Raw genomic sequence first — 114,282 nt, forward strand, 5'->3', positions numbered from 1 at the left:
TACGAGAAACTCGCCACCCGCTACCTGGCCGTCATCCAGATCGCCGCCATCGACCAATGGCTCTGACCCAACAACTACTTCGAGACACTGCCTAGGCCAGAAGGAGGAATCGGATGGTCAACGTCGCCGGTCCGATGTGGAAGAACGCGCTCGATCGGCCCGAGGCGATCGCGATCAGAGCGCAGGGCGAGGAATGGAGCTATGGCCGGCTGAAGGACTCGGTGGCGGCTTTCGCGGGTGCACTGCGCGCCGCCGGGATCGACAGTCGCGACCGCGTACTGCTGGTGGCCCCGAGCGTCCCCGAATTCGTTGTTGCCTACATGGGCGCACACCTCGTCGGCGCCATCGTCATCACCATGAACACGATGGCGACCGGAGCCGAAATCGGTTACGTCCTCGACGATTCCACGGCACGCCTGGTGATCGCGTGGCACGAGGCGACGACATCGGCCGAGACGGCCACGCGGGAGCGCGGACTCCCGCTCTGGGTGCTCGAGCCGGGCGCTCGGCGTGATCGGACGGAGCCGCTGTCCGAACCCGTCGATCTCGCCCCGGATGATGTCGCGGTTCTGCTGTATACCTCCGGTACCACCGGGAAGCCGAAGGGCGTAGAGCTCACGATCGCCAACCTGCACGCCGCGTCGACGATCTTGATCGACTACCTCGGGGTGACCAGCGAGGAGCGGATGGGCACCGCGCTGCCGCTGTTCCACGTATTCGGACAGTCGGTCGTCATGAATACCGCTCTGCATTTGGGTGCGTCGCTGTCGCTGCTGTCGCGGTTCGATCCCGGCCGCATGCTCGAGATGGTGCGCGCGGACGAGATCACCCTGATGTCGGGTGTCCCGACGATGTGGAACGCGATGCTGCACGCCGGAGGGGACTTCGGGCCCGAGCAGTTCGGGAGTCTGCGGATGGCTTCGTCGGGCGGTGCCTCACTCCCCGGGGAGGTCATCCGAGCTTTTCGCGCCCGGTTCGGCTGCGAGATCATGGAAGGCTATGGGCTTACCGAATCGTCGGGAATAGCGACGTTCAACCCCGTCGGGAAGGACCCGAGGGTGGGTTCTGTGGGTCTTCCGTTGCCCGGCATGCGAATCGAAGTCCGGGACGCCTCGGGCTCGGTACTCGCTCCCGGCGAGGTAGGCGAGTTGTACCTGTCCGGTCCGACGATCATGCGGGGATACTGGAACCGGCCGGAGGCCACCGCATCCGACCTGCGCGACGGCTGGCTCGCCACCGGGGATCTCGGCAAGGTCGATGACGACGGCTATGTCTACATCATCGACCGGGCCAAGGACATGATCATCCGGGGCGGCTACAACGTCTATCCCCGTGAAGTCGAGGAAGTGTTGTACGGGCACCCCGATATCGTCGAAGCGGCGGTGATCGGTGTGCCCGACGAGCACTACGGCGAGGAGGTCGCCGCGGTGATCGCCCTGGCGCCCGGAGCGGAGCCGACACCGGATGAACTGCGGAGTTGGGCCAAGGAGCAGCTGTCGGCATACAAGGTTCCACACCTGTTCGCGTTCGTGGACCAGTTGCCGAAGGGCGCCACCGGAAAGATCCTGAAGCGGGCGATCGACTGGAAGTCGCTGCCAGGCCTGAACGATCCGGCGGACAGGGGAGCGGTTGCCCGTCGGTGAGCTGGGCGGCTTACGCCGTCGAGGTCTCCCCGCGCCTTGATGGGTGTGACGCAGGTGTCGGCAGGACAGGCCTGTCGTCCCTGCGTCACCCGGCTCGTGAAGTCTGTGCCGAGCCCGTGCGCGCACCCTGATATGAAGATGTGGGTGGGACGCAAAAAGTTGCTGGAACCGACTCTGACGACCTTGCCGGACGGGCCGCACAGCCTCGCTCGTGATCTGGTGACGGGGTCGCAGCGTCAGCGGCTGTTGTTCGGTGTGACCGTCGTTGTCGCGGATCGCGGCTATCTCACTGCGACGGTCGCAAATATCGCTGCCGCGGCGAAGGTTTCGCGCTGGACGTTCTATCAGCACTTCCCGGACAAAGAGGCGTGCTTTCTCGCCGCAGCGGAGACGGGTCGCGATCTGATGATCGATCATCTGGAGCAGGTGATGAGGCAGGTGCTCTCCGAACCGGTGGAGCCACTCGAGGCCCTCCGGCGCGGGGATCCGGGCGTATCTCACCCTGTTGCGTGGGGAACCGTCGTTTGCCCGGCTCGTTCTATTTGGAGACCGCCGTGGCCGGGTCTCGTGCATATCTGGCGGTGACCGATGCGACCAACGAGGCCGTGCGCTGGATCTTGCGTGACGGCGGGGATTTGCTCGCGCTCGAGGACGCGGTGATGTACATCCACCGCGCATTACTCGGGCCGGTTACGCCTGCCGACTAGGACACGACTCTGTAGCCTGCCCCGGTGAGCTCCCAGGAAGCGTCGTCGCTGGTGTCGCCCCCCTCGGAGACAATCCGCGCGAACGCCGTCGCGCAGTTGGCCGATGCGATACCGGAGATGTTCGCCCTGATGGTGGAGTTCCGCACGGTCGGCGCGGTGAGGTTCAGGTCTCCCGTGGTCGGATCGGCGTTGCGGCCCTGCACTTTCTGCGGGTCGGGCGGTATCGCCAAAACATAGCGGCCGACCGGCACCACGATCGTGCTGCCCGGACGGGCATTGGCCACCTGCACCGCGGCGCGCAGGGTGCAGGTACCAGAAGCCGTGCGGCACAATCGGCTTCCGAGATCGGCCGCGGTTTCGTCCGCAGTGGTGTCGACCGTGATCACCACCGGCGTATCCCCAGCGGGCGCGCTGTCGGCGTGGGCCGTTCCGGGGAATCCGCCTGCGGTTCCAACGGCCAGGGCTGTGATGGCAGCAGCGCCGGCCACCGCAGCAGATGTTCTCGTCCTCATGGGGGTCTTTGATCCAATCATGAACCTGAAGTTGTAAACGCTCGCGTATAAGCCGGGTACGTGAGCGTTTACAACTTTGCAGCAGGCCAACGCCCAGTGGTGGCGTTTATGTGAATCCTGTTGGCAGTTACCCGGATTGATCAGACGATGCTGATCAGGACGGAACGGAGACGGAGGCGTTTCCGCCGGCCGTCGCGGGCTGCCCGGCCGACACGGTTTCCGGCAGTGCCCATGCGCAGCCGAGTGTGCACAGCGCCATGACCATGAGGAAGGCGGAGACCGACGCTGTCGAACCGGTTGCCGCCAGCAGCGCGGTCATGAGGAAGGGCGTGCCACCACTGACCAGGATGGCGGCCAGCTGGTAGGACAGCGTTATGCCGGAGTAGCGGATTCGGGGCTCGAACAGTTCCGCGAGATACGCCGCCAACGGGCCGTACACCAGCCCGGAGCCGATGCCGCTGCCGACAGTGGTTGCAATCATGATCGCCGTGAGTGAGCCGCTACCCACCAGCCAGAAGAAGGGGAATGCCCACAGCGCCATGAGCGCTGCCCCGATCAGTATCAATGGGCGGCGACCCACACGGTCGGACAGCGAGCCGGCGAGATAGATGATGGGCACTCCGATGGCCGAGGAGAGCAGAGAGACGGCCAGCAGGCTGTTGCGGGCCAGGCCGAGTTCGCGCACACCGTAATCGAGCACACCGGCGACGCTGATGTAGAAGATGGCGTTTGTTCCGAACAACAGCCCGGCGCCGAGCAGAACCCGCTTCGAGCGCGTGCGCAGTACTTCGAGAATCGGGGCCTGCGCGACCGCGGTGGAGGCCACGGCGGCTTTGGTTTGCAGCCGGCGGAACTCGGGGGAGTCCTCGATGCGGAGTTGGATGAACAGCACCACCGGGAACAGCGCGGCGCTGGCCAGGAACGGGATACGCCAACCCCAGCTCAGAAAGTCGGCACCCTTGACGTATGCGCTGACCAGAAGGAACGCGCCGGTGCCCAGTAGCAGGCCCAAGGGCACGCCCATCTGGCCGAAGGTGCCCGCTTGGCCCTTGCGGTTCGGCTTGGTGGTTTCGGTGAGCAGCAGGGTGACCCCGCCCCACTGGCCTCCCACGGCGATGCCCTGGAGGAACCGCAATGCCACCAGCAGAATCGGCGCGGCCACGCCGATCGTCTTGGAGGTGGGCAGCAGGCCGATCGTGCAGGTGGATGCGGCGACCAGGATCAGGCACGAGACCAGCGCCGGCTTGCGGCCGAAGGTGTCGCCGATGTGCCCGAAGATCAATCCACCCAGTGGCCGGGCGATGAAGCCCGCCCAGAAGGTGCTGAAGGACAGCAAGGTGCCCATCAGCGGCGACGCATGGGGAAAGAACAGCTTGCCGAATACCAAGGCAGCGGCTGTTCCGTAGATAAAGAAGTCGTACCATTCGATCGAACTGCCCACCAGGGCAGCGGCCATGAGGCGCCGTAATTTCTTCTGGTCCGGGCTGCCGGAATCCGAATTCGGAGTCATACCTATCTCCAGGGTGAGAAACGAACCTGATGTGACGCGGGTCACCGTCAGTGGTCGGCACGCTACTTGAAGTTGACGTCGTATTCAATAGATTCCGCGAGATCTCGGCATGAACTCCGGCATGGGCCGGTCCGGGGCTCGACCAGAATGCGCAGCTCAGCAGGGGTATTCCGGCGGCGTAGGCGGGACGGGGCCGGGTTTCGGCGGCTGCGATGCGCCGCCACACGTCGGCGGTGCTTCAGTGGTGCACTTGCCGCGTTCGGCGACGCGGTACCCCGGCCGCCCGTGCACTCACCGGCGCGACGATGAGCGCGCTGCGCGAGCAATGCCGCCAACGGTTGGCAGCCGCACCGCAAGTGCGGCCGAACCGGCCGGTTGAGCCGACGGCGAGGCTGCGTGCGGCGGCGAGCCGGGCGAGGCCCTATGGGGGAGGCGACCGGCCACCGGTCGCGCCCGAGCCAGGGACGGCCGGTCATGGCTCGCGGAAGCTCGACATTCCATGGGTGGGTCGGCCGAATCAGTGGCGGCTGTCGCGAATGCCGGGGGGCTCGGCTTCCTCGCGATGCTTACCCAGCCGACTCCAGAGGGCCTCGTCAGGCAACCTCTTCAGCACATGTCGAGCAGAAGGTTCGTGACAGATATCAGCACCTGCACGAACCCCCCGCCGGGCGGTGATCTGTGGTCGGTCGTTGCTCTACGGTGCGGCACCGGCGTGCTGTGCCGATGAGTGCGCATTCTCCAATCCTGCAGCGAGCGCGGCGATTTCACCGGCCGAGTCCGGCGGCACGCCGAGGGCGACCAGGCAGGCGCGGGCGGCCGCCACGTCGGGGTCGGCCTCGGTCCAGGTTCCGTCGGTGCGGGCCTCGAGCAGTGCCAGCACCAGCCCGGCGAGCGCGCGGGACAGCGCCTCGGCGGGGAGATGATCGGAGTACACGCCGAGCTGCTGGCCGTGGCGCAACATGGCCGCGCCGTGCTCGTGCACGGGCGCCAGTCGTTCTTCGATCCGTGCGCTCAGGTTCGTCTCCGTCAGCTTGAACAACAGGCGGTATTTGTCGCCGACCCGCCACAGGGCGATCGTGCACCGGGCCGAGGTCACCGTTACCGGCTCGTCCGGGTCGAGCGATCGCAGCGTGCGGGCGATGTCGTCGGATGCCAGGTCGAGGAGGCCGTCGATCAGCGCCTCGCGGGTGGGGAAGTGGCCATAGAGCGTTCTGCGCACGACGCCCGCGGCTGAGGCGATCTCCTCCATACTCGCCGCGGGATTGCGGGCCAGTTCGGCTGCCGCGACGTCGAGGATCCGCTTCCGATTGGCCTGCGCTCGCGCGCCCGGGGTCGCAGAAGAAGTCATGTTGCTGGTCGCTGTCATGTGAGTCCCTTCACGCCGAAGCCTCGCATACTTGCGCATCATTGTGCAAGTTCCCTAGATTGCACATCAATGTGCAAATGCACAACGGTGTGCAGTAACGAGAGGAATGGACATGTCTCTGCTATCCACCCCGCCGGTGGAACCGGGCACCGTATACAGCCGCCGCTGGGCTGCGCTCGCCGTACTGTGCCTGAGCGTGCTGATCGGCGTCATGACGAATACGTCGCTGATCGTCGCCGCTCCCGATATGACCCTCGATCTGGGCTTGTCCAGCCAGGACCTGCAGTGGATCATCGACGCCTACACCATCCCGTACGCCGCCCTGATGCTGCTCATGGGCGCCATCGGCGACAAGTACAGCCGCCGCGGCATGCTGATCCTCGGCCTGGCCGTCTTCGCGGCCGGCGCGGTGCTGGGGTCGGCCGTCGACAGCGCCGACTGGGTGATCGCCGCGCGGGCGATCATGGGGACCGGGGCGGCGATGATCATGCCGGCGACCTTGTCTTTGCTCGTAGCCACCTTCCCGAAACGGGAACGTGCCGTGGCTATCACGATCTGGACCGCTACCACTGGCCTCGCTATCGCGGTCGGTCCGCTGGTGGCGGGCTGGCTGCTCACCGGCCACGGCTGGGCGTCGACCTTCCTCATCAACGTTCCCATCGCGGTCGTATCGATCGTCGCGGCTCTGGTAGTGGTTCCACCGTCCCGGGCGCACACGACACAGCGTTTGGACTTGACGGGCGGCGCGCTGTCCGTCGTGACCGTCGGGGCGCTGGTTTACATGATCATCGAAGGCCCGCGCAACGGCTGGCACACCTCCGCGGTGCTCGCCGGGGTGATCGCGGTGGTCGCCATGGCCGGGTTCGTCGCCTGGGAACTGCGGCATCCCAACCCGATGCTCGATATCCGCAAATTCCGCGATCGCGCGTTCGCGGGTGCGAATCTCGCAGTGCTGCTGTTCTTCCTGGCCGCGTTCGGCGCGATCTACTACGTCACGCAGCATCTGCAGTTCGTGCTCGGATACGACGCCCTCGCCACCGGCGTGCGGCTGCTGCCGCTGGCGGGCGCGGTCTTCGTCGGCTCCGCGATCACCGGCGTGCTGACCCCGCGCCTCGGACTTCGAGCGATGGTCGTAGCGGGCATGCTGCTGGGCATCCTCGCCTTGGCGGCATTGACCCAGGTCGACGCCGCGTCCGGCTATGCGGCGTTCGCCGGGCCACTGGTCCTGATGGGCCTGGCCATCGGCCTGAGTGTCTCCCCGGCCACCGACACGATCATGGATGCCTTCCCGGAACGGCTGCTCGGGTGGGCGGCGCGGTCAACGACACCTCGGTGGAACTGGGCGGCACGCTCGGCATCGCGATCCTCGGCTCACTGCTCGGCAGCGCCTACGGCGACGAGATCGCCCCGCTCGTCACCGGCCGCATGCCCGCGGAAGCCGCCGACGCGGTGCAGGACTCCATCGGCGGCGCGCTCGTAGTGGCCCAGCGGATCGACGAGGCAGGCATGCACCAACAGGCAGCACAGCTGGTGTCCGCCGCCGATGCGGCCTTCGCCCACGCGGTGTCCCACACCAGCCTCATCGCGGCGATCGTGCTGGCGGTCGGCACCCTCGCCGTCGCCGCACTGTTGCCCGGCCAGCGCAAGAATGGGCCCGCCGTCGATTCGAGTGCGGTCAAGGAAGAGATCATGGTCGGTTGATGCGGTCTGCGCTCCCACCATCGCAGCGTGGCCACGCATCTGCGTGCCCACGCTGCGATGGTGGGAGGGCGTCTGTGTAATCGGTTTTCGCAGTCGCACGGGATTGCATGTGCCATCGCTGATCCGGCGATGTCGAACTCAGGTCGCGTGTCGGTGGCCAGGAATGCGCCCTGGCAGTGGTCACCCGTGGAGCGCCGTGGCGACGTCGGCGCGCATTCGCGATTCGATGTGGCGAATCAATTTGGCCAGGTCGGCGCAATACACCGAGGGATTACGGAAGCCGTCGCCCGCACGGTATCGCGTGACGTAGTGACCACCGCCGCACACGGTGTGTATCGAGCAGGCGCGGCAGGTGTCGCTGAGCGCGTCCGCGCCGATCTGGCGCGCCACGATCTCGGGTACCAGCATCGCCTGGTCGAGCGGATTGCGTTGGCCGGAAGGCAGTTTGGTCGCACCAGAGAAGGTCGCCTTCAAGTCGTCGATCTGCGCTACACTTCCGTCGGTTTCGATCACCGCTATGCGGGTGGGGCCGAGGCCCCATACCTCTGATTCCACGGTCCCGCCGAGTATCAGGTCCATGATGTTCTCGAACATTCGGATCCGCGTGTCCAATTGCGGCGCGCCATACCAGCGGTCGAAGATCGGGATCAGCCAGTCCGCATACGGAGTGGCTCCGGGATCTGCGGATAACCCAGGCGGCGGCGTCGTCCAATTGCCCAGTGGAATCTCGAAATTGACTTTCGGGGGCTGAAACGCGAGTAATCCTTCGTAGGCCTGCAAGGGGTCGTTTGCGAGGTCGATGACGCAGAGAAGACCGTTGAGCAGATACCGCCGATCGCCGATCCTCAATTTCTCGAGGGCGGCAGCGACCCGGGAGTAGCTGGCCGCGCCGCGGCGGTCCCGGCGATGGCGGTCGTGACTGTGCTCATCGCCGTCGAGACTGACGGTGATGCCGATGTCCCAGTCGTCGCAGATCCTGAGGAACTCGTCGTCGAGCAGCACGCCGTTGGTCTGCAGAGCGAGGTTGACAGCGGTAATCGGCTCCAGCGCCGCCCGCGCCTGCGATGCGAAATACTCGAGATCGGCATGACCCGCCAGGAGCGGTTCGCCGCCGAAGAAGACGAGACTCACCGCGGGTGGGCCGAACCTGCGAACGTGATCGGCGATTGTTCGCAGCGCGTCGTCGAAAACCTCCCGGCGCATCGCCTTCGGCTGCTCCCGCCAACTCTGGTCGGCCATTTCGTAGATGTAGCAGTAATCGCACGCCAGATTGCATCGACTGTGAATCTTGAGGAGAAACTCCGTAAACGGAAGCGGCTCGAATCCGTTGCGCTGCAATTCGGCCACGTCGAGTCCCGTCTCGGGCCATGACTTCCGCACTGTGGGCAGCCCCAGTGCCACCGATGTCGGTTCCATTGTGTGCTCTCGATTCCTGGTTTCAGATATCGGTGCGTGGGCGGTCGGACAACCACCGCACCAGCTCGACGACGTCGGTCTCGGTGCCGTCGGACAGCAGCCGCTGGTACAGGCGCGCCGCCACCTCGGCCCGATCGTTGAGAACGCCGAAGTCGGTGTCGGGAAACAGTTCCGGCAGGCTCGAGGCCAGACCAGCCCAGAGCTGCGGGAGCAGCGGGTCGACGCGCAGATCCAGGGCGTACAACTCGACGGCCTCGGCAGGCTCGCCGGCCAGGTAGGCGCGAGTGCCGCGGGGCAGTTCCGCGGGCGCGACGCTCGAAGCGGCGGCCGGGTCGTGCATCCTCAGCCGTACCGGAATATGCAGATCGCGGTGGCGATCCGGGATCGTCTCCTGATCCACGTACCGTATGGACGGCAGTTCCGCGGGAGGTTCCGCTCGCGCGACCCACAGCTCCGCCAGCTCGGCCAGCTCGGCGTCGTCGGATGTACGATTGCGCACCTGCCAAGAAGTGCGATGTGCCACCAGAATCTCGGCCACCGCGTCGCGAGCCTCCGCCGGCACGTCCTCGTCGGCCCACGGCCGGACGCCTGCGGTCAGCGCGCTCAGGAACTCCTCTCCACTCTCGGTCAGCAGGCCAGAACCGGATGCCTGCTCCATCGCGGTCGCCAGTTGTGTACGCCCGCGCTCGAATTCGATGTGCGCACGCATCGATCGGTGGCAATCGGCATGCCGGTGTACCCGCCAGAAGTCGGTGACCCCGAAGAAGGCGTAGATCCCGTGCAGCAGACCGATGATCGGCCGTGGATCATCGCGCCACGGCGCGTAGAAGCGACACGTCGGGTCGGGATCCACGATCAGCACCTGATCGGCGAGCATGGCGAGTTTGCTGTGCTGGATTTCGTGAATCAGCGACACCGCCATTTCACAGGAGTCCTTCGGGGCTGTGGTGTACACACAGCCGGTCCCGCTGAAGGCGGTGTGGCCGACGGTCGCCGCCACCGGTCGCGCGGTGAGCGGCGTCAGTAGCCGCAGGCAGGCACGCATCGGCGTCAGATAGCCGGGGAAGTCTCGTTGCAGGACGTGCCAGGCCTGCGCGAAATCCTCTCGCCAAGTGTGGAATTCGTCGGTCGTCAGCCGCGGTGCCGTACCCGAGGGCAGGTCGCGGAACGGGTCGAGATCATCGAGGACGACCTCCGGTTCGCCGTTTCCGCCGTGCAACCGCCGCAGCGGCAGCCACGCCGGGTCGGACTCGTCCGCAGGCGACGCCACCGAGATCGGGGCGCTGTCGTCAGCGACGATGCGTATCGCGCCATCCCCCCAGTTCAGCATGCAGTGGCCGTAGTCGCCCGCGGATCCAACCCGCGCCATCCCGATCCCGGGCAGCATGACTTCGCCGTTGCGTACGACAACCCGCATCGACCCGCTGGGCAGATTGGTGACCACGGCGGCCGCCGCCAACCAGCCGAGGTAGCCGCAGTCGGCCCACAACGGAGTTGGTTCCCGATCGTCCGAGGCGTTGCGCAAGCGCTGGAGCACGCGGCCGAGCCACACCCCGGTGTGCGGGTAGGCCAGCAGTGCCTCGACCGCGCCCGGATGTGACTCCTCCAGCTCGGTCAGGACCCGATAGGCATCGGAAAGGCCGGCGGCGTCGTCGATTTCCGGGTGGTGAGCAGTGACTTCGGTGATGAGCGCGCGTAGTAGTACGAGTCGTATGGTCAGCATGTCCGAAGTCATCCGGACGACGGCTGCCTCCGTGCCGTAACCGGTGAACAGCTCGGCCGCTGCATGGTCGATACCGATGGTCGGGGCGGACATGGTTGCACTCCTGTCGTCAGTGATCGGCGGCGAGGTCGGTGCGGACCCGTGCTCCGATGTGGTGGATCAGCTTCGTCAGGTCCGCGCAATACACGGAGGGATTGCGGAAGCCGTTATCGGCGCGATACCGGTGCACGTAGTGCCCGCCGCCGCAGACGCTGTGGATCGAACATGCCCGGCAGGTTTCACTCAGGGCATCCGCGCCGATCTGACGAGCGACGATCGCGGGTTCCAGCAGTGCGAGGTCGAGCGGATTGCCCACGTTCGCGGTGCGCAACTTGGTGGCCCCAGCGAAGGCCGACTTCAACTCGTCGACCTGCTCCAGAGTGCCGTCGGTTTCGATCACGGCCAGCTGTATGGGGGCCAGCCCGAGTAATTCGGATGTCACGGAGCCGCCCAGCAGCAGGTCGATGATGTCGTCGAAGATCCTGACCCGGGTCTCCAGCTCCGGAGCCCGGAACCAGCGATCGAACACCGAAATGAGCCAGTCGGCGTAGGGGGTAGCGGTGTGGTCGGCGGTCCGCGCCGGTGGTGGCGTCGTCCAAGTGCCGTGCGGAAGCAGAAAATCGACCGCCGGGGGTCGACAGGCCAGTAGCGCTTCGTAGGTCCGCACCGGGTCGTTGGCCACATCGATGGTGCAGAGCAGGCCGGCGAACAGGTGCCGGTTCTCGTCCGCAGTCAGTTGCGTGATCCCGGCCGCGACGCGCGTGTAGCTCCCGGCGCCCCGCCGATCCCGGCGATGCCTGTCGTTACCGCTCTCGTCGCCGTCGAGGCTGACTCCTACGCGAACATTCCAGCGCGCGCAGATGCGCAAGAACTCCAGGTCGAGCAGCACGCCATTGGTCTGCACGCCCAGCCGCACCTCGGTGATCGGCTCCAGTGATTCGCGCGCCGACCGGGCGAAGTATTCGAGATCGCGATGTCCGACCAGCAGCGGTTCGCCACCGTGGAACACAAGATCCACCGCGGGCAGCTGGAAGCGGCGAGCATGATCGGCGATCATCTGAAGGGCCTCGTCGAAAACCCTGCGGCTCATGGTCTTCGGTTGATCGCGCCAGCTCTGATCGGCCATCTCGTAGACGTAGCAGTAGTCGCAGGCCAGGTTGCAACGGCTGTGTATCTTGACAACGAATTCCGTGAACGGCAGCGGCTCCCAGCCACGGCGGCGCAGTCCTTCGACATCCAATCCAATTGCGGGCCAGGACGTTTGCACCACGGGCACGCCCAACGGCACCGGGCCGGACTCCATATTCGCTCCCTCGAGCTGCGGGAACGGCCACGGGCGCGCTGCTACCGAGTCGCCCGTGGCCGCGTGATCACTTGGTGGGGTTGATGAACGACTTGAATCCGCCGGGGGCCCTGTCCTGCGAACCCTTGGCGTAGCGCTCGAGGGCGGCTCGCATGGCCGGAGTGCAGTGGGTGGCCAGCTCTTCCGTGTTGAGCGCCGCGAGTTCATCGAGTCTTCCCATTTACGGGACCTCCTCTTCTGTATTCCCGTAACGGCGCAGCAAATGCCAGGCGTTGCAAGAATTGATCGGCTCGACAATGCCGACAAGTGAACGGGATATCTACCAATGGGTGACGATTGTCGTCCCGAGAGTGATCTTAATCGCGCGGAACGTATGAGCGCTCACGCCTGTCCCCGTTGTTGGGAAGGACATCTCGCACTCGCGCAACAGCTATTCACGGCGATGGGCGAGTGCGAGGTCGTATGGAGCTCAGATTTGCAGGGGGCCGTTGGGTCAGCTCTTGATGTCGCTTTCAACTCGAACCCGCTTCGCTGCAAAGATGCGTGCAAGCGTGAACCGGCCCAGTTCGAGAGAAAGTCACATACCGCCCATTACGGACAATTCGCCAACTGGCGGCAATTCCTGCCGAATGCCCGCGCAGCGGCACGGCGTGCAGGTTGATGGGTAGCCGTCAATTCTGTGGGGCCAAGTCCGCGAGTGCGCCCCCGATCATCTCGCGCAACCAAATCCGCCGGTTCCACCTCGAAGGTCGCGGTCTGCTCCATGGCGCTGCACAACTTTCGTGTCACCGTGGCCAAGGCGGCTCCGAAAGTCGCCGATAACACCGAAATAGCAACCGACGCGGCCGTCACAGTGACGTAACTCGCTGCCATGGCGGGCAAGGTCTGCCAACTCCGCGACCTTGGCCGTCACGGTCGCACTCGCCGCGATGTCCAGCGCCTTCGCCACGCCCGGTTCAGGTCCGCCATATGCGGGCGTCTATGCCGCGACCAATTGCTCGTGCGAATGTCCTAGCAGACTCCACTCATATCCTTGATCGCACCGGTCACCGTGCCGCAGCCGGATCCCTTCCCTTGGATCAGGGCACTCGCTGCCGTGCCGCGTTCGCCGATGCTCTCCGGATACTCCCGATTCCCAGCCATGGGAGTTGCGAGAGCCAGGAATCCCATTGTCTTGCAATAGACTTCAGTCAACGGGGCCGATAGCCCAGCGAAGGTAATCTCCCAGGACGGTCGATTGTCCGACTGCGCGATCGGCAATTTCACTATCCGTACACGGGAGTGAAAGAAGGAGGTATCTCGTGGAGCATCTTGCCGAACCCGCCCGACAGGAGCGGCGCAGTTGATGGTAAGTAGTCCGGCGATATAGAAATCGACCACGGGTGGTCTGGTGCAATGCTACCCGTGGTCGTTCACGCAGGTGGACAGAGCAAGAGATTTGCCGTTGCCTGTATCGATAGGACATTTCCGGGAGCAACCCTTCTGGTCCGCGGCGGGATTGGATGCCACCCGGCTATCTTGGAAACCGGCGTGTGATTCTTCGGTGACCTCATCGATCTTCTGCTCGGCGGACATCCGACATCGGAATCCGCTGGACTCACGCCCATCTGATTTGCCGTGATCTCGTGTCGGTACGGACTCCGACTCTGCCATCGACACCTAGCGACGGGACACCCATATGCCAACGACAGTCACCGGGATCGACGATGTCACGGCCAGCTCGAGTTCCGGATACGGAACCGAGCCTGCTATCGCGACGCTGACCGAAGGCGCGCTGTTGATGCGGCTGATCCTGCTGCGCACTCTCATCGCCGAAACCACGTCGCGGCCGGAAATTGCCGACGCCGCAGGACTTTCCCTTGCCTACCAGACGCTGGCCGAATTGCAACGATCCCATCCGGCCGAGGTCGCTACGCTGTTGTCGTACCCGCACGTCGGTCCGTGGCTCGCCCAGGTCCTGCAGCGCCTCCATGCCGAGCCCGACGACGCGCCGACCCCACTGTGGGCCGACTGTGGCTACCTGGGCTGGCTCGCCGCGGCAGGCGCCATCGCCTGTTTGCCCGAAGGTTCCATCAACCTCGTAGTGCGGAACGGCGTGGTGATGTTGCCCGGGATCGGCAGGGCCGAGCTCGGCCCTGCCGAGGACAACGGGCACTGCGAACTGCACTGGACACGGGACGGCGCGCTGCGCTTCACCCGGGGAACCAGCACAGTTCTGGTCCCGTCCCAGGATGACGAGTCCGATCCCGCCTGGCTGCCGCTGCGGCGATTGCGGGGGGCGGATGCGGAACGGGAGGTGTTCCTCGACGACCTGGACCCGTTCCGATACTTGCTGGACGGTCAGCAGCCACCCCGGCTCACGACCGCCCAAGCCGGCACATGGCAACAGGATTTCGCGGCGGCCTGGGAACTACTGCGCCGAGACTTCGACCGGTACCTCGTGCCGATGCGCAGTTGCTTGCAGTCTTTGGCGCCGCTGAGTGCACAACCACTCGCGGCGAGCACGAGCCACACCGCATTCAACGGAGTCGGCTGCGTCTATACCACGGCCCCCGCGGACCCATGCCAGCTGGCGCTCACGCTGATCCATGAGGTCCAGCACACGAAGTTCACGCTGCTGACCGATCAGATCGTGCTGTTCGATCCCGACTCGGTGTGCCGCTTCTACGCGCCGTGGCGCGACGACCCGCGTCCGATCATGGGCCTGCTGCACGGGATCTACGCATTCTTCGGAGTCACCGACTTCTGGCGAATACATCGTCACGCCGACTGCCACCGATCGATGGAAGCGAATGTCGATTTCGAATTGTGGCGTCTACAGGTGGAAGGTGCCGTGGCGCAGGCATCGACCTCGAGTCTGCTCACGGAGGCGGGTTCGCAATTCCTGAACGCGCTCAGCGCTGAAATGCGCCCGTGGGGAGAGGAGGACGTGCCCACGGCGGTCAGGGTCGCCGCGTCCGAGATGGCGATAGCGCATCGGACGTTTTGGCAGGTGCGGAACCTGACACCGGACGTCGCCGGCATCGCCGAGCTGGCCGTGCGCTGGATCGCGCGGGCGCCACGGCCCGACGGCCTGCCGCCCGCGGATCAGGTGGACCAGAGCACCGTGCCGAACGATCATCGCCGCCTGCACCTTCCAGCGCAGCTGAAGCTGCTGGACCACGCCGCGGCCGAAGCTCTGTCGATCCCCGAGCAGCCGCGCGGCGACCGGGCCTATCTGGCGGGTGACATGGCTGCGGCGGTCGCGCTGTACACCGAGGAACTGCGCGTCGACCCGCTCCGGCCACAGTTGTGGGCGGGCTTGGCGCTGGCGTTGCCGAAGCTCCACCCGGACGATGACTTCAGCGTTCTCGATGACAGGGCCGAGGTCGCCGCCCACCTGTGCCAGGTGCTGCTGGCGGATGCCGAAGGTGTCGAGATCGTCGATCTGGTGCGGTGGTTGTCGAGGTATCCGCGCACTCATGGGTAGATCGGGAATCCACGCCAACCGGAACTTCCTGCTGCTGTGGTCCGGAAACGCGACATCGCTGGTGGGCTTCCACGGCGTCCGAATCGCCTATCCGATGCTGGTTCTCGCGGTGACCGGCTCGCCCGCCGCGGCGGGATGGGTCGGTTTCGCGTTGAACCTGCCGAGTCTGATCTTCCAGATCCTGGCAGGCATCGTCGCGGACTATTCCAACCGGATCCGGACCCTGGTGATATGCCAGATCACCGGGTTGATCGCGGCCTGCCTGGCTGCCGGAGCGGTCGCTGCCGAGCTCTCGAGCCTCGCGCTGATAGTCGGTGTCACGGCGTTCATCGAGGGCAGTGTCTACGTCTTCGTCGGCCTCAGTGAGCTGGGCGCGATCCGCGACGTGGTGTCGCATGCACAGCGACCCGCCGCGTTCTCGTTCCTCGAGGCCGAGCAACCGATCGCCATCCTGGTCGGACGGGCCGCAGGTGCGGCGGTCTACGGCGTGGCCCGTTGGCTGCCGTTCATCGCCGACGCCGTGTCGTATCTCTACTGCCTCGTCGCACTGTTGCTGATCCGTCCGGACTCGACAGCACCGCGGAAAGCCGCCGAGCCCGAGCGTCATTCGGTCCGGCGTACGATCGCCGATGGCTTCCGTGTCGTTTGGACCGAACCTTTCCTGCGGACGTCGACGGCGATGATCGGACTGTCGAATATCGTCATTCAGCTCGTCTTGCTGCTGATACTGGTGGAACTGAAGAACGGCGGCGGTCCCGCGTGGACCGTCGGCGTGGTGCTCGGCGCCGCGGGCGTCGGCGGAGTAGTCGGCGCCGCCGCGGCAGCACGGCTCACCACTCGCTTCCCTCCTCGGAGTGTCTATCGGGGCGCGCTGTGGGCATGGACGGCGCTGCTCGTTCCGATGGCGCTCAGCGTCGAACCGTTTGTGCTGGCCGCGTGTTGGTGTGGCATCGGCGGCGTGGGGGTCGTCAGCAACGTCGCGTTGACGATATCCCGGCTCGATGTGATCCCCGAACAGACGCTCGGTCGCGCGGTCGCGACGATGGCACTGTTCTGCGACGGCGCGGTCGCGCTCGGCGCGCTCGGGGCGGGCTATCTGTTGTCCACAGTTGGCGCCGTCGCCACGCGATGGTTGGCACTCACGGCCATGTTCACACTCGCCGCATACGCAAGTACTCGCACCACCCGCTCTCGCGATCTACCGCTTGCGCTGACATCACCCGATTCCTGAGGCGCGAGCCTGCTCGTCCCAGCGGGGCAACAGTGCCGCGCTCGGGCAGCGCGATCATGATGAATTTCTGCTGTCTGCCCTCCATACCGGCAGCCCGCCACGGTGGCGGACACCGACTTCCGGGGTTGTGTCGCAGGCCTCGGCCTACGACACAGCACGGCCTCGGCGCTGCTCGTGTATCTGGCCGTCGCATGTTCCGTCGGCGCCTTCCTGCTCTACAACTACGGCCTGCGCCGGATGGCCTCGAGCGTCGCGGTGAACATCCTCAACCTGGTGCCGGTGTTCGGTGTGCTCGGCGCCGTGGTGATCAATGCGGAGACGGTCCGGCCGGCGCAAGTCTTCGGTGGGGTCATCATCATCGCCGGGGTGACACTCGGATCGGTCGAGCACCGCTCGCCCGCCGGGAAAGTCGCAGTTCCCCGAACCGACCCGGCCACCGAGTGCGTGCGAACGAGTTCGTCCTGCAGGGTTGCGGTCGAGTCGTCGTCGGATTCGGCCCCGTCAGTGATCGACGAGAGGATGCGCCTGAATCGGTAGGGGAGTGGGCTTCAAGATCACGATCGCGTCCTGCTCGGTCGACTGTGCCCGAATGTCCGTGGCTCCCTGCCTCGTCGGACCTCGACGCCGAGCTACCGAGTGAACCGAGCGATGTCCTCGGCAACGCGCTCTGGTGCTTCGAAGGGGAACGCGTGACCGAGCCCGGGGTAGATCAGCAATTTCGAATTGTTGATGTAGCGATGTAGCACGATGGAGTTGGCGGCGGGTTCTTGCTCGTCGTTCTCCGCGCCCAAGATGAGGGTGGGCAGCTGCAGGGCCGGCAAGCTGCTGATGACGTTGGTGGCGGGGTTGATGAGCCAGTCGGTCATCGCGGCGCGTTGACGGTTGAGGCCGGTGAGGTTCGTCCCGATCCTGTTGAGGCGCAACCCTGTTCGTCGACGCCACGCTGACAGAGCGTCGGGGTGGCCGCTGAAATACAGTGGAATGACCTGGTCGGCAGGCGCAAGCGGGTCGAACGCGGGCAGGCCTCGGACCAGACTGGGCAGATCGGGCAGCACCTGCTGTGTTCCGCCGGGGCCGGTTCCCATCAGGACCAGGGCGCCGACGTCATCGGGATGGTCCACGGCCATGCGTTGCGCGACGAATCCGCCGAGGGAGAAGCCCACCACGGTGGGGCGGTCCAGGTGGAGTGCCTGGATGAGGGCTGAAGCCTGATCGGAGAGCTGAGGGACAGTCGAGATGGCCGAATAGCCGGCCGGGGTTCGTCCCACGCCGTCGGAGTCGAAGATGACGACGTGATTGGTCATGGCGAGGCGGTCGAGCAGTGCCGGATCCCAGTCGTCCATGCTGAGTCCGAGACATGGGGTCAGCAGCAAGGTTGGTCCGTTTCCGAAGCTGCGGTAGGCGATCGGCAGCCCCGCGACGGTGACGACGTGGGTGGGTGCCGTCAGCGACGGCGACCGGTCGAAGTGATCGGCCGTTGTCGACTCGATGTCGGTATGGGCAGGCGGGCGGGCCGTAGGGGCGGCGTCAGCGGCGGTGGGCGCGACCAGCAGCATGCTGGTTGCCAGTGCGGCCACGACGGCCGAGGCGGGCGCCGAGCGTCGCGAGACGGGTCGCCCACGGTGGGGCATCGGCCCGCTGCCGGGTGTTGCCGGAGTTGGCTGCAGTGGATGGTGGGCGGACATGCGGGCTCCTTGCGGTTGCGGGATGGACTGTGTGGATGTGCTGTGATGGGCGTAGGCGTGCTGTTCGGACATACGTCTACTGCCTCTTCGGGTCTGAATGGGCGTCCCCGCGTATAGGAGATGCCGGGGGCCCGAAAGGATTCACAGCTGTCATCTGCCAAGAGGCGAAGCGGCGACCACGAGATCGTCACCGATACACCGCGTCATCGGCGACAATCCGAGTCGGCCGGCGTACTCCGGTGCGACACCTGCGAGGCAAGGGCAATTTCGTCGCGCTGCTTCTCACATTCGATGCGCCACGTTCTGCGACATTCTGCCGGTTATGAGCAGCGCGGCGCGGCCGCGCCAGGACAGCGTCCCAGATTGCCTGGGCTGGGTGCGCGTCGTATTGACAATTCCCTGATCCCACGGGTGAGTCTTTACGCCCGAGTTCGGAAAACGACGGCGCACCCCCTCGAACGCACTGAGATGCCGCCGGTCGATCGATTGACTCGGTGATCGGCTGTGGCGCAGGACATCCGCTCGAGTAACCGATTCCAGTGCGTCTCGAGCCGAGCTTTAGTTCCGGCTCGTGGACCGAGTCGCCTTCACGGCCGAGGTGGGGGATCGAGGTATGCGATCGTGGCTATCTGCACGAACGATCGGATCAGGGGGTTGGTGTCACCCTCGTTCCAGGCGACCACCACTCTGCTCGGTGCCATGTCGTTCAGTGGGACCGTGCCCAGTCCCTCTGGCACACTGTGCCCGAGCGGGGTGATGCCGACGGTGCCGTTCCAGAGCACGGCCTGCACACATTCCTGAACGACCCGCACTACCGGACCTCCGCGTGTCCGGCCTCCGTTCCAATATGTCTGCCAGGTGGCATCGGTACCGTCGGGGAACTGGAACCAGCGGCGGCCGGCCAGGTCGGCCAGCGTCAGGTGGTCGCGGCGGGCCAGTGGATCGTCGGCGCGCAAGACGGCCCCGACCGGGTCGGCACGCAGTTCATGCACGGTCAGGGCGGTGTCGTCGAACGGGGCCCGGGTCACGGCGACGTCGACCAGGCCCGCCCGCAGTCCGCAGGTGGGGTCGGTGAGATCGGTGTCGCGGATGCGGATGTCGACCTCGGGATGCTTGTGGCGGTAGGCCGCGGCAAGCCTGGTGACACCGGGGTCGGTGCCGTCCCCCAGGATGCCGACGGTGAGATTCGCGGTTCCGGCCGCGGCGGCGACCCGCACGGTGGCGCGCTCGGCCTGATCGAGCAGGGCGCGCGCCTCGTCGAGCAGCACCGTCCCGACCCGAGTGAGGCCGACACCGGTGGGCGACCTGTCGAACAGGGCCGCACCGACTTCCGACTCCAGTTGCCGGATGGCGCGGCTCAGCGGCGGCTGGCTCATGTGCAGCCGGGCGGCGGCGCGACCGAAATGGCGTTCCTCGGCAACAGCTACGAAGTAGCGCAGCATACGCAGCTCCACGCTGGCACGATACCCGTCCGGTATCGGCATCGCAGAACAGGTCTTGGACGCGCACGACAACTCGGCGGTGCAATCGAAACATGTCAGACGACAAAAACAACTCCGGCACAACCGTTTCGGTGGTGGGCCCGGGCGAGGGAGAGCTGATCATCCTGGGCGCCACGCGAATGCGCGTCCTCGAGGACGGCAGCAACACCGCGCACCGCCTCGGACTCGCCGAATCCATCATTCCCCCACACACTCCCGGACCACCGCAGCACCGGCACGCCCAGCACGACGAAGGGTTCTACATCATCTCCGGCGCGCTGCGGTTCACCGTCGGCAACACCGACTACGACGTGACAGCGGGCACGCTGGTGATGGTCCCGCCTGGCGCCCCGCACACCTTCGCCAACATCACCGATCGACCAGCCGTCATGCTCAGCACCTTCACCCCCGACCTGTACGTGCAGTACTTCCGCGACCTCCAGGACATGGCCGCCGACAGCCGGGGACTGACACCGCAGGTGAACATCGAGGTGATGAGCCGCTACGCCACCGAGCCCGCCACCGACTTCGCCTGAACCCCGGGTGCGCCCGCGGCCCGGGGCGGCGCAGTCGGAGTGCCGGTGCCGCGGTTCTCCATGGCCGCGCGGCGGGTGTACTTCTGGCCCGGACGATGGGCGCGGCGCTGGTCCGCACGGCGGCAAGCCGGGATCCGGGGGGCCTGTGCTGGTGAGCAACCTGCTTCGGCTGATCAACTTACGGGCCGTGGCCATATCACGCTGATGCCGGGCTGGCACCGGCCCGATCGCCCGTCTCGGACTCCAGGATCGGTTGCGCGAGGTCATCGAGTGCATCGCGTATCCCGCGGGCGAACACCTCCACGTCCGGGCAGTTGTCCTGGTCCGCGGCGGCAGTGAAGTTGAGCTGGCCGGCGTACGACAGGGCGGCGACGACAAGTGGCAGGTTGCCCATGGGCGGCAGCACCGGAAACACCTCCAACAGCGGCGCGCCGGCGAGATACAGCCGCATCGGCGGACCCGGGACGTTGCTCACGACCAGGTTCACTGACCGCTGTCGCGGAAACAGCCGGTACCAGAGGCGCTGGCCGGCAACGAATCTGAAGATTCCGCTGCCCGCCTCGGGGCGAGGCTTGTCCCTCCGTGCGCTTGTCTCTGCGGCGATCGATGTGAGCCGGCACAACGAGTCCGGCTCACCGACCGGCAGCGGCACCATCATCCATCCGGGCGTGTTGCCTTGCGCTTCCCCGGGACGCGCTTCGTGGTGGGAGATCGTTACCATCGCGCGCTGGACGAGCCCGTGGACATCCTCGCCGCGGCTTGCCAGCAGTCGGCGCAGGCCACCGGCAACCGCGGTCAGCACGACGTCGTTGACGGTGGCGTGATGGTCATGGGCGACATGTTTGATGGCGTCGAGGCGGCCGCGGACGATGGCCAGTCGGCGCTCGGCGCCTACAGGGTGGTTGAGGCTGGTTCGTGGGGCGGGCTTTTCTGTAAGCACCTCCCGCCAGGCCGGCAACGCACGGCGCGCGAGACGCAGTGTTCTGCTCGGATGGACAAGACCCGACCACCCGAGCCGTAGTTGGTGTCGGCGGCCTCGCAGGTTGTCGCGGAGCAGTTCACCGGTGGACGGGGCGGGTGTCGGACTCCACGGCGGTGCAGACCCGACCGGCGCGTCGGCGGTCCGGTCGAGCAGCGCCCCGAAGGCGGCCATCGCGGCCGGGCCATCGGCGAGGACGTGATGCAGCTTCAAGAACGCGCCGACCCGTTGTTCCGGCAGGCCGGGTAGCAGCCACAGCTCCCACAGCGGCCGGTCGGGATCGAACGGTCGCCGGGCCAGTTGCTGGCATATCTGCAACAACTGGTCCTGGTCGCCGGGCGCGGGAAGCGCATGGACGTGAATGTGCTCAGCGAGGTCGAAGTAGGGCGCGTCGATCCACAGCGGCCAGCCAAGCCCGAGCCGCGGCCGGCGCAGCAGTTGCCTGAAGCGAGGCACCGAATGCACTCTCGGCTCGAGGTGTCGCCGGACTGCGTCGAGCCGGACGCTGCCGTCCACGTCGAGCAGGCTAGTGCCGTCGAGGATGGCGAGCCCGCCGATGTCGGTGGACCAGCCGTAGTCCTCCCAGAGCAGCAGGAACAGGTCCGAAGCGGTCACCCGTTGCAGCAGACGGGTCTCGGTCATGACTACACGCTCTTCGGAACGTGACTCCGGTAGACCACACGCATGACCTTGTGGCCGAGGTCGGCGGTCGGTTCGAACATCAGCGGGCAGCCTCCATCGATCACAGTGATGCCGTGCCCACGCCCATAGTCCGTGGCCGTGTCGCTGACGCTGCCCACGCCGTAAGACCGATGCATCCATACGTGTTTGATCCCAAGTTCGACGCACTCGCGCATCGCGCTGTCGGCCTTGTCGGGCGCGGTGGCGATGACGACGGCGTCGACCCCTCCGGGGATGCTCTTCAAGTCGTGATAGCTGCGCTCGCCCTCGACCTCGTCGGTATTGGGATTGACCGCGAACACCTCGTACCCGCGGTCGCGCAGACGCTTGTAAACGACGTTGGATCCGTGCTCCTTGGGTTTCCGCGATACACCCGTCACCGCGATTCGCTTGTTCGCGAGGAACGCAGAAGCCGCTTCCTTTATCGTCGGCATCATCCACCTCCAGTCACTGCCCGCAATACCTACGCCGGCGCGGTGATCCGGTCTTCGTCGAGTCGGGAGTCTTTCGTTCGACTTCGATCGAGTAATCCGCGGCGAGCGCTCCGATTGCGGCCACCGTGAGTACCCCTCTTTTCTTCACATCGTCGTCTTCGGGACTACCTCGCGGCAGGGCCGAAGGTCCATCGCTCACCGAGCCGAACCGCCTTACTGCCCACACCCGATTCGCGACCCGTTGAGTGGTCCGGACCCGAGGCGACCGTCGCCGCCATCGAGGCGCCCGCATGCCCTCCGTGCCCATCCTCTACTCCCAGCTGCGCCGCGGGCGTGCATTATCGGCACTGTTTCGCCGTCCCGGTCGGTCCGACCGCGGGTGCCGCCAGGGGCCGGCCTGTGCGTTCGTCATCCGCTCGACCGGCACCCGGTAGCGCACCCTACTTCGGTGCCTGGAAGCCGCCGATCTTCTGCTCGAGCAGTTCGGCCAGCCGCAGCGGGGTGCGGTCCTCGAACATCGGACCGATGAGCTGCACTCCCACCGGCAGGCCCTCGGGTGAGCGGCCCGCGGGTATGGCGGTGGCGGGCAGGCCGGGCATGGTGGCCATACCGGCCCAGACGAGCTGGTCGAAGTACGGGTACTCGACGCCGTCGATGTCGATGTGCCGGTCCTCCAGACCTCCGTCGTGGTCGTGCGGGAACGCGGGAGTAGGCGTGATGGGGCACACCACGGCATCGAACTCGGCGAACAGCTGCCGCCAGCCGTGGCGGTGGAGTTCGCGACGGTTGTTCGCCTCGACCCAGTCGCGGTGGCTGAGCACCATGCCGCGAAGCCGCGCCGCATCGAGGCTCCGGTCGTCCGCGCTCAGTGCGGCGGCTTGGGTCCGCAGCTGTCGGTACACGTCGAGGGGAAGACCCGCGGCGGCGTTCGACAGCATCAGTTGCATATAAAGCGTCGCCGCTTCGATCGGATCGGGCAGCAGCGGGCTGTGCCGTTCGACGCGGGCGCCCTCGTCGACGAGGGCCTCGGCGACCCGGTTCACGCCCGCCCGCACCGCCGATCCGGTCGGAATGAGCGGATGTTCCTCGATGATCAGGGCACGGAAGTCGGCCAGCCGTTCGTGGCGCGCGGGCGGCAGTGCGACGTCGTAGGCGACGCCGTAGGTCAGCGGGTCCGGTCCGGCCATAACGTCGAGCAGGAGCGTGAGGTCGCGGGCGGTGCGCGCCATCGGACCGACAACAGCGAGGTCGAGATCGACCGGCAATGCCGGCGCCGGCGGCGCGACCATACCGCGGGACGCCACCAGTCCGAGTGTCGGCTTGTGCGCGTAGATGCCGCAGAAATGCGCGGGGGTGCGCAGCGAACCGGCGAGGTCGGAGCCGATGGACAGCGCGCCGAATCCGGACGCCAGGGCCGCCGCGGAACCGCCGGACGACCCACCCGACGTGCGGCTGTGGTTCCACGGGTTGTTGGTGGTTCCGTAGATCGCGTTGAAGCTTTGGATATCTCGCAGCGTCAACGGCACATTGGTCTTTCCGAGCAGCACCGCGCCTGCGGCCTTCAGCCGCGACACCTGTACCGCGTCCTCGGCAGGCACATAATCCTTGTACTGCGGCATGCCCCAGGTCGTGGGCAGTCCGGCGATGTTGTAGGACTCCTTGACCGTCACCGGAATACCGAGCAGCGGCCGATCCTCGCCGCGGGCGCGCGCCTGGTCGGCAGCGCGTGCGGCGGCCCGCGCATTATCGAAATCCGGTACGCAGATCGCGTTGATCGCCTTGTCGTCGCGCTCGATACGCGCGATCGCCTCGTCGGTCAGTTCCACCGATGTCACTTCACCGGCATGCAAGGCGGCCGCGAGTTCTTCCGCCGACTGAAAACTCCAATTCATGAATCCGACGCTATCGGCCTGCCGGAGAGGACATAAAATGCCGTTTCGCGCAATGGAAAGTCGAGCGGACCACCCGCGCCGGTGAAGTCATGCGCTCGTGCTGCGATCACCGGACATTCCACCCCAGGTCACAGCGTCGGCAGCGGGCCAACTCCATGAGCGCGGGGCATAAGAATGCCGCGCCGGGCAACGGGATATATGTCTCATATGCTCATCCGCGGTCAACGCGTTCGTAATCACTTCCGCCGACCTCTGGCTTAACGCACAAACCGACTGAGAGAAACCGCCGGAAAACACCGATACCGAGATTGGCCCGAGCGTCGCCGCGCCCAGGAAGAGCCCGGATCAGGCCCCTTCCGGTGATTCGGCCGTGCCGAGGCGGCGGATAAGGGCGCGGAGTTGAGTGCGATAGTACTCCTCGAATTCCGGTGAGCCGGGAGTCTTTCCGGTGGCTCGCAGGGCGGCCTCGGGGAGCATCAGGGGCGCCAAAACCATGCTCATGACGGCCATGCGGACGAACGCGGGATCCAGCTCCGGGGCTATCTGGCCGCGCTCCTTTGCTCGGCGGAGGTTGGCCAGATCGGTGTCGATGACCGTGGCGTCGTCGATGTAGTCGGATTCGGTGCCGCCCCCGGTCAAGCCGCGCCAGATGACCAGGCGGGCCGGGCGTGGGTCCGCCAGCGCGGCGGTGAGGTAACGGGCGGCGGTCTCGTCGAGGGGGAGTGCCGGATCGGCACGCTCGGCCTCGGCCTCCGGCCAGTGCCGTTGAATCTCTTGATAAAGGTTTTCCTTGCCGCCGAAGTAGTAGGCGATGAGCTGTTTGTTCACCCCCGCGCGAGCGGCGATGTCCTGGACCCGCGCACCGTCGAAGCCCTTTGCGGAGAACTCATCCAGGGCCGCATCCAGCAGAGCCTGACGGGAGCGCTCCGCGTCGCGGCGGCGCTCGTCCGCGCTGGGGGCGCGGCGCGGACGGCGGGCCGGGCCTTCGGGCGTCGGATCCGTGCTGCGGGCCATGCGAACAGGTTACCGGTTCGGGTGACTGGTTCAACCAGTCGGATGCATTGTCATCCAATTGGTTGACAGAGTTTCCCGCGTGGATGACACTGCGAAGGTGACTGCTTCCAACGTTTCCGACGGCGTGACCACCGGGCTGAGCCCGCAGGCACGTCGGGCCGTGGTCGTCGTATTGGTCGGCGCGGTGCTCGCCTTCCTCGACGCCACGATCGTCAATGTCGCTCTGCACTCCCTGGCTACGGCCCTGGACGCGTCGCTGGACGCCATCCAGTGGGTCGTCACGGCTTATCTCCTGGTGCAGGTGGCGGTGCTGCCCGCCAGCGGCTGGGCTGCCCGCAAGATCGGGCCCAAGCGGCTCTATATGAGCACGCTCGGCCTGTTCACCGTCGCCTCGATCGCCTGCGGACTCGCGGACTCGGTGGGTACCCTGATCGTCGCCCGCGTCGCGCAGGGATTCGGTGCGGGGCTGATGATTCCCGTCGGGCAGTTGATCCTGATCGCCAGCGCTGGGCAGCGCGGCATGGCGCGAGCCATGGTGGCGGCGGGACTGCCGATGGTGCTCACACCCGTCATCGGGCCGACCATCGGCGGACTGTTGTTGCAATACGCGGGCTGGCAGTGGATCTTCCTGATCAACGTGCCATTCGGCGTGCTGGGCCTGGTGCTGGCGTGGCGACTGCTCCAGCCCGGCGAGCCGACCGAAGCCGCGGGTTCGTTGGATGTCGTTGGACTGGCGTTGATTTCACTCGGAACAGTGGGCGTCACTTTCGGATCGGCTCGCGCCGGAGTCCGGAATGTGACCGATCCGCAGGTGCTGGTTCCGGTCTTGGCCGGCGTCGCCGTCATCGGCCTTTTCGTCGTGCACGCGACGCGATCCGCGCATCCTGTTCTCGATCTGCGGCTGTGGCGGGATCCGCTGTTCCGTGCTGGTGCGGTCACGACGCTGGTGCTGGGCGCGGTGACCTTCGGGGCGATGGTGCTGCTGCCTCTGTATTTTCAGGTGATCCGAGATCAGGATGCCGCGCACACCGGAATGCTGCTGGCCCCGCAAGGGCTGGGCGCGGCCGTAGCCATGGGGCTGTCGGCACCCATGGTCGAGCGGCTCGGCGGGCTCACCAGCGTGATCGGTGCGGTGATCGGTGTCGTCGCCACGGTGCCGTTTCTGTTCGTCACCGGCGACACGCCGTATTGGCTGCTGGCCGCCGCGATGATCGTGCGTGGGCTCGGCATCGGACTGGCCGCGACACCTGCCATGACGGTGGCGCTGCGCAACCTCGGCCCGGCTCAGATGGCGGACGCCACACCTCAGCTCAACATCATGCAGCGCATCGGCGGATCCATCGGCACGGCCGTGTTCGTGGTGATCCTGCAGCAGGGGCTGAGAGACAGCGGGATCCAGCACTCGGAGCAGGCGGAGGCGTTCGCGACCACTTTCACCTGGGTGCTGGGAGCCGCACTGGTCGCCATTATTCCCGCGGCCGCGTTGGCCGCACGGGGCGGACGCGTCGACGCGGCCGATGACTCTCTCGGCAACTGAAGCAGACGCCGACGGGGCAGCGGTTTTCGTCCCTCAGGCGCGCGTTGCCCCCGATCGTTGCTCGGTGACGCGGCCCACCTCACCCCGCCGTTCATCGGTCAGGGGATGGGCGCGGGACTAACATCGACTGCCCGGTCTCGCCCGTGTGATATCCAGCGGCGAGATACCACCACTGCGCCGCTCGGCGCTGGAGGCCGCTCCACTGCTACGGCGCGGCTCGGCAGGGCGTCTGTTGCCCAACGATCGCCTCGGGGACGGGCGCCGCCTCGACGAGGTCACGGATAGACCTGCGCCACTGAGCATGACGATGCCACCGGAACTATGGATCAGGGACTAGCTGCGGCTGCGGCTGCGGGGGCAGGGGGTGGGAGACGAGCTTCTGCGCCGAACGCTTGTTCATGCCGAACATGCGCAGCACATGGAAGGTCATCTCGTCGGTCAACGCGCCCGCATCGGCCCCGGGTTGGGCGTCCAGGAGTTGCAGCAGGCCCAGCAGCGCGCCGCCTGCGGCCATGACGGCCATGTCCGGGTCCATCGGCTCGAACCGGCCCGCCTCCTGGGCGGCGATGATGTCGCGGCGGGCACGCGGGGCCAGGCCCTCGTCCCGAAGCAGCACCGGCATGCCGGAATTCAGCAGCACCCGCACTATCTCCGGCGCCTGCCGCTGGAGACGGCCGGTCATCCGGAAACTCACCGCGAATACCTCGGCCGGGTCGTCGTACAGCTTCACGATCTCGTCGCGCATCTCGCTGTAGACCTGCAACACCGAGCGGACGGCTTCGTCGAACAGCTCTTCCTTGGAGGTGAAGTGGTTGTAGAACGAGCCGAATCCCACGTCGGCGGCGTCGGTGATCTCTTGGATGCTCACCGCCGAACGTCCTTCCGCCAGGAACTTCCGTGCTGCGCCCAGCAGTGCATTGCGGGTGCGTTCCCGGCGGCGGTCGATGCGATTGCGCACCACGGGGTCGGCGGACATGGATCCCTCTTCCATCGGCGAATGTCACCGTAATCGTATCTGATGGCTCCATCAGATACGATTACAGTGGTGACGGTCTCCCGGCGGTGGTCCATGCGCCGAACGCCAAGTGTCCTGGATGCGCTCGCCCGGCGTGGCTCGCTATGGATGCCCGCGGTGCGCTCGATCCGCCGTTTCGCTCGGATCGACGACGACGGCCTGCTGAAACTCGCTTACCTCAGCGTCTTCAGTGCCGCCGCGTCGTACGGCTTCAGCTCGTCGATCCGCCCCGCCAGGACCTTGGACGCCCACTCCGGGTCCTGGAGCAGGGCGCGACCGACGGCGACCAAGTCGAATTCTTCGCGCTCCAGGCGATCGAGGAGGTTGTCGAGGCTGCCGAGTTCGGCGCCCTCGCCGGTGAAGGCACGGAGGAAGTCGCCGTCCAGGCCGACCGAGCCGACGGTGATGGTGGGCTTGCCGGTGAGCTTCTTGGTCCAGCCTGCCAGGTTCAGGTCCGAGCCGTCGAACTCCGGGAGCCAGTAGCGACGGGTGGAGGCGTGGAAGGCGTCTACGCCGGCTGCGGCGAGCGGAGCCAGGATCGCTTCCAGCTCCTGCGGCGTCTCGGCGAGCCGTGCATCGTAGGCCTCCTGCTTCCACTGCGAGTAACGGAAGATCACCGGGAAGCCGGGCGAGACGGCCGCACGAACAGCGGCCACGATCTCGGCGGCGAACGTTGTCCGGGCCACGATGCCGCCGCCGTAGGCATCATCACGGCGGTTCGTTCGCGCCCACAGGAACTGGTCGAGGAGATAGCCGTGAGCGCCGTGCAGTTCGACGCCGTCGAAGCCGATGCGCTCGGCGTCCGCCGCGGCCTCGGCGAAGGCGCCGATGACGTCGTCCAGGTCACCCTGGGTCATCGCCTTACCGAGACCCTCGGTGCCGTCGACGCGAATACCGGAGGGGCCGACGGCGGGCGCATCGGGGTAGGGCGCGTCCCCCTGGTTGCGGACCATGCCGATGTGCCACAGCTGCGGCACGATGGTGCCGCCTGCCGCGTGAACGTCCTCGGCGACCTTCGCCCACCCCGCCAACTGCTCTTCACCGTGGAAGCGCGGCACACGGTCACTCTGCCCAGCGGACTCGTGGCCGACGTAGGTGCCCTCGGTGACGATCAGGCCCACGCCTGCGGCGGCGCGGCGGGCGTAGTACGACCGCACATCGTCACCGGGAACGCCGCCGGGGGAGAACATGCGCGTCATCGGCGCCATCACGATGCGATTCGGGACGGTCAGGCCGTTCAGCGCGACGGGCCGGGAGAGGATCTCGGCTGTGCGCGAGGCGTCGGACGCGGTGACGATCACTGGGTACTCCTCGTTGGTACGACTTCGATGGTTGAGAACTTCAAGCAATGGCCACACACGGTAAGGGTAAATATTTGAGATAGTCAAGTTTCTCCGGATAGGCTGGTCGCCATGGCAGAAGCTCCCCGCGTCGACACGGCCCAGTTGATGGAGCTGCTCTCGGTGTCGCTCGGCGTCTACTACGGCGACTTCACCGTCGCGGCGGCGAGCGAGAACTTGACGGCGAGCCAGGGCAAGGCGCTGACCGTGCTGCGCCGAGGGCCCGTCGCGATGCGCGCCTTGGCCGAGACCTTGGCCTGCGACGCCTCCAACGTCACCGGGATCATCAACCGGCTGGAGAAGCGTGGCCTCGTGCGCCGAGAGGCCAGCGAAGCCGACCGGCGCGTCACCAATCTCGTCATCACGCCCGAGGGCGAACGGATAACCGACACGATCCGGGCGAAAATGCGCGCCACCCAGGACGGCCTGAACAGGCTCAGCGACCAGGACCGCGACTGTCTGTACGAACTGTTGGAACGGGTTTTCGTCTCCCGGCTCGTCACCCGAGCGGACTCGCCTGCATCGGTCGCAGGTCGATAAGCGCCGGCACACCGACCCGAAGAGCTGTTCCAGGCCAACGACCGACGTTGTCTGGAAATGCGACGAGCACGCCCCTCCAAGCACTACCGACGCCGCGGCGCTGCGCACCGACGGCCACGCCGGTCGGATCCAGCTCGGGTGGGGTGCTGAGTCCGGGCCGGTCAGGGTATGCGCTTCGGAGGACTGCGGGCACGTATGGACGGAACGTAATCGGGCGGCGGTCTCCGCCTCCTTTGGATGTAGACGCTCCCCCAGAGGCCTCTGGGGGAGCGTGCATCAAGCGGAGCCGCGATTCACAGGACATCGAATCTCGGATGGATGCTCAGACGAGGTGGAGGTAAGTGTCGCCACTGAACACCGAGCTGTAGATGTCCCAGCCACCACTGATCTTCTTTCCACCCGCACCGGCCGTCCACGTCGCCGTGCCGTCTCGCCACCCGTCGTGGCGATACCAGTGCAGATCCCCGTTCGGCTTGATGCCGTAGATCGCGCCGTCGTAGCCGCTGAACACTTTGTCGTAGCTGTCCCAGCCGCCACTGATCCGGTTGCCGCCCGCACCGGCGGTCCACCTGGCGGTGCCGTCCTGCCACCCGTCGTGGCGGTACCACTGCAGGTCACCGTTCGGCTTGATGCCGTAGACCACGCCTCGGCCGATGCTGAAGACCGTGCGGTAGATGTCCCAGCCGCCACTGATCCTGTTACCGCCCGCACCGGCGGTCCAGAAGGCGCCGCCGTCCTGCCACCCGTCGTGGCGGTACCACTGGAGATCGCCGTCCGGCTTGATGCCGTAGATGACGCCGCTGTCGCGGCCGCTGAACACCGTGCTGTAGATGTCCCAGCCGCCACTGATCCTCTTCCCGCCCTCACCTGCTGTCCAAAAGGCTCCGCCGTTCTGGACACCGTCGTGGCGATACCACTGCAGATCGCCATCGGGCTTGATGCCATATAACGCAGTGCCGACAACCCTGGTCATTTCTGTTCCTACCTTTTGTCGCGAGTGATACTGATGTCGTCCCCGACATTTCGGCCGCTCGGCCGAACTCCTGGCGATAATTTCAGGACGCTGGATCGCGGACACCAGTAGTCGACTACTCGTTTCGGGGCGTAGCTGATGAATTGCCCTGCAGGGTGCGCGAGAGCGTCGCGGCGGCTCGGCTCCCTGGATCGGCCGCCGGGAAATGTCAGCTCGAGGCGAGCGCGTCAGCCAGCGGTCGGCGCCCGAGGCGGGATGATCGCCGTGGACACGTGGTCGCTCGGGACTCTGGCAGCGTGCACCTCGGCCGATAGGGCGACGAGGTAAGACCGTCGGCGCGGCTAGCGGCGCCCGGGTCACGGTGGTCGATCATGCACGCTGGATTGCCGAGGCCGGGCCCGGCGAACACGCCGTCGGGCCCGGCCGTTTACATCAGCGTCCCGCCGCACCAGGACATAGGATGGGCGCCGGGCGAGTATCTTGGTTCAGGAACCCGGCTCAGCCTGGGGTTCGAATTTCGCAACGAGCCAGACTCTCTTGATTTCCCCTTCGGGATTTTCGAAGTACGGCTTCACTTCATCCTTGTCGTCCAGGAAACCGCTGATGGTCACCAGGTATTCGGTGCCGTCGACGCGGACGATGTCGTTCTCGTGGACGACCGGCGGTCTCACCACATCGGGGACGTCGCCCGGCGAGTTGGGCGTCTCGTCGTGGCGGAAACGCAGGGTGAACGTATGGTCGAATCCCTCGTCCTGGAAGTCGACGGTGACCTTCAAGAAAACCGAGAACTGACTGTGTGGCAAATGAATTCGACGGTTGTAGTGTGTGAATATGCCGAGCCGGAAGTTCTGGCCGTCGAGGCGCGCGTCGACATCGGTGAGGCCGGTGAAGTCGTAGCCGCTCTTCTCCTCGTCTTGGCTGCCGCCCCATCGGATACTCGACTTGATGCCCGCGCTCGACCTGACTCCGGGCTGTCGCAAACCCTCGAACTGCGACTCGTCCACGCTGACGCGCGTCCAAACACCTCTGGTGTCCACTTTTCCCATGACAGACATGCCCCCTTGTTTCCGGACCGATCGGCGAACTGCCTATCTACCGTGAGACACATCATCCCCCACAGAGCGCAATCTGTCATCGAAATCGGTTGTGCGACAAAGGTAATTGGGTCGAGCTACTACTCGAAGATCTTCGCTGGACCCCATGCCCGCCGAAGACGGTGAAGGCAGGTTGGTGCGCGGAACGTAGACGCATTGGGTCTCATCGCAAGGAACTACGGATCGGTTGCGTGGCCCGGCGTCGTGATATGTCGGCGGCGGCATGGTGCGCGACGCGTTGTGCCGCTACGGGATTCCAGGAGTCGCGGGGTGCGGGCCGACGCAGCCGAGTATGAAACAACCCGGCGGCCAATTCGCGAACGGTGCGGACATGGGTTTACCCAGGCAGGACAGCGGGTTGCAACCTGGGTAGGCCATCGGGCCGATGCCGAGTGCGGCGAGTGTCGCGTCCGGGTTCGAGATCATCGGATCGGACAGTTGGACATCGGATTGCTGCTCGTAGGGCGCCGCTGCGGGTATGCGAGGTTCCCGGAAGGCGGCGCCGACCGCGCGCAGGACATCGTGCGGGAAGCTCAACGCGCTCCCCGGCACCGTGACACCGGTCCAACTGACCATCAATCCGAGGCTCGGCACCACGAAATTGTCCTGGCGCATCATTCCCGACATCTGCATCGCATCCGGCGGCAGTCCAGGAAAGTAGTTGCCGCAGTCCGGCCCGTTCACCACGAACAGGAAGCCATAGCATGGGTTCGTCGGGGCGGGCCGGCCTGCCTGCGCGAGATATTCCGCGGAAATGATCTGGTGACCGCCCCACTGGCCGCGATTGGTGAGCAGCAGTCCGAGCTTGGCGAAGTCGTCCGGTGGTAGCAGTAGATGCGCGTAACCGTAGGTGTTTCCACTGCGGTCCCGTCCCCAGAAGTAGTCGGTCGGCGGAATTCCCAACGGATCGAAGAGCTTTCGTTGCGCGTACGTCTGAAAGTCCTCATCGACCGCACGCTGGATGACGTACACGAGCAGATCGACAGCGCGCTGACTGTAGCGCCACTCGGTGCCCTGCTGTTGATCGATCGGCATCGCCAGCGCCTGCGCCACCACATTCGGGTCGATTTGCGCCAACCCGGTGATGCCCTCCGAGGCCACCGCTACCCGCATGCCGCTGGATTCGATGAGCAGATTCCGCACCGTGATCGCGCGATGTCCGGCATCACCGAGCTCGGGTGGCAGATAGGCGCCGATCGGGTCATCGAGCCGCAGCCGCCGCTCGTCGACCGCGATCCCGGCTACCATCGAAACCACGCTCTTGGTGCTACTCCATAGATTCCACGGCACACCGGCGGCCCGCGCGGTGTTCGGGCCGGTCGCGATCAGGCAATTGTTCCGAAAGATCTGTAGCGTCGTGCGGGTCGAATCCGCCGCGAGCGCCACCGCCTGGCGCAGCGCGGGCGAATCGAGTCCGACCTCCTCCGGGGTCGCTGTTTCCGGTACTCGTCCACTGCTGACCGCGCAATGCCTCAGCCCGTCCGGTTCGGCATGCGCCATCACCGGCGAACCGATCCCGAACACCGACATTGCCGCCGTAATAGCGACCACCGCAACACTTCTCATAGCTCGACCCACGCCGGCCTCCGCTCTCGACGAACTCCACCTGGCTCATCGCCCCCACCTCACCCCCGGTTACGACCCTGAGCGCCCCTACTTGTAGGGGCGGCCCCGCACCGGCCCGCATCCGCTGGTGGTCGCGGTTGCGGCGAATCATGTTGAAATTCGGCCGACACCGCAGGGCCGCGTCGGCGACTCTCGCCGGAGATGGGCATTGTCACCGAGGATGCGTCGGTCATTCGGCCGGCACGGTATCCGGCTCGATCCCAGTGGATCGCAGAGCGGCCACCTCGGCACGTAATGCTCTGATCTCTGCGACGAGTTCGGTGATCTCCCGATCGGTACTCTCCACATTCGCCTCGACGCTCTTCAGCTGATCCATCACCCAGCTGGTGGTGGTGCCGATTGCGAAACTGATCAGGCCGATGCCCAGGGTCATGAGGATCAGCGAGATCAAACGGCCTTCGGTGGTCACCGGATACACATCGCCGTAGCCGACGGTGGTCACCGACACCATCGACCACCACAGCGCGTCACCGAAATTGTGGATCTTGCTGTCGGCCGCCCCGTACTCGGCGTCGAAGAATGCCAGACTGCACAGCAGCAGAAGCAGTAGCGAACTAGTTCCTACGAATACCGCGAGCCTGGCTCTGGTCGTCGTGTTCCGGTTCAGGGTGCCGATCACGAGCATGGCCGCCCGCAACAGCCGCAGGGGGCGAAGCGGCGGCAACACCACGATCAACAGGTCGACCGGGTGGGTACGCAGGAATCGCAACCGGTTCCCGGACAGCGCCAACCGCACAGCGAAATCCAGCGCGAACGCCGCCCAGATCAGCACGTCGACCCGGGTGAGCCAGGCGTCCAGGCGAGGCGATGCCCCGGTATCGAGTACTTGCCAGGCATAGACGCAGAGAAACGCGACGGCCAGCACCATCAAGGGGATGCCGGTCGTCCGCTCCCAGGACTCTCTGCGGGTGCACTCGGAATGTGTTTCGGTCATCGGACTACCTGTGTCGCTGCGCAGCGGTGTCGGCGACACCGCGGGTTCGGCCGCCGAGTCCCGAAAGAGACCGGCCGTTCTCCAGCCGATTCTCACACGGAACCCAGGTCACCGTGCCTACCCCGGTCGTCATTCCAGCGACGAGTCGGCCGGCGCCATCCGCGACGGCCGCGGCTGGCGCGGATGGCGGTGATCGAGCCGCGCATATTTTCTTGCGCGGCGCTGAGCTGGGAGTTCGGTGAGCGGCTCAGGGCTTCGCCGAAAACAAGTCTGTTTGTTCAAGAATTGTCTCGGCATCCTGGCACGGCGATCCAGGGAAGGGAGATCCGACGATGACAATGCCGTCGCACGCGGCCGTGCCACTGCATCTGGCCGGGAACAACGCGCCGGTCACCGAGGAATGCACCGTGGAACCAGCGGAGGTGATCGGAGAAATACCCGCAGACTTGAACGGAATGTTCGTGCGTAATGGTCCCAACCCGCGGACCGGTTGGTCACCGCACTACTTCGCCGGGGACGGCATGGTCCACGCGGTCGCCTTGACGGAAGGACGCGCGCGCTGGTATCGCAACCGCTACGTGCGCACCCCGCTCTACCACCACCCGGGCCGGTCGCGCTTCGAACTCGGCTTCGACCCGGCGACCGCGACGATGGATTACCGGGTCACCACGGCCAACACTCACGTCGTCAGCCACGCGGGCCGACTTCTGGCGCTCGAGGAAGGCGGCTTCCCCTACCAGCTCACGCCGGAGCTGGAGACCGTCGGACCGTTCACCTTCGACGGCGCGCTGCGGACGCCGATGACCGCGCACCCCAAGATCTGTCCGGAATCCGGCGAGTTGCTGTTCTTCGGTTACCGACTGCGCCCGCCGTATCTGACCTACCACCGTGTGTCACCCTCCGGCGAGCTGCTCCGGACCCAGCCGATCGAACTTCCGCGCGCCACGATGATGCACGACTTCGCCGTGACCCGGCACCATGTGGTCTTCATGGACCTGCCGGTCGTGTTCGACCAGGTCACCGCAGCGTGGCGCTGGGACGACGGACATCACGCGCGGTTCGGCGTGATGGCCCGCGCCGGTGGCCCGGTCCGCTGGTTCGACATCGAACCCTGCTATGTGTGGCACACCCTCAACGCCTTCGAGGCCGACGGCGCCATCACCCTCACCGGTACGCGGGTGGCAGCATTGTGGCGGGACGGCAGCGACGATATCGACGGCGGGCTGCCCCGCCTGCACCAGTGGCGCCTGATGCTTGCCGAGGGCACCGTCACCGAACAGCAGGTGGACGACGCGGTGGTCGAGTATCCGCGCGTCGCCGACAGCACGGTCGGGCTCCACCACCGCTTCGGTTACCTGGTCAGCTTCTCGCTCGAAGCCGAACCGAGCCACTCCCGCATCTACCGCTACGACTTCGCCGACGGCGCCTCACGGCGCACTCACCGACTGCCGGAAGGGCGTACCTGTGGCGAGGCCGTGTTCGTCCCGCGCCCCCAGGCGACGGACGAAAACGACGGATACCTGATGAGTTTCGCCCACGATCGTATTCACGGAAACGGCTACCTTCTGATTCTGGACGCCGCCGACCTCGACAGCCCTCCCATCGCCGAAGTCCACCTGCCCGTCCGAATCCCCACCGGCTTCCACGGCAGTTGGATACCCTCTTGACTCCATCTCCAGCTGTTGCGCCGACCGCCCGCGCGGTCTCCTCCAATCCGAGTGTCGAGGCAGCGCGGCGCGCAGGTGTGCGGCCGATGCCGCTGTGTCCGGGGCCGCCGTCGCGGACGGCGCGGAGCGTTCGATGCTCTACTGACCCGACAACGAGGATGAGGCTCCCCGACGCCGATCTCGCGGCGTCGCGGTCACCGCAGGTGCTGGCCGAAGAACGCGAATACCCTCTGCCACGCATCCGCGGCGACTTTCTCGTTCTCGCCGAACCCGAAGATGCGCGCCACCGCCTGCCCGGGAGTGCGGTCGGCGAAGCTGTGACCCGCGTCGGGGTAGGTCTTGACGTCGTGTGGAATCTTCTTTTGGGTCAACACTTCTTCGAGGCGCGGGCCGCTACCCCGGTTCATCGGATCGCGTCGGCCGAAGCTGGCGACTATGGGGCACGCGCCCTCGACGATTTCGGCGTACTTGCTCTGCAGGGGCGGTGGATAGAACGGCGCCGATGCGCCGAAGCCCTTCGTAGAGGCGACGAGGGCGAACCCGCCGCCCGAGCAGAATCCGGCGATGCCGACTGCACCGGTGCAGTCGGACCTTTCTGCCAGGCATTTTCGTGCCGCCGCGATGTCGTCGAAGGTGGGGCCTTCATAGGCCATGAGATCGTTGAACATCGAGCGCATACAGCGGATCATCCCGCCGCGGGAGTACAGGTTGGGCACGATCGCCAGATAGCCGTTGCCGGCGATGCGACGCGCGATCTCCCGGTGGGGGCCGCGGAGCCCGAGGGCGTCGTGGATGACGACCACGCCAGGCCAGGGTCCTTCGCCGGACGGGATTTCGAGCACCGCGTCGATGGTTCCGTTGAGCGTCTCGATGCTGATATCTGTCATGGCGCTCTGACTTCCTTCGGTGGGTCGGGGCGAGTTTGTCGGGACGTCGAGCGGTGGACATCCACACGGCCAGCTGAATACAGTGTCGGGTCTGCTGCGCAAACTCCGATTATCCCAGTTCAGGAGCCTTTTCCAGGTAACAACCATCGATGACCGCGATATCGGGCGGTCGGGGGCTGGGAGGTCCGGCCGCCGAGAGATCTTTCCGGTAGCGCGGGATGGGCAAATCGCCGGGGCGCGGAGACCTGGCGCTGGATTTCGGCGATGCGATCGCTCACGGCGTCAGGACGATGCGACCGAAAACCTCTCCGGCGTCCATCTTCCGATGCGCCAGCGCGGCCTGCTCCAGCGGCAGCAATTCGTGCACTACCGCATCCAGTTCCCCGCGAGCCGCGGCGGCGAACTGCTCGGCTCGGATCGCTCGCTGGGCGGTGTGGTCGATGGTGTCGGCGCTGAAGGTTGCGAAGGAGAGCGACTTCTGGAACGCCGTCATCATCGTCATACCGAAATCGGCCGGTGGATAGCCCGCGACGATCCCCACGACCACCATGCGGCCGTTCGGCGCGAGTTTGCCGAGGAACGACGGGACGGCGGCGCCGGCGACGATGTCCATGATGACGTCGTAGTCCGCGCCACCGGTCCCGGCGCGGTCCAACACCTGGGTGGCGCCGAGGGCGCGGAGTCGATCGCCTCTCTCCCGCGAGGAGGTCGTGACCGCGACCGCGGCGGCGCCGGCACGAGCGGCGAGCTGCACGGCCGAGATTCCGATACTGCCCCCCGCTCCGCGCACCAGCACCGACTCGCCTGCGGCGAAGCGGGCGTGAGCGAGACCGAAGTGCGCCACGACTCCGGAGCTGCCCAGGGTGACCGCCGCGGCCGGAGACAGGTGCTCGGGCAGCGCGAGGATCTGCTCGACGGCGGCGACGGCATGTTCGACGTATCCGCCGCCGACCCCGGTGAACGCCCACACCCGCCGCCCCACCCACGAGCGGTCGACACCCGCGCCGACCGCGGTCACGACCCCGGCGACCTCGCTGCCGGGGATGTGCCCTTCCCGGAAGCCGTAACCGCCGAGGGTGCCGCGCCGGATCACCGCGTCCACTCCACCGACGCCGATCGCCTCCGTGGTGACGAGCACCTGTCCTGCGGCGGGCGACGGGATGCGAATGTCGGCCACTGCCATGCCGTCAGGGCTTCCGAAGGTCCGGATCTCGATGGCTTTCACTGGCTCTCCTCGTCTCCCGTCATCCCCCCGAGCCGACGCTAACGGACGCATGCGTCCGCTTAGCTAAAGTGAGAGCGGTGGCCGACCGTTTGCCTCACACTCTGCGTTCGGATGCCAGAGACAACCGCGAACGCATCCTGGACGCCGCGCGCGCTCTGTTCGCCGCCGAGGGAATGACCGTGCCGATGCGCGATATCGCCCGCCATGCCCGGGTCGGGCCCGCGACGCTGTACCGGCACTTTCCGACCAAGGAGATCCTGGCCACCGCCGCGTTCGCCGGTGAGATGCGCGCCTGCCGCGCCCTCGTCGAGCAAGGACTGTCCGACCCGGATCCCTGGCATGGCTTCTGCCGGTTCATCGAGAACATCTGTGCGCTGCACGCCGACAACCGCTCCTTCACCGAGGCGTTCACCTCGACCTTTCCCGACGCATTCGACTTCGCCGCCGAACGTGCCGCTGCGCTACGGGCGGTCGGCGAACTGGCCCGCCGCGCCGAGAAGACCGGGCAGCTGCGACCCGACTTCGCAGTCGCCGACCTGAGCCTCATGCTCATGGCACACCGAGGAATCCGAGCCGGCTCGCAGACCCGTGTGGCGGCCTCGCGGCGCTTCGCCGCGCTCATGATCCAGGCGTTCCGCGCCTCGCCTGAGAACGGTCCGCTGTCGGCAATGCCGCGTGCGCGGTAAGGAGTCGCCCTCCGCCGCAACGCAACACCGCGGGACGGTGGCAGCGCGCTGTCGTGCCGGTCGGTCGACCGCGATCACAACCGCTCGGCCTGGTCGGGTGTTTCCTCGATGATGCGACGGTGCAGTTCGGTGGTCATGGCGTGGATGGCGCGGGTGAGTTCGGTGTTGGTCTTGAGTTCGAGCTCTTCCTCGGCGAAGTCGTGGTCGGCTTTGAGTTGCTGGAATTCGGCCGCTCGGTTCTGTCCGATCATCACGAACGTCGAGAGGAAGATCGCCTCGAGGGATACCACGAGAGTCAGTGTCGGCCAAGGGCTTTCCTCGCAGAGGAGCATCCAGGCGGCGAATCCGGCCGCGTGGAGGTAGACGAACGGCATCGATCCGGCAAAGCGGGTGATCCAGTCCGCGAGGCGTAGTTGCCAGTTGTCGCGGCGGCGGGTGTGGAAGTCCACCACGACCGGGTGTTGGGCGGGATTCGGCGGCTGGGACATAGTGGGCTCCCCGGCAGGAGGATTGTGGGCGACGACGCCGGAATACTATCGGCCGCCGCCTACACACCCTCCGACTCCGGCTACCTCTGCGGCAGCGGACGCATCCGTCGCCAGCGCTCGACACCGCTGTGCGCACCCATCGAACCGTCGATCGACGTGGATCAGCGAATGGCCGGCCTCACGAGAACGCGGCCCGGCCCGGTGATTCAGTCGGCCGCGGTCAGCAGCGGCGCGAGTTGGCGCAGCGAGCCGAGATAGTCCGCGTCCAATGCCTGCAGCGCAATGTGGTCGGCACCAGCCTTCAGATGCTCGACCAGTTGCCCGGTGACCTCGACGGGCGTGCCGTGCACCGTGAGCACATCGATGAGACGGTCACTGCCCGGTTTGGCCACATCGTCCTCGGAGAAGCCGAGACGCCGCAGGTTCGAGACGTAATTGCGCAGGCCGAGATACATGTCCACCATCTGCCTGCCGACTTCGCGCGCCCGCTGCGGATCGTCGTCGAGCACGAGCTTCTGCTCCGCGACCAGCAGCGCGGAGCCGAGGATCCGGCGCGCCCGCGCGGTGTGCTCCGGCGGAGCCAGATACGGCAGCGCGCCGGCGGTGCGCTCACGCGAGAGTTCGAGCACCTTCGGCCCGAGGGCCGCCAGTGCGATCCGCTCCTTCGGCACCCCGGCCTTGTCGAGCTCGTCGAGGTACTCCACCAGCGCGTCGTACGGTTTCTGATACGGCTTGTTGGCCTCCGGGTGCCCCACGCCGATACCGAGCAGGAAGCGGCCGGGGAATCGCTGTTCGATCCGGTGGAACGATTCGGCGACCGTATTCGCCGGTGCCGTCCAGATATTCACGATGCTGGTGGCGACGATCAACGTCTCCGTCGCCTCGAGCAACGACTCGACCACCGGCAAGTCGGCGGGCGGCGACCCACCGAGCCACAGCGCGCTGTAACCGAGACCCTCGAGTTCGGCGGCATCCGCGGGAGCGAATCCCCGGTAGCCGCGCCATACTCCGTACCGTCCGAGACCGTCGATCGCCATAAACGTCCGAACCTTCCTTTTGCCTCCGCTGGTCAGCGACCCGCCGCTGAAGGTATACCGTTTCGCGTCCCGGCCCACGCGGGCGTGGATGCCGGCGGGCGAAGATTTCCTCAGGAAAACGATAACGGTGCGGACGACCGGCGCCTACGACCTGGGGGCAGTCCGACCACTCGGCCGTGTCCCTGGTCCCGCGCGACAGCTCTGGATGAGTTCCGGATGCCGGCTCGGGGACGATCCGTCCGGCGGTCGGGCTGTCGCACACGCAGAACACCGGTCACGGTTCGTGCTCGGCGGTCGGATCAGTGCGCAGTATCGCGTGTCGCTCGATCCGGCAGGATCCCCGCTTGGACGAGTTCCTCGTAGATTCGCTGCTGCTCATCGTCGAGATTCGAGTACAGCATGGTGTACGCCAGCTCCTCCTCGGCGAGCACCGCGACCGGATCCCAGTCGTCTCCGAGCGCCGCCAAGACGGCGCTGCGCCGTCGTGCCTCGTCCAGCGTGAGGTCATAAGCGAAATTATGGTCGGCCATTCGGCATCTCCAACCAGGTTCTTTCCAAAATGAATGGACGACGATGCCCAACCCCACCTTTTGGCGCAATGATCTGCATCACGTTCTGTGATATGTCTTCGTCACATCCGATGTCCGTACATGCGCTGGACGGCGGAGTAGAGCGAATGATCGGAAGCGTATTCGGCCGGCGATTGATCCAGGCCCGGAATCCCGGTACCTCGCTACCCGGCGCCCTCGCAACTGGACGCAACGCAAGCGGGCGGGGTCATTCGGCTGCGCCCGGGCCCGGCAGTGTGTCGATGTCCTCCGCGTGCATCGGCTCGCCGCAGTGGGCGCAGCGCAGGTCGACGTCGCTGATCCGGCCGCACGCGTGGTGGCGGTAGAGCACCGGCGGGCCTTCCTGGCCCGAGAGCCATCTGTCACCCCAGCGGGTCATGACCATGAGCAGGTCCACCAGCTCGAGACCCTTCTTCGTGAGGTGGTACTCGTAGCGTGGCCGCTGGTCGTATGGACGCCGGACGAGCACCCCCTGATCGACGAGGTGGTTCAGCCGCTCGGTCAGGACCTTGCGGGAGATTCCCAGGTCGGCCTGGATCTGGTCGAACCGATTGAGCCCGACCCACACATCCCGCAGGACCAGCGGTGACCACGGCTCCCCGATGACGTCGAGCGTCCGCGCGATCGAGCACGCCATCCCGCTGAAGTTCGTGCGCTGCATGGAAAAAGCTTACCGATTGGAGTTCCTTCAGGGAACTAAAGGTGCTACGGTTCTGAAGTCTCTTGAAGGAACTCAGGGAGGAGTGTGGAGATGAGCAAGGTTTTCAGCGCGTTGGCGATATCGGTCGACGGATATATCACCGGACGTGACCCCGGGGCCGGTCGCGGTCTCGGCGATGGAGAGACGCTGTTCGTCGTCAGCCACCCGCCCACGCCGGAGATCTCCGACCGCCAAAACCTCGTCACCACCGGCATCGAGGACGCGATCGCGGCAGCCAGTGAGGCCGCAGGCGACAAGGATGTCGCCCTCATGGGCGGCGGCGTCGTGACCGAGGCGTTGAAAGCGGGACTCGTCGACGAAATGGTTCTGCATCAGGTGCCGGTCCTGCTCGGCGAGGGGCCCTTCTTCCGGGCGCTGCCCGAGCAGGTGCGTCTGCGTCTGGTCGAAGCCGTTCCCGCGTCGGGAGTCACCCACCTCCACTACGAGATTCAGCGTTGACCCTTCGATATCGATACCGAGAACTCACGCCCAGGAGATGACAAGCATGCTCGACCCCGAAGTGCGCCGCGTGCTCGAAGGCACCTCGATCGCCCACCTCGCCAGCATCCTGCCCGACGGCGCACCCCACTCCGTCCCCGTCTGGACCGGCACCCACGGCGACCATATCGCGATCATCACCGGCCCCGGCTATCGCAAGACTCGCAACATGCGCCGCGACCCCCGGATCGCACTCTCCCTCACACCGGTCGACAACCCGCTCCGGCCGGTCGTCATCCGCGGCAGGGTCGTCGCATGGCTCGAAGGCGACGCCGCATGGGAGATCGTCGACCAAATCTCGACGAAATACACCGGCAACCCCTACTCGCGGCAAGAGGAGCGGTTCATCGCGCTCATCGAGCCAACCCGTCAAAGCATCGGCTGAAACCGCGGGGAATCACCCCGGCCGGATGCCCCTACCGTCCATCGCATCGGGGTAGTCGGTGGGTGTACAGCCGTCAGGGCGCATCCAACACACTTGCCGGAACCCCATAGGGCAGGAACCGCACCCGACGGCGATCATCGGTGTTGTCGCGATGCGCGCGCAAGGCCTCGAGTTCGCTCGGAAAGACCTGCTCGACCTTGGCCTCGCCGATGTCGTCGACTCTGTAGATCACCCACACCCCGCTGCCGGTCTCCCCGGTGGTCTCGCCCTCGGGTTTCGGTGGACGTGGCTGTTGTGATTGGACGAACTGACCGAGCAGCGACGCCAGTGAACCGACGGTCGCGTGGTCTACGCGATCCAGGTATACACCGGCTTTCCCGAGCAGGTCGCGGAGCTCGGTGCCCGCCCCACGCAGTGCGCGTTCGAAATCTTCCGGATCGATGCCGAAAGGCCCGTTGGTTGGCATCGCATGTGCTCCTGGGGACGAGTTGGGTGCTACGTCCTCAGTGTCCTCGCCGAACGCCGACTCCGCCACGTCGAACGGCCGCGGGTCCGGGTCGGGTGCCGTTCGGGGCGGCTACCGCGCCATGACAGTTGTCATGCCCGACATGTGACGGTTGACAGATCCCGGACGGCTCTCGCGTTCGTAGATTCGATTCCTGTCCGGCCCGTTCTTACAGGAGTTGCCCACCATGATCGTCGACGAGACCGTTTCCCCCGCCGCGCAGGTTGCCACTGGGCGTCCCGACCTGCGAAAACTGTTCGCCCCCGTGGCGCGCGACATCCTGGTGCCGATAGCGGCCTACTTCGTGCTGCACGCGCTCGGCTGCTCCGATTTCATGGCGCTGCTTGCCGGTGCGCTGGCCTCCGCGGCGACCGTGCTCGTGGAGGTGGCGCGGAATCGCCGGATCGACCTGTTCGCCGGAATGATCTTGGGCGGCTTCGTGATCGGACTGATCGGGTCGCTGCTCAGTGGCGACGCCCGCACGCTCATGGTGCAACAATCCGTGGTGACCGCCGGTATCGGCGTCACAATCCTCATCGGCCTGTTCTTCGGCAAGCCGCTGACCTACTACGCCGCCCGCCGCGTCATGGCGACCGGCGACCTGGCCGTCATCGAGCACACCTACCGCGCCAATGCGCTGGCCCGCCGCACCCACGTCCGCCTCTCGGCATTGTGGGGCGTGGGACTGGTCGTCGAGGCCGCGACCCGGATCGTGTTGGTCTACCGGCTGTCGGTGCCCACCATGGCGTGGTTGTCCACGGTGCTGCTGACGGCCACGTTGACGGTGCTGGTGGTCGTCACCGTCCGGATGGTCGAGCGGATGCGCAAGGCGCTCAGGGGGTGACCGGCGCGGGGTCGGTGCGGCACCTTCGGCTGGTACTGATCCATTGTGCCGTTATCGTGGTGTGCGGCGTACCTTCGATCGTGCGACCAGTTCGGTGGTCACCGCTACCGCAGATGCTTGGGCCAGCAGCAGGCCGGTGAGAACCAGCATCTGTACCGCGGCGGCTTGCAGGGCTGAACCGCTGGCGAGCAGCACACCGATGAATGCGCCGGGCAGAGTGACCAATCCGACTGTGCGGGTCTGGTCGACGCCCGGTAGCAGCGCATCACCCGTACTCGGACGGACGACCTCGAGTCGTGCTTCGCGTTCGGTGAAGCCCAGACTCATCGCCGCCTCCACTTCACCCCACCGTTGTTCGACCGTGTCGAGGGCTCGACGGGCGGCGAGCGATGTCGCGGTCATCGTCCCGCCCAGCACGATTCCGCCGATCGGGACCAACGCCACACCGGTGAGTGGGACCACGCCGCTGATCAGCATCAGCGGCACCACCACCCCGATTCCCGCCCCGAGCGCGACGGTGAGCCACATTCCCGACCAGCCGGCCGAGGACCGCTGCGCGGCGGTCGCCACCGCGGCGGCGAACATGACGGCCAGGACGAGCACCGCGGACCAGAGATGTGCCAGCGCCGCGGCCAGTACCAGCGCGACGATTCCGAGTTGTGCGGCGCCGCGGATCGCGGCGCGCGGAGCCACGGGAGTCGGTCCCAATCGCGCCACCCGATACCACGCGGCTGTCAGAGCCACCATCACCACGCACAGCACCGCCAGTTCGACGCCGGGCTCTACGGTCGCGTGCACCCGCGCCCCTTTCGTCTTCGCTCACGGCACCGGATTCGTTGCCTACGCTGTTGCGATTGTGCCGCCGACCGGCCTGGATCACACGAGTAGGTGATGGCGACGCCGCAATTGGCGCATGGCGCTGCCGGTGGCGGCGACCGGCTGTGCTGTCGTCGTCGTGGGGCTTCAGTCGATCTTGGCCATCACATGCTTGACACGGGTGTAGTCCTCCAGCCCGTACATCGACAGATCCTTGCCGTGTCCGGACGACTTGAACCCGCCGTGCGGCATCTCCGCGACCAGCGCGGTGTGGGTGTTGATCCACACGGAGCCGAAGTCGAGCGCGGCCGACACGCGGAGCGCCCTCGACACATCCTTGGTCCACACCGAGGAGGCCAGCCCGTATTCGACGCCGTTGGCCCACCGGATCGCCTCGTCTTCGTCGGTGAACGACTGCACGGTGATCACCGGGCCGAAGATCTCGTTCTGGCTCATCCGGTCATCCTGCAACAACCCCCCGATGACCGTCGGCTCGACGTAATACCCGTGGTCGCCCTGCCGGTGTCCACCGGCCACGACCGAAGCGTGATCGGGCACCTCGTCGAGGAAGCCGAGCACCCGCTGTAGTTGCTCGGCGTTGTTGACCGGTGGCACCCAGGCATCCCCGTCATCGGCGGCTTTGCCGAAAGTGGTTGTCGCGCCGCAGGCCTGCTCGGCCAGCGCCGCGGTCAGATCGTCGGCCACAGACCCGTGACCGAGCACTCGGGTGGCCGCCGTGCAATCCTGCCCGGCGTTGAAATAGCCCGCGGCCGCGATACCCTGGGCCGCAGCAGCGATATCGGCGTCGGGGAACACGATGACCGGCGCTTTGCCGCCCAACTCCAAATGCGTGCGCTTCAGGTGGCTCCCGGCCGACTCCGCGACCGCACGGCCCGCGGCCACCGAACCGGTGATCGATACCATCTTCGGAGTCGGATGCGCGACCACCGCCGCACCGGTCGCCCGGTCACCGGTTACCACGTTGAGCACACCTGGCGGCAGGTGTTCGGAGGCCAGTTCGGCGAGCATCACCGTCGTCACCGGAGTGGTTTCGCTCGGCTTGATCACCACGGTATTGCCTGCCGCTATCGCGGGAACGAACTTCCAGACGGCCATCATCATCGGGTAATTCCACGGTGTCACCTGTCCGATGACGCCGATCGGCTCCCGGCGGATCCAGGATGTATGGCCCGCCAGGTACTCACAGGCCGACTTGCCCTCGAGTACCCGTGCCGCCCCCGCGAAGAATCGGGTCTGGTCCAGCATCTGCGGGATCTCCGCGGCCGAGGTGATGTGGTTCGGCTTGCCGGTGTCGCGTCCCTCGGCCTCGACAAGCGCGTCGGCGGCATTCTCCAACTCGTCGGCGAAATCCAACAGCGCCTTCTGGCGTTGCGACGGCGTCGTCCGCTTCCAGTCGCGGAACGCTCTGGCGGCCGCTGCGTACGCGTTCTCGACGTCCTGTTCGTCGGACACCGGGGCGGTACCGTACCGATCGCCGGTAGCGGGGTCGACCAGTGCCATCGTCGCACCGCCGACCGAGTCGACGAGCTTGCCGTCGATGAAGTTCTGAACCACTGTCATGATGCCTCCTCGATCGCTCTGTTCTGTCGACGATGCGTTGGCGTGGGACGGTCGGTCGACTCGGCATCTGGTCGCCATCGTCGGGCTAGCAATTATCGTCGATATTTGATTTATCGATATCGAATGAATCGATTTTACTCCTCTCGCGACTGCCGAGGACTATGCTGCTGGAGGTCTGCTTATCCGCGCCGAACAGCGTCATTTCATCCGATTGTGACGAATTCCGCCTCGCTAAGAATATTGTCGTTCCAGATGTCGGAAAAGTTGTGCACCATAGCATCCGCCTTCACCCACCGGCCGACCGGCGTTGCGGCCGCCCATCGGGATATCGAATCATGGCTCGCGGCCCGTCTGGCCGGGAAGGGCGGCGGCGGCGAATTCGATTTGGGTTGGTGGAATGCGGCGGTGATTCTGCGGCAGATGCAGATTCGTTAACACGAAGTGCCCCAGGTGGCCCGGCGGGAAGGCGGATGGACATCGGGGCGGGAGCGCCCCGATGACGCAACGAGTTATCCGTTGTATTCGCTGACGACGTCGACGACCCAGACCACGCCGAAACGGTCCCGCAGCATCCCGTAGGCGGTCGCCCAACTCGCCGGGCCCATCGGAATCACCACGGTGGCGCCCGCGGTGAGTTTCTCCCAGTAGTCCGACACCTCGTCGACGGTCTCTCCACGCACGGAGACGAAGAACCCGTTCTCTCCGGGGTGGTAATCCATCGACGAGGGCACGTCGTAGGCCATGACGTGGAACCCGCTGTCGGCCTGTACCTGGCCCCACATGATCTGGTCGGCCTCGGACTCGTCACGGACAGCTCCGGCGTCTCCGTAGGTGACGACGGCGAGGTGGCCGCCGAAAACGGACTGGTAGAAGGCCAGCGCGGCGCGGGCGTCTCCGCGGAAGTTCAGGTGGGTGGTGGTTGTGAGGGACAAGGTTGCTCCTGATTCGGCTCGATGGCTGACGGGAGCAACCCTCGCAAGGGTAGTGGCCAGGTTGTGTCCTCTACTTCGGGCAGGATGACAAACATGCCGAAAACTTCCGCGCGACTGCTGGCACTGCTGTCCCTGCTCCAGGTGCGCCGGGACTGGCCGGGAATGCTGCTGGCCCAGCGGCTGGAAGTCAGCCCGCGCACGGTGCGCCGTGACGTGGACCGGCTGCGCGAACTCGGCTATCCGATCGTCACCAGCAAAGGCCCGGACGGGGGATACCGGCTCGGCGCGGGTACACAACTGCCGCCGCTGCTGTTCGACGACGAGCAGGCCGTCGCCCTGGCCGTCGCACTGCAGATCGCCACCACCGCCGGCGCCGGTATCGACGAATCCGCGGCGCGAGCGCTGACCACCATCCGTCAGGTCATGCCCGCGCGGCTACGCCACCGCATGGACACTCTTCGGATCACCGCTGTCGCACCGCCCGCCGACCAGTCCGCACCCGAGGTCGGCACGGAGGTTCTCACGGCGATCGGCGCCGCCATCAATGCCCGCGAAGTACTGCGTTTCGACTACAACGGCGCGGCCGCACCGCTTGCCGCCGCGCACCCCCCGCGTCGAGTGCAGCCCCACCATCTCGTCACGTGGGGAGGGCGCTGGTACCTCGTGGCGTGGGACCTCGACCGTGACGACTGGCGGACGTTCCGAGCCGACCGGATCACCCCGCGCATCCCCACCGGCCCCCGCTTCGTTCCGCGCGAACTTCCTGCGGGAGATGTGGCCACCTTCGTGAGCAGCAGTTTTCGCGGTTCGGACGCGAACGGCGGATTGCCCTGCCGCGGTGCGGTCATCATGCACCTGCCCGCCACCGAGATCGCACCGTTCCTCCACGACGGAGTGGTCGAGGCGCTCGGTCCCGACCGCTGCCGAATCGTCCTGGGCTCGTGGTCATGGCCCGCGCTCGCAAGCTCTCTCGGCAGGTTCGACGCTGACATCGAGGTCATCGGCCCGCCCGAACTCACCGCCGCTTTCGCCCACCTGGCCCGCCGCTACGCCGACGCAGCGAACAGCGGACCCGGTCGGCAGGTGTGAGGGTGAGTCGTTGTCCCGCGGCACACTCGAATCAGCACGGAACCGCGTCGGGCCCGAACCGATCGCCGGGATCGAACACACCGAGCAGCCTTCTACCTGACGAGCTGGTGCGATATACGAGAGGGTGCCGCCGTCGGCTGAACAATCACGCAGGTGGTCGGCAACCGTAACTTTGCGGCATTCGATACCACGGGCGCGGGCAGACCCTGGCGCACGCGGAACACCGGATAGGCCGAGCTTCGTTGACCACCAACTTATTGCCGACGAATGTGTGCACGATAAGAGACTTCGAATGGCCGGCGTCAACCAAACCGGTGAAGACGAAGTCGTACATGGTGAGGCGTCTTCCGCATTCGCAGACGATTTTTTGGAGGTAGTACTCGTCGCCGGCGAGCATGCCTTCTCGCAGATCGAGGATCCGCTCCATCCGTGCGATGTCGACATCATCTGATTTGGTCGACTTCGTGTCGTCTCTGAGTTCGGCAACACTCGGTCCCGATTGTTCGAATTTCTCGCGGGACAGCGAAACGACTCGATCGTAGTCAGCCATTACCGTCCTCCAGGTTCTGAGAGCCATCCCCTCGGCTGCGGTGTCCAGAGACCGAGTGTAGCCGCCGTGATTTTCGTGGGCCGCATTCGCTCTGCGTCCTCGTCGGCGTGTCGTTGCGCGAGGAATTCGAGATGGTTTCCGAGTCACACCCGGTCGCGCCGTGCACCGGCGCGGGGTGCCGACCGCCGCTCACCACAAACAGCCGACAGAGTCACCGGGCGGCGGTGGATGGATGCAGCGCGAGGCGTCGGGGGTAGGTCCCGACCGGCTGGTCGTCGGCCCCGCGGATCGTCCCCAGCTCGCTGAGACAGGGGGGCTCTGTCTCGTTCGGAGGAGCCAGGCGGCTGCGATCGCGCCCGTACCGACGTGATTCTTCGGTCGATGGGCGGGGTAGCCCACAGGCACGGAATCTTCGGATGCGAGGCTCGCGGGAACACCGTGGCCTCGGGATCCAGCGGATGGTGAGGACGACGGATCATGACCGGTTTGAGCGAGGGTGTCTATCGGATCGTCAATGTCGGCGCCGGTTGTGTGCTGGCGCTCGACAGCGCTGATCAGGTGACGGTGGTGGCGGAGCCAGGTGTCGAGGACGGCTGGCAGCATTGGCTGTTGTCCAGAGCGCCGGAATTCGGCGAGGGAATTTGGTATATCGGCAGCGGACGCACCGGCACCAGGCTCGGACTCGGCGACGGAGTGGTGAGCGAGGGAACCCACCTCGAGTGCAGTGGGACGCCGATGGGGTGGCAGATCACCGCCGAGGAAGCCCATCCCGACTGTTACCGCATCGCTGTCTGGGCCGCCTGCGAGTTCGTCCTCGACCTGCCCGGTCACGACGGTGACATCGGCACCGAGCAGATCGGGCTCGCGCGATCCGCGCCGATCAGCCGCACCCAGCAGTGGCGATTCCAGCACACCTGATCATCCGCCGGATGGCGGGAAGCGCGATCGAACCGGACGCAATTCCACGCAGCACCGACCGTCTGCCGTAGGAGTGGTGAACGTTCTCCACTTCCATCACCACTCCCTCATCTGCCGCCGATGTAGTGGCCAGGCATCCCCTCGGAGTTATCGATTGGCAACGAAACCCTTGCAGCGAGAGCAGAGTCGCAGTCGCCGCTGGCCGTCATCCGGCGCAGCACGCGACGGTGACCTTCAGGCAGTGGTCTCGAGTGCTTTGCGCGGAGCGAGGATTCGAGTGAGGTGTGCGGAGATCGCGGCTGCGTCGCGGGTGCGCGCGGCGAGGTAACCGTCGGGACGGATCAGGACCAGCGTGCCCGGCTGGGCGCGGAACAGGCGCCGCGCTTCGGAACCGATGAGTGTCCGGGTGATATCCGTGTGGTCCGAACCCGGGGCGTTGTCGGTTGCCATGCAGGTGCGTACTGCGTCGTCCGAGATACCGGCGAGTTCACGGAGCGCTGCGGCGGCCTCTTCGCCGAATCCCACTACGGTCCAGTGGGTTCCGCGTGTGAGATCGAACAGTCGGGTCGGTGTGCCGTCGGCGGTGACGCCGCGGGCGTCGGGGGCGCGGTCCCCGGGGCGTGGGCCGCGGCAGCGGTCCTCACCGCGGAGGGTCAGCGCGGAGTCGGGGTAGGCGATGGCCAGCTGGTTGGTTTTGGCGAGCAGCCTGGCCATCACCGCCGGGTGCTTCACGAGTGGGAAGATCAGATGATCACGCAGAAAGCGGCGCACACCGCGCAGCGCGAACACCGACTCGAAGCCGCGCGAGCTGTCTGCCAGCACCTTGGCGGCCACCGGGATTCGCTCGTCCCCGTAGCTGTCCAGCAGGTCGACGGGCGCACCACCGAGGACAGCCGCGAGTTTCTAGCCAAGGTTGTAGGAGTCCTGGATGCCGGTGTTCATGCCCTGGCCGCCAGCAGGCGAATGCACGTGGGCGGCGTCGCCGGCCAGGTAGACCCGGCCGTAGCGGTACCGGTCGACCATGCGCGCGTTGAAGCGGTAACGCGACAGCCAGGTCGCCTCGTCCAGCACCACATCCGCCCGGCCCGAACGCGCGGTGAAGAGTTCGCGGAAGATGTCGAGCGTCGGCTCGGGCACCGATCCGTCGGGTCCGGGCACTACGTTCGCCTGGAACTGCCATACTCCATCGGCGTGCGGCAGCGGCGAAACAGCGAGGTAGCCACCGCCTTCGGTGAACCAGGCGTAGGCGGCATCGGCACTCAGTCCGCCTACTCGCACATCGCCCACCAGGAAGTACTGATCGTCGTGCGTCCGTCCGGCCATAGTCGCGCCTAGCTGACGGCGGACTGTGCTGTGCCCGCCGTCGCAACCGACCAGATACCGGGCCCGGACGATCTCACCGTTCTCCAGCACTGCCGTGACGCCCTCGGCATCTTGTTCGAACGATGCCAGCTCCGCACCGAACGCGACGTTGCTACCCAGTTCGGCCAAGCGGTCGCGCAGCACCTTTTCCACTCGCCATTCCGGCAGCAGGACCAGGTCCGGGAAAGGAATTCCCGGCCGGGGACCCGAACCCGTGGTGGTTGCCAGCTCCGCGGTGAATTCGTGGTCCTGGTACATGCGCAGCGGCAGCCCTGCCTCGCCGGCGGCGAGGATTCGATCGATCACGCCGAGGTCGTCGAGTACCTCCAGGCTGCGCGGCTGCAAGCCCTTGCCGCGCGAACCGATCGCGGGACCGGAGCCGCGGTCGATCACCCGATGGGCGATCCCGCGACGGGCGAGTTCGACCGCCAGTGTCAATCCGGTCGGTCCGGCGCCCACCACGAGGACGTCGGTGCTGTGAATCTTCTTGCCCTGCAACATCAGAACCTGCCTCGATCAAATGGTCACTACATCGTAGTACTACAGCGTAGTACTACGATGTAGTAGAATCAAGCGCATGCCGAGAAAAACAGATAGACGTGAGCTTCTGTCCGACACAGCCCTCCAGCTGATCGACGAGATCGACCTGGCAGCGATCACCCACCGCAGCATCGACAAGGCCGCGGGCGTTCCCCCGGGCACCACCTCGAACTACTTCGCAACACGAGCCGCCCTCTACACGGCGATCGCCCGGCGCATCCTCGACCACCAGATCGCCGCCGAAAAGAGCTCGGTGGCAAACCCGCCCTCCACCCCCGAGCAGGTGGTCGATCTGCTCGCAGCCGCCGTCGATGCCGGGTCCGGCCCCGCTCGCAACCGGTACCTGGCCCGCTTCGAGCTGTCCGTGGAAGCCGCCCGCGATCCGGAACTGGCTGTGCTCATGCGAGACCTGCGGGCGGTCACCGTGCGCACTCGCGCCGCCCAGATCCGCGCTGCCTACCCGCACGCCACCGACGATCAGATCGATGCGATAGTGTCCCTGCTGACCGGCGTCGCTCTCGACCGTCTCGCACTCGACGTCCCCGCACTCGACACCGCCGCTATCGTTCGGGCCATCCTCCGCGGATTTCTCGAGTAGAGATGTGCGGGACGTCTGAGCACACAATTCCGGCGAGCCGGCTCGTATGGCGGACCGTCGTCGGCGCGGTGACACGGGTCGGTCTCGAGCGGGCTCGCAATGCCGGGCTGCCATCGTTGCCGCCGCGCCGGATCCACCCCGCGCTCACAACGCCGCTGCGCCGAGATCGCGGCTAGCGGCCTGGGCCGGGTGAAGCCAGGCGCAGGCGTCCGGATGGTCGCCGATCCGTCTGGTTTGCGCCACCGCAAGGTTTCTCGATGATCACCGGGACGGGATCGGGTATCGACCTGGGTCGGCGGACACAGCCGACGATGCCAGAATCTGCACGAACGCGTGTATCTCCGCCAGTGTGTGCGCGGGCATCATGGTGTCGCAGAACGGCAGGGCTGCCGCCATCGCGCCGGTGGCCGGCTGGAACCCGGACTCGCCCGCACGGGGATTGAGCCAGATGACGCGCCAAGCCCGGCGTCTGATGCGGGCCATCGCGCGGGCCAGGAGATCGGGAGTGTCGCTGTCCCAGCCGTCCGAGGCGATGACGACGACGGCGCCGCGCACCGCGTTACCGGACGGAGTCGCCAGCAGTGTGCCGAGGCATCGGCCGATGTGCGTGCCGCCGTAGCGGTCGAGCACCTTGTCGTTGGCCCGGGCCACCGCCACCTCCGGGGAACGGTGCGCGAGCACGGGGGTGAGCCTGGTCAGGGAAGTGGAGAAGGCGAACGCCTCGGGTCGATCGGACGAACGGCGTTGCATGGCGGCCCGCATCAGGTGCAGGTAGATCGTCGAATACGGCTGCATGGAGCGGCTGACGTCGCAGACCATGACGATCCGGCGCGGGCGACGCCTGGGACGGGTGCGGACCAGCACCGCCGACTCCCAGCCGGTGCGGCGCGAGTGGTTCATCGTCGCCCGGAAGTCGATCCGCTTGCCATGCGGATCACTTTCCTGGCGCGTGCTGCGGCGCTGCGGCCAGAGCGCCGCCGCCTGTTCCAGCCAGACGCCGATCGTTCGCAGATCGTCCGGATCGAAGCAGGCGAACGGTTCCTGTTCCCGTGCGGCGAACCGGCTCGGCAGCACGTCCGGCAGCGCCGGAGCCTGGTCGGTGGACCGGTCGGCGCCGGTTGCCGATCGCGGCGTCGCCCAGGGGACATCACCGCCGTGCCGAGACCGCCCCCGACCGACTGTGCCCGGCGCCGACGCGCGTTCGGCCGGTAGTCCGTGCGTTCGGCTCGCCGGGTCCACACCCAGCACCGCGTCGGCGAACACCGCCGCGAAGACCGCGTCGAAGGCGGCGAGATCTTGCATGCGATCGACGAGCGTCAGTCGCATGGCCCAGTAGAGTTCGGTGCGCGAGCGCGGCGCCATGCGACGCCAGGCTTGCACGAACAGCGCGGGACCGCTCGGCGCCACCGCGACGCCACTTCCCCGCAGCCGCGCGACCACCGCGACGGCGAACGCCGCCAGATCCACGCCGCGCAGCAGTGCGGCCCGCGTCATCGATTCGTGCGTATCCGCTTGCGAAGCAAGATTATTCCGAGCACTGCCGCGAGTGCGAACACGACCGCGGGCGCATATTTTTTTGATCATCGCGGGCCCCATGAGTTCGACAAGGTCCAGCGGCGCGGGCTCGGGTGGCGCCACCGGCTGCGCTGCTCGGCGGTCCGGCTCGGCTACGGGCTCCGCAGAGGTCTCATCGGCCGCCGCGAGTTTCGTTTCCAAGGATGTGACGAACTGATTCATCATCTTCTCGGACACCTGTTGCAGCATTCCGCTGCCGAACTGGGCGAGTTTGCCGACAACCTTGAGGTCGGTGTCGACGGTGACCCGGGTCCTGCCGTCGTCCGCGCACAGCCGTGTGGTGATGGTCGCGGCGGCGTTCCCGGATCCGTGTGCATCCCGGCCGCGCCCGCTGATGACGGCGCGATGGTCGTGTTCGTCGCGCTCGACGAATTGCGCTTTGCCGGTGAATTCGCTGGTCACCGGTCCGACTTTGACCTTCAATCTGCCGAGGAAGTCGTCTCCCTGCCATCCGACCATCTGTGCGCCGGGCAGGAGCGGGACGACCTGTTCGAGGTCGGTCAGTACCTCCCATGCCTGCTCGACGGGTGCGTTGACGGTGAACTCGTTGGCGATCTTCATTGCGGCATCCCTCTCATCCGGTAGCCAGGTCTCGCGTGTATTCGGCGAACGCCTCCCGCACGGTCGCGCGGTCGTCGGGTGTCTTCGCCAGCGCGCTGAGTGCTGCGACCGCCTCCGGCGCGACGAGATCGGCGACATCGAGCGTCGCCAACGCGGCGATCCAGTCGATGGTCTCGGCGACGCCGGGCGGCTTGTCGAGATCGAGACCGCGAGCGTGCGCGACGAACAGGGTGGCATGGTCGATCAGCGCATCGGTCGCCCCGGGCACGGTGCGTCGCACGATCGCCACCGCGCGGGACGGTTCGGGATAGTCGATCCAGTGGTAGAGGCAGCGCCGCCGCAGCGCGTCGTGCAGGTCGCGACTGCGGTTCGAGGTCAGCACCGCGAGTGGCGGCCGCTCGGCGGCGAAGGTGCCGAGTTCCGGCACGGTCACCGCGGCCTCACCGAGGAATTCCAGCAGCAACGCCTCGAATTCGTCGTCGGCACGGTCGATTTCGTCGACCAGCAGCACCGGGGGCGTCGGACCGCGATAACGGACACAGCGCAGGATCGGACGGTCGACCAGGAATGCCTCGGTGAACAAGTCGGCTTCGGTGAGGTCGGCGCCGCGCGCTTCGGCGAGCCGAATGCTGAGCAGCTGACGCTGGTAATTCCAGTCGTACAGCGCTTCGTTCACGGTCAGGCCCTCGTAGCACTGCAGGCGGATCAGCGGAGCGGCGAGCGCGGTCGCAAGGGTCTTCGCCGCGGTCGTCTTGCCGACTCCCGGCTCGCCTTCCAGCAGTAGGGGCCGACCCAACGTGGTGGCCAGATAGAAGGCGGCGGCGGTACCGGTGTCGAGCAGGTAGTCGTCGGCGTCGAATCGCCGGACCACGTCCTCGATATCGGCGAACGGCGACATCATGGCGAGGTCGAGGCGCGCAGGCGCTCGTAATCGGCCCAGGTGTCCACATCCAAGGGCACTGCTGCGTCGACGTCGAGCCGGGACACCGGGACGCGGCCCGACTCGATGATCTTCCAGACCGCCTTGTCGCCGTGCAATCGGGCCAACTGGCCGAACAGACCGCGGGGCAGCCAGAACGGATGCCCGACGCCGTCGCGGTAGCCGCAGACCGTGATCGCCGCGGTCGTCGCGTCGGCGATCAGTCGTTCGACGGTCGCGGCCGACAGACCCGGTTGATCACCGAGCATCAGCACGATTCCGGGGGCCAGGGGATGTACCGAGCCCAGGGCCGAACGCAACGACGAGGAACAGCCCGAACCGAAGTCTTCGGCCACGACCACCTCCACCCCGGTGAGATCGACCTGCTGCCGGACCGCTGCGGCCGCCCCGCCGAGGGTGACGATGATCTGACCGAAACCGCAGGCTCGAACCACGTCCAGTGTGGCGCCGAGAAGTGTCGTATCCCGGTATGGCAGTAGCTGTTTCGGTGTGCCGAGACGCCGTGAGGTTCCCGCCGCGAGTACGACCCCGGTGACGAATCCGTTTGTCATGAGCCCGTCTTCGCCTCGGCGAAGGAAGTGCGGCAGCCGGAGCCGCAGAACCAGTAGTCGACGTCGTCGACGGTGAGATGCGGTGTGTCCGGCCCGACCGCCACGGTCATACCGCACACCGGATCGAGCGCCTCGAACGCGACGCTCGACAGGCGAACCGGGACGGCCAAGCCGCCCTTGCGGATCGCCTGGATCACCTCCGCGACGATCGAGACGGCGATCTCCGCCGACGTCTTGGCGCCGATCGGCAGGCCCACCGGGGTGCGCACGCGCATCTGCTCGGCTTCGGTCAAGCCGAGTTCGTCCAGAATCGACGCTCCCCGGATCTTGCTGGCCACCAAACCGACATACCCCACACCCGAGTCGAGCGCGGCGCGGATCGTCTCGGCTTCCGGGCCGCCGTGGCTCGCGATCACCACCGCGGTCGTGTCGGTCAGCGAATCCGGCGAGTCGGCTCCGCCGATACCGCGCTGCACATCGAATCCCACCAGTGCGCACATCTCGGCCAGTGCGTCCGCGATCGGTGTCGCGCCGCAGATGCGCACCAGAGGAGCCGGGACCTGCGGCTCGAGGAATATCTCCAGCGCTCCGCCGGACAGACAGGGATTCACCACCACAGCCGCGCCGGGGGCTTCGGGAAATTGCAGGTCGCCGTCGGGCAGCACGCGCAGCAGCACGCTCTCGTTCGATTGCAGGGCGCCCAGCGCGGCCTTGCGGACCGAGTTCTGGGCGCACTGGCCGCCGACGAATCCTTCGATCGTCCCGTCCTGCAACAGGATCGCTTCGTCCCCGGCATGCGCCGAGGTCGGCTGCTGCGCTCGGACGACGGTCGCGTGCACGAACGGAGTCCGGGTCCGAACCAGTTGCTGTGCACGCTCGGTCATCTTCATCGGTGTTCCCATCGCTCCCACCCCACTCAGACGGGCGGTGTGGCCCGGCCCTGCATCGCTTCCCAGACCCGCGACGGCGTCAGCGGCATGTCGGCGTGCCGAACCTTGTAGGGCGCCAATGCGTCCACCACCGCGTTGACCACTGCCGCCGGTGATCCGACGGTCGCCGATTCGCCGATACCTTTCGCGCCGATCGGGTGGTGCGGCGAAGGAGTGACCGTGTACCCGGTCTCGAAATGCGGAACCTCGAGCGCCGTCGGGATGAGGTAGTCCATCAGGGATCCGCCGAGGCAGTTGCCGTCCTCGTCGAAGGCGATGATCTCCATCAGCGCCATGCCGATGCCGTCGGTGATGCCGCCGTGCACCTGACCCTCGATGATCATCGGGTTGATCCGGGTCCCGCAGTCGTCGACGGCGAGGAAGCGCCGGACCTTCACCACGGCCGTCCCCGGGTCGACATCGACGACGCAGAAGTACGCGCCATAGGGGTAGGTGAGATTCGCCGGGTTGTAACAGATCTGCGCGTCGAGTCCGCCCTCGATACCCTCCGGCAGATCACCCGCGCCGTGTGCTCGCATCGCGATCTGCTGGATCGTGACGGCCGCGGACGGGTCGCCTTTGACGTGGAACAAGCCCTTCTCCCACTCCAGATCGGCGACGGATACTTCGAGCATGCCGGACGCGATGATCCGGGCCTTGTCGCGCACCTTCCGCGCCACCAGCGCGGCGGCGGCGCCCGAGACCGGAGTCGAGCGGCTGCCGTAGGTGCCGAGGCCGAACGGGGTCTGATCGGTGTCGCCGTGGACGACGTCGATGTCGTCCGGCGGTATCCCGAGCTCCTCGGCGACGATCTGGGCGAACGTCGTCTCGTGTCCCTGCCCCTGGGTCTGCACCGACAGCCGCACAACGGCTTTGCCGGTCGGGTGGACCCGCAGCTCACACCCGTCGGCCATCCCGAGCCCGAGGATGTCCATATCCTTGCGCGGTCCCGCGCCGGCGGCTTCGGTGAAGAAAGCCATCCCGATGCCCATCAACTCACCGCGGGCGCGCTTTTCCCGCTGTTCCTCTCGCAGGGCGTCGTATCCGATCATGTCCATCGCCAAGCGCATGGTCTTCTCGTAGTCACCGGAGTCGTAGACCCAACCGGTCTTGCTGGTGTACGGGAACTGTTCGGGCCGGAGCAGATTGCGCAGCCGCAGCTGCGCCGGATCCATCTTCAGTTCCTGTGCGAGGCAATCCACCAACCGCTCGACGAAGTAGACGGCCTCGGTGATCCGGAACGAGCACGCGTAGGCGACGCCGCCGGGGGCCTTGTTCGTGTAGACCGCGGTCATCTTGCAGTAGGCGGCTTCGATGTCGTAGCTGCCGGTGAAGACACCGAAGAAGCCGGCCGGATACTTCAACGGGGCGGCCGTGCCGTTGAACGCGCCGTGATCGGCGAGCACGGTGGACCGGATGGCCAGTATCTTGCCGTCGGCGTCGGCGGCGATCTCACCGAGCATGATGTAGTCGCGGGCGAAACCGGTGCTGGTCAGGTTCTCGCTGCGATCCTCCATCCATTTGACCGGTTTGCCCAGTAGCAGCGACCCGACGATGGCGCAGACGTATCCCGGGTAGATGGGCACCTTGTTGCCGAACCCGCCGCCGATATCGGGTGCGATGACCCGGATCTTGTGCTCGGGCAGCCCGGCCACCATCGCGTAGATCGTGCGGTGGGCGTGCGGCGCCTGACTCGTCGACCACAGGGTGAGCTTGCCGGTCACCGGATCGAGATCCGCGACGGCGCCGCAGGTTTCCATCGGGGCGGGATGCACGCGCGGGTAGACGATCTCTTGCTCGACGACGACGTCCGCGCGGGCGAACACCGCCTCGGTCGCGGCGGCGTCACCGGTCTCCCAGTCGAAGCAGTGGTTGTCCCGCTTGTCCTCGAGATCGTCTCGGATCACCGGCATCTCGGGCGAGAGCGCGGTCCGGGCATCGATCACCGGAGGGAGCATGTCGTACTCGACGTCGATGAGTTCCAGCGCGTCACGCGCGGCGTAGCGGTCCTCCGCGACGACGAAGGCCACCTCCTGGCCTTGGAACCGGACCTTGTCGGTCGCCAGTACCGCCTGCACGTCGTTGGAAAGCGTCGGCATCCAGGCCAGTCCCTTGGCGGCGAGGTCCGCGCCGGTGACTACCGCCTTCACCTTCGGATGCGCCTGTGCCGCGGAGACGTCGACGCTAACGATCCGCGCGTGCGCGAACGGCGAACGCAGGATCGCCATATGCAGCATGCCGGGCAGTTGGACGTCGTCGACGAAATTGCCGCGTCCGCGGATGAACCGGGGATCCTCCTTGCGGAGCATCCTGCCGTGCCCGCACGGCTTGCGGTCGTTGTCGACTCGGTCTTCCGGCCGGGATTCGACGGCGGTCATGATGTACTCCCTACCGGCGCCGCGGTGGGCGCGGGTTCCGGCTCCGCCGCTTCGCCCCGTTGCTTCGCCGCGGCCCACTGGATCGACCGCACGATGGTGGTGTATCCGGTGCAGCGGCAGATCTGGCCCGAGATCGCCTCCCGGATGGTTTGCTCGTCGGGATCCGGGTTGCGGTCGAGCAGTGCCCGGGCCGTGATCATCATCCCGGGCGTGCAGAATCCGCACTGCAGCCCGTGACACTGCATGAAGCCTTCTTGCACGGGATCGAGCTTGCCGTCGACCTCGAGTCCCTCGACGGTGCGCACCGAACGCCCGCCGGCCATGACGGCCAGCATCGTGCACGACTTCACCGGTTCGCCGTCCACCTCCACCACACAGGTGCCGCAGTTGCTGGTGTCGCATCCCCAGTGGGTTCCGGTGAGCCGCAATTGGTCTCGTAGGAAGTGCACGAGCAGGGTGCGCGGCTCGACGTCGGCGCTCACCTGCTCGCCGTTGACCGTCATGGTTACCTGCATGGCTAGTTCCCTCTCGGTGCGGGATGGTTCAGCACGCGCTCCACCGCGGTGCGCAGCGCGCGAATCGTGAGTTCGGACGCGAGGTGGCGCTTGTAGTCGGCGCTACCTCGCGAATCGGAGGCCGGTGCACACGCCGCGCTCGCCCGCCGGCCCGCCTCCACGTAGATCTCCTCGGTGGGCGGCGCGCCGACCAGCAGGTCCGAGGCGGTGGCCAGCGCCGCCGTATCGGGCTCGACGGCGGTCAGGCCGATCCGGGCGGCCGCTATCGCACCGTCGCGCAGTGTCACCGTCGCGCCTGCCGCCGCGATCGCCCAGTCGCCGACTCGGCGCTTCACCTCCTTGTAGGCGCTGGAGGTCCGATGCCGCACGGGAATTCTGATCTCGATCAGAAGTTCATTGCGCATCATGGCGGTCTCGTACGGGCCGACCAGGAAGTCGTCCATCGCGATCTCCCGGTCGCCGGACGGTCCGCGCACCAGGCAGGTGGCGCCGAGAACCGTGCAGACCGTGGTCAGGTCTTCGGCGGGATCGGCCTGGCACAGCGAGCCGCCGATCGTGCCGCGGTTGCGCACGACCGGGTCGGCGATCACGCGCTCGGCGTCACGGAAGATCGGGCACACCGCGGCGAGATCGTCGGATTCGAGCAGATGCCGGTGCCGCACCATCGCGCCGATGCGCACCAGGGTCGGATCGGTGACTATATAGCCCAGCTCGGCAGCCAGGTCGTTGATGTCGATGAGATATTCCGGATTGGCCAGGCGCAGTTTCATCATCGGCAACAGGCTGTGCCCGCCCGCGATGATGCGCGCCTCCTCTCCGAGCCGGTCCAAGAGTCCGACGGCGTGATCCACGCCCGTCGCTCGCTCGTATTCGAATGGTCCGGGCACCTGCATGTGACCCACCTCACATTCATGGGGAGAAGCTCAGCTTCTGCGCCGCTGAACTGGGGGTCAAGACCGGATTAAGTAATCACTTAATCGGCTGTCGGCGCGGTGTGGTGAATCCGTCCGCCGGTTCCGGTCAGCGAACGGCCGTGCCCGCCCCAGCGCCGCGCGATGATCTCGGCCGCGATGGACACCGCCGTCTCCTCCGGCGTCCGGCCGCCCAGATCCAGCCCGATCGGGCTGGCGAGCCGGGCGAGTTGCTCCTCGGTGAGGCCGGCCTGCCGCAGGCGGGCCAGCCGCTGGTCATGCGTGCGGCGCGACCCCATGGCGCCGACATAACCGATCTGCGGCGCCCGCAGGGCCACTTCGAGCAGCGGAACGTCGAACTTGGGATCGTGGGTCAGCACGCAGACGACGGTCCGCGCATCGACCGCGCCTGCCGCGATCTGCGCGGCCAGGTAGCGGTGCGGCCAGTCGACGACGACCTCGTCCGCGGTCGGGAACCGGGCCGAGGTGGCGAAGATCGGCCGCGCGTCGCATACGGTCACCCGGTACCCGAGGAAGGATCCCTGCTGCGCCACGGCGGCGGCGAAATCGATGGCCCCGAACACCAGCATCCGCGGCTGCCTGGCATGACTGGCGACGAAAACCGCCAGGCCCTCGCCGCGACGCTGTCCGTCCGGGCCATAGGACAGCACCTCGCTGCGGCCCGCCGCGAGCAACCCGGCCGCGTCATCGATCACCGCGTCGTCGGTGCGCGCCGACCCCAGCGTGCCGCGCGCGTCACTCGGCCGGATCAGCAGCCGCCGCCCGATCCGGCCGGGGTCCGGGTGCTCGATGACGGTCGCGATCGCGACCGGCCGGTGCTCGGCGATGTCCGCGGCCACCTCGCCGAGTTCCGGAAACGTCTTCCGCGAGATCGGTTCGACGAAGATGTCGATGATGCCGCCGCAGGTGAGGCCGACGGCGAACGCGTCGTCATCGGAGAACCCGAACCGCTGCAACACCGGAAGGCCGGTGCGCACGACGTCGGTGGCGAGTTCGTAGACCGCGCCTTCGACGCAGCCGCCGGAGACCGAACCGCCGACCGTCCCGTCCGGGGCGACGACCATCGCCGCGCCGGGCGGTCGCGGCGCCGAGCGGAAGGTGCGCACAACCGTCGCGACCCCAGCCGTGCCCCCGGCGTTCCACGTTGCCATCAGATCCGTGAGCACGTCCTGCATGATGCGTCCTCCGGGCGCGATACGGCGGTAGGCACCGCGTCCACCTCCAAACTAGACTCGGATCGTGACGCCCGCCCAGCTTCGGGCCTACTCGACCGTGGTGCGGCTCGGCTCCGTCCATGCGGCGGCCAGAGAGCTGGGGATGTCCGACGCCGGTGTCTCGTTGCACATCGCCCAGCTGCGCAAAGAGCTCGACGACCCGTTGTTCACCCGCGCCGCCGCGGGGCTGGCCTTCACGCCCGGCGGATTGCGCTTGGCCAGCCGGGCCATCGAGATCCTCGGACTGCAACGGCAGACCGCGATCGAGGTGAGCGAAGCCGCCCATGGCCGACGGCTGCTGCGTATCGCGGCATCGAGCGCGTTCGCCGAACATGCCGCGCCCGGCCTCATCGACTTGTTCGCGGCGCGGGCGAAGGATCTGGCGGTCGAACTGAGCGTGCACCCCACCAGCCGGTTCCGCGGTCTGATCGAGACCCGTGCGGTGGACATCGCGCTCGGGCCCGGGCCGGAGAACGCCGACACCGCCATCGCCGCCCGGCCGTTCCTGAAGTATCAGATCATCTCGGTCGCGCGCCCCGACAGCCCTCTGGCGGGCGCCGCCGCACCTCCGGCGCTGCTGCGGGAGCAGCCGTGGATGCTGGGTCCCAGCGCGGGCAGTGTGGACGGGCACATCGCGACGATGCTGCGCGAGTTGGCCGTACCCGAATCCCATCAGCGGATCTTCCAGAGCGACGCCGCCGCTCTGGAAGAGGTCCGCCGGGTCGGAGGCATCACCCCGACGATCGGTTTCGCCGTGGCCGCCGATCTCGCGGCCGGTCGGTTGATCCACGTCAAGGGACCAGGGCTCCAGGTATCCGACGAGTGGTGCGCCACCACGTTGCCGCCCGATTCCCGCCAGCCCGCGGTGTCGGAACTGCTGCGGTTCATCACCACCCCACGATGCATCCAGGCGATGATCCGTGGGTCCGGCGTGGGCGTCACGCGGTTTCGCCCGAAAGTGCATGTGACCCTGTGGAGTTGAAAACGCGACTGCTGCGCACCGTTGACGGGATGCTTCGCCTCGAGTCCGCACGACGGCCTCGATGGCGGAGTCGATGTTGTCGGCGATGCGGAACGTCTGGCCGCCGCAGGCCGCGACGTAGAGTTGGGTTTACACGGCCGGCAGGAGGCTGATGTGAGCGAGCCGGACAGGATCATCCAGCATTTGCGGCGGGCCCTCGGCGAGGAGCAAGGCCTTGCCGCCCGGCTCGAGCAGTCGTTGGTTCAGGCCCGCGCATCCGCGCAGCCACAGTTGGACCCCGCGCTTTTCGCGGCGCTGGATTGGCCGCAGAATCTCGAGCAGTACGAGGCCTACCTGGAGCGTTTCCTTCGCTGGGTGCCCGTGGAATCCGATGCGCCCGCCTGGACCGCACCCGCGCCGGAGCGGGGTTACGCAGGTGAGGTCACCGATCGGATGTGCCACTTCTTCTGGCTCGTCGACCAGCACGTGGGCGATGACCAGACGGCGATCGCCGAGTCTTCGGCGGCCTTCCGGGATTGGGTTACCGAGTTCGCGCGCGAGTGGGGCGGCTTCCTCGACACCACCCGGTCCTTCGGCCCCGAAATCCTGAACAGCTTCATCGACAACGCCCCGGAGTATCGCGTCGGGGAGTCGTTCGTCGACGGCATCCCCAACATGCCCAGCGGCTGGTTGACGTTCAACCAATTCATCGCCCGCGAGCTCAACGGCGGTCTGCGTCCGATTTCCGACCCCGGCGACAACCGGGTGATCACCTCGCCGGCGGACTGCATCTTCCAGCATCAGTACGCCATCGACGCCGGATCGGACATTCCGGCCGTCCCCATCAAAGGCACCCACAGGTACGGCAACATCACACGACTCCTGGCGGGCAGTCGCTACGCCGAGAGTTTCGCCGGGGGGACGTTCGTCCACTACAACTTGCCTGCCTGCGCCTACCACCGCTTCCATCTACCGGTCTCGGGCCTGGTCGCGGAGTCCTACCTGATCAACGGCAAGGTTTTTCTGAAGGTCGAGATCGACGACCACCACCTGGTCTGCCGAGACGACGCCCAGACGGGCTACCAGTTCTCTCAAACCCGCGGTGTCGTCACCATCGACACCTCCGTCGCACCGGCCGGTGACATCGGCATCGTCGCGGTCGTTTGCGTCGGCATGTCCCACGTGGGTTCGGTCGTGCTCACCGCGGTCGAGAACAGGCAGATGGAGAAGGGCCAGCAGTTCGGCTACTTCCAGTTCGGCGGCTCCGACATCATCCTCCTCTTCCAGAACAAGCTCGATCTGCACGTGAACACCGACGACGACTACCGGCTCGTCGGTTCACCCGCAGCGCACTTCGCGTCGGCGACCAACCGCTGACGCGCGGCTGGACGATGACGAAACCGATATCGGGAACAGACGCGCTCCGGGCCGACCTCATTCGCCACTGAGAAGCGTCGGGGCGTCCAAGGGCACAGGACATCGCTCACGCCACCGCATGATCGGTGCCGCTCGGTTGAAAAGCTTTGCGGCCAAGAGACTCTGGGCCGCGACCGGTGCGGCGGGCGCCAGGGTAGGCGAGGAGGTGCGACGGGGGAGTGGCGTCTTGGTGTTGCGGATCCACGGCGTCAGCTGGTTGTTCTCACGACGCGCCGGATAGCCACTTCCGGAAGCGGCCGGAAACGGAATCTTTGCGCCGTGGTGGTCGGCGGGTGGGGTCGAACCAGCCGGGCAACGGTTCTCGCGCGGCGAGCCAGGTTCGCGGCACTCCTCCGAGCGGGCCGGGATGCGTGTCGGTGCCGGTGCGGGCGGCGACGATGCCGCCGGCGATGGCGCTCGTGGTGTCGATATCGCCGTCTGCGGCGATACACGTGGTGATCGCGGCCGGGTAGTCGTCGAGATGCGTCGCCGCTACCCAGATCGTGAACGGCACCGTGTTCTGTGCGGTGACCCGGGATCCGTTGCCGAGTTCGTCCGCGGCCTCCTCCGCGGAGGCATCGAGCAGACTGCGAGCACGGCGAATCAGGCGGGTCGTCTCGCCGTCGTCGAGGCGGTCGAGGACGCCGGTGATGAAATCCGCTGGCGTGGGCCGACTTCCGCGTAGGCGAGCATGAGCGGCCTGACCGGCCGCGAGCGCCACCGCGACCGCGCCGAGGACGCCCTCCGGATGCAGATGCGTCACCTGCGCCGACCGCGCCGCTTCGGCGGCGATCTTTTCCGGATCGTCGGCGTAGAAGGCGCCCAGCGGAGCGACGCGCATGGCCGCACCGTTTCCACAGGATCCCTGGTTGTCGTACACGGCTCCGGCCGCCTCCCGCCAGTGCACGCCGTCGCGGATCCGGCGCAAGGTACCGACCGCCAGGAAGCCGTAGTCACGGCTCGGGTCGAATCGGCGCGCGAAGGCGGCGGCGAGCCGATCCTGGTCGATCCCACCGCGACCGATGAGTTCGGCAACCACGGTGCAGGCCATTTCGGTGTCGTCGGTCCACCCGCACTGCCGGGCCGGGAGATTGCCGGCCCGAAGATCCGGAATCGACCGGCCCATGATGGGAAATTCCGCTCCCAGCGCGTCTCCCACGGACAGTCCGTCGAGTGAATCGAGCATCAACTCAACATGCATCGCGTCTGAGGGTAGCCACCGAAACGGCGGTGCATACGAATGCGCAGGCTGGGCCGTGCCTGAACCGAGCGCTGCCGGCGGAACGCCCAGCTGGGCGAGATGGGTGAATTCGCTGCCGTCGGGCGCCACGGGAACAATTGCATGTTCATACTTAGATATGCGCATCAAGATATGTATGTGTCGATCACGTGGGGGGAGGCACTCGCCGCGTCCTTGGGCCTGCTCGCGGCGCGGGATCGGCGCGATAGCGATGACCAAGCGCGGGTTGACCCGGGATCGTCTGGCCGACATCGCTCACGATTACGTCTCGGAGAACGGTCTGGACGCGCTCACGATGCGACGGCTGGCGGCCGCGGCGGGGGTGACGCCGGGTGCGTTGTACAAGCATTTACGGGACCGGAAGGATCTCCAGCGTGCGATGGCCGACACCATTTTCCGGGCCGTCGACCTGTCGGATATCGACCTCGGCAACCCCGATGTCGCTCAGACGATGATCTGCTGTCGGCGTATTCGTGGGGCGATACTTCGTTTCCGTGAGGGAGGGCGCGTCGTCGCGGGCTCGTACTCGCCTTCGCCGGAGACCATCAGAGTCTCCAGTACGCTGACGACACTCCTCCGCGGTGTGGTTCTGCCGCAGTTCGGCGTCGGCGAGATCGTTTTGGTATTGCGTTCCTACATCACGGGTTTCGTCATCGAGGAACAGGCCTATCTCGAACTGAGCAACGCGGGCGAGTGGGATTCCCTGGTGGCGCGAATTTCGACCGGTGATCATGCTAGGCAGGAGGGCGCCGACGATGTCCTCGCGATTATGACCGGTGATCGGGATCTGAGGTTCACGGACGGATTGCGCGCTGTTCTCTACGGCAAGGTTCGAGATTCGGCGAACATCCTTGCCTCGGTGCATAACTGACCGCAGTGTCGGCTTCGGCCGAATCGACGGGCGCGGCTGCATCATGGCTGATCGGTTCAACCGGTTCGCGGTCTGTCCGGACGTCGACGCATCGGCGAAGGCGGTGCGCTTCATACGCCTCTGCGACCTGTGGGATCCCGATCGTCACCCTGGTCGGCGCGCCAGGTCTCCTACCGGGTGCAGGGTGGCAGCGCGACGGGGTGAACAGGCATCCGAGCCTTTTGTATGCCTACGGTAAAGCCGAGGTCGGGAAGATCGCGATCGGAACGCGCTACGGCGGGCGCATCGAGTCATTTGCTCCGTACCCGGGGTGAGGAGGTGGACCCGGGACAACTACGCGGTTCCTGGTCACGGGGTCGTCCGGTGGGGCGCGAAGTGGCAGGTTCCCCGTTCGTGGGAGGGGAGACGTCTGCGAAAGGGAGACGCCGTTCGCGTCCAGGTTGCGGCGCCACAGCTCTCGGTACTCGCTAAAATATTCGAAACCGACCAGTAATTCGCGTTTCTGGTTTCGTAGCGGAATCCGACGACGCGAGCGTACGCGAGGCGAAAAGATTGACGCGGCACCGGCCTGCCTCTAACCTTCGCGTGGTGAACGATGCTTACCATGCGGCGTCGGGGTGGCCGTCGCAGGTATCGCCATCTCTGCGACCGACGGCTGCCGGATCACTCCACGCTTCCCTGAACGTCGCAGTCGGCAGCGGGCTACCCAGCGCGCCTGCCCCGCACCCGCGCGACGATACGGCCGAGTAACCACCGGACAGGTGTAATTGCACCGACCGGATGTGCGACAAAGGGTATCCACCCTTTGCCCGTCGACCGGGCCACAACTTCGGAGAGGAAGGACGGCGAGTGTTCAGCCGCATCGCCATTGTGAACCGGGGAGAGGCCGCCATGCGCCTCATCCACGCGGTCCGAGACCTGGCCGCGGAAACGGCACGTTCGATCGAGACCATCGCCTTCTACACCGATGTCGATCGCAACGCGACGTTCGTGCGCGAGGCCGACATCACCTATGACCTCGGGCCGGCCTCCGCGCGACCGTACCTGGATCTGAAGGCGCTCGAACGGGCGCTGGTGGCGACCCGGGCCGACGCCGCGTGGGTCGGCTGGGGCTTCGTCGCCGAAGATCCGGCGTTCGCCGAGTTGTGCGACCAGATCGGCGTGACCTTCATCGGTCCGGATGCCGAGGCGATGCGCAAACTCGGCGACAAGATCGGCGCGAAGCTCATCGCCGAAGAGGTCGGTGTACCGGTCGCGCCGTGGAGCCGCGGCCCGGTCGAGACCGTCGACGACGCGCTCGCCTCCGCCGCCGACATCGGCTACCCGCTCATGCTGAAAGCGACCGCGGGCGGCGGCGGGCGCGGTATTCGCGTGGTCACCGACGAGGCCGAGTTGGTCGACGCCTACGAACGCACCCGGCAGGAGGCCGCCCGCGCGTTCGGCAGTGGAGTGGTGTTCCTCGAACGGCTCGTCACCGGCGCTCGCCATGTCGAGGTTCAGGTGATCGCGGACGGTCAGGGCACCGCTTGGGCGCTGGGTGTGCGCGACTGCTCGGTGCAGCGGCGCAACCAGAAGGTCATCGAGGAGTCCGCGTCACCGGTGCTGCGGCCCGAGCAGGTCGCCGAACTCAAGGCCTCGGCCGAGCGCCTGGCGGTCGCGGTCGGTTACCGCGGCGCGGCGACCGTCGAGTTCCTCTATCACCCCGGTGACGAGCTGTTCGCGTTCCTCGAGGTCAACACCCGTCTGCAGGTCGAGCACCCGATCACCGAGCAGACCACCGGTTTCGACCTGGTTCGCGCGCAACTGGCGGTGGCTTCGGGTGAACGGCTCGAGGGCGAGCCGCCCGCCGAGCGTGGGCACGCCATCGAAGCGCGGCTCAACGCCGAGGACCCCGACCGCGACTTCGCTCCCGCGCCGGGCCGGATCGCCCGCTTGGACCTGCCCGCGGGGCCGGGTATTCGGGTCGACACCGGTGTCAGCGAAGGCGATGTCATCCCCGCCGATTTCGATTCGATGATCGCCAAGATCATCGCTTACGGCCGCGACCGGTCCGAGGCGCTGGGCAGGTTGCGCCGGGCCGTCGGGCAGACCCGGGTGATCATCGAGGGCGGCGCTACGAACAAGAGTTTCGTCCTCGAACTGCTGGACCAGCCCGAGGTGATCGACGCGAGCGCCGACACCGGCTGGATCGACCGGGTGCGCGGACAGGGTCGCCTCGTCTCGCACCGCAACTCCGCCGTCGCGCTCGCGGCCGCCGCCATCGACGCCTACGAGGAAGAGGAACGGGCCGAGCGGAACCGCCTGCTGTCCACCGCCGCGGGCGGTCGTCCCCTGGTGCAGCACCACGCGGGTCGACCGCTCGACCTCAAATTGCGCGGAGTCGGCTATCGCGTGCGCGTGGCCCGTACCGGCGCGCATCGTTTCCGCATCGGCATCGAGGCGGGCGAGGACATCCGCACCGCCGATGTCGACTTGGTCCGCTATGACCGGCATTCCGGCCAGATCGTGGTCAACGGCACCGCCTTCCGCGTCACCGCGGGCACGCACGGGCCGATCCACGTGGTCGACGTCGATGGTGTGACCCATCGGGTGAGCCGGGACGAGGGCGGCGTCGTCCGCTCACCCGCACCCGCGCTCGTGGTCGCCACACCGCTGCAGGTCGGCGACGAGGTCGAGGCCAACGCGCCGCTGCTGGTGCTGGAGAGCATGAAGATGGAGACGGTGCTGCGCGCACCGTTCAAGGCGCGACTGAAGGAATGCGCCGTCTCGGTCGGTACCCAGGTGGAGACCGGGGCGCCGCTGCTGCGGCTGGAGCGCCTGGTCGACGACGCGGTCGAGGAGACCGCGGCCGTCGGGTCGGTCGAACTGGACCTGCCTGCCGGGGACGCGCAGGCTCATCCGCACGAGCGGATCGTCCGACGGTCGCAGGACCTGCGCGGCCTGCTGCTCGGTTTCGACGTCGATCCGCACGACGACCGCCGGGTGCTGACGGATTACCTCGATGCCCGCCGTGTCGCCGTCGCGGACGACCGCAGGCCGCTGGCGGAGGAACTCGAGCTCATCGACGTGTTCACCGACCTCGCCGAGTTGAGCCACAACCGGCCGTCGGGTGAGGACGCCCAAGGGCATGTCCACAGTGCCCGCGAGTACTTCCACACCTACCTGCAGAGCCTGGACGTCGAACGGGCCGGACTGCCGGAATCGTTCAAGAGCAAGCTCGCGCGGGCGCTCGGCCACTACGGCGTGTCCGATTTGGAGCGTACCCCCGAGCTCGAGGCCGCGGTCTTCCGGATCTTCCTCGCCCAGCAACGCACCGACACCGTCGCGGTCGTGACGGCACTGCTGCGGGAGTGGCTGGGCGAGCGGATGCCCGATCGAGCCCTGCGCGAACCGGTCGGTCTGGCACTGGAACGGCTGGTCGCCGCGACCCAGGTGCACTTCCCCGTCGTCGCCGATCTCGCTCGCGGTCTGGTGTTCGGCTGGTACGGCCAGCCGTTGCTGCGGCGTAATCGCGCCCGCGTGTACACCAATGTCCGCCGGTCCCTGCGGTACCTGGACACCCATCCCGACGCGTCCGATCGCGCGGAGCGTATCTCCGACATGGTCCGCAGCACCGAACCGCTGGTGCGGTTGCTGGGCCAGCGGCTGGTGCGCGGCAGCGACGACAACACGGCGATGCTCGAGGTGCTGACCCGCCGGTACTACGGCAACAAGGGGCTCACCGGCGTCCGCACCCACGACGTCGACGGATGCCGCTACCTGATCGCCGACCGCGACGGTGCGAGCCTGGTGTCCGCCGCGGTGCGCTTCGACGCGCTCGGCGCCGCGGTGCGCGGGCTGGCCGAACTGACCGGCGACGCGGTGTCGATCGACGCCGACATCTACCTCAGCTGGGAGAAGCAGCCCGCCGACTTCGACGCCATGGCCGCGGCTCTGCACTCGGTGCTCAGTGCGCAGCCGCTGCCGAAGCAGGTGCACCGGATCACCGCGACGGTCGCGGGCAGCAACGGCGCGGTCATGCATCACCACTTCACCTTCCGCCCGTCGGCCACCGGCCCGGCCGAGGAACGACTGATCCGCGGCCTGCATCCGTACATCGCGCAGCGGATGCAAATGGAGCGGCTGCGCAAGTTCGATCTGACGCGACTGCCGTCGTCCGACGACGAGGAGATCTATCTGTTCCGGTGCGTCGCGAAGGACAATCCGGCCGACGACCGGCTCATCGCGTTCGCCCAGGTGCGGGACCTGACCGCGCTGCGCGAACACGACGGACGGCTGCTCGCGCTGCCGACCGCCGAGAGCACGATCGCCACCTGCCTCGACTCGATCCGCCGGGCGCAGTCGCAGCGGCCGTCGGCGAAGCGGCTCAACACCAATCGCATCGTGATGTACGTCTGGCCGCCGCTGGATGTCACTCGCGCCGAGCTCGAGCGGATCGGCGGCCATGTGCTGCCGACGACCGCGGGCGCCGGACTCGAGGAAATCGTGCTCATCGCGCGGGAACGCGACGCGGACACCGGCGAGTTGGCGAAGGTGGCCATCCGGATCAGTTTCGATGCCGCGGGCGGCACCGTGGTGACCTTCGGCGAGCCGTCCGACGAACCGATCGAACCGCTCGACGCCTACCGGCAGAAGGTGCTGCGCGCCGCGGGCCGCAATGCGGTGTACCCCTACGAATTGACCGGCCTGCTCGGCGATTTCACCGAATACGACCTCGACAGCGACCACACGCTCGTCCCGGTCGACCGGCCGAAGGGGCGCAACACCGCCGCGATCGTCGCCGGCGTCATCACCACGGCCACCCCGAAACACCCGGAGGGTGTCACGCGGGTGGTGCTGCTCGGTGACCCGACGAAAGCATTGGGCGCGCTGTCGGAACCGGAGTGCAGGCGGGTGATCGCCGCACTGGACCTGGCCGAGCGCCTGGAGGTGCCGCTGGAGTGGTACGCGCTGTCGGCGGGCGCTCGCATCTCGATGGAATCGGGCACCGAGAACATGGACTGGGTGGCGGCCGCGCTCAAGCGGATCGTCGAATTCACCCAGGCGGGCCGCGAGATCAACATCGTGGTCGCGGGCATCAATGTCGGAGCCCAGCCGTACTGGAACGCCGAGGCGACCATGCTCATGCACACCAAGGGCATCCTGGTGATGACGCCGGATTCGGCCATGGTGCTCACCGGTAAGCAGGCGCTGGACTTCTCCGGCGGCGTGTCGGCCGAGGACAACTTCGGCATCGGCGGCTACGACCGTGTCATGGGTCCGAACGGACAGGCGCAGTACTGGGCGCCGAACCTGGCCGCGGCGCGCGACATCCTGATGGCGCACTACGACCACACCTACATCGTCCCTGGTGAGCAGGCGCCGCGGCGGTCGCAGACGAGCGATCCCATCGATCGCGACATCTCCGATTTCCCGCACGTCCTGGCGGGCAGCGACTTCGCCACCGTCGGCGAGATCTTCTCCGCCACCGCGAATCCGGACCGGAAGAAGCCGTTCGACATCCGCACGGTGATGCGCGCGGTCGCCGACCAGGACCACCCCGTGCTGGAGCGCTGGGCGGGCATGGCCGACGCCGAGACCGCCGTCGTGCAGGACGCGCATCTGGGCGGAATCCCGGTGTGCCTGCTGGGCATCGAGTCCAGGGGCGTGCCGCGGCACGGTTTTCCGCCCACCGACGGCCCGGACACCTACACCGCGGGCACGCTGTTCCCCCGGTCGTCGAAGAAGGCCGCGCGGGCGATCAACGCCGCGAGCGGCAACCGTCCGCTGGTGGTGCTGGCGAACCTGTCGGGCTTCGACGGGTCGCCGGAGTCGATGCGCAAGTTGCAGTTGGAGTACGGCGCCGAGATCGGCCGTGCGATCGTCAACTTCGACGGTCCGATCGTGTTCTGCGTGATCTCCCGCTATCACGGTGGCGCGTTCGTCGTCTTCTCGAAGGCGTTGAACCCGAACATGACCGTCTTGGCGCTGGAAGGCTCGTTCGCCTCGGTGCTCGGCGGCGCGCCCGCCGCGGCGGCGGTGTTCTCCGGTGACGTCGCCACCCGCACCACGGCGGACCCGCGGGTGCAGCAGCTGGAGGTGCGCGTCGCCAACGCGGCCGGTACCGATCGCGCCACTCTGAGCGCCGAACTGGACGAACTGCGCTCCTCGGTGCGCGCGGAGAAACTCGGTGAAGTGGCCGCGGAGTTCGACCGCATCCACAATATCCAGCGCGCGGTCGAAGTCGGCTCTGTCGATGCGGTCATCCGCGCCGATGAACTGCGGCTTCGCGTCATCGAAGCCATCCAGGAGCGCCTGGACGGCTGACGGCGGGCGGGCTGCGTCCTCGGCGGGCGGCGGCTGGACGGTCGGTTGTGCTCGATAGCGGCACAATCCGATCGGCAGTCGTCGCCCGCCCTCGTGTGCGAGCTCGGCTACGCGCCCATGGCTCCCCGTGGCGCACCGTGAATCGGTAGCGTTGACGGTCCGTCGATCGCGGTGGCGGTGCCCGTCTATCGCCGGTTTCGGGGGTGCCGCGCAAAGCTCGCCGGTCTGGTGACGATCACCGGCACCTGCGCCCCGTGTAGTACGGCTCTACTGACCGAACCGAGCGGCATCGCGGAGAAGTCGTCGTGCCCGCGGCTGCCGACGACGATCGACCGCGCTTTCTCGCCCGCCTCGAGCAGTCGCCTGGCGGGGTGGTCCTCGACCACGACACGCCGAACCGTCACCTCCGGATACGCCTCGCTGTACCCTGCCAAACTCCGGTCGAGCAATCCCTCGCCACCCTCCCGCGATTCGATGAGCGAGCCGGGGAAGCCGGACAACGCGTGGACCGCAACGAGATCGGCGCCGCGAAACGCCGCTTCGTCGAAAGCCAAGGAGACGGCTGCCGCGCTGCTCGTGGAGGCGTCGACGCCGACGACGACAGGCCCGTCGCCGTGCTCGACGCCACGGGGAACGACGGCAACGGGGCATCCCGCCTGCCGCGCCAGCGCGGTGCTCAGCGATCCCAGCATCGCGCGGCTGAACGCGCCGAGGTCATGGGCGCCGACCACGAGCAGCCGCGCGGTCTCGGATCGGCGGCGCAGAACCGGAACGGGGGCGGCGTTGGTCAACTCCGCGGTCACGTCGATCCGATGGATCGGAGCGGATTCGGCGATGGCCGTGGCGTACGCGATCTCCAACGCGTCCGGGCCGCCCCACCGATAGCTGCCGGGGGCGGACGGCCCGAACTCGACGCCGGAACCGTGGTCGCCGAGGCCGCCGGTCAGATAGACGAGGTGCAGCGGTGCGTGGCGGTGGGCGGCGTCGATGGCGGCCCAGCGCACAGCGGCAAGCGCCACCTCGGAACCGTCGACACCCGCGAGGATCGGAGCCTTGCTCGAAGTGAACATGGGTTCTCCTCCGGTTCGCATGCGGGGGCCGTTGTCGGGCCGGGTCGAGATCGTGGCGGCGTACCTGCGAGTGTCCGTCTCCTCGGCGAGGCGGCAGTAGAGCAACCGGTAGCCAGCGGCGAAGGACCTAGGTCCCGCTCTTGCACCCGGCCGGGAGCCGCCTTCCCCGCGGCGACCGCTGCGGCGAAGTCGCGGAGCACGATGGTGCGTTCGAGCCTCGGCGACGGGTGATACATCCGTTGGCCTCGCGGAATCAAGGGGGTGCCGGGGCAGACGGGTACGGGCGCGACTACGGGAAACGGGTAGTCGGCTACTCGCGTCGGCAGGTCGAGGAGAGCGAAGGCTCGACTGCATCCTCGGGAGCATGCCTGTCTCGGGGGAGGTGATCATGAGAAACGATTCGCGAGTATTCCTTGTCGCGGCGGCCGTAGCGGGACTGCTCGGCGCGGTGTCGGTACCGGTCGCGGCACCGGAGCCGGTTACCACCGTGCCCAACCCGTCGCCGGTCACGTCGCAACCCGCTTGGCCGAACAGCACGCCCACGGATGACTGGCTGCCCAAGACTACGCGGTCCGATTGGACGACCACCCCGACGACACCGGAGCCCACGACGGGGAAACGGGAGCCCAAAACCACGACTGAACCGGAGCTCACAACCACGACGACAAGGCCGGAACCGACAACCACGACGAATCCGGAACCGACAACCACGACGACAAAGCCGGAGTCCACAACCACGACGCAACCGAGTCCGACGACGACCACGACGACGAAACCGGTCGGGACAACCGCGCCGCCACCGAGTTCCGGTCCGTCCCCTGTACCGACCGAGAGTTCGGCCGTGCTTCCCGCACCCGTTCTCACCGCGCCGGCCACTGCCGAACGCGGCACTGTGATCACTGTGCACGGCGAACGCTGGCCCTGCGACCTGGTGCGGGTGCTTCCGGACTGGTCCGCGGCGGTGACCGCCCAGGCTCAGGGCGGTTCGTTCGATGCTCGCGTCGATGTGCCACAGGGAGCCGCACTGGGTCTGCACTCCATCCCCGCCGCCTGTTCGGGAACCTCTCAGCGCATTGTCGCGAAGACATCCGTGGAGATATCACCCGCGCGGCTCGTCCCCACATCCAACGGACCCGGAAACCCGGAACGGCCCGGCGAGCCTCCGCTTCCTCCGGGACAAGCCGATGCGGGCAACCCGGACACCGGCCCCGTCGGCATAGTGGGCCTCGGAGGGTTCCTCCTTGCCCTCGGTGCCGCGGCGCTGGTCATACGGGGTCGCGGGAAACGCCCGGGCGGCGCGTCGCACGACGAGGATCCGCATCTACCACAGGTAGAGGTGCGTGTGGTCGCGGACGTCCCCCCATCCATCCACGTTCGCCAGGTCGCCCGCGCTCCCGACGTCCGGGTGCGGCTGCGGGCCTGCGAGCCATGGCTGAGCGTCAAGGAGGTATTCGGATGACAAGTCCAGCGTTGATCAGGGCTCGGACAGTGCTGTTCCAGAACGCTCCGCACGATGTCGGTGTGGGCGAGTTGGCCGAGTGCCTGCACGAAAGGGGCGCCGAACACCTGGCACTGCGCCGGGCGCCGGGCGTGGCCGCGCTACTGGAGTCGGCGGCGCTGCGCGAGGTGGCCGAGACGATAGATGGGCTGCTCGAGGTCGACTTGGGCACTGTCGCGATCGAGGGTTGGCGCCGTTACGACCGGCTACGCATGGCGGCGATGCGTACAAGTGCGGGCGGAGCCGAGCAGGTGACGCTGTTCGAACACGAGATCACCCAGACCTACCATCCGTGCCTGGACGTCACCATCGACGGAAATACGGTGGGGGAGTTCACGATCGAGCTCTGTGTCGCGCTGCTGCTCCAGCCGCTCGCCGCCACGGTTCGCAACGGCATGCTGTCGGCGCTCGGCCCCGGCGATTGCACCGTGACGGTATCGATCGGCGCGCCGGAGCTCGGGCCGATCATGAAACGCCAACGCACGCTGCACACGGCGACCATGATCGACCTCCGATGGCCCATCCCGCTCGTCGAGCAGCCCGGAGCCTCGTCCGTCGATCGCGTGCACCGGGTGCGTCCGCCGCAATCGCGGTGGACCGGTGGATGATGGAAAAGTGTGGGCGTCAGGGCATGTCGCCGCCTGGGCCTTCACCGGCCGGGCCGTGCTCTCATTCCGTCGAGCCGGAAGCGCGGCGAGAGCTGTCGGTCGTGCAGCTGACATGGGTGGACGGCTTGGGGCCGACCATCAGGCCGGTGGATGCCAGCTCGGTGTTGAGCCGGTCGAGCGCGATGCCCGGCTCGACCACGGCGGTGGCGGCGGCACGGTCCACCGACACCGCACGCGTGCAGTATTTGCTCCGGTCCATGACGATCGCCGCGTTGCGGCATTGCCCGGCCAGGCTCGTGCCGCCACCACGCGACACCACCGGCACGTCGTGCGCGCGACAGACGGCGACCGCCGTGGCCGCGTCCTCCGGTGTGCGCGGCACGACCACCCCGAGCGGGACGGCGCGATAGTTGGACGCATCCGTCGAGTACGTCGCGCGGCTTCCTGAATCGAATCGAACCTCGCCGTCGATCCGCTCGGTGAGGTCCGCGCGCAGTGCCTCCAACGGCCATTGGGAACGACCGGAAGCGCTGTGACGGCCGGGCAATTGAAGCGAACGCGCCATTTCGGGCACATCCTCTCGACGACGGCAGGTGAGCATCGGAACAGACGAGAACACCGCGCGGATGCCCGTCCGGTCGCCGCGTATGCCTCGGGTTGAGGGCTGCCGGCCGGGGTAATCGGCCCCGGAGACGACACCTCGAAGGCGGACAGGAGAACGACATGGCTGACCAGGTCGCCGACTATGTCTTGCGACGACTCCGTGACTGGGGCGTGCAGCAGGTGTTCGGCTATCCGGGCGACGGCATCAACGGCTTGATCGCCGCGTTCGGGCGGGCCGACAACAAACCCGCCTTCATTCAGGCGCGCCACGAGGAGATGGCCGCGTTCCAGGCGGTCGGCTACGCGAAGTTCAGCGGCGAGGTCGGCGTCTGCACTGCCACGTCGGGTCCGGGAGCGATCCATCTGCTCAACGGCCTCTACGACGCGAAACTCGATCACGTGCCGGTCGTGGCGATCGTCGGGCAGACCGCGCGCAGCGCGATGGGCGGCAGCTATCAGCAGGAAGTCGATCTGCAGAGCCTGTTCAAGGATGTCGCTTCGGACTACTTGGTCGAGGTGAACGTTCCCGATCAATTGCCCAACGCGCTCGACCGCGCGTTCCGTGTCGCGACCACCCGCCGGGCCCCCACGGCGCTGATCATCCCCTCCGATCTGCAGGAGGAGCGCTATCAGCCGCCCGAGCACGCGTTCAAGCAAGTGCCATCCAGCCCGCCCTCGGCACTGCATGCCACGGTCACCGCGGATCGCGCCGGCATAGAACGAGCCGCCGAGATCATCGACGCCGGGTCGCGGGTGGCGATCCTCGTCGGGCAAGGCGCCCGGGACGCCGCCGAGCAGGTGATGGAGCTGGCCGAGATCACCGGAGCCGGGGTGGCCAAAGCCCTGCTCGGCAAGGATGTGCTGCCGGACGACCTGCCGTACGTGACCGGATCCATCGGGCTCCTGGGTACCCGGCCCAGCTATGAACTGATGCGCGACTGCGACACCCTGTTGATCATCGGATCGAATTTCCCTTATTCGCAGTTCCTTCCGGACTTCGGCCAGGCGCGTGCGGTGCAGATCGACATCGACGGCGCCATGATCGGCATGCGATACCCCACCGAGGTCAACCTCGTCGGTGACGCGAAACGAACACTCACCGAACTGCTTCCGCTGCTGAGCCGCAAGTCCGATCGCAGCTGGCGGACGACGATCGAATCCAACGTGCGGCGCTGGTGGGACACGATCGAACGCCAGTCGCTGCTGGACGCGAAGCCGGTCAATCCCATGCGGGTGGTGTGGGAGCTGTCGCGGTACATCCCGGAGGACGCCATCGTGACCGCGGACTCCGGGTCGTCCACCAACTGGTATGCCCGCTGTCTGCGGTTCCGCGGGCGGATGCGGGGTTCGTTGTCGGGGACGCTGGCGACCATGGGGCCCGGCGTGCCGTACGCGATCGGCGCGAAGTTCGCCCACCCGGACCGGCCGGTGGTCGCTCTCGTCGGTGACGGTGCGATGCAGATGAACGGCGCGGGCGAATTGCTGACCATCAGCCGCTACCACGAGCAGTGGCGCGATCCACGGCTGGTGGTGTGCGTGTTCCACAACAACGACCTGAACCAGGTCACGTGGGAGCTGCGCTCGATGGGGGGCGCGCCGAAATTCGAGGAATCGCAGTCGCTGCCGGAGGTCTCCTACGCCGAACTCGCCCGCACGTACGGCCTGGGCGCCATCGCCGTGGACGACCCCAACGACCTCGCGCCTGCCTGGGAAGCGGCGCTGTCGGCCGAGCGGCCCACGGTGCTCGACGTCCGCTGCGATCCGGAGGTGCCGCCGATCCCACCGCACGCCACCTGGGACCAGATGAAATCCACCGCCGAAGCGGTGCTGCGCGGCGACCCCGACGCATGGCATCTCGTGGCACAAGGCGCGAAAGCCAAGGCCCAGGAATTCGTCCCCGGCCACCGCGGGTGATCTCGCCGGTAGCAGGTGAGGAGTATCGATGACTCAGGTGTCGTATCCACTCGCACCGCAGGTCACACCGACCAGGCCGTTTCCGGCGCGGACGGCTCCGAAGGGCTCGGTGTTGTGGCGGCTGGTCACCACGACGGACCCGAAGCTGCTCGGCATCATGTATCTCGTCGCCGCGACCGCCTTCTTCTTGCTCGGCGGTCTGATGGCGCTGCTCATGCGCGCGGAACTGGCACGGCCGGGCCTGCAGTTCCTCTCACCCGAGCAGTACAACCAGCTGTTCACCATCCACGGCACCGTCATGCTCCTGCTGTATGCGACTCCGACGGTGTTCGGATTCGCCAACGCGGTCCTTCCGCTGCAACTCGGAGCACCCGACGTGGCATTTCCACGGTTGAATGCCTTGAGCTTCTGGCTGTTCCTCTTCGGCGGGACGATGGTGGTCTCCGGATTCGTGACACCCGGCGGCGCGGCTGATTTCGGATGGACCGCGTATACGCCACTGAGCGACATCATCCACGCGCCCGGCCCCGGAGCCGATCTGTGGATCATGGGCTTGGTCGTATCCGGTTTGGGCACCATTCTCGGCGCGGTGAACATGATCACCACCATCGTCTGCCTGCGCGCGCCCGGCATGACGATGTTCCGCATGTCCATGTTCGGGTGGAACATCCTGGTGACCAGCGTGCTGGTGTTGCTCGCGTTCCCGATTCTCACCGCCGCCTTGATGGCGCTGGCCTACGACCGGCATCTCGGCGGGCACATCTACGACGCCGCCACCGGTGGCGTCCTGCTCTGGCAGCATCTGTTCTGGTTCTTCGGGCACCCCGAGGTCTACATCGTGGCACTGCCGTTCTTCGGGATCATCAGCGAGATCCTGCCCGTGTTCAGCCGCAAACCCCTGTTCGGCTATGGACCTCTGGTGTACGCCACCATCTCGATCGGAGTGCTGTCGGCAGCGGTATGGGCGCATCACATGTTCGCGACCGGGGCGGTGCTGATGCCCTTCTTCTCGATGATGACCTTCCTGATCGCGGTGCCGACCGGGGTGAAATTCTTCAACTGGATCGGCACCATGTGGAAGGGGAACCTGACTTTCGAGACCCCGATGCTGTTCGCCGTCGGCTTCATCGTCACTTTCTTGTTCGGCGGACTGTCCGGCGTCATCCTCGCCAGCCCGCCATTGGACTGGCAGATTCACGACACCTATTTCGTCGTAGCCCACTTCCACTACGTGTTGTTCGGCACGATCGTTTTCGCCACTTTCGGCGGAATCTACTTCTGGTTCCCCAAGATGACCGGGCGCTACATGGACGAACGCCTGGGCAGGCTGCATTTCTGGACGACATTCGTCGGCTTTCACACGACCTTTCTGGTTCAGCACTGGCTGGGCGCCGAAGGTATGCCCCGCCGGTACGCCGACTATCTGCCGACCGACGGGTTCACCGCGCTGAACGCCATCTCGACCATCGGATCGTTCATTCTGGGCGTCTCGATGGTCACGTTCGTATGGAATGCGTTCCGCAGCTACCGCTACGGCGAGGTCGTCACCGTGGACGACGCCTGGGGCGGGGGAAATTCACTCGAATGGGCCACGACCTGCCCGCCTCCCCGGCACAACTTCTACGAACTCCCCCGTATCAGATCCGAACGCCCGGCCTTCGAACTCCACTACCCACACATGCGAGAACGGATGCGCGCGGAATCGTACGTCGGCTGGGGCTCGTAGGTGGCACGAAGCCGGTGTGATCATCGCGGTTCGCCGCGATGGTCGGCCGGGGTGTAGGGGATGTTGGCGGCGCGGTTCTCATCGACCCGGATCGCGCGCCCGAGCTGCGGGAAGGCGCGCTGGGCGCAGTCGGGGCGTTCGCAGATCTTGCAGCCCGCGCCGATGGGCACCGCGGAGGTGTCGTCGTGGATGGGCAGGCCGTGGGAGTAGACGAGCTTGTCGGCGTAGGCCAGGTCACATCCCAGACCGATCGCGAAATCCCTTCTGGGAGAGAGGTATCCGGGGGTGCTCTCGTCGGTGGTTCGGGCCGGCCAGAGGTATTTGCGTCCGTCGGGCATCTCCGCGATCTGGGTACGGATTCGACCGGGCGTGGTGAAGGCTTCGTGGACGACCCACAGCGGGCAGCTGCCGCCGACCCGGGAGAAATGGAACGCGGTCGCGGATTGGCGTTTGGAGATGTTGCCCGCGCGGTCGGTGCGTACGAAGAAGAACGGGACTCCGCGTCGTCCGGGGCGTTGCAGCGTGGACAGGCGGTGGCAGACGGTCTCGAAGCCGACCTCGAACATCGCCGACAGCAGATCGATGTCGTAGCGCAGCTCTTCGGCGGCGTCCCGGAACCGGGTGTAGGGCAGGATCAGCGCCCCGGCGAAGTAGTTCGCCAACCCGACCCGCAGGAGCCCGCGCGATTCGTCAGCCATCGACTCCACCCTCGCGGTCAACGCATCGATGGTCGCGGTCTGGGTGAGAAAAGCCAGCTGCGTGGCGAGTTGAAAGGCCCGCTGACCGGCGGAGAGCCTGCGGGCGAGCGTGATACGGCGCGCTTCGGGGTCGTAGACGCGCTTGGGGCCGGGGCGGTGTGGGTCGTCGGATCTGATCGCGACCGTGATGCCGTACCGCTCGCGCAGGAGTTCGCTCAGTTGCAGGTCGAGGCCGCCGATGCCAAGACCGTGGTCGGCGAAGAGTTGTTCGGCGGCCTGGTCGAGTTCGGGGATGTGGTTGCGGTGGTCGTAAAAGAAGTCGCGCACGTCCTCGTACGGCATGGCACGACCGGGGTCGGCCGTAGGGCTTTCGATGCCCGCGGAGAATCGTTCGAGTTGTTCGGTCGCGCCACGCAGACGCCGGTGCAGGCTCACCAGGACGCGGGCGGCGGCGGGCACCCGGGAGACCAGGTCGTCGAGTTCGGCGGTGGACACCGTCGCGCTGTCGGGATCCTCGGCGAAGACGTCGTGCAGGTCGGCGAGCAGTCGCGCGTCGGTGTCGGCGGCGAAGAACCCCATGTCCAGGTCGAAGGTGGAATTCAGGCGTAGCAGCACCGGCACCGTCAGGGGCCGCTGATCGTTCTCCAGCTGGTTGACGTAGCTGACCGACAGCGCGAGCGCCTTCGCCAGGCCCGATTGCGACAAGCCGCGTTGCTCGCGCAGTGCGCGCAGCCGTCCGCCCGCATACATCTTCTGCATGCTCGCGAATGTAGCACCACGAGATTTCGCAATTTCCACAAATTTGCTGATTGCGGTACGCAAAATTCGGCATTTGTAACGGATTTCCCACGTGCACAGGCGTGTGTAGTGTGCGAAAAGAAACCCGGAAATTGATGATCTGGAGGATTCCGTCGTGAAAAACCACTTCGTCCGCACGCGCCGCTCCGCTGAGCACTTCCCCCGCGAGGAGCACCTCGCGTGGCGGATCGCCGAGGTTGCCGCGGACCCGGTGGCGGTCGCTCCGGAGACCGAGGAGATGATCGTCAACCGGATCATCGACAACGCGGCGGTCGCGGCGGCGTCGGTGACGCGTCGTCCGGTGGCCAACGCGCGCGCCCAGGCGCTGGCGCACCCGTACCAGCCGGGCGCGACCGTCTTCGGCGTCGACGGCCGATGCTCGCCGGAGTGGGCGGCCTGGGCCAACGGCGTGGCCGTGCGCGAACTGGATTTTCACGACACTTTCTTGGCCGCGGAGTACTCCCACCCCGGCGACAACATCCCGTCGATCCTGGCGGTAGCCCAGCATGCCGGACGCGGCGGGCGGGATCTGATCCGCGGGTTGGCGACCGGATACGAGATCCAGGTGGACCTGGTGCGGGCGATCTGCCTGCACGAGCACAAGCTCGACCACGTCGCCCACCTCGGCCCCTCCGCCGCCGCCGGTATCGGCACGCTGCTCGGCCTGGACACCGAGACCATCTATCAGGCCATCGGTCAGGCACTGCACACCACCACCGCCACCCGGCAATCGCGCAAGGGAGAAATCTCCAGTTGGAAGGCCTACGCACCCGCTTTCGCCGGGAAGATGGCGGTGGAAGCGGTCGATCGTGCCCTGCGCGGTGAAGGCGCGCCGTCGCCGATCTGGGAAGGGGAGGACGGCGTCATCGCCTGGCTGCTGGGCGGCCCCGACAAGGAGTATTCGGTGCCGCTGCCCGGCCCGGGTGAACCCAAGCGCGGCATACTCGACACCTACACCAAGGAGCATTCCGCCGAATACCAGAGCCAGGCGCCGATCGACCTGGCGCGCCGGTTGCGTGAGCGGATCGGCGACCTGGACCGGATCGCCTCGATCGTGCTGTACACCAGCCACCACACGCACGTGGTGATCGGCACCGGATCGGGCGATCCGCAGAAATTCGACCCGACGGCGTCCCGCGAAACCCTCGATCACTCCGTCATGTACATCTTCGCCGTCGCCCTGCAGGACGGCACCTGGCACCACGAGCGCTCCTACGCCCCCGAACGTGCGCAGCGACCCGACACCGTCGAGTTGTGGCGCAAGATCTCCACCGCCGAGGACCCGGAGTGGACCCGGCGCTATCACTCGACCGACCCGAACGAGAAGGCGTTCGGCGCCCGCGCCGAGGTCACGCTGAAGAGCGGCGAGGTGATCGTCGACGAACTCGCGGTCGCCGACGCGCACCCGCTCGGCGCGCGGCCGTTCACCCGCGACCAGTACATCGCCAAGTTCCGGACGCTGGCCGAGGGAGTGATCGACGCGGGCGAGCAGGTCCGCTTCCTCGACGTGGCCCAGCGCACCCCGCAGTTGTCCGCCGAGGAACTGGGTCAGTTGAACTTCACCGTCTCCGACGAGGTACTCGCGCGGGCGCCGAAACTGCCGAAGGGACTGTTCTGATGACCGGTCTGCTGGCCGCGGCCACGCCGGCCGCCGACAAACGCGCCGCGTTCCGCGCGGGCCTGGCCTCCGGAACGATCCAGCGTTTCCCGGGTGCGTTCAATCCGCTGGTAGCCAGGCTGATTCAAGAAATCGGCTTCGAAGGCGTGTATGTCTCCGGCGCGGTGGTCTCGGCCGATCTGGCGCTGCCGGATATCGGGCTCACCACCTCGACCGAGGTGGCGGAGCGCGGTCGGCAGATCGCGCGCGTGACCGATCTGCCGGTGCTCATCGATGCCGACACCGGCTTCGGCGAGCCGATGAGCGCCGCGCGCACGGTCTCGATGCTGGAAGACGCCGGAATCGCGGGCTGCCATCTCGAGGATCAGGTGAATCCGAAACGGTGCGGTCACCTCGACGGCAAGGCTGTGGTGCCGGTCGAGGAGATGGTGCGCAGGCTCCGGGCGGCGGTGTCCGCCCGGCGGGATCCGAATTTCGTGCTCTGCGCGCGCACCGACGCCGCCGGGATCGAAGGCATCGACGCCGCGATCGATCGGGCGGGGGCCTATGCCGAAGCGGGCGCGGACCTGATCTTCACCGAGGCGTTGCGCACCGTCGCGGATTTCGAGAAGTTCCGGGCCGCGATGCCGATTCCATTGCTGGCGAATATGACCGAGTTCGGTAAGTCCGAACTCATCCCGGCGGCGACACTGGAGCGGATCGGCTACAACGCGGTGATCTACCCGGTGTCCACCCTGCGGTTGGCGATGTTCGCGGCCGAGGCCGGGTTGCGGGAGATCTTCGAGCAGGGCACGCAATCGGGCTTGCTCGATCGAATGCAGCCCCGCTCTCGCCTGTACGAGCTTCTCCAGTACGAGCGATACAACGAATTCGATTCCGACATCTTCGATTTCACTCTGGGAAGGAACCAGTGATGAACACCGCATCGCCAAGCGATTCGATGGGGGGCGGTGGTCGGGCGACGGGTGGGCCGGAGGCCGCGGTACCGACCATAGCCAAAGGCCTGGCAGGCGTCGTCGTCGACACCACCGCCATCTCGAGGGTAGCGCCGGAAACCAACTCTCTGACCTACCGGGGCTACGCCGTACAAGACCTGGCCGCACACTGCGGTTTCGAGCAAGTGGCGTATCTGCTCTGGTACGGCGAGTTGCCCTCGGACGCCGAACTGGAGCGGTTCCAGCAGCGAGAACGCGCGGCCCGCCGGGCCGACCGGTCACTGCTGTCGCTGGTGGCCAAGTTGCCCGACACCTGCCACCCGATGGATGTGGTCCGCACCGCCATCAGCTACCTCGGCGCGGAAGACCCGGCCGAAGACGACAATTCGGCGAATGCCAACCGCGCCAAGGCTCTTCGCATGTTCGCGGTGCTGCCGACCATCGTCGCGGCCGACCATCGCCGTCGCCATGGCCTGGACCCGATCGCACCGCATTCCCATCTGGGGTACGCGGAGAACTTCCTGAACATGTGCTTCGGGACCATCCCGTCGCGCGCGTTGGTGGAAGCGTTCGAAGTGTCGTTGATCCTCTACGCCGAGCACAGCTTCAACGCCTCCACCTTCGCCGCCCGCGTCGTCACCTCCACACAGTCGGACATATACAGCGCCGTCACCGCCGCCATCGGCGCATTGAAAGGGCCCCTGCACGGCGGCGCGAACGAAGCCGTCATGCACGACATGCTGGAGATCGACGACCCCGCGCTGGCCCAGGCATGGTTGCGTAACAAGCTGGCGCGCAAGGAGAAGGTGATGGGCTTCGGCCACCGCGTCTACAAGAACGGTGACTCCCGCGTCCCCACCATGAAGAAAGCCTTCCTGGATATCGCCGCGGCGACCGACGGCCAGAAGTGGGTGCGTATATACGAGGTCCTCGAGCGCACCATGCGCGAGGCCACCGGCATCGAACCGAATCTCGACTTCCCGACCGGCCCCGCCTACTACCTGCTCGGTTTCGATATCGAGGTGTTCACCCCGATCTTCGTGATGAGCCGCATCACCGGCTGGACCGCGCACATCATCGAGCAGGGCGAATCCAACGCGTTGATCCGGCCACTGAGCGAATACGTCGGCGTCCCGCAACGGACGGTCGTCGCCTGAACTTTCCGCACTGCGGATCGTGCTCGGGTGCGATCGGCCGGGAACCGGGAGGAGTTGTCGGCTGGGCCACGGCGATCCTCCGGACCCGATCGGAGTCCGGCACCTTACTGATCTCCGCCATGGCGGCGCCGGCCTGTGTGTGACGACTGCGCGCAACGGGAATTCGATAGGGGGCAGCGGCCCTTGCGGTCCCGCCCTACACTCGACGCACACGCAAGCTCTCCACGGAGGTGATCGGCGGTTGAATCCCATGAATCCGCGCGACCAACACACCGCACGTTATGAAGCCGGTTATCAGCCGGGCGATTACCGTGATCCCGGGTACGGCCAGGATCGCGGAGACGGCCGGTCCTCCGGGTACGGCCAGGATCGCGGGTACGGCCAGGCTTCGGGATACGGGCAGGAACACGGGTACGCCCAGGAACACGGGTACGCCCAGGATCACAGATACGACCAGGCGTCCGGATACGGCCAGGACCAGGGACAGGGCGCGTATCAGCACTCCGAACGCCCGGAGAGGCAACCTCGGTCGCGGCAGGAGCCGGACGTCAATATCGGCATGTTCGTCGGCGGTGTGATCGCCGCGGCGGTGGTGACCGCGCTCGCGGCGTGGTTGTGCGCGTGGATCATCGAGATCATCGCCACCCGGGTGAGCGAGAGCGGCAAGTTCGGGGTGTGGAACCCGATGGCCCAGGATGCGTACTGGTTTGCCGTGGTGGCATTCATCTGTGCGCTGTTGGGCGGGGTGCTGTGGTATCTGCTGCGCCTGGGCACTCCGTCGCCGGAGTTGTTCTTCGGCTGGATCGTGGGCATTCTGACCGCCGCGGCGGTGATCATTCCTGTGGCACTGTCCAGCGACCTCTGGGTCGGCATCTCCACCGGGATCGAACATTTGGTGATCGGGCTCCCGATCCTCAGCCTCGTGCGCATGGTGGGCGCGAAGAGCATCGTGCCCCGGTGATCGACCCTGCACAATGTTTGCACGCGCGCTGCCGGAGCCGGATGGGGATGTCCAGGTCGACTATGTCCCCTACGCGGCCACGGCTTTCCCATGGGAAAGCGAAGTGTACGGTCGCTCCGAACGGGAGGCGATCGACAAAGCGCGCGTCCTGGTATCGGCAATGGCCCAGCTGTGCGGGGCCACTCGGATCGCGCTGCTCGGCTACAGTCAAGGCGCGGACGCGGCAGGTGATCTCGCGGCCGAAATCGGTACCGGACTGGGCGTGGTGCCGCCACACCGGGTCGTGCTGGTCGGGCTGATCTCCGATCCTCGTCGCTCACCCGGCGACCTTCTGATCGGGCCGCCTGTCCCGGGTGCGGGCGCGATCGGCCCTCGCGCAGGGGGTTTCGGCTGGCTCACCGCGCGGACCTACACCTTCTGCATCGCGGGTGACCTGTATTGCGCGATGCCGGACGGCGACTTCGCCGGACGCATCGCCGGCTTCTTCGTGCAACTGTCGAATCCCGATCCCGGCAACATGGGTGAATACCAAGCGGCCACCTCGCCGCTGGAGCCGGTATCCACCGCGTCGGAGAGCGTGACCGAGAGCGTTCTGTCCAGATGACGACCCGTCGCGTCCACCGCCTCGCAGGGGAGTCGGGGTAACCAAGACGCAAGTGGACCACTCTCGCCGTCATGCCCTCGTTCACTCGCCTGATCCGAGTGCACTTCTGCACCGGTATCCGGGATCCGGTGCGCCGTGACCTGGCCGCGGTCACGATGGCGTGCGCCTGTGCGGGCCTGTTCTCGACCTGGTCGAACGGCACATTGCCCGCGTAACGCGAACAAGTCGTCGAATACCTCGCCGAGACGCTGACCGCTTACCGTCGCCTGTACCGCCGAACCCCGTCCGATGATTGACGGCAGATGCCGTCAGTTCTAAATTGATGGCACTTGCCGTCAATTCGAAAGGTGTCGTCATGGCCCTGTTCAACCCGAAGACCGAGACGTTCGAGGAGTTCGATCCCGCCACGCGGGCTCGGCTGCGGTCGGTGGTCGACTTCTTCGAGCGGAAGGGCAAGCAGGCGCTCACCAGCGACGCGCACCGAGCGGAGTGGTACGAGGACTGGATGCGGTTCCTGGCGGAGAGCCGGATCATCGCCTACATGGCGACCCCGCGGGCGAGTTCGGGCGCGGATCCGGAGAAGCGCTGGGACACCGCGTTCATTTCCCGGTTCAACGAGATCACCGGCTTCTACGGATCGCAGTACTGGTATGCGTGGGGCGTCTCCACGCTCGGCCTCGCCACCATCTGGCAGAGCGCCAACGGCAAGGCGCATCTGCGTGCGGCCGAGGAACTCGACCGCGGCGGGATCATCGGGTTCGGGCTGTCGGAAAAGGACCATGGCGCCGACATCTACGCTACCGATATGCTGCTCTCTCCGGATGGCGCAGGGGGTTTCACCGCCACGGGCAGCAAGTACTACATCGGCAACGGCAACGTGGCCAGGATCGTGCCGACCATCGGCAGGCGCACCGACCTGGAGGGTTCCGACGCGTACGTCTGGTTCATCGCCGACAGCCAGCACCCGAACTACCGGCTGGTCAAGAACGTCATCCACGGGCAGAACTTCGTCTCCGCCTACGACCTGGTGGACTATCCCGTCTCGGCCGACGACGTACTCCACGTAGGCCGCAAGGCGTTCGACTCCGCGCTCGCCGCGGTCAACTGCGGCAAGTTCAACATCGGCATGGTCGCGTTGGGGATCGTGGAGCACTGTTTCTACGAGACGATCAACCACGCCGCCGCCAAGGTCTTGTTCGGGCACCCCGTCACGGACTTCCCGCAGGTGCGCCAGATCCTGAGCGACAGCTACGTGCGCATGACCGCCATGCGGCTCTACCACGAACGAGCGATCGACTACATGCGCTGCTCGACCCCGGAGGACCGCCGCTTCGTGATGTTCAACTCCATCGGCAAGATGAAGGTCACTCGCGAGGCCGAGCGCGTGTTCCGTGAACTCTCGGATGTCATCTCCGCCAGAGGATTCGAGAAGGACTCCTACTTCGCGACGGCACGCGGCACCATCGACTCGATGCCACGGCTGGAGGGCACCGCACACGTCAATATGGCCTTGACGTTGAAATTCATGCCGAACTTCTTGTTCAACCCCGCGGAACTGCCGCCGGTCCCGGTGCGACGGGATCCCGGCGACGACGAGTCGCTGTTCCGGCAACCGGGTGCGGCGGGTTTGGGCGCAGTGCGATTCGCGGATTGGCGGCCGGCGTACGAACGCTATCGGCACCTGCCCAACGTGGCATTGTTCGTCGAGCAAGCCGAGCGCTTCACTCATTTCCCCGTACAGGCACCGCCTACCCCGGCCCAACTCGAGGATCTGGACTATCAGCTCGCGGTGGGGGAATTGTTCACGCTGCTGCCTTACGGGCAGCTCATCCTGGAACAAGCCGAGATCAAAGGGGCGTCCGAGGACATTGTGGACTCGATCTTCGAGATATTCGTGCGCGACTTCTCCTCGTACGCGCTGGGAGTCTTCTCGAAAGCCTCCTCGACCACCGCTCAACAGGATTGGGCACTGAGCGTGCTGCATAAGCCGATCATCGACGTCCAGCGAACCGCGCGCCTGCACGACGAGGTGATGAGCCACGCGGGCGTGTTCGAAATGAACCCGTAGCAGGCCGCCCCCGCTGTGAGGGCGATGACCGAGCGCGCGGTTCGCCGGTGGGCGGCTCGCTGAGAATTTGTGGAGGTCGGCGTGGGCGTCGAGGTCGCGATGGTGCAGATCGCCTACTCCGACCGGGATCTGCGCTCGCTGATCCACGCCGGGCACGCCCACGTGCAGGGCAGCGACGTTTTCGGCACGCGCTATCACGCGCTCCGGCCGGATCTCTTCTTCTTCCAGCATGCGACCTACGGGTTGGATGAACCGAATCCCTCGTGGTCTTCCGACTGGTTCGGGTGAACGCCGCCACGTGCTCGATGCCCGAGGCCGCACCGGTGCAGACACCGGCCTTTTCTTGTCGTCGCCGAGGCGGTGATCGCCACAGGGCGTGCTGGGTCGGGAGGCTATCGGTGACCACGGGTGAAGGCTCGCCAGTGGGACCGCCCCGGCGACGGCACGAACTTGCGGCGGCCGATCAGTGCGCCGTGTAGGCACCGGCGTCGAGGTCCTCGATGAGGGTCGGCCCGGTAGGTGTCCAGCCCAGCAGCTCTCGCGTCGCCTCGCTGGTTGCCGAGAGGTCCATCGCGAAGAATGCGCCGATCCACCCGAAATGACCTTGGATGTCCTCCGGGGCGATGGAGGTCACGGGCAGGTCCAGTGCTCGGCCGATCGCCTCGGCGATCACGCGGCTCGGCACGCCCTCTTCGGCGACGGCGTGCAGGCGAGCTCCCGCCGGGGCCTTGCCGAGGCCGAGCGTGACCAGTCGGGCGGCGTCGGCTCGATGGACCGCGGCCCACCGGTTGGCGCCGTCGCCGGGGTAGCCGGAGAAGCCGGTCCGGCGGGCGATCGCGGCGAGGGTCGCGATGAAACCGTGGTCCCCGGCGCCGTGCACGGTTGGCGCGAAACGCAGGCTCACGGCGTGCACGTCGCGGTCGACGTACTCGAGCGCCAAGTTCTCGCTTCCTCCGCGCGGCGAGTCGGGGCCGTGGAACGGAGAAGGGTCGGCTTCCGTCGCGGGCCTGCCCTGGCTGAGGGCGGCGACGCCCGACGCGAGCAGGAAGGGGCGGCCGGTGCCGGCGAGCGCGTCGCCGATGGTCTGAACGGCGGCTCGCTCGGCCGCATTGGAGGCGGCGAGGTCGGACCAATCGTGTTTGTTCGCCAGATGAATGACGGCGTCGGCCGCCTCGGCTCCGGAGCGGATGCCGTCGAGGTCGTCCAGGTCGCCGCGGCGGACCTGGGCGCCTTTTGCCTCGAGGGCTGCGGCGGATCCGTCGGATCTGGCCAGTCCGGTGACCTCATGGCCGTCGGCGAGCAGGTCGGCGACGGTGGCCGAGCCGATCCATCCAGAGGCTCCGGTGACGAAAACATGCATGACGTGAACTCCTTCGTCCACTCCGCCGCTGAGCGGGGAGCGATCCCTGCGAGGTGATGTCTGTGACTGACGTCAGTCACAGACATCACCTTACGCCTTCATGTCAGTAGCTGTCATCACTACACTTGGCGACATGGCACGTTGGGAACCTGGGGCCGCGGAGCGGCTGCGGCAGGCCGCGCTCGAACTGTTCGCCACCCGGGGCTTCGAACAGACCACCGCCACGGAGATCGCGCAGTCCGCCGGTCTGACCGAACGCACGTTCTTCCGTCACTTCAGTGACAAGCGGGAGGTTCTCTTCCGCGGACAGGGCTTACTGGTCGAAGCGTTCGTCACCGGCGTGGACGCCGCACCCCCGGACATGTCCGCGATCGACATCGTCGCCTCCGCGCTGCAGTCCGTAGCGTCGTTCTTTCCCGACGAACGCCGGTCGGACTCCCGTACGCGACAATTCGTGATCGACCAGAACCCCGCACTACAGGAACGCGAGCGGCACAAGCTCGCAGGTCTCGCCACGACGGTCGCCGACGCCCTGCGCGCGCGAGGCGTCGACGACCTCGCCGCGAGGCTGGCGGCGGAGTCGTGCATCACGGTGTTCGGGATCGCTTTCACGCAATGGATTCGCGAAGACGAGCAGCGGTCGCTCGCCGAGATCGCAGCCGATGTGTTCGGCGAGTTGCTGGCCCTCGCCGGAAAAGCGACAGCGCATCGCGCGACGCCCGCGGATCGCGCCGCCGGGCAATCTCGAGAAACTGTCGACGTCCGCCATCGCTCATGACGCCGATGATGCTCGGCTCACTCGATCGGCCCTTCCTGCGCTCCGGCGCGGCCGACCTCATCGCGGCGCGTCGGTCGCGGTAGGCGGGGGCGGACGGGCTCGGTGACCGCGATTCGGCAATTGACATCCGCCCCATCCCGAAAGTACCTTTGCGATCAAAGCTAAATGCCTTTGGTATCAAAGGCATTGTCGAGAGCGCTCCGCCGCGCCAGGTCCGGCGGGCCCGTTCGCCGAGGAGCAGATCATGTCGGATGAGACGCACGACTCCGCGCACGTGACGCGTTGGATCCGCGACCGCGCCCGCCCCCTCGCCACGGTCGACGCCGATGGGTCGCTCATGGACTTGGCGGCGTTGGCCGACCGGGCTGACAGCACGGTCGTCGTCGGAGTCGGCGCGACGACCCGCGCGGGGCACGAACTGTCCGTGACCGCACACCGGACATTGCGACTGTTCGTGGAAACTCTGGGTTTTCGGGCGCTCGCCCTGCTCGATGACGAATCCGTCGTGGCGGCCATGGACGAATACGCGCGGACGGGTGCCGGGGACGTGCGGGCGATTCTGGGCGATGCGTGGGTGCCGTGGCGCACCGCCGAGACAATCGCTGTTCTGGAGTGGGCGCGCGAGTTCAATCGTGCGCATCCGCACGATCCGGTACGCCTGTTCGGCCTGGCTCCCGAGGCCGCCAAGCCGGCGCACTACGAGCGCGTGACAAGGTTCGTGGAAAGAGTTGCGCCGCAAAGGATCGCGGAGCTCAGATCGCACTACGACCCGATTGTGACAGCCCATCGGCTGGGCGAGCACATACAGCGCGCGAACGGCACCCACCCTGGGCGCCCATTTGCCGACCACGCCCGAGACGCGCTGACGCTGGTCGAGTCGTTGCCGGGCGCCGCAGGCGCACCCGAAGTCCTGGACGCGGCTCGCCGCATCGTGCGGTACCACGAGAACAGCACCGCCTCGGGCCGCCGTGACTTCGCCGCCGAATCCGTCGATGCCGCTCGCCGCATCGTGGACTGGCACGATCGCACCGGGCACCGGATCGTGTACTGGGAAGGAGTGTCCAACACCGCCGTCGCGCGAGAGCTCACCGTTGCCGCTATGTCACAACGGTTTCCGAACACGGGATCCCTGCTCCGTGACCGCTTCGGAACCGGTTATCTGTCGGTCGCACTCACCTTTCATCACGGCAACGTCCGCGCCGACCTGGCTGTGCCCGCTCCGGCGGAGGGCTTCGCGGACACGGTGCTCGACCAACCCGAGCTCGGCAGTTACCTGCTCGATCTGCGGACCGCACCCGCGGGCGCGGTTCGGCAATGGCTGCATCGGCCCGCGAAGCTCCGCCTCATCATCGGGACCTACCGCCCTGACCGCGACGTCGATCATCACATCGCCGGTGCCGGACTGGGCGACTGGTTCGACGTCGTCCTGCACATCCGGACCATCACCCCGACGCACTCGCTCGCCCAACCGTGACGCATGCGCCCGCCGTCGGGTCCACGACCCTCGACAAATTACGCTACTCGACTTCGATCGACGGTGGCGCCGCGCACTTCTGACGCGCTCGACGCGGTCCGAGTAGGCGGCGCGCTCTCATTCGCCGCCCTGCCCGATGTGGGGCCGCACGAGGGGCAGGTAGATGGTGTCGATGATCTCGGTGATGGTGCTGTCGGGGATGGTGGTGACGCCGCGGACAAGGTACTCGTTGCGCAGTAGATCGACCGCCACGGTCGCGATTCGCGGCGACAGTGCTTCGGGGCGGGCTTGGCCACGGGCGATGGCGCGACCGAGAATCGTCAGCCATCGGGTGACGCTGGTGTCGAACAGCTGATCTCGAACTTCGCGGAGCAGGTCCGGTTGGCTGTGCATTTCGGTGGCCAGTACGTGCAGTAGGTCTCCCTGTCGTGACGTCATTCGGTCGGCGGCGGCGCGTAGTACCGCGAGTGCGTCCGTGCGCAGGTCGCCGGTGTCGGGCACGTCGTCGGTCAGGGCGGCATCGCGGAACGCCGCGACCGCCAGTGCCGCGCGGCTGGGCCAGCGGCGATAGATCGTGGTTTTGTTGGTTCCGGCGCGGGTGGCGACTCGGTCGATGCCGAAGCCCGCGTAGCCGACCTCGGCGAGTTCTTCCGCCGCCGCTCGCAGTATCGCTTGTTCCAGCACCTCGCCACGCCGTCGCGGCGCCTTGCGGTGATCGTCCGCGCGGCTCGGCCCGTCCGGCCCACTCATTCCGTTCACTTAGAGGACTATACGTCCCTTGGTAGCGGAATCTCATGGTAGCTTGGCTCACTAATAGAGTACTGATAGTCCTCTATTTGGCGCTGAAAGGAGCACGACCATGGCCTCTGCCGTATCCGCGGATGAACTGCTGCCCGGAATTCGTCTCGGGGTGGTGCGTGGCACCACCTACGGGCTGTTCGGCCGACCCGAGGAGTTCGTGCCACAGGCGCGGGCGCTGGGCGCAGGCATCGTTCGGGTGAACATCTACTGGTCGCAGGTCGAGCCGGAACCCGGCCGGTTCGATCTGCACGTGCTGGACGCGTTGCTGGACCAACTCGCCGACGGCGACGAGGCGTGGGTGACGGTGTGCGCGGGTTCGCACTGGGCCACGCGGCGCGCCACCCGGTGGCTGCCCGCGTCGCCGGCCATCGACATCGACCGCTACCATCGCTTCGTCCGAGAGCTCGCCGCGCACCAGCCGGGCCGAATCCGTTTCTGGCAGTGCGAGATCGAGCCATGCCTGCCGTTGTTCTGGGCCGGTACGGCCGGTGACTATGTCGCTCAGCTGCGGGTCTTCCACGAGGCCGTGAAACAGGCGGACCCCGCGGCGCTGGTGGTACTCGGCGCGGCGGTGCCGGGGGCGATGCTGGGCGACGGACCGGCCGGAGCGCACACCTGGGGGCGCTTCTTCGGAGAGGTGCTGCGGGATGGAGCGGAGCATTTCGACGTTTTCGACATCCACCCCTACGGCGACCCGTACACCGTCCCGGAACTGGTGCGAGCATGCCGAGCGCAGCTGGCCGCGCACGGATGCGAAAAGCCGTTCGTCGCAAGCGAACACAGTGGGCCGCTGCCCACGGATTTCCCGGACAATCTGCCGCATCTGGCCGATGTGCTCGCGGTTCATCAGCAGCAGTTCCTCGGGAAGGCTCCTATGCCCGACACCCTCGAAGAGATCGAAGCCGCGGCGGACGCGCCGGTGGTCGAGCTCTACCAGCGCATGACCGAACTGCCGCCCACGTTGCAGATGTTCATGAACGGGTGCGCACCGGAACTGGAGGAGCACCGGCACAGGCTGGCCTGCCGGGATGTGGTGGTGCGCACGATGCTCGCGCTCGCCGAGGGTATCCGGCGCAACTTGTACTACCCGATCGCCCCCGAATGGGAGTTCTATCGCGACAGCCGTGCCGCGGGTGCGCTGATGTTCGGCAAACTCCAGCTTCTGGACAGTGCGGGCGCAACCATCGGTCGGCGGCATCCGGCCGCCGACACCTTCGAGTTGATGGCACGCCTGCTCGACGGCGCCACCCGGGTTCGGCGGATCACCGTCATCGATCGTCCCGACTTGTACTTGTTCGAAGCCGAGCGGAATCACGGTACTCCGGCGCTGGTCGTCTGGGAGCGGCGCGGCATGGCCGATCAGGATGATTCACCGAACGAATTCGTCTGTGACTGGCCATTTCTCGGGGCGCATGTAGTGGATGCCCACGGTGCTCGGGTGCCGGTCGACATCGCTGGGAGAGTGCTTCGGGTCCCGGTCTCGTCGACGCCGCTGTTCATCGACGGCGCTGTCGAGGGACAGCGGTGACTCCGGGCGCATCGGGGAACATTTTTCCTATAACCGGCGAGTCCTGCCGGTCGATAGTGAGGGCCCATTCACGAGAAGGGCTACACATGAGCGACGACGATCTTCACGACTTCGAGCGCGATTCGTTCACCTACGACGGCAAGACCCGCGCACTTTTCCGCCGAGGCGCCGGTCCCGCCGTAATCGTCATGGCGGAATTCCCGGGCATCTCACCCGAGGTGTTCGACTTCGCCCGCCGCGTAGCGGGTTTGGGGTGCACGGCGGTGGTGCCGCACCTGTACGGCAACCCGGGTCGTGATCCCAGCCCCGCCGCGCACGGGCTGGTCTCCGCGTTGGCGAACGTCGCCGGTCAGCTCGGGCCGATCTGCGTCAGCCGGGAGTTCGTGGTGCTGGCCACCGGCCGCACCTCACCGGTCGTGCACTGGCTGCGTGCGCTGGCCGAACACGAGCACCGCCGCTGCGGCGGACCGGGTGTCGGTGCCGTCGGGATGTGCTTCACCGGTGGATTCGCCCTCGCCATGGCGGTCGACGACCGTCTGATCGCGCCCGTACTGTCCCAGCCGGGGCTGCCGCTGGGTTTCACCTCGCGACAGAGATACTCCATCGACCTGTCCGCTTCGGACCTCGCCCGCGTCAAACAACGTTGCGCCGACGGACTTTCGGTCATGGGCCTGCGATTCTGCGGTGATCGACGTTCTCCGGCCGAACGATTCGACTTCCTGCGCGACCAACTCGGCGAGGCGTTCATCGCGATCGAACTAGACGACGCCGCCGCCAACCCGGACGCCGTGCTCGATCCCCACTCGGTCCTGACCGAACACCTCATCGACGAACCGGGCCAACCTACCCAGGCTGCCCTACACCGAGTACTGGATTTCCTCGGCAGTCGACTCCTGGCGGATCACCAGCCGATCGGTGAGCGCCCTTAGCGACGACTCCTGTCGTCCCGCGAGGTCGATGCGACTCCGCACCGCCTTCGGCGCGGGCCGGCGTCGATCGGACCGCATCGACGACTTCCGAATCGAAAGGAAAATCATGACAACCCCCGTCTGGGTCGCCGGTGTCGGAATGACGCCGTTCGGCAGACACCCCGGAAAGAGCGTCAACGATCTCACCCGCTGGGCCGTCACCGACGCGTTGCGGGACTGCGGTGCCTCCGCCGACGCACTCGACGCCGCGTTCTTCGGTACCGCCACGCAAGGTGCGCTCGAGGGCCAGCACATGATCGCGGGGCAGATCGCCTTGCGGGCCTCGGGTATTCAGCGCATTCCGATCGTGAACGTCGAGAACGCCTGCGCTACGGGCGCCTCCGCGTTCGCGCTCGCGGTGGATCGGATCCGGTCGGGGGCCGCCGAGGTCGCGCTGGCCGTCGGCGTGGAGCGCATGCACGTCGACGACCCCGAACGAACCATGGCGGTGTTCGACAGCGCCTACGACGTGTCCGATCCCGCCGCGCTCGAGCGCGTCCTGCTGGAGTTGGGTGGTGACGTCGACGACCACGACCTGGGGCGCCGCTCGGTCTTCATGGACATCTACGCGGCTATCGCTCGCAACCACATGCGTCTGCACGGCACGACCCAGGAACAGATCGCCGCGGTAGCGGCCAAGAATCACGACCATGCGGCCGACAACCCGCGCGCGCATTACCGCAAGCCGATGACCGTGGCGGACGTACTCGCGGGGCGGCAGCTGTCGTACCCGCTCACCGTCCCGATGTGCGCGCCGATCACCGACGGCGCGGCCGCGGTGATCGTGTGCAGCGAGGCCGGGCTCCGGCGGCTCGGCGCGCCGAAATCGGTGCAGGTTCTCGCCGCCGTCCTCGGCAGCGGAGCGGACCGCGACGCGACGACCTTCGAGGGACACCCGAGCCGTACGGTATCCGCACGCGCCTACGAACTGGCAGGAGCCGGTCCGGAGGACATCGACGTGGCCGAGGTTCACGATGCCACGGCATTCGGCGAGATCCTGCAGACCGAGTTGCTCGGCCTCGTTCCGCTCGGTGCGGGTGGACCGGCGGCGCTGCGCGGTGAGACCACGCTCGGGGGCAGGATTCCGGTGAATCCCTCCGGCGGCCTGGAATCCAAGGGGCATCCTCTCGGGGCGAGTGGGCTCGGCCAGATCTTCGAGCTCACGGAACAATTGCGCGGCAACGCCGGTCCGCGTCAGGTGGACGGGGCGCGAATCGCGCTGGCGGAGAACGGCGGTGGTTTCCACCGCGGCGAGGAAGCGGTCACTGCCGTCATCGTGCTGGGAAGGGTGTGAGACATGGCCATCATCGATTTCTTCGATCGAGGCCGGGCGATCAATCCGGCGGGCGTCGCCTACCGGACCGACGACGAGGCCTGGACTTTCGACGAAGCCGGTGCGCTGTCGTGCCGAATCGCCCATGCGCTACTGAGCGCCGGCATGCGGCGCGAATCGAAAATCGCCGTGCTGTCGCCGAACTCACCGCTGGCGTGGATCTGCGTACTCGGCGCATGGCGCGCGGGCGCGGCGTGGGTCCCGCTGAACCCGGCGCATCCGGTGAGCGAGAACATCCGGCTGTTGCGGCGCTTCGACGTGGAAGTGTTGTTCTACCACCCTGCTCTCGCCGACCAGGTAGCGGAACTGAAGACGGCAGCACCCGGGGTCGGCGTATACATCGCGTTGGCGGCAGGGACCGACGATGTGACCCTGCGGGACTGGACCGCCCAGCATCCCACCGCGCCACCACGGGTCGGCTACGCCATGGACGATGTGGTCGCAGTGGCGCCGACCGGCGGAACGACCGGTGCACCCAAGGGCGTCATGAACACGCACCGCAGTCTGTCGGCGATGGTGACCCACCAGATGATGGCGCTGGTCCATCCGGCGGGCGCACCCATCGTCAACCTGGCCGCGGCCCCGATGACGCACACGGCCGGGCTGTTCAGCCTGCAGGCCACCGCACGCGGGGGCGCAGTCGTCATCATCCCGCGCGCGACACCGGAGCGGGTCCTCGATGCCATCGAGCGGCACCGCGTCACGGATCTGTTCCTTCCGCCGACGGTGATCTACCGCTTGCTCGAGGTGCTGCGGCAGCGGACCGCCGACACCTCGTCCCTGCGCTACCTGACCTACGGCGCGGCGCCGATGTCGACCGAGAAACTCCGCGCCGGAATCGAGCGGCTCGGGCCGGTCTTTCTGGAAGGCTACGGGCAAATGGAGGCCCCCGCGGCGATCTCGTTCCTGCGGCCCGACGAGCACCTGATCGACGGACAGGTGGCGCCCGAGCACCGACTCGGTTCGTGCGGACGACCCTATCCGCTGGCCACGGTGGCGATTCTGGACGAGTCCGGGGCGGAGGTGGCCGCGGGTGTGACCGGCGAGATCTGTGTCCGGGGCGATCTCGTGATGAAGGGCTACTACAAGGATCCCGAACGCACCGCGGAGACCATTGTCGACGGATGGCTGCACACCGGCGACCTGGGGCATCGCGACGCGGAAGGCTACCTCCACATCACCGACCGGAAGAAGGACCTCATCATCTCGGGCGGTTTCAACGTCTTTCCCGGCGAGGTCGAGCAGGTGATCTGGAGCCACCCCGCCGTGCGGGATTGCGCGGTGGTCGGCGCCCCGCATCCCGACTGGGGTGAGGTCGTGACCGCTGTGGTCGAACTCGAGGCGGGGCAGAGCGTTGGCGACGCGGAGCTGATCGCCCGGTGCCGCGAGCGGCTCGGCCCGGTGCGGGCGCCCAAGGCGGTCGTCTTCGTCGACCAGCTCCCTCGCAGCGTCAATGGCAAGGTCTTGAAGAAGGAAGTGCGGGAGCGATTTTGGGCCGACCGCAGCACGAGGATCTGAGGGTCGTGCTCGTATTCCTCCAGGTTCCCAGCGCATGGAGCGTCGATCGCTGTTGCCCGGAATCGCCGACGGTCACCGATCCGTCGGTTCCACCGGCTTCCGCACCCCGTGCGCGTTGTCAGGGACGACCGTCCCGCGCCATCCCCCGATGAGCCGCATGGCGTGGTAGATCACCAGCGCGGCGACGGCGCCCAGCGTGATGCCGCCGAAGTCGAGTTCGCCTACCACCCATGTGAAGTCGGCGATGCCGATGACCAGCGGGATGGCCGCGGTGAACTGGTTGATCGGCTTGCCGAAGTCCACCCGGTTGCTCACCCAGATGTGCACGCCGAGGATTCCGACCAAGCCGTAGAGTGCCGTCGTCACGCCACCGAGCACCCCGGCCGGGATGGCGGCGATCACGGCTCCCACCTTCGGTGAAAGGCTGAGCGCGATCGCCGCGGCGCCGGCCACCCAGTACGCGGCGGTGGAGTACACCTTCGTCGCGGCCATCACGCCGATGTTCTCCGCGTACGTGGTGGTCGCCGAACCGCCGCCGCTGCCCGCCAGTACGGTCGCCAGACCGTCGGCCGCCAGCGCGCGGCCCATGCGCCGGTCGTAGTCGATACCGGTCATCGTGGTGATCGACTTGACGTGCCCGATGTTCTCGACCACGAGCACCAGAACCACCGGCAGGAACATCGGGATCACCGAGAGGTGGAAGCTCGGTGCGTGGAAGTCGGGCAGCCCCACCCAGGAAGCCTTCCCGATCGCCGCGGTGTCGACCTCGCCGCGGGCGAGCGCGAGCAGATAGCCGAGCACGACACTGGTGACGATCGCCAGCCTGCCGAGCAACCCGCGAAAGAGCACCAGACACAGGATCAGCAGGACGAGCACGACCGTCGCGGTGATCGCGTCCTTCTCGAAATTCGTCTTGGCGGTCGGCGCCAGGTTCAGCCCGATCAGGGCGACGATGGTGCCGGTGACCACCGGCGGCATCAGCGCTTCGATCCAGTGGGTGCCTGCGAAGTGCACCACCGCGCCGATGACGATCAGCACGACGCCCACCACGACGATGCCGCCCAGCGCCGCACCCATTCCGGCGGAGGCGGTGGCCGCGAGGACCGGAGCGATGATGGCGAAACTCGAACCCAGATAGCTCGGCAGCCGGTTGCGGGTGATCACCAGGAACAGCAGGGTGCCGACTCCGGAGAACAGCAGCGTCGTCGACGGCGGGAACCCGGTGAGGACCGGCACCAGGAAGGTGGCGCCGAACATCGCCACCACATGCTGCAATCCGATGCCGATCGTGCGCGGCCAGGTCAATCGCTCGCCGGGCGCGATCACCGCGCCGGTGGCGACCGGAGTCCACCGGAACATCGATCCGGTTCGCGATTCGGGCGTCGTCATGGGAGCAGTGTGCGGCATCAACGGCCGGCGCGCTGTGCCGGACTCCCTCGGCCGAGATGTCGCGTGCTGTCGTGCCGCGCGTCGACCTCGTCCTGTGCCCCGTAGGCGTGGGCGCCGGACGGTGCCGAAGTCGTCGCCCACGCCTTCGCGGTGTAGCCCGGCTGCACCAGCCAGGCGGGGGTGCGGGCGTAACCGACGCCGGACGACGTTCCGGTGGCCAGCAGGTCGCCGGTGCCGAGACCGGCTTCGCGTACTCGACCTGGGCCCTGCACGAGCGTGTCTAAAAGGTCCGTCCGGCGTCGGACGCGCCGGTGGTGCCGTTGCCCAGCACTGTGAATCCAGTGCCGGTGAGCAGGCGCTCGTCGAGAAGGTTTCTCGTGTCGACGATTACGGGTCGGTCGACGTCGGTCGCGAGTTCGGCCCAGTCGAGCGAACGGAATTCGGGCCACTCGGTGAGGATCACCAGCGCGCCGGCGTCTTTCGCCACCAGGTAGGGGTCGTCCACCACGCGGATGCCGTCCAGACCCGGGGTGCCCGCCGGCACACACGGGTCGTAAGCGGTGACCACGGCGCTGTGCCGGGTCAGCTGCCGCGCGACCGCGACGGCGGGGGAGTCGCGCAGGTCGCCGGTTCCGGCTTTGAACGCGAGGCCGAGCACGCCGATCCGGGTCCCGGCCAGCGAGCCGTCGACCGAATCGGTGACCGCGCGGCGGATCTTGCGCAGCACCATCGCCTGCTGACGGTCGTTGGCCTGCAAGGCATTGCGAACCATGGCGAAGTCCACACCCCGAGCTTCCGCGGCACGCAGGAGCGCGCGCGTGTCCTTGGGCAGGCACGAGCCGCCCCAGCCGGGGCCGGGAGCGAGGAAGGCGGGACCGATCCGGTCGTCCATCCCCATCGCGCCGGTGACCTTGGTGATGTCGGCGCCGACTCGTTCGCACAGTTCGGCCAGTGTGTTGACGAACGAGAGCTTCACCGCGAGAAACGCGTTGCTGGCGTACTTGGCCAGTTCGGCGCTGGCAGAGTCGGAACGCAGCACCGGTGCGCCCGTTCCGGCGTAGAGCGCCGCGACACGGTCGGCCGACTCCCGATCGTGCTCGGCCGCGCCGATGAGAACCCGGTCGGGGCGCAGGAAATCCTCGACCGCGTGGCCCTCCCGGAGGAATTCGGGGTTGCTGACCACCGCCGTGCCCGCGAGACCGGACAGGGCGGGAATCCGCGCCGCCGTCCCCACCGGGACGGTGGATTTGGTGACGAGCACACAGTCCGGCGGCAGGACGGTGGCCAACGTCCTCAGCGCGTCCTCGAGCACGCCGAGGTCGGCCGTACCGCCGGTGCCCATGGGCGTGGGAAGGCACAACAGGACCACTTCGCATTCGTGCAGCGCCTGCGCGTCCGATGTGAAGACCAGCCGATTTTCCTCCAGTCCCTCTCGAACCAGTTCCGGCAACCCGGGCTCGACGATCGCGACCGCACCCGTACGCAGCGCCGCGACTTTGGCTTCGTCGTTGTCGACGCAGATCACGTGGTGTCCGAGGTGGGCGAGGCATGCGGCGCTGGTGAGACCCACATAACCGGCGCCGACCACGCCGACGCGACTACCCATGGCGGACCCGCTGTCCGAGCAAGTCGGCCGCGACCGCGAGCACATGTTCGGGTCGCACCATGAGCAGGCCCGGATCCGGGTAGTCGGCGTGCGGGTCGCCGACCGTCCCGGCCCACAGCGCGATGTGGTGTTCCGCGTGCGGGGGCGGCCCCCACCGGTTCGGGGGCGTGGGCCCGAACAGCACTACCGACGGTGTGCCGAACGCGGTGGCGAGATGCCCGACGCCGGTGTCACCGCACACGACCAGAGCCGCGTCGGCCACCAGTGCGGCGAGTTCGGTCAGATCGGTGCGTCCCGCGTACACCGCCGAGGGCGGGAGCCCGGCCTTCTCGGCGACCGCGTTGGCCAAGCGCATTTCGTCCCTGCTCCCGGTGATCACCACTCGATGACCGTCGGCGACGAGTTCACGCGCCACTCGCGCGAAGCGTTCGGACGGCCAGCGCCGCGCGGGATACGCCGCGCCGGGATGGATCACGACCGCATTCGATTCGGGGGCGGGTCGCGGTGGGGCCGGCAGCAGCAGTGCGGTTGGATCGGCGTCGATCCCACCGTATTCCAGCAGCCGGCACCAGCGATCCACTTCGTGCACGTCGTCGCGCCACGCGGGGCCGGACAGGTCGGGAAATTCCGGATTGTGGTGGGTCAGTAGTGCATCGGGGCCTGCCGTCAGCAGATCGCGGATGCTCTCCGGTCCTTTGCCGTGCAGGTTGACCGCGAGACTCGGTGGCGCGGTGGGCCATCGAAGCGCACCAAGTCCCGCCGTCGGCAGCAGTTCGTCGACCGCGTCGATGAGGCCGACGAGGTCACGCAGCGCTTCCGGCGCCGCGAGCACCACCCGGTGGCCGGGGTGGGCGCTTCTGATCCCGCGCAAGGCGGGCACGATGGTCAGCAGGTCGCCAAGCCCGAGTGCCCGCAGCACCAGGATCGTGCGCGTCAGGGCCACGATCCCTCTTCCGAGGCGCACACGACCATCTCCCTGACTTCGCAGCCCGGCGGCTGCCGGAGCGCGAAGACCACCGCGTCGGCGACGTCCCGCGGTTGGTTGAGTTTCGCGTCGGGCGGCGGCTTGTACTGCTCGTCGCGGTCGTCGAAGAACGCCGTGTGCATCCCGCCCGGGATGAGCAGGGTCACCCCGACGCTGCCCGCCGTTTCGGCGGCGAGCGCCTTGGTGAAGCCCACGACGCCGAATTTCGAGGCGCAATAGGCGGTCGCATGACCGACCGCCTTGACGCCCAGGGTGGAAGCACACGTCACGACCGTTCCCTTGCTCTCCCGCAGCGCCGGAAGGGCGGCACGAATCACGGCGGCGGTGCCGAACAGATTGACCTGGACCACGTATTCCCATTTCTTCGTTGGCACTTGGTCCAGTGGGCCGCAGGCGTCGGTCCCCGCCGCGGTGAACACGCCGTCGATCCGGCCGCCCGTGCGCTCGATGATCTCGTGCACGGCTTGTTCGGCGGCGACGGTGTCGGCGAGATCGGCACGCACGAAGTCGACGGGTGCCTCGGGCTCCACCCGGTCGATCACATAGGGGCGGCCCCCGTTCGCACGGACGGCGGCGGTGACCGCCGCGCCGAGCCCGGAAGCGCCACCGGTGATCAGGACATTGCCGAGGGTTCGCATCGCGCTCCTTACGTTCTCGGGTCAGCCGCCGACCTGGCTCGCGGTGACCAGTTGTGTAGTCGAGTAACCGGGAACAGTGGGGATCAGCGCGATCTCGCCGCCGTAACCGCGAACGACCGCGGCCTCGGGGAGATCCACGCCGGAGTAATCGCCGCCCTTGACCCACACATCGGGGCGAAGGCGGTCCAGCAGTGCGCTCGGCGAGGATTCGTCGAACACGACGACGGCGTCGACCGAGGATAGTTCGACGAGCAGCCGGGCACGGTCACGTGCGGTGACGATCGGCCGGCGCGGCCCTTTCAGGCGCCGCACCGACGCATCGGAGTTGAGGCAGACCACCAAGGCGTCACCCATGGCGCGAGCCTGGCGCAGCAGGCTCACATGGCCGGGATGCAGCAGATCGAAACAGCCACCGGTGGCGACGAGTCGGCCGCCACGCGCCCTGATCCGCGCCGCCACCTCGAACGCCGACTCGTTCGTGTCGGTCGGGCCCGCCGTGGCCACGGCCGTGCTGTCGCACGTGGACAACGTGGCCGCGCCGCCCGCCGCGACGAACCTGGCCGCCGCGTCGACCGCGTGCGACACCGCGTCGGCGACCGTGGAGCCGCCGAACAGGGCGGCGGTCGCGGCCGAGGCGAATCGGTCACCCGCGCCGCAAGTGTCGGAACCGGGATGCCCGGCGAGACGGACGTCGGCAGGTACGGGAACCACAGTGAGCCGTTTCCCATTGGCCAGGACCGCTCCGCCCGGACCGGTGGTAACCGCGACGGAATCCGCTGCCCACTCGTCTCGCAGCACCTTCGCCAACTCGTCGGGTTCGACATATCCCGGCGCGAACTGGCGTGCCTCTTTCAGGTTCGGCGAGACCAGTTGTGCTCCCGGCGTCGGCGCGGGGCCACGCGGGTGCGGATCCCACACCACCGGTACCGACCGAGCCAGTTCGGTGAGCAGGCTCCGGATCCGGGGATGCGCGGCGACACCCCGGCCGTAGTCCGCCACGAGGATCGCCCCGGCCGCCCGCAGTGTCCTGGTAACCGCGGCGCTCACCGAGCCGCCGTCCGCGGTGCCGTCGCCGGTGTCCATTCGCAACAGCGACTGTCCCGCGGCGCGGACGCGGGCCTTGCGAACCGTCTTGCCGCGCAGCGCGATCGGAACGACTCGAACGTGCTGGTCGAGGAGCCGGGTGAGGATGCGGCCGTCGTGGTCGTCGGCGGTCGCCGTGATGAGCGAGACCTCGGCGACCGACTGCGCGGCCAGCGCGGCGGCCAGCCCGGCACCGCCCGGGCGTATCCACTGGCGTTCCACGTCCACGACGGGCACGGGAGCTTCGGGCGACAACCGCTCCGCGACGCCTTCGATGTCGACGTCCAGAATGCTGTCGCCCACCACGACCAACGGCTTCATGTCGGTACCCCCAGTGCATCGTCGAGCGCCGAGCACAGAGCGTGCACCAAGACCAGATGCACTTCCTGCACAGTGGCCGTGGTGGGCGCGTCCACGGCGACGGCGTCATCGCACAGCGCCGCGAGCGGATTGGGCGCGGGCCCGGTCATGGCCCACGTGACGACGCCGATGTCGTGCGCCGCTTTCGCCGCGGCAACCACGTTGTGGCTGGTGCCGCTGGTGGACAACAAGACGAGGATGTCGTCGGGCCTGCCGTGCGCGCGGACCTGGCGCGCGAACAGTTCGGTCTCGCCGTAGTCGTTGATGATCGCGGTACCCGCCGAGGTGTCGGCGTGCAGCGCGATCGCCGAGAACGGACGGCGCTCGTTGCGGAAGCGGCCGACCAGCTCACCGGTCAGGTGCTGGGCTTCCGCGGCGCTGCCGCCGTTACCGCAGGCGAGCAACCGTCCACCGTTGGCGAGCACGACCGCGAGTTGCCTGCCCCATCTGCGGATATCGGGTGCGAAGCAACTGGTGCGGTCCAGCGCCGCGTGCAAAGCCGCGAAATGGTCCTCGATCACCCCGCACCTCCTGTCCGCAGGCGCGTGAGGCTGCCCGCACCGAGTTCTTCCGCCACCGTGACGACCTGCTCGGGGGTGATCGAGTCGAGGCACGGATGCCCCGCCACCGGGCAGACCCGGGCTCTGCTGCCGCGGCACGGCGCGCGTTGGTCACCGAGCATGGCCACCGGCACGCCGTAGGGCGCCCACCGCTCGGCGGGCACGACCGGTGCGAACAGCGAGACCACGGGTGTCCCGACGGCCGCGGCGAGATGCGCCGGGCCGGTGTTGGGCGCCACCACGACGCTCGCGTCGCGGAGCACGGCGGCGAGTTCGGGCAGGGTCGTGGCTCCACCGAGATCGATACCGTGTCTGCCCGCGACGGCGCCGGTGAGCGGCCGGTCGGCGGGAGCGCCGGTCACGATCACCCGGTGACCGGCGCTGGTCAGTGCGGCGACGATGGCCGCGGAACGGGACGAGGACGGCTGCCGCGCCGGTACCGACGCGGCCGGATGCATGACCACGTAACCCGGTTCGCCGGTGAGCCCGCCGACCTTCGGCAACGGCTGCCGGACAGCGAGTTTCCCGTCGTCGCCGGGCGGCAGCCGGAAGCCGGCCGCCGCGGCGAGCGACAACGCCCGTTCGGCTTCGGGCGGATCGCCCTCGACGCGATGGCGCAGATCCAGCAACGAACCGGGGTAGTCCTCCGAGATCGCGCCGATCCAGGGAATACCGGCCATCCGAAGCAGCAGCGCCAGCGGCAGCGGCGACTGGTGGAAGGACGTGAGGATCAACGCGAGATCCACCTCGAGCGCGCGTATCCGCTCGACAAAGGCATCGATACCCGCCGACGTGACCGCGGGTGGCTCCAGATCGATCCACGGAGCGCGCCACGTCACGACCTGCTCCACACCCGGCAGAAGATCCGCGGCGGCTCGGCCGCGCGGCCCGGCCAGCAGCGTCACCGAATCGACCTGCGCGGCCACCGCTCGGACGCACGGCCCCGCCAGCAGCACATCGCCGAAATTGTCCATGCGGGCCACCAGCGCCCGGCCGGTCACGGCACACCCGCCATCGCCAGCCGGACGGCCTCGGTCAGATCCCGCGCCACAGTCGCTTCGCGACGCGCGCGGTGCACCTCGCCGGGAAGGGTTCTCGCAGTCGGCACCAGGATCGCGCGTGCGCCCGCGGACTGCGCGGCGGCGACGTCGGCGCCGGTGTCGCCGATGACCACACACCTGCCGACGTCGACGCCGAGATCCGCCGCGGCCTGCCGGATCAGGCCCGGCTCCGGTTTGCGGCACCCGCAGCCGTCGCCTTCGCCGTGCACGCACACCTGCCAGGTCGCGAACGGTCCGAGCAGATCCTCGACTCGGGAGTTCACCGCGGCGAGCTGTTCGGGGCTGATCAATCCTCGCGCTACGCCGGACTGGTTGCTCACGATGCCGAGCTGGATGCCCGCCGCGCGCACTTTCCGCAGCGCGTCGGCGGCTCCCGGCACCGGCTGGACCTCGGTGGGGTCGGCGAGGTAGGGGACATCGATGATGAGGGTGTCGTCGCGGTCGAACAGCAACGCCAGCGGCGAGGCGTGGGTCGCGTTCCGGTGACGCAGCTCGCCGCGCAGTCGGTGCCAGCACGCGGCCGGTGGAATCAGCGCGCTGCTCAGCGTCATCCGGCCGATCTCGCCGGGTGTTCGGGGTCCTGGTGCGATCCGGCGCGCTGCGAACGCACCGGTCAGCGCCGTCCAGATGGCCGCGAAAACGAGGGCGGGCAGTTTACGGCCCGCGACGCCGAGCGCCATGGCCAACGCGCCCGCGGCCGTAGTGAACGCGTGGCGGCGGAGAAGTCCGGCCTCTTCGCCGATCCGCTGCCGCCATCGAGCGCCGTATTTCCGCCGCAATAGGGCGTTGTCGGCGTTCCCGCGTTGTGCTCGGACGCTGGCCATCGGTCCCGATTCGCGAAGCGGGTGGCGAGTGACGCGTTGTCCGGCCGCGATGACGTAACCCGCGAGGCAGACCCGGAGTGCCAGATCGGCGTCCTCGCGGAACGCCCGCGGGAACCGTTCGTCGAAGCCACCCACCGCGATCAGCGCGGACCGGCGATAGGCCATGTCCGCCGTGATCCACCGCGCCGTGGCCAGCCGTGCGATCCCGCGTTCGGCGTCGGTCGGCCTGCGGTGCTTCGGCAGTGGAACCTCGATGCGGGCCGTGGAAGCCGCCGTGTTGTCGTCGAGATCACGCAGGTCCTCGGCCAAGCGGGCGGGCCAATCCGGCGCGGTGAGCACATCGTCATCGAGGAAAGCGATCCAGGTTCCTTCGGCATGCCGCCACCCGGCGTTCCTGGCCGCGGCGGGTCCGCGTCCGCCCGAGCGGATGACCTGAACCGAAGACACCGTCGAGGGCAACGGTAGGTCCCCGGCTCGGGGCCGATCGTCCACCACGATGATCTCCCGTGGTTTCGGTCCCGACGCCGTGTCCAGCGACTCGAGCAGCGCGCGAAGACTTTCCCGGCCCATGGTCGGGATCACGATGCTGTAGTCCACGGTGGGGCCGTTCATGGGCGACGGACCACGAATGAGCCGATGGCGAGCAGATCGATGGGTGCCGAACCGAAGCATTCGAGGGCGTCGCGCGGTGAATCGACCATCGGCCTGCCCGCCGTGTTCAGGCTGGTGTTGATCACTACCGGCAGACCCGTGTGCCGCTCGAACTCCGCCAGCATGCGTGCCAAAACCGGCTTGTCGGCGGGATCGACGGTCTGTACCCGCGCGGTGCCGTCGACATGTGTCGCGGCGGGAATCCGCTCTCGCCACTCCGGCGCGACGTCGTGCACGAACAGCATGTACGGGCTCGGCAGCGGCCCGCGTCCGAAGATCTCGGACGCCCGGTCGGCGAGCACCATCGGTCGTCGACGCCGAGATCCGCCGCGGCCTGCCGGATCAGGCCCGGCTCCGGTTTGCGGCACCCGCAGCCGTCGCCTTCGCCGTGCACGCACACCTGCCAGGTCGCGAACGGTCCGAGCAGATCCTCGACTCGGGAGTTCACCGCGGCGAGCTGTTCGGGGCTGATCAATCCTCGCGCTACGCCGGACTGGTTGCTCACGATGCCGAGCTGGATGCCCGCCGCGCGCACTTTCCGCAGCGCGTCGGCGGCTCCCGGCACCGGCTGGACCTCGGTGGGGTCGGCGAGGTAGGGGACATCGATGATGAGGGTGTCGTCGCGGTCGAACAGCAACGCCAGCGGCGAGGCGTGGGTCGCGTTCCGGTGACGCAGCTCGCCGCGCAGTCGGTGCCAGCACGCGGCCGGTGGAATCAGCGCGCTGCTCAGCGTCATCCGGCCGATCTCGCCGGGTGTTCGGGGTCCTGGTGCGATCCGGCGCGCTGCGAACGCACCGGTCAGCGCCGTCCAGATGGCCGCGAAAACGAGGGCGGGCAGTTTACGGCCCGCGACGCCGAGCGCCATGGCCAACGCGCCCGCGGCCGTAGTGAACGCGTGGCGGCGGAGAAGTCCGGCCTCTTCGCCGATCCGCTGCCGCCATCGAGCGCCGTATTTCCGCCGCAATAGGGCGTTGTCGGCGTTCCCGCGTTGTGCTCGGACGCTGGCCATCGGTCCCGATTCGCGAAGCGGGTGGCGAGTGACGCGTTGTCCGGCCGCGATGACGTAACCCGCGAGGCAGACCCGGAGTGCCAGATCGGCGTCCTCGCGGAACGCCCGCGGGAACCGTTCGTCGAAGCCACCCACCGCGATCAGCGCGGACCGGCGATAGGCCATGTCCGCCGTGATCCACCGCGCCGTGGCCAGCCGTGCGATCCCGCGTTCGGCGTCGGTCGGCCTGCGGTGCTTCGGCAGTGGAACCTCGATGCGGGCCGTGGAAGCCGCCGTGTTGTCGTCGAGATCACGCAGGTCCTCGGCCAAGCGGGCGGGCCAATCCGGCGCGGTGAGCACATCGTCATCGAGGAAAGCGATCCAGGTTCCTTCGGCATGCCGCCACCCGGCGTTCCTGGCCGCGGCGGGTCCGCGTCCGCCCGAGCGGATGACCTGAACCGAAGACACCGTCGAGGGCAACGGTAGGTCCCCGGCTCGGGGCCGATCGTCCACCACGATGATCTCCCGTGGTTTCGGTCCCGACGCCGTGTCCAGCGACTCGAGCAGCGCGCGAAGACTTTCCCGGCCCATGGTCGGGATCACGATGCTGTAGTCCACGGTGGGGCCGTTCATGGGCGACGGACCACGAATGAGCCGATGGCGAGCAGATCGATGGGTGCCGAACCGAAGCATTCGAGGGCGTCGCGCGGTGAATCGACCATCGGCCTGCCCGCCGTGTTCAGGCTGGTGTTGATCACTACCGGCAGACCCGTGTGCCGCTCGAACTCCGCCAGCATGCGTGCCAAAACCGGCTTGTCGGCGGGATCGACGGTCTGTACCCGCGCGGTGCCGTCGACATGTGTCGCGGCGGGAATCCGCTCTCGCCACTCCGGCGCGACGTCGTGCACGAACAGCATGTACGGGCTCGGCAGCGGCCCGCGTCCGAAGATCTCGGACGCCCGGTCGGCGAGCACCATCGGTGCCAGCGGCCGGAACTGTTCGCGCCCCTTCACATCGTTGAGGCGTTCGAGATTCGCCGACCGGCCGGGGTGAGCGAGCAGCGAACGGTGGCCGAGTGCGCGCGGGCCGAATTCGGACCGGCCCTGGAACCAGGCCACCACCTGGTCTTCCGCGAGCGCTTGCGCCACGTCCGCCGCGATGTCGTTGGATTTCGTGTACCGGACCTTGGCCGTGCGGAGCACGGTTTCCAGCTCGGCGTCCGTCCATTCGCGGCCGAGGTCGGCGCCCCGCATCGGGGTGACCCGCTCCCCGAACTCGGCCGCCAATTGCAGCGCGGCGCCCAGTGCGGTGCCCGCGTCGCCCGCGGCAGGCTGGACCCAGATCCGCTCGTAGGGGCCTTCGGCGTGCAGACGGCTGTTGGCCACGCAGTTCAGCGCGATGCCACCGGCCAGCGTGAGGGTTCGCTGCCGGGTCTGGCGATGCAGCCAAGAGGTCAACTCGAGCAACACGTCCTCGAGTCGTCGTTGGACGCTGGCGGCGAGGTCGGCGTGGTCTCGACCGAACTCACCGCCGATCACCGTGGGGGCGAAGTCCGACCAGTTCACGGCCTCGGTACGGAAACCACCGTCCCGGGTGGAGTACACGAGTTGGCGGAACCGATCGAGGAATCGGGGGCTGCCGTAGGAGGCCAGTGCCATGACCTTGTATTCGTCGCTGGACCGGGTGAAGCCCAGATGCTCGGTGAGGTCCTCGTACATCAATCCGAGCGAGTGCGGCAGCCGCTGTGCCGCCAGCTCCACGAACTTGCCGTCTCGATATTCCCCGGCGAGATAGGACTGGCTCTCGCCGCGTCCGTCGGCCACCAGCACCGCCGAGTCGCCGGACGGGGCCGCGAGGGCCGCGGACGCGGCGTGCGCCAGGTGATGTCGCACGAAACGCACGATGGTGGGATCGAGGCCGGGCAACGCGGCCGCGAGGAAAGCGGGCGCTCGGAACGCGTAGTCCGTTCTGGTCGCCTCGCTTTTCCGATCGAGACCGCCGAGCGAATGATCGACCAGTGCCGGGTCGTAGGAGTAGCCCACCGCGTCGAGCTGGTCGGGGCGTAATCCCGCTCGCTCCAGACACCATGCGGCGGCTTGTTCGGGCAGTTCCCATGCGGAGAAGGGCACCGGGCGCTTGCCGTGCTTGCGACGGGTGAACCGCTCTTCCTCGGCGGCCGCGACGATTTCGCCGTCCACGATCAGAGCCGCAGCAGGATCATGAAATACCGCGTTGATTCCGAGAATGCGCACGGGCCGCCTTTCTGTTCGAGACGCGGTTCGAGACGCGCGGGACCCGGTTCGCCCGCTGGCATACAAGGGGGGCGCTACCCGGTGAAGTCGCGACTAAACCGATCCGCCGTCGGGCGCCGCTCAGCGCACGGACTCTTCGGCCGACTCGGCGGTGCGCCCGGCGAACCAGTCGATCGTGCGGCGCAGTCCTTCCTTCCTGCCGATCACCGGCCACCAGCCCAATTCGCGCCGGGCCAGCGAGATGTCCGGGCAGCGCCGTTTCGGATCATCGATCGCGCTGTCGACATACGTCACGATGGAACGGCTGCCGGTTGCCGCTCGGATCTCCTCGGCGAGGCCGCGGACGGATATCTCGTGCGGATTGCCGATGTTGACCGGCCCCGGATGGTCGGTCGACGCCAGCGCGAGCAGGCCGCGCACCGTGTCTTCGACATAACACAGCGAGCGGGTCTGCTCGCCGGTTCCCGCGATGGTGAGCGGTGCGTCCGCCAACGCCTGTGCGATGAAGGTGGGCACCATCCGGCCGTCGTCGGTACGCATGCGGGGACCGTAGGTGTTGAAGATCCGGGCGATCCCGGTGTTCGCGCCACGCTCCCGGCGAAATGCCATCGTGAAAGCCTCGGCATACCGCTTCGCCTCGTCATAGACGCTGCGCGGCCCGACCGGATTCACGTGACCCCAGTAATGCTCGGGTTGCGGGTGGACACCCGGGTCGCCGTAGACCTCGCTGGTCGATGCGAGCACGAAACGAGCTCGATGCCGCTCGGCCGAATCGAGGGCGTTGGCGGTGCCGAGGGAGCCGGCTCGTAGCGTCTCGATCGGCAGTCGCAGGTAGTCCGGTGGCGACGCGGCCGACGCGAGGTGGAAGACGACATCGAAGAAGCCCATCGTCGGCAGCGGCTCGGTGACGTCGTGCTGGATGAGGTCGAATCCGGGACGGGCGAGCAGCCGGGCGACGTTGTCCGGTGTGGACGTGGCGAAGTTGTCGAGCGCGACCACGACGGTGCCCGCGTCGAGCAACTGCTCACAGAGGTGTGATCCGACGAAACCGCATCCACCGGTGACCAACGCGCGTTCGCGGGGTTCGGACATGCTGTGGCCTACCCGCGGCCGCTCGCGCGAAGACCACGATCTGTCGACGGTGACTCGGGAGCAAGCTTGCCGCTGTCGCCGGTGCCGTCGAGCGAACGGCTGTCGGTGGGCCCATGTCCGTTGCGTGCGCCCGCGCGTGCGGTCACCCGGCGGTACGCGTGGAGGGTTTCGGCGGCGATCCGATCCCATGAATAGCGCGACTCGACACGCTCGCGCCCGGCGCGGCCGTAGCGCTCCCGGACCCCTGGTGTGGTCAGCAGCTCGCCGACCGCGTCGGCCAGTTCCGCGGGCTCCCGCGGTGGAACCAGCCTGCCGGTCACACCGTCGACGACGGTATCGATGAGGCCGCCGACCGCGGTGGCCACCACGGGAACGCCGCACGCCATCGCTTCGAGTGGCGTCATCCCGAAGGGCTCGTACCACGGCGTGCACACGGCCACGTCCGCCGATCTCAGGAGCGGAGCTATCCGGGTCCTCGGCACCCGGCCCAGCATGCGCAGCCGTTCTCGTACGCCGAGTTCGTCCGCCAGGGCCAGCAGCCGCCTGCCCTCCGGGTCGTCGGCTAGCTCGGCATCGTCCGGCCCGCCGACCAAGACCAACTCGGCGTTCCGCAGTCCGGTGAGCGCGGTGATCGCGGTGTCGAAACCTTTGCGGGGCACCAACCTGCCGACGCTGATCATCCGATACTCGGCCGACTTCGGCTCTTTCGGTCCCTCGGGTGCGAACTGTTCGAGGTCCACGCCGCACGGGATCACCGAAGTCTTGGACCGGGGGACGCCAAGCCTGGCCAGTTCGAACACCTCGTCGGTGCAGGTGGCGATGATCCGGTCGGTTTGTCCGGCGATCAGCCGTTCGAGGCGTATCCGGTCGGCCGGACTGGTGTCGTTCGAGCCTTGGTGGCGGCGCTTCACCACGCCCAGCGCGTGAAAGGTCTGCACGACCGGAATGTCGGTGGGGCGTGCCCCCGACAGGGCGGCGAGTCCGGACATCCAGAAATGCGCGTGCACGACATCCGGCCGCAGGTCGCGCCAGTGCTCGCGCAGGAAAATGCCGAATTCGACCATGTGCGGCAGCAATTCGTCCTTCGGCAGCGGACGAGCGGGACCGGCCGGGACGTGGACGACGCGGTAACCCTGTTCGGCGGTGACCGTGTCGGGTGCGTCCGCCTCCTCGCGGCGCGTGTAGACGGTGACCTCGTGCCCCTGCCTGCACAGGGCGGCGGACAGCTCGGCGACATGAACGTTCTGCCCACCGGCATCGACGCCGCCCAGCACCGCGAGCGGACTGGCGTGTTCGGACACCATCGCGATCTTCATGATTCCGCCTTCTCTCTCCGGGACACTGCCTTCATTCGGTGACCTCGGCGAGCAGGGCATCCCACCGGCGCAGGAAGACCTCGAGGCCGTAGTGCTCGAGCGCGAACTGCCGTCCCGACTTGCCCGCCAGCGCCGCGAGATCGGGTTCGTGGAGGAACTCGTGGAACTTCGCGGTGAGCACCGCGACATCGGTGGAGACGGCACCGGCTTCGGGCGGCACCGCCATGACGGCCTCGGTGGTGGCGAGGGCTACCACCGGCATGGCCAGGTGCATGGCTTCGAGAAGGGACAATCCGAGCGAGGTCCAGCGCGCGGTGTGCAGGTACACCCTTCTGCGCGCCATGTCCGGATGCAATGCCGACTGCCGCAAGTCGCCGATGCCGCGGATCGGGTGCCCGGTGGACCTGTTCGCCGTGTAGTCGCCGGCTCCGATCCCGTACACATCGATCGGTCCCGCCATCGCGAAGTCGGGCAGGAGATCACTCCCGGTGATCCTTCCGCGCCGCATCGGCTCGTTGATCAACGCCACGCCATGGGGCAGTTCACCGGTGTAGCGCGCGCCGGGGTCGACGATTCCGTGCGGCACCACCCGGGTGGGCGCGCGTCCGCTGTCCCACATCAAGTCGTTGAAATGCGTGACGTGCACGAGCGGGATGTCGGCGCGATCCGCCAGCGGATGCCTGCTGGTGGCAGCACTGGGCCGCGGCGCGTTGTGCTCGACGAAGACCGCGGGAATATCGGCCCCGGGACGACGGCCGAGCCATCGTTCGGTGAGCTCGATTTCCTCCGGGCGCTGGAGCACGACCACGTCC

General features: G+C 67.2%; 100 protein-coding genes and 4 pseudogenes (1 of these 104 only partly in view). 42 read left to right on the forward strand and 62 right to left on the reverse strand.

Annotated features, from left to right (window positions below):
• Positions 1-113 precede the first annotated feature (113 nt).
• The 3 genes from ACIA5H_RS11005 (at position 114) to ACIA5H_RS11015 (ending at position 2,350) form a co-directional block, all read left to right on the forward strand.
• A complete protein-coding gene (locus ACIA5H_RS11005; protein ID WP_397075515.1) occupies positions 114-1,643 on the forward strand; it encodes a long-chain fatty acid--CoA ligase in 1,530 nt (509 codons plus the stop codon).
• A 144-nt stretch (positions 1,644-1,787) separates the two neighbouring features.
• Positions 1,788-2,228, forward strand: a complete 441-nt coding sequence (locus tag ACIA5H_RS11010) for a TetR/AcrR family transcriptional regulator (RefSeq protein ID WP_397075518.1) — start codon at positions 1,788-1,790, stop codon at positions 2,226-2,228.
• Positions 2,225-2,350 carry a hypothetical protein gene (locus ACIA5H_RS11015; RefSeq protein ID WP_397075520.1) on the forward strand — a complete coding sequence of 42 codons (126 nt, stop codon included), beginning with the start codon at positions 2,225-2,227 and terminating at the stop codon, positions 2,348-2,350. The genes ACIA5H_RS11010 and ACIA5H_RS11015 overlap by 4 nt, the downstream gene beginning before the upstream one ends.
• Here the strand turns inward: ACIA5H_RS11015 and ACIA5H_RS11020 are convergent.
• From ACIA5H_RS11020 to ACIA5H_RS11030, 3 genes are all read right to left on the reverse strand, one after another.
• On the reverse strand, positions 2,347-2,736 hold the full coding sequence (locus tag ACIA5H_RS11020; protein WP_397075522.1) for a CSLREA domain-containing protein: 390 nt from the start codon (positions 2,734-2,736) through the stop codon (positions 2,347-2,349). The two genes, ACIA5H_RS11015 and ACIA5H_RS11020, sit on opposite strands and share 4 nt — an antisense overlap.
• Before the next feature lie 280 nt (positions 2,737-3,016).
• Positions 3,017-4,318: an MFS transporter gene (locus ACIA5H_RS11025; protein WP_397075524.1), complete on the reverse strand. Its 1,302-nt coding sequence runs from the start codon at positions 4,316-4,318 to the stop codon at positions 3,017-3,019.
• A gap of 748 nt (positions 4,319-5,066) precedes the next feature.
• Entirely contained in the window at positions 5,067-5,720 is a 654-nt protein-coding gene (locus tag ACIA5H_RS11030) for a TetR/AcrR family transcriptional regulator (RefSeq protein ID WP_397075526.1), read from the reverse strand.
• A 130-nt stretch (positions 5,721-5,850) separates the two neighbouring features.
• Between ACIA5H_RS11030 and ACIA5H_RS11035 the strand changes: the two genes are divergently transcribed.
• Together ACIA5H_RS11035 and ACIA5H_RS11040 are read left to right on the forward strand one after the other, a co-directional pair.
• Positions 5,851-7,218 (forward strand): MFS transporter, encoded by a 1,368-nt coding sequence (locus ACIA5H_RS11035; protein ID WP_397075528.1) that lies wholly within the window; start codon positions 5,851-5,853, stop codon positions 7,216-7,218.
• Positions 7,164-7,439, forward strand: coding sequence for a hypothetical protein (locus tag ACIA5H_RS11040; RefSeq protein ID WP_397075530.1), 276 nt, complete (start codon positions 7,164-7,166; stop codon positions 7,437-7,439). Before ACIA5H_RS11035 ends, ACIA5H_RS11040 begins: the two co-directional genes overlap by 55 nt.
• Positions 7,440-7,619: 180 nt before the next feature.
• On the opposite strand, the gene ACIA5H_RS11045 is transcribed toward ACIA5H_RS11040, so the two are convergent.
• The 4 genes from ACIA5H_RS11045 to ACIA5H_RS11060 all read right to left on the reverse strand — a co-directional run bounded on the left by ACIA5H_RS11045 (position 7,620) and on the right by ACIA5H_RS11060 (position 12,140).
• A complete protein-coding gene (locus ACIA5H_RS11045; protein ID WP_397075532.1) occupies positions 7,620-8,786 on the reverse strand; it encodes an FxsB family cyclophane-forming radical SAM/SPASM peptide maturase in 1,167 nt (388 codons plus the stop codon).
• Positions 8,787-8,877: 91 nt separating this feature from the next.
• Positions 8,878-10,671: an HEXXH motif domain-containing protein gene (locus ACIA5H_RS11050; protein ID WP_397075534.1), complete on the reverse strand. Its 1,794-nt coding sequence runs from the start codon at positions 10,669-10,671 to the stop codon at positions 8,878-8,880.
• Between the two features lie 16 nt (positions 10,672-10,687).
• Positions 10,688-11,920, reverse strand: coding sequence for an FxsB family cyclophane-forming radical SAM/SPASM peptide maturase (locus ACIA5H_RS11055; RefSeq protein ID WP_397075536.1), 1,233 nt, complete (start codon positions 11,918-11,920; stop codon positions 10,688-10,690).
• A gap of 67 nt (positions 11,921-11,987) precedes the next feature.
• Entirely contained in the window at positions 11,988-12,140 is a 153-nt protein-coding gene (locus ACIA5H_RS11060) for a hypothetical protein (protein ID WP_354957206.1), read from the reverse strand.
• Between the two features lie 1,458 nt (positions 12,141-13,598).
• On the opposite strand from ACIA5H_RS11060, the gene ACIA5H_RS11065 reads away from it, so the two are divergent.
• From ACIA5H_RS11065 to ACIA5H_RS11075, 3 genes are all read left to right on the forward strand, one after another.
• Positions 13,599-15,389: an HEXXH motif domain-containing protein gene (locus ACIA5H_RS11065; RefSeq protein ID WP_397075539.1), complete on the forward strand. Its 1,791-nt coding sequence runs from the start codon at positions 13,599-13,601 to the stop codon at positions 15,387-15,389.
• On the forward strand, positions 15,382-16,620 hold the full coding sequence (locus tag ACIA5H_RS11070) for an MFS transporter (RefSeq protein WP_397075541.1): 1,239 nt from the start codon (positions 15,382-15,384) through the stop codon (positions 16,618-16,620). Before ACIA5H_RS11065 ends, ACIA5H_RS11070 begins: the two co-directional genes overlap by 8 nt.
• A 102-nt stretch (positions 16,621-16,722) precedes the next feature.
• Positions 16,723-17,157 (forward strand): DMT family transporter, encoded by a 435-nt coding sequence (locus ACIA5H_RS11075; protein WP_397075543.1) that lies wholly within the window; start codon positions 16,723-16,725, stop codon positions 17,155-17,157.
• A 92-nt stretch (positions 17,158-17,249) separates the two neighbouring features.
• Here ACIA5H_RS11075 and ACIA5H_RS11080 read toward each other — a convergent pair whose 3' ends face one another.
• Both ACIA5H_RS11080 and ACIA5H_RS11085 read right to left on the reverse strand, forming a co-directional pair.
• Positions 17,250-18,305 carry an alpha/beta fold hydrolase gene (locus tag ACIA5H_RS11080; protein WP_397075545.1) on the reverse strand — a complete coding sequence of 352 codons (1,056 nt, stop codon included), beginning with the start codon at positions 18,303-18,305 and terminating at the stop codon, positions 17,250-17,252.
• Between the two features lie 587 nt (positions 18,306-18,892).
• Positions 18,893-19,759 carry a LysR substrate-binding domain-containing protein gene (locus ACIA5H_RS11085; RefSeq protein ID WP_397075547.1) on the reverse strand — a complete coding sequence of 289 codons (867 nt, stop codon included), beginning with the start codon at positions 19,757-19,759 and terminating at the stop codon, positions 18,893-18,895.
• A gap of 80 nt (positions 19,760-19,839) precedes the next feature.
• Here ACIA5H_RS11085 and ACIA5H_RS11090 point away from each other — a divergent pair, with 80 nt between their 5' ends.
• Positions 19,840-20,322: a cupin domain-containing protein gene (locus tag ACIA5H_RS11090; RefSeq protein WP_397075549.1), complete on the forward strand. Its 483-nt coding sequence runs from the start codon at positions 19,840-19,842 to the stop codon at positions 20,320-20,322.
• 196 nt (positions 20,323-20,518) lie between these two features.
• Here ACIA5H_RS11090 and ACIA5H_RS11095 read toward each other — a convergent pair whose 3' ends face one another.
• The 4 genes from ACIA5H_RS11095 to ACIA5H_RS11110 all read right to left on the reverse strand — a co-directional run bounded on the left by ACIA5H_RS11095 (position 20,519) and on the right by ACIA5H_RS11110 (position 25,322).
• The gene (locus ACIA5H_RS11095) at positions 20,519-21,943 is read right to left on the reverse strand and encodes a wax ester/triacylglycerol synthase family O-acyltransferase (protein WP_397075551.1); all 1,425 of its coding nucleotides are present in this window, start codon (positions 21,941-21,943) and stop codon (positions 20,519-20,521) included.
• Between the two features lie 2 nt (positions 21,944-21,945).
• Positions 21,946-22,419 (reverse strand): CoA-binding protein, encoded by a 474-nt coding sequence (locus tag ACIA5H_RS11100; protein ID WP_397075553.1) that lies wholly within the window; start codon positions 22,417-22,419, stop codon positions 21,946-21,948.
• 437 nt (positions 22,420-22,856) lie between these two features.
• Positions 22,857-24,308: an amidase gene (locus tag ACIA5H_RS11105; protein WP_397075555.1), complete on the reverse strand. Its 1,452-nt coding sequence runs from the start codon at positions 24,306-24,308 to the stop codon at positions 22,857-22,859.
• 345 nt (positions 24,309-24,653) lie between these two features.
• Positions 24,654-25,322, reverse strand: coding sequence for a TetR/AcrR family transcriptional regulator (locus tag ACIA5H_RS11110; RefSeq protein WP_379253465.1), 669 nt, complete (start codon positions 25,320-25,322; stop codon positions 24,654-24,656).
• 97 nt (positions 25,323-25,419) lie between these two features.
• On the opposite strand from ACIA5H_RS11110, the gene ACIA5H_RS11115 reads away from it, so the two are divergent.
• Entirely contained in the window at positions 25,420-26,859 is a 1,440-nt protein-coding gene (locus tag ACIA5H_RS11115) for an MDR family MFS transporter (protein ID WP_397075558.1), read from the forward strand.
• A 319-nt stretch (positions 26,860-27,178) separates the two neighbouring features.
• On the opposite strand, the gene ACIA5H_RS11120 is transcribed toward ACIA5H_RS11115, so the two are convergent.
• Both ACIA5H_RS11120 and ACIA5H_RS11125 read right to left on the reverse strand, forming a co-directional pair.
• Positions 27,179-27,835: a helix-turn-helix domain-containing protein gene (locus tag ACIA5H_RS11120; RefSeq protein WP_355074313.1), complete on the reverse strand. Its 657-nt coding sequence runs from the start codon at positions 27,833-27,835 to the stop codon at positions 27,179-27,181.
• Between the two features lie 212 nt (positions 27,836-28,047).
• Complete coding sequence (locus ACIA5H_RS11125; protein WP_379253467.1) at positions 28,048-29,175, reverse strand: NADH:flavin oxidoreductase; 1,128 nt, start codon at positions 29,173-29,175, stop codon at positions 28,048-28,050.
• A 111-nt stretch (positions 29,176-29,286) separates the two neighbouring features.
• Here ACIA5H_RS11125 and ACIA5H_RS11130 point away from each other — a divergent pair, with 111 nt between their 5' ends.
• The gene (locus ACIA5H_RS11130; protein ID WP_379253468.1) at positions 29,287-29,754 is read left to right on the forward strand and encodes a MarR family winged helix-turn-helix transcriptional regulator; all 468 of its coding nucleotides are present in this window, start codon (positions 29,287-29,289) and stop codon (positions 29,752-29,754) included.
• Positions 29,755-30,076: 322 nt separating this feature from the next.
• Here ACIA5H_RS11130 and ACIA5H_RS11135 read toward each other — a convergent pair whose 3' ends face one another.
• The 4 genes from ACIA5H_RS11135 to ACIA5H_RS11150 all read right to left on the reverse strand — a co-directional run bounded on the left by ACIA5H_RS11135 (position 30,077) and on the right by ACIA5H_RS11150 (position 34,381).
• Positions 30,077-30,727, reverse strand: a complete 651-nt coding sequence (locus tag ACIA5H_RS11135; RefSeq protein ID WP_397075562.1) for a tachylectin-related carbohydrate-binding protein — start codon at positions 30,725-30,727, stop codon at positions 30,077-30,079.
• Positions 30,728-31,212: 485 nt separating this feature from the next.
• Positions 31,213-31,773: a choice-of-anchor K domain-containing protein gene (locus tag ACIA5H_RS11140; RefSeq protein ID WP_397075564.1), complete on the reverse strand. Its 561-nt coding sequence runs from the start codon at positions 31,771-31,773 to the stop codon at positions 31,213-31,215.
• A gap of 294 nt (positions 31,774-32,067) precedes the next feature.
• On the reverse strand, positions 32,068-33,387 hold the full coding sequence (locus ACIA5H_RS11145) for a serine hydrolase domain-containing protein (protein WP_397075566.1): 1,320 nt from the start codon (positions 33,385-33,387) through the stop codon (positions 32,068-32,070).
• 229 nt (positions 33,388-33,616) lie between these two features.
• Positions 33,617-34,381 carry a potassium channel family protein gene (locus ACIA5H_RS11150; RefSeq protein WP_379253473.1) on the reverse strand — a complete coding sequence of 255 codons (765 nt, stop codon included), beginning with the start codon at positions 34,379-34,381 and terminating at the stop codon, positions 33,617-33,619.
• 332 nt (positions 34,382-34,713) lie between these two features.
• Here ACIA5H_RS11150 and ACIA5H_RS11155 point away from each other — a divergent pair, with 332 nt between their 5' ends.
• The gene (locus ACIA5H_RS11155; RefSeq protein ID WP_397075569.1) at positions 34,714-36,048 is read left to right on the forward strand and encodes a carotenoid oxygenase family protein; all 1,335 of its coding nucleotides are present in this window, start codon (positions 34,714-34,716) and stop codon (positions 36,046-36,048) included.
• Positions 36,049-36,242: 194 nt separating this feature from the next.
• Here the strand turns inward: ACIA5H_RS11155 and ACIA5H_RS11160 are convergent, their stop codons facing one another.
• Positions 36,243-36,935, reverse strand: coding sequence for a dienelactone hydrolase family protein (locus tag ACIA5H_RS11160; RefSeq protein ID WP_397076030.1), 693 nt, complete (start codon positions 36,933-36,935; stop codon positions 36,243-36,245).
• Positions 36,936-37,209: 274 nt separating this feature from the next.
• Complete coding sequence (locus tag ACIA5H_RS11165) at positions 37,210-38,160, reverse strand: zinc-binding dehydrogenase (RefSeq protein WP_379253475.1); 951 nt, start codon at positions 38,158-38,160, stop codon at positions 37,210-37,212.
• 77 nt (positions 38,161-38,237) lie between these two features.
• Here ACIA5H_RS11165 and ACIA5H_RS11170 point away from each other — a divergent pair, with 77 nt between their 5' ends.
• Entirely contained in the window at positions 38,238-38,846 is a 609-nt protein-coding gene (locus ACIA5H_RS11170) for a TetR/AcrR family transcriptional regulator (protein ID WP_379253476.1), read from the forward strand.
• A 74-nt stretch (positions 38,847-38,920) separates the two neighbouring features.
• On the opposite strand, the gene ACIA5H_RS11175 is transcribed toward ACIA5H_RS11170, so the two are convergent.
• The 4 genes from ACIA5H_RS11175 to ACIA5H_RS11190 form a co-directional block, all read right to left on the reverse strand.
• Positions 38,921-39,334, reverse strand: a complete 414-nt coding sequence (locus ACIA5H_RS11175) for a DUF1003 domain-containing protein (RefSeq protein ID WP_379253477.1) — start codon at positions 39,332-39,334, stop codon at positions 38,921-38,923.
• Positions 39,335-39,540: 206 nt separating this feature from the next.
• Complete coding sequence (locus ACIA5H_RS11180; RefSeq protein WP_397075572.1) at positions 39,541-40,371, reverse strand: LLM class F420-dependent oxidoreductase; 831 nt, start codon at positions 40,369-40,371, stop codon at positions 39,541-39,543.
• A 299-nt stretch (positions 40,372-40,670) separates the two neighbouring features.
• The gene (locus tag ACIA5H_RS11185) at positions 40,671-40,901 is read right to left on the reverse strand and encodes a DUF6400 family protein (RefSeq protein WP_355074292.1); all 231 of its coding nucleotides are present in this window, start codon (positions 40,899-40,901) and stop codon (positions 40,671-40,673) included.
• Positions 40,902-41,148: 247 nt separating this feature from the next.
• The gene (locus ACIA5H_RS11190) at positions 41,149-41,601 is read right to left on the reverse strand and encodes a winged helix-turn-helix transcriptional regulator (protein WP_397075575.1); all 453 of its coding nucleotides are present in this window, start codon (positions 41,599-41,601) and stop codon (positions 41,149-41,151) included.
• 90 nt (positions 41,602-41,691) lie between these two features.
• Between ACIA5H_RS11190 and ACIA5H_RS11195 the strand changes: the two genes are divergently transcribed.
• On the forward strand, positions 41,692-42,099 hold the full coding sequence (locus tag ACIA5H_RS11195) for a dihydrofolate reductase family protein (RefSeq protein WP_397075577.1): 408 nt from the start codon (positions 41,692-41,694) through the stop codon (positions 42,097-42,099).
• 46 nt (positions 42,100-42,145) lie between these two features.
• Positions 42,146-42,523, forward strand: a complete 378-nt coding sequence (locus ACIA5H_RS11200) for a PPOX class F420-dependent oxidoreductase (RefSeq protein ID WP_356967487.1) — start codon at positions 42,146-42,148, stop codon at positions 42,521-42,523.
• A gap of 73 nt (positions 42,524-42,596) precedes the next feature.
• Here ACIA5H_RS11200 and ACIA5H_RS11205 read toward each other — a convergent pair whose 3' ends face one another.
• A complete protein-coding gene (locus ACIA5H_RS11205) occupies positions 42,597-42,989 on the reverse strand; it encodes a hypothetical protein (RefSeq protein ID WP_364433752.1) in 393 nt (130 codons plus the stop codon).
• Between the two features lie 226 nt (positions 42,990-43,215).
• Between ACIA5H_RS11205 and ACIA5H_RS11210 the strand changes: the two genes are divergently transcribed.
• The gene (locus tag ACIA5H_RS11210) at positions 43,216-43,872 is read left to right on the forward strand and encodes a VC0807 family protein (protein WP_379253479.1); all 657 of its coding nucleotides are present in this window, start codon (positions 43,216-43,218) and stop codon (positions 43,870-43,872) included.
• 51 nt (positions 43,873-43,923) lie between these two features.
• Here ACIA5H_RS11210 and ACIA5H_RS11215 read toward each other — a convergent pair whose 3' ends face one another.
• Together ACIA5H_RS11215 and ACIA5H_RS11220 are read right to left on the reverse strand one after the other, a co-directional pair.
• Complete coding sequence (locus ACIA5H_RS11215) at positions 43,924-44,670, reverse strand: ABC transporter permease (RefSeq protein WP_356967482.1); 747 nt, start codon at positions 44,668-44,670, stop codon at positions 43,924-43,926.
• A gap of 165 nt (positions 44,671-44,835) precedes the next feature.
• The gene (locus tag ACIA5H_RS11220; protein ID WP_397075580.1) at positions 44,836-46,269 is read right to left on the reverse strand and encodes an aminobutyraldehyde dehydrogenase; all 1,434 of its coding nucleotides are present in this window, start codon (positions 46,267-46,269) and stop codon (positions 44,836-44,838) included.
• A gap of 213 nt (positions 46,270-46,482) precedes the next feature.
• Here ACIA5H_RS11220 and ACIA5H_RS11225 point away from each other — a divergent pair, with 213 nt between their 5' ends.
• Positions 46,483-46,704 carry a hypothetical protein gene (locus ACIA5H_RS11225; RefSeq protein WP_397075582.1) on the forward strand — a complete coding sequence of 74 codons (222 nt, stop codon included), beginning with the start codon at positions 46,483-46,485 and terminating at the stop codon, positions 46,702-46,704.
• A 74-nt stretch (positions 46,705-46,778) separates the two neighbouring features.
• Here the strand turns inward: ACIA5H_RS11225 and ACIA5H_RS11230 are convergent, their stop codons facing one another.
• Entirely contained in the window at positions 46,779-47,201 is a 423-nt protein-coding gene (locus ACIA5H_RS11230) for a VOC family protein (RefSeq protein ID WP_364433741.1), read from the reverse strand.
• A 93-nt stretch (positions 47,202-47,294) separates the two neighbouring features.
• On the opposite strand from ACIA5H_RS11230, the gene ACIA5H_RS11235 reads away from it, so the two are divergent.
• A complete protein-coding gene (locus ACIA5H_RS11235; RefSeq protein ID WP_397075585.1) occupies positions 47,295-48,290 on the forward strand; it encodes a helix-turn-helix transcriptional regulator in 996 nt (331 codons plus the stop codon).
• Positions 48,291-48,435: 145 nt separating this feature from the next.
• Here ACIA5H_RS11235 and ACIA5H_RS11240 read toward each other — a convergent pair whose 3' ends face one another.
• Complete coding sequence (locus ACIA5H_RS11240) at positions 48,436-48,840, reverse strand: hypothetical protein (RefSeq protein WP_364433735.1); 405 nt, start codon at positions 48,838-48,840, stop codon at positions 48,436-48,438.
• A 477-nt stretch (positions 48,841-49,317) separates the two neighbouring features.
• On the opposite strand from ACIA5H_RS11240, the gene ACIA5H_RS11245 reads away from it, so the two are divergent.
• On the forward strand, positions 49,318-49,758 hold the full coding sequence (locus ACIA5H_RS11245) for a hypothetical protein (RefSeq protein WP_379253483.1): 441 nt from the start codon (positions 49,318-49,320) through the stop codon (positions 49,756-49,758).
• Between the two features lie 234 nt (positions 49,759-49,992).
• Here ACIA5H_RS11245 and ACIA5H_RS11250 read toward each other — a convergent pair whose 3' ends face one another.
• On the reverse strand, positions 49,993-50,592 hold the full coding sequence (locus ACIA5H_RS11250) for a hypothetical protein (protein ID WP_397075588.1): 600 nt from the start codon (positions 50,590-50,592) through the stop codon (positions 49,993-49,995).
• A gap of 69 nt (positions 50,593-50,661) precedes the next feature.
• On the reverse strand, positions 50,662-51,621 hold the full coding sequence (locus ACIA5H_RS11255; protein ID WP_397075590.1) for an FAD-dependent monooxygenase: 960 nt from the start codon (positions 51,619-51,621) through the stop codon (positions 50,662-50,664).
• A 76-nt stretch (positions 51,622-51,697) separates the two neighbouring features.
• Here ACIA5H_RS11255 and ACIA5H_RS11260 point away from each other — a divergent pair, with 76 nt between their 5' ends.
• The gene (locus ACIA5H_RS11260) at positions 51,698-52,258 is read left to right on the forward strand and encodes a TetR/AcrR family transcriptional regulator (RefSeq protein WP_397075592.1); all 561 of its coding nucleotides are present in this window, start codon (positions 51,698-51,700) and stop codon (positions 52,256-52,258) included.
• 261 nt (positions 52,259-52,519) lie between these two features.
• Here the strand turns inward: ACIA5H_RS11260 and ACIA5H_RS11265 are convergent, their stop codons facing one another.
• The 9 genes and pseudogenes from ACIA5H_RS11265 to ACIA5H_RS11305 form a co-directional block, all read right to left on the reverse strand.
• Positions 52,520-53,752 carry a VWA domain-containing protein gene (locus tag ACIA5H_RS11265; protein ID WP_379253486.1) on the reverse strand — a complete coding sequence of 411 codons (1,233 nt, stop codon included), beginning with the start codon at positions 53,750-53,752 and terminating at the stop codon, positions 52,520-52,522.
• A pseudogene (locus ACIA5H_RS11270) lies at positions 53,749-54,394 on the reverse strand (SRPBCC family protein). Before ACIA5H_RS11270 ends, ACIA5H_RS11265 begins: the two are co-directional and overlap by 4 nt.
• Positions 54,395-54,407: 13 nt before the next feature.
• Positions 54,408-55,292 carry an AAA family ATPase gene (locus tag ACIA5H_RS11275; RefSeq protein WP_397076032.1) on the reverse strand — a complete coding sequence of 295 codons (885 nt, stop codon included), beginning with the start codon at positions 55,290-55,292 and terminating at the stop codon, positions 54,408-54,410.
• A complete protein-coding gene (locus ACIA5H_RS11280; protein WP_397075595.1) occupies positions 55,292-55,885 on the reverse strand; it encodes an NTP transferase domain-containing protein in 594 nt (197 codons plus the stop codon). Before ACIA5H_RS11280 ends, ACIA5H_RS11275 begins: the two co-directional genes overlap by 1 nt.
• Entirely contained in the window at positions 55,882-56,775 is an 894-nt protein-coding gene (locus tag ACIA5H_RS11285; protein WP_379253660.1) for an XdhC family protein, read from the reverse strand. Before ACIA5H_RS11285 ends, ACIA5H_RS11280 begins: the two co-directional genes overlap by 4 nt.
• Positions 56,776-56,801: 26 nt before the next feature.
• The gene (locus ACIA5H_RS11290; RefSeq protein WP_379253488.1) at positions 56,802-59,192 is read right to left on the reverse strand and encodes an aerobic carbon-monoxide dehydrogenase large subunit; all 2,391 of its coding nucleotides are present in this window, start codon (positions 59,190-59,192) and stop codon (positions 56,802-56,804) included.
• Positions 59,189-59,707 carry a (2Fe-2S)-binding protein gene (locus tag ACIA5H_RS11295; RefSeq protein ID WP_355074262.1) on the reverse strand — a complete coding sequence of 173 codons (519 nt, stop codon included), beginning with the start codon at positions 59,705-59,707 and terminating at the stop codon, positions 59,189-59,191. The genes ACIA5H_RS11290 and ACIA5H_RS11295 overlap by 4 nt, the downstream gene beginning before the upstream one ends.
• A 2-nt stretch (positions 59,708-59,709) precedes the next feature.
• Positions 59,710-60,600 carry an FAD binding domain-containing protein gene (locus tag ACIA5H_RS11300; RefSeq protein WP_379253490.1) on the reverse strand — a complete coding sequence of 297 codons (891 nt, stop codon included), beginning with the start codon at positions 60,598-60,600 and terminating at the stop codon, positions 59,710-59,712.
• An 80-nt stretch (positions 60,601-60,680) separates the two neighbouring features.
• Positions 60,681-61,814, reverse strand: coding sequence for an XdhC family protein (locus tag ACIA5H_RS11305; RefSeq protein ID WP_397075598.1), 1,134 nt, complete (start codon positions 61,812-61,814; stop codon positions 60,681-60,683).
• A gap of 64 nt (positions 61,815-61,878) precedes the next feature.
• Here ACIA5H_RS11305 and ACIA5H_RS11310 point away from each other — a divergent pair, with 64 nt between their 5' ends.
• Positions 61,879-62,835 (forward strand): LysR family transcriptional regulator, encoded by a 957-nt coding sequence (locus ACIA5H_RS11310; RefSeq protein WP_355074257.1) that lies wholly within the window; start codon positions 61,879-61,881, stop codon positions 62,833-62,835.
• Positions 62,836-62,988: 153 nt separating this feature from the next.
• Positions 62,989-64,191 carry a phosphatidylserine decarboxylase gene (locus ACIA5H_RS11315; protein WP_397075601.1) on the forward strand — a complete coding sequence of 401 codons (1,203 nt, stop codon included), beginning with the start codon at positions 62,989-62,991 and terminating at the stop codon, positions 64,189-64,191.
• A gap of 262 nt (positions 64,192-64,453) precedes the next feature.
• Here ACIA5H_RS11315 and ACIA5H_RS11320 read toward each other — a convergent pair whose 3' ends face one another.
• A complete protein-coding gene (locus ACIA5H_RS11320; RefSeq protein ID WP_397075603.1) occupies positions 64,454-65,689 on the reverse strand; it encodes an ADP-ribosylglycohydrolase family protein in 1,236 nt (411 codons plus the stop codon).
• On the opposite strand from ACIA5H_RS11320, the gene ACIA5H_RS11325 reads away from it, so the two are divergent.
• Positions 65,682-66,341, forward strand: coding sequence for a TetR/AcrR family transcriptional regulator (locus tag ACIA5H_RS11325; RefSeq protein ID WP_397075605.1), 660 nt, complete (start codon positions 65,682-65,684; stop codon positions 66,339-66,341). The two genes, ACIA5H_RS11320 and ACIA5H_RS11325, sit on opposite strands and share 8 nt — an antisense overlap.
• Before the next feature lie 849 nt (positions 66,342-67,190).
• A complete protein-coding gene (locus tag ACIA5H_RS11330) occupies positions 67,191-72,647 on the forward strand; it encodes a carboxyl transferase domain-containing protein (protein ID WP_397075607.1) in 5,457 nt (1,818 codons plus the stop codon).
• A 185-nt stretch (positions 72,648-72,832) separates the two neighbouring features.
• Here the strand turns inward: ACIA5H_RS11330 and ACIA5H_RS11335 are convergent, their stop codons facing one another.
• A complete protein-coding gene (locus ACIA5H_RS11335) occupies positions 72,833-73,717 on the reverse strand; it encodes a universal stress protein (protein WP_397075609.1) in 885 nt (294 codons plus the stop codon).
• 841 nt (positions 73,718-74,558) lie between these two features.
• Here ACIA5H_RS11335 and ACIA5H_RS11340 point away from each other — a divergent pair.
• Together ACIA5H_RS11340 and ACIA5H_RS11345 are read left to right on the forward strand one after the other, a co-directional pair.
• Positions 74,559-75,176, forward strand: a complete 618-nt coding sequence (locus tag ACIA5H_RS11340) for a hypothetical protein (RefSeq protein ID WP_397075611.1) — start codon at positions 74,559-74,561, stop codon at positions 75,174-75,176.
• Positions 75,173-75,823: a hypothetical protein gene (locus tag ACIA5H_RS11345; protein WP_379253499.1), complete on the forward strand. Its 651-nt coding sequence runs from the start codon at positions 75,173-75,175 to the stop codon at positions 75,821-75,823. Before ACIA5H_RS11340 ends, ACIA5H_RS11345 begins: the two co-directional genes overlap by 4 nt.
• A gap of 61 nt (positions 75,824-75,884) precedes the next feature.
• Here the strand turns inward: ACIA5H_RS11345 and ACIA5H_RS11350 are convergent, their stop codons facing one another.
• Positions 75,885-76,388, reverse strand: a complete 504-nt coding sequence (locus ACIA5H_RS11350; protein ID WP_379253500.1) for an FAD-binding oxidoreductase — start codon at positions 76,386-76,388, stop codon at positions 75,885-75,887.
• Positions 76,389-76,546: 158 nt separating this feature from the next.
• Between ACIA5H_RS11350 and ACIA5H_RS11355 the strand changes: the two genes are divergently transcribed.
• Positions 76,547-78,340, forward strand: coding sequence for a thiamine pyrophosphate-requiring protein (locus ACIA5H_RS11355; protein WP_397075614.1), 1,794 nt, complete (start codon positions 76,547-76,549; stop codon positions 78,338-78,340).
• A 28-nt stretch (positions 78,341-78,368) separates the two neighbouring features.
• The gene (ctaD, locus tag ACIA5H_RS11360; protein WP_397075616.1) at positions 78,369-80,066 is read left to right on the forward strand and encodes a cytochrome c oxidase subunit I; all 1,698 of its coding nucleotides are present in this window, start codon (positions 78,369-78,371) and stop codon (positions 80,064-80,066) included.
• 20 nt (positions 80,067-80,086) lie between these two features.
• On the opposite strand, the gene ACIA5H_RS11365 is transcribed toward ctaD, so the two are convergent.
• Positions 80,087-81,523 carry a short-chain fatty acyl-CoA regulator family protein gene (locus ACIA5H_RS11365; RefSeq protein WP_397075618.1) on the reverse strand — a complete coding sequence of 479 codons (1,437 nt, stop codon included), beginning with the start codon at positions 81,521-81,523 and terminating at the stop codon, positions 80,087-80,089.
• Positions 81,524-81,677: 154 nt separating this feature from the next.
• On the opposite strand from ACIA5H_RS11365, the gene prpD reads away from it, so the two are divergent.
• From prpD to ACIA5H_RS11405, 8 genes and pseudogenes are all read left to right on the forward strand, one after another.
• Positions 81,678-83,180, forward strand: a complete 1,503-nt coding sequence (gene prpD / locus ACIA5H_RS11370) for a 2-methylcitrate dehydratase PrpD (protein ID WP_397075620.1) — start codon at positions 81,678-81,680, stop codon at positions 83,178-83,180.
• Positions 83,180-84,094, forward strand: a complete 915-nt coding sequence (gene prpB / locus ACIA5H_RS11375) for a methylisocitrate lyase (protein WP_397075623.1) — start codon at positions 83,180-83,182, stop codon at positions 84,092-84,094. Before prpD ends, prpB begins: the two co-directional genes overlap by 1 nt.
• Before the next feature lie 26 nt (positions 84,095-84,120).
• Positions 84,121-85,272 (forward strand): bifunctional 2-methylcitrate synthase/citrate synthase, encoded by a 1,152-nt coding sequence (locus ACIA5H_RS11380; protein WP_379253661.1) that lies wholly within the window; start codon positions 84,121-84,123, stop codon positions 85,270-85,272.
• Between the two features lie 250 nt (positions 85,273-85,522).
• Entirely contained in the window at positions 85,523-86,233 is a 711-nt protein-coding gene (locus tag ACIA5H_RS11385; protein ID WP_397075625.1) for a hypothetical protein, read from the forward strand.
• A gap of 13 nt (positions 86,234-86,246) precedes the next feature.
• Positions 86,247-86,765, forward strand: a pseudogene (locus ACIA5H_RS11390) (cutinase family protein); the annotation flags it as partial.
• A 143-nt stretch (positions 86,766-86,908) separates the two neighbouring features.
• Positions 86,909-87,052, forward strand: a complete 144-nt coding sequence (locus ACIA5H_RS11395; RefSeq protein ID WP_397075627.1) for a hypothetical protein — start codon at positions 86,909-86,911, stop codon at positions 87,050-87,052.
• 140 nt (positions 87,053-87,192) lie between these two features.
• Complete coding sequence (locus ACIA5H_RS11400) at positions 87,193-88,905, forward strand: acyl-CoA dehydrogenase family protein (RefSeq protein WP_397075629.1); 1,713 nt, start codon at positions 87,193-87,195, stop codon at positions 88,903-88,905.
• 81 nt (positions 88,906-88,986) lie between these two features.
• Positions 88,987-89,193, forward strand: coding sequence for an oxygenase MpaB family protein (locus ACIA5H_RS11405; protein WP_397075631.1), 207 nt, complete (start codon positions 88,987-88,989; stop codon positions 89,191-89,193).
• Between the two features lie 175 nt (positions 89,194-89,368).
• Here the strand turns inward: ACIA5H_RS11405 and ACIA5H_RS11410 are convergent, their stop codons facing one another.
• Positions 89,369-90,265: an SDR family oxidoreductase gene (locus ACIA5H_RS11410; protein ID WP_397075633.1), complete on the reverse strand. Its 897-nt coding sequence runs from the start codon at positions 90,263-90,265 to the stop codon at positions 89,369-89,371.
• A gap of 133 nt (positions 90,266-90,398) precedes the next feature.
• Between ACIA5H_RS11410 and ACIA5H_RS11415 the strand changes: the two genes are divergently transcribed.
• Together ACIA5H_RS11415 and ACIA5H_RS11420 are read left to right on the forward strand one after the other, a co-directional pair.
• On the forward strand, positions 90,399-91,043 hold the full coding sequence (locus ACIA5H_RS11415; protein WP_397075635.1) for a TetR family transcriptional regulator: 645 nt from the start codon (positions 90,399-90,401) through the stop codon (positions 91,041-91,043).
• 244 nt (positions 91,044-91,287) lie between these two features.
• Positions 91,288-92,517: an erythromycin esterase family protein gene (locus ACIA5H_RS11420; protein WP_397075637.1), complete on the forward strand. Its 1,230-nt coding sequence runs from the start codon at positions 91,288-91,290 to the stop codon at positions 92,515-92,517.
• 117 nt (positions 92,518-92,634) lie between these two features.
• On the opposite strand, the gene ACIA5H_RS11425 is transcribed toward ACIA5H_RS11420, so the two are convergent.
• Positions 92,635-93,267, reverse strand: a complete 633-nt coding sequence (locus tag ACIA5H_RS11425; protein ID WP_379253662.1) for a TetR/AcrR family transcriptional regulator — start codon at positions 93,265-93,267, stop codon at positions 92,635-92,637.
• Between the two features lie 109 nt (positions 93,268-93,376).
• Here ACIA5H_RS11425 and ACIA5H_RS11430 point away from each other — a divergent pair, with 109 nt between their 5' ends.
• The 4 genes from ACIA5H_RS11430 to ACIA5H_RS11445 all read left to right on the forward strand — a co-directional run bounded on the left by ACIA5H_RS11430 (position 93,377) and on the right by ACIA5H_RS11445 (position 98,665).
• Positions 93,377-94,846, forward strand: a complete 1,470-nt coding sequence (locus tag ACIA5H_RS11430) for a hypothetical protein (protein ID WP_397075639.1) — start codon at positions 93,377-93,379, stop codon at positions 94,844-94,846.
• Positions 94,847-94,932: 86 nt separating this feature from the next.
• Positions 94,933-95,775, forward strand: a complete 843-nt coding sequence (locus tag ACIA5H_RS11435) for a dienelactone hydrolase family protein (RefSeq protein WP_397075641.1) — start codon at positions 94,933-94,935, stop codon at positions 95,773-95,775.
• A 106-nt stretch (positions 95,776-95,881) separates the two neighbouring features.
• Entirely contained in the window at positions 95,882-97,108 is a 1,227-nt protein-coding gene (locus ACIA5H_RS11440; protein ID WP_397075643.1) for a thiolase family protein, read from the forward strand.
• Between the two features lie 3 nt (positions 97,109-97,111).
• A complete protein-coding gene (locus ACIA5H_RS11445; RefSeq protein ID WP_397075645.1) occupies positions 97,112-98,665 on the forward strand; it encodes a class I adenylate-forming enzyme family protein in 1,554 nt (517 codons plus the stop codon).
• Positions 98,666-98,737: 72 nt separating this feature from the next.
• Here the strand turns inward: ACIA5H_RS11445 and ACIA5H_RS11450 are convergent, their stop codons facing one another.
• The 15 genes and pseudogenes from ACIA5H_RS11450 to ACIA5H_RS11520 form a co-directional block, all read right to left on the reverse strand.
• A complete protein-coding gene (locus ACIA5H_RS11450) occupies positions 98,738-100,024 on the reverse strand; it encodes a uracil-xanthine permease family protein (protein ID WP_379253663.1) in 1,287 nt (428 codons plus the stop codon).
• A gap of 47 nt (positions 100,025-100,071) precedes the next feature.
• Positions 100,072-100,326, reverse strand: coding sequence for a hypothetical protein (locus ACIA5H_RS11455; protein WP_397075647.1), 255 nt, complete (start codon positions 100,324-100,326; stop codon positions 100,072-100,074).
• Positions 100,327-100,334: 8 nt separating this feature from the next.
• Positions 100,335-101,660 (reverse strand): UDP-glucose dehydrogenase family protein, encoded by a 1,326-nt coding sequence (locus ACIA5H_RS11460; RefSeq protein WP_397075649.1) that lies wholly within the window; start codon positions 101,658-101,660, stop codon positions 100,335-100,337.
• Entirely contained in the window at positions 101,653-102,603 is a 951-nt protein-coding gene (locus tag ACIA5H_RS11465; RefSeq protein WP_397075651.1) for a glycosyltransferase family 9 protein, read from the reverse strand. The genes ACIA5H_RS11460 and ACIA5H_RS11465 overlap by 8 nt, the downstream gene beginning before the upstream one ends.
• Positions 102,594-103,283, reverse strand: a complete 690-nt coding sequence (locus tag ACIA5H_RS11470; RefSeq protein WP_379253522.1) for an SDR family oxidoreductase — start codon at positions 103,281-103,283, stop codon at positions 102,594-102,596. Before ACIA5H_RS11470 ends, ACIA5H_RS11465 begins: the two co-directional genes overlap by 10 nt.
• A gap of 21 nt (positions 103,284-103,304) precedes the next feature.
• On the reverse strand, positions 103,305-104,687 hold the full coding sequence (locus tag ACIA5H_RS11475; protein ID WP_355074205.1) for a PfkB family carbohydrate kinase: 1,383 nt from the start codon (positions 104,685-104,687) through the stop codon (positions 103,305-103,307).
• The gene (locus ACIA5H_RS11480) at positions 104,684-105,247 is read right to left on the reverse strand and encodes an SIS domain-containing protein (protein ID WP_355074204.1); all 564 of its coding nucleotides are present in this window, start codon (positions 105,245-105,247) and stop codon (positions 104,684-104,686) included. Before ACIA5H_RS11480 ends, ACIA5H_RS11475 begins: the two co-directional genes overlap by 4 nt.
• On the reverse strand, positions 105,244-106,287 hold the full coding sequence (locus ACIA5H_RS11485; RefSeq protein WP_364426716.1) for a glycosyltransferase family 9 protein: 1,044 nt from the start codon (positions 106,285-106,287) through the stop codon (positions 105,244-105,246). The genes ACIA5H_RS11480 and ACIA5H_RS11485 overlap by 4 nt, the downstream gene beginning before the upstream one ends.
• Positions 106,284-107,783 carry an HAD-IIIA family hydrolase gene (locus tag ACIA5H_RS11490; RefSeq protein ID WP_397075655.1) on the reverse strand — a complete coding sequence of 500 codons (1,500 nt, stop codon included), beginning with the start codon at positions 107,781-107,783 and terminating at the stop codon, positions 106,284-106,286. The genes ACIA5H_RS11485 and ACIA5H_RS11490 overlap by 4 nt, the downstream gene beginning before the upstream one ends.
• A pseudogene (locus ACIA5H_RS11495) lies at positions 107,780-108,157 on the reverse strand (carbamoyltransferase C-terminal domain-containing protein); the annotation flags it as partial. The pseudogene ACIA5H_RS11495 and the gene ACIA5H_RS11490, both read right to left, overlap by 4 nt.
• Positions 108,158-108,201: 44 nt before the next feature.
• Positions 108,202-109,503: pseudogene (locus ACIA5H_RS11500) on the reverse strand (HAD-IIIA family hydrolase); the annotation flags it as partial.
• Complete coding sequence (locus tag ACIA5H_RS11505; RefSeq protein ID WP_397075657.1) at positions 109,440-111,062, reverse strand: carbamoyltransferase; 1,623 nt, start codon at positions 111,060-111,062, stop codon at positions 109,440-109,442. The gene ACIA5H_RS11505 and the pseudogene ACIA5H_RS11500, both read right to left, overlap by 64 nt.
• A gap of 120 nt (positions 111,063-111,182) precedes the next feature.
• Positions 111,183-112,154: an NAD-dependent epimerase/dehydratase family protein gene (locus ACIA5H_RS11510; RefSeq protein ID WP_397075659.1), complete on the reverse strand. Its 972-nt coding sequence runs from the start codon at positions 112,152-112,154 to the stop codon at positions 111,183-111,185.
• 8 nt (positions 112,155-112,162) lie between these two features.
• Entirely contained in the window at positions 112,163-113,470 is a 1,308-nt protein-coding gene (locus ACIA5H_RS11515; RefSeq protein WP_397075661.1) for a glycosyltransferase, read from the reverse strand.
• Positions 113,471-113,501: 31 nt separating this feature from the next.
• Positions 113,502-114,282: the 3' portion of a glycosyltransferase gene (locus ACIA5H_RS11520; protein WP_379253528.1), read on the reverse strand. The gene runs 197 nt beyond the window's last position; only the last 781 of its 978 coding nucleotides appear in the window; its start codon lies beyond the right edge, outside the window; its stop codon occupies positions 113,502-113,504.

It is taken from the genome of Nocardia sp. NPDC051900 (assembly GCF_044452545.1).
GTDB classification, from domain to species: Bacteria; Actinomycetota; Actinomycetes; order Mycobacteriales; family Mycobacteriaceae; genus Nocardia; species Nocardia sichangensis.

What these genes read in the sequence shown, in the direction of transcription:
- ACIA5H_RS11510 (WP_397075659.1), bottom strand. Translation starts at nt 112,154, where the DNA reads ATGTCCGAACCCCGCGAACGCGCGTTGGTCACCGGTGGATGCGGTTTC.
- ACIA5H_RS11060 (WP_354957206.1), bottom strand. Translation starts at nt 12,140, where the DNA reads ATGGGAAGACTCGATGAACTCGCGGCGCTCAACACGGAAGAGCTGGCC.
- ACIA5H_RS11490 (WP_397075655.1), bottom strand. Translation starts at nt 107,783, where the DNA reads ATGAACGGCCCCACCGTGGACTACAGCATCGTGATCCCGACCATGGGC.
- ACIA5H_RS11235 (WP_397075585.1), top strand. Translation starts at nt 47,295, where the DNA reads ATGCCGAAAACTTCCGCGCGACTGCTGGCACTGCTGTCCCTGCTCCAG.
- ACIA5H_RS11065 (WP_397075539.1), top strand. Translation starts at nt 13,599, where the DNA reads ATGCCAACGACAGTCACCGGGATCGACGATGTCACGGCCAGCTCGAGT.
- ACIA5H_RS11335 (WP_397075609.1), bottom strand. Translation starts at nt 73,717, where the DNA reads ATGTTCACTTCGAGCAAGGCTCCGATCCTCGCGGGTGTCGACGGTTCC.
- ACIA5H_RS11285 (WP_379253660.1), bottom strand. Translation starts at nt 56,775, where the DNA reads ATGAAGATGACCGAGCGTGCACAGCAACTGGTTCGGACCCGGACTCCG.
- ACIA5H_RS11345 (WP_379253499.1), top strand. Translation starts at nt 75,173, where the DNA reads ATGACAAGTCCAGCGTTGATCAGGGCTCGGACAGTGCTGTTCCAGAAC.
- ACIA5H_RS11260 (WP_397075592.1), top strand. Translation starts at nt 51,698, where the DNA reads ATGCCGAGAAAAACAGATAGACGTGAGCTTCTGTCCGACACAGCCCTC.
- ACIA5H_RS11380 (WP_379253661.1), top strand. Translation starts at nt 84,121, where the DNA reads ATGGGGGGCGGTGGTCGGGCGACGGGTGGGCCGGAGGCCGCGGTACCG.
- ACIA5H_RS11030 (WP_397075526.1), bottom strand. Translation starts at nt 5,720, where the DNA reads ATGACTTCTTCTGCGACCCCGGGCGCGCGAGCGCAGGCCAATCGGAAG.
- ACIA5H_RS11105 (WP_397075555.1), bottom strand. Translation starts at nt 24,308, where the DNA reads ATGAATTGGAGTTTTCAGTCGGCGGAAGAACTCGCGGCCGCCTTGCAT.
- ACIA5H_RS11220 (WP_397075580.1), bottom strand. Translation starts at nt 46,269, where the DNA reads ATGACAGTGGTTCAGAACTTCATCGACGGCAAGCTCGTCGACTCGGTC.
- ACIA5H_RS11410 (WP_397075633.1), bottom strand. Translation starts at nt 90,265, where the DNA reads ATGCATGTTTTCGTCACCGGAGCCTCTGGATGGATCGGCTCGGCCACC.
- ACIA5H_RS11445 (WP_397075645.1), top strand. Translation starts at nt 97,112, where the DNA reads ATGGCCATCATCGATTTCTTCGATCGAGGCCGGGCGATCAATCCGGCG.
- ACIA5H_RS11120 (WP_355074313.1), bottom strand. Translation starts at nt 27,835, where the DNA reads ATGTCCGCCGACCCCGTGGTGCGCAATCGCATCGACCGCCGCCGGGAA.
- ACIA5H_RS11080 (WP_397075545.1), bottom strand. Translation starts at nt 18,305, where the DNA reads ATGTCCGCCCACCATCCACTGCAGCCAACTCCGGCAACACCCGGCAGC.
- ACIA5H_RS11450 (WP_379253663.1), bottom strand. Translation starts at nt 100,024, where the DNA reads ATGTTCCGGTGGACTCCGGTCGCCACCGGCGCGGTGATCGCGCCCGGC.
- ACIA5H_RS11100 (WP_397075553.1), bottom strand. Translation starts at nt 22,419, where the DNA reads ATGATGCCGACGATAAAGGAAGCGGCTTCTGCGTTCCTCGCGAACAAG.
- ACIA5H_RS11055 (WP_397075536.1), bottom strand. Translation starts at nt 11,920, where the DNA reads ATGGAGTCCGGCCCGGTGCCGTTGGGCGTGCCCGTGGTGCAAACGTCC.
- ACIA5H_RS11035 (WP_397075528.1), top strand. Translation starts at nt 5,851, where the DNA reads ATGTCTCTGCTATCCACCCCGCCGGTGGAACCGGGCACCGTATACAGC.
- ACIA5H_RS11420 (WP_397075637.1), top strand. Translation starts at nt 91,288, where the DNA reads ATGTCGGATGAGACGCACGACTCCGCGCACGTGACGCGTTGGATCCGC.
- ACIA5H_RS11435 (WP_397075641.1), top strand. Translation starts at nt 94,933, where the DNA reads ATGAGCGACGACGATCTTCACGACTTCGAGCGCGATTCGTTCACCTAC.
- ACIA5H_RS11255 (WP_397075590.1), bottom strand. Translation starts at nt 51,621, where the DNA reads ATGTTGCAGGGCAAGAAGATTCACAGCACCGACGTCCTCGTGGTGGGC.
- ACIA5H_RS11050 (WP_397075534.1), bottom strand. Translation starts at nt 10,671, where the DNA reads ATGTCCGCCCCGACCATCGGTATCGACCATGCAGCGGCCGAGCTGTTC.
- ACIA5H_RS11415 (WP_397075635.1), top strand. Translation starts at nt 90,399, where the DNA reads ATGGCACGTTGGGAACCTGGGGCCGCGGAGCGGCTGCGGCAGGCCGCG.
- prpB (WP_397075623.1), top strand. Translation starts at nt 83,180, where the DNA reads ATGACCGGTCTGCTGGCCGCGGCCACGCCGGCCGCCGACAAACGCGCC.
- ACIA5H_RS11040 (WP_397075530.1), top strand. Translation starts at nt 7,164, where the DNA reads ATGCCCGCGGAAGCCGCCGACGCGGTGCAGGACTCCATCGGCGGCGCG.
- ACIA5H_RS11195 (WP_397075577.1), top strand. Translation starts at nt 41,692, where the DNA reads ATGAGCAAGGTTTTCAGCGCGTTGGCGATATCGGTCGACGGATATATC.
- ACIA5H_RS11365 (WP_397075618.1), bottom strand. Translation starts at nt 81,523, where the DNA reads ATGCAGAAGATGTATGCGGGCGGACGGCTGCGCGCACTGCGCGAGCAA.
- ACIA5H_RS11145 (WP_397075566.1), bottom strand. Translation starts at nt 33,387, where the DNA reads ATGAGAAGTGTTGCGGTGGTCGCTATTACGGCGGCAATGTCGGTGTTC.
- ACIA5H_RS11160 (WP_397076030.1), bottom strand. Translation starts at nt 36,935, where the DNA reads ATGACAGATATCAGCATCGAGACGCTCAACGGAACCATCGACGCGGTG.
- ACIA5H_RS11130 (WP_379253468.1), top strand. Translation starts at nt 29,287, where the DNA reads ATGGCAGAAGCTCCCCGCGTCGACACGGCCCAGTTGATGGAGCTGCTC.
- ACIA5H_RS11210 (WP_379253479.1), top strand. Translation starts at nt 43,216, where the DNA reads ATGATCGTCGACGAGACCGTTTCCCCCGCCGCGCAGGTTGCCACTGGG.
- ACIA5H_RS11135 (WP_397075562.1), bottom strand. Translation starts at nt 30,727, where the DNA reads ATGACCAGGGTTGTCGGCACTGCGTTATATGGCATCAAGCCCGATGGC.
- ACIA5H_RS11265 (WP_379253486.1), bottom strand. Translation starts at nt 53,752, where the DNA reads ATGACGCGGGCCGCACTGCTGCGCGGCGTGGATCTGGCGGCGTTCGCC.
- ACIA5H_RS11325 (WP_397075605.1), top strand. Translation starts at nt 65,682, where the DNA reads ATGACCAAGCGCGGGTTGACCCGGGATCGTCTGGCCGACATCGCTCAC.
- ACIA5H_RS11205 (WP_364433752.1), bottom strand. Translation starts at nt 42,989, where the DNA reads ATGCCAACCAACGGGCCTTTCGGCATCGATCCGGAAGATTTCGAACGC.
- ACIA5H_RS11275 (WP_397076032.1), bottom strand. Translation starts at nt 55,292, where the DNA reads ATGTCGCCGTTCGCCGATATCGAGGACGTGGTCCGGCGATTCGACGCC.
- ACIA5H_RS11460 (WP_397075649.1), bottom strand. Translation starts at nt 101,660, where the DNA reads ATGGGTAGTCGCGTCGGCGTGGTCGGCGCCGGTTATGTGGGTCTCACC.
- ACIA5H_RS11355 (WP_397075614.1), top strand. Translation starts at nt 76,547, where the DNA reads ATGGCTGACCAGGTCGCCGACTATGTCTTGCGACGACTCCGTGACTGG.
- ACIA5H_RS11110 (WP_379253465.1), bottom strand. Translation starts at nt 25,322, where the DNA reads ATGGCCCGCAGCACGGATCCGACGCCCGAAGGCCCGGCCCGCCGTCCG.
- ACIA5H_RS11385 (WP_397075625.1), top strand. Translation starts at nt 85,523, where the DNA reads ATGAATCCGCGCGACCAACACACCGCACGTTATGAAGCCGGTTATCAG.
- ACIA5H_RS11095 (WP_397075551.1), bottom strand. Translation starts at nt 21,943, where the DNA reads ATGACCGAGACCCGTCTGCTGCAACGGGTGACCGCTTCGGACCTGTTC.
- ACIA5H_RS11025 (WP_397075524.1), bottom strand. Translation starts at nt 4,318, where the DNA reads ATGGCCGCTGCCCTGGTGGGCAGTTCGATCGAATGGTACGACTTCTTT.
- ACIA5H_RS11475 (WP_355074205.1), bottom strand. Translation starts at nt 104,687, where the DNA reads ATGAAGCCGTTGGTCGTGGTGGGCGACAGCATTCTGGACGTCGACATC.
- ACIA5H_RS11190 (WP_397075575.1), bottom strand. Translation starts at nt 41,601, where the DNA reads ATGCAGCGCACGAACTTCAGCGGGATGGCGTGCTCGATCGCGCGGACG.
- ACIA5H_RS11005 (WP_397075515.1), top strand. Translation starts at nt 114, where the DNA reads ATGGTCAACGTCGCCGGTCCGATGTGGAAGAACGCGCTCGATCGGCCC.
- ACIA5H_RS11280 (WP_397075595.1), bottom strand. Translation starts at nt 55,885, where the DNA reads ATGACAAACGGATTCGTCACCGGGGTCGTACTCGCGGCGGGAACCTCA.
- ACIA5H_RS11200 (WP_356967487.1), top strand. Translation starts at nt 42,146, where the DNA reads ATGCTCGACCCCGAAGTGCGCCGCGTGCTCGAAGGCACCTCGATCGCC.
- ACIA5H_RS11305 (WP_397075598.1), bottom strand. Translation starts at nt 61,814, where the DNA reads ATGCAGGACGTGCTCACGGATCTGATGGCAACGTGGAACGCCGGGGGC.
- ACIA5H_RS11350 (WP_379253500.1), bottom strand. Translation starts at nt 76,388, where the DNA reads ATGGCGCGTTCGCTTCAATTGCCCGGCCGTCACAGCGCTTCCGGTCGT.
- ACIA5H_RS11175 (WP_379253477.1), bottom strand. Translation starts at nt 39,334, where the DNA reads ATGTCCCAGCCGCCGAATCCCGCCCAACACCCGGTCGTGGTGGACTTC.
- ACIA5H_RS11245 (WP_379253483.1), top strand. Translation starts at nt 49,318, where the DNA reads ATGACCGGTTTGAGCGAGGGTGTCTATCGGATCGTCAATGTCGGCGCC.
- ACIA5H_RS11090 (WP_397075549.1), top strand. Translation starts at nt 19,840, where the DNA reads ATGTCAGACGACAAAAACAACTCCGGCACAACCGTTTCGGTGGTGGGC.
- ACIA5H_RS11430 (WP_397075639.1), top strand. Translation starts at nt 93,377, where the DNA reads ATGGCCTCTGCCGTATCCGCGGATGAACTGCTGCCCGGAATTCGTCTC.
- ACIA5H_RS11515 (WP_397075661.1), bottom strand. Translation starts at nt 113,470, where the DNA reads ATGAAGATCGCGATGGTGTCCGAACACGCCAGTCCGCTCGCGGTGCTG.
- ACIA5H_RS11070 (WP_397075541.1), top strand. Translation starts at nt 15,382, where the DNA reads ATGGGTAGATCGGGAATCCACGCCAACCGGAACTTCCTGCTGCTGTGG.
- ACIA5H_RS11150 (WP_379253473.1), bottom strand. Translation starts at nt 34,381, where the DNA reads ATGACCGAAACACATTCCGAGTGCACCCGCAGAGAGTCCTGGGAGCGG.
- ACIA5H_RS11300 (WP_379253490.1), bottom strand. Translation starts at nt 60,600, where the DNA reads ATGCAGGTGCCCGGACCATTCGAATACGAGCGAGCGACGGGCGTGGAT.
- ACIA5H_RS11295 (WP_355074262.1), bottom strand. Translation starts at nt 59,707, where the DNA reads ATGCAGGTAACCATGACGGTCAACGGCGAGCAGGTGAGCGCCGACGTC.
- ACIA5H_RS11185 (WP_355074292.1), bottom strand. Translation starts at nt 40,901, where the DNA reads ATGGCCGACCATAATTTCGCTTATGACCTCACGCTGGACGAGGCACGA.
- ACIA5H_RS11290 (WP_379253488.1), bottom strand. Translation starts at nt 59,192, where the DNA reads ATGACCGCCGTCGAATCCCGGCCGGAAGACCGAGTCGACAACGACCGC.
- ACIA5H_RS11140 (WP_397075564.1), bottom strand. Translation starts at nt 31,773, where the DNA reads ATGGGAAAAGTGGACACCAGAGGTGTTTGGACGCGCGTCAGCGTGGAC.
- ACIA5H_RS11440 (WP_397075643.1), top strand. Translation starts at nt 95,882, where the DNA reads ATGACAACCCCCGTCTGGGTCGCCGGTGTCGGAATGACGCCGTTCGGC.
- ACIA5H_RS11155 (WP_397075569.1), top strand. Translation starts at nt 34,714, where the DNA reads ATGACAATGCCGTCGCACGCGGCCGTGCCACTGCATCTGGCCGGGAAC.
- ACIA5H_RS11470 (WP_379253522.1), bottom strand. Translation starts at nt 103,283, where the DNA reads ATGCGAACCCTCGGCAATGTCCTGATCACCGGTGGCGCTTCCGGGCTC.
- ACIA5H_RS11425 (WP_379253662.1), bottom strand. Translation starts at nt 93,267, where the DNA reads ATGAGTGGGCCGGACGGGCCGAGCCGCGCGGACGATCACCGCAAGGCG.
- ACIA5H_RS11395 (WP_397075627.1), top strand. Translation starts at nt 86,909, where the DNA reads ATGCCCTCGTTCACTCGCCTGATCCGAGTGCACTTCTGCACCGGTATC.
- ACIA5H_RS11240 (WP_364433735.1), bottom strand. Translation starts at nt 48,840, where the DNA reads ATGGCTGACTACGATCGAGTCGTTTCGCTGTCCCGCGAGAAATTCGAA.
- ACIA5H_RS11180 (WP_397075572.1), bottom strand. Translation starts at nt 40,371, where the DNA reads ATGGCGATCGACGGTCTCGGACGGTACGGAGTATGGCGCGGCTACCGG.
- ACIA5H_RS11400 (WP_397075629.1), top strand. Translation starts at nt 87,193, where the DNA reads ATGGCCCTGTTCAACCCGAAGACCGAGACGTTCGAGGAGTTCGATCCC.
- ctaD (WP_397075616.1), top strand. Translation starts at nt 78,369, where the DNA reads ATGACTCAGGTGTCGTATCCACTCGCACCGCAGGTCACACCGACCAGG.